The sequence below is a fragment of the Pseudomonas sp. B21-017 genome (assembly GCF_024749245.1).
In the GTDB taxonomy this organism is placed as follows: Bacteria; Pseudomonadota; Gammaproteobacteria; order Pseudomonadales; family Pseudomonadaceae; genus Aquipseudomonas.
In genome coordinates, this window is the sequence record NZ_CP087194.1 from 1,175,003 (window position 1) to 1,290,345 (window position 115,343).

Here is a 115,343-nt window from a genome sequence, read left to right on the forward strand (position 1 = left end):
GCTGTCGGTGTAGCCTTCGACAATCACTTTACGGTCGGGGTTTTCCTGAAGGAACTGCGCCAGTTTGTTGATGTTCACCAGGCCGCTGGGTTTCAGGTCGGCCTTGTTGGTGGCGAACAGCACGTCACCGAACGTTACCAGCGTGCCGCGATCGGTCTGTTTGGCGTTAAGGCTGGCCTGCAATTGTTTGATCTGCTGGTCGCGGGCATCCAGACGCGCCTGGGCTCGCTGAGCCGCGGCGTTTTTCAGGTTGTTTTCCGCGGTGCGCAGGGCGATGGTCTGCTTGGCCACTTCAACGCGCTGGTTGGTCAGGTAAGCCAGTTGGTCGACCTTGTTCTGGTCTTCCTTGTCCTGATAAGCCTTGTCGGCCTTGTCCAGGTAATCGCTGGCGTCTTTGGTTTCCAGTGCCGCGACTTTGCTGGCTTGCGGGTTGGCTTGCAGGCCGGCGTAGTTGGTGCGGGCTTGCTCCAGGTTGGTGTTGGGCGGTGTGGCGCAGGCAGCCAGTGCAATGCTTGCGGCCAGGAGGGCGGGTATCATCAGTTGTTTGCGCATAACGGTTCGTCCTTTCTATCGATAAAAGTGTCAGGCCTGAAAATCGGGATGCGCGCTCACTGCACGGTGCGCTGACTTTCCTGACGCAGTTCCTGAACACCTTTCTGTGAGTCCTTTACAGCCTGTTCGGCTTTCATCGCCTGGGCTTTGCGTTCTGCCACTCGGGCGTCCCACTCGGCCTGTTCGGCGAGCATTTTGGCTTCGTCATACTTTTTGTCGTGCATGGCGATTTCGGCTTGTTTGAGCTTGTCCTGAGCGGACTTCATTTCCACCGCGGCGAATTCGGTGCCTCCGGCGCTGACGGCACTGTTCACGGTCGATTGAGTCACGGCGTATTGCTCGGTGGGCGGGTTGCCGGCGCATCCGGCCAGAACCAAACTGCTGCCGATGGCCAGGGCCGCCAGTTTGAGACCGCGCAGGTGGGTGGACGAGGATGAAGCAGTGCTGGTCTTCATGGTTTTCAACTCCGTTGGATAACTCCTGAAATACATCTGAATCCATCCTGGGCAAGGAGCCGCAACCTTCGATTTCCAGAGCATTTTGAAACGGCCGTCCCAGGCGTGGTTACTGGGTTGACCCGAGGCGTTTTTTAAAAGTTCAGAGAAAATGGCCTTTCGCCCGAAAAAACTTTGACCTGACGGACAAGGCTCTAAATCGGGAACTTTAGTCGTGCGCAGGGGTATTTCCGGCCCTGCACGGGCCAGGAAATACGTATTTCTGGAAGGGGAGCAAGACGCGCAAATCAGTGTTTTGGCTTGTCGTTTTCGGTCGACAAATCGTGCAAGTGACGACGGGACAAGGCGAGAAAACGCGGGGTTGGACCGACGTCTTCGTACAGCGGATCGCCTTCTTCATCGGTGGCGACCACCGTTGACCCTTTCACATACGGAAAGCTCGCTTCGAGCTCTTCCAGGGCGGCGCCGATCAATTCTCCGAGCAGTTCTTCAGGGTGCCGTTTGGGGTACATATCGATAATCGCCGCCAGCCGTGCGGCGGCTTCCACGTCCAGACGAATCGTATAGCCAGTGTCGGTCAGGCGACCCTTGGCGTTTTCTTCCCAGTGCTTGGCGAGCTCGCGGATTTTCATAATGACCTCATTACGCACCTGCTCATGGCAGGCCGGGTGAGTGTCCGGCGGTGGCCGGTGGCAAGCCGTTGTACGGCTTGGTGTTGAGCCTAGCTGCAACGTTCGGGGTTTGCAGTCCCTGGTTTACTTGTAAGAACCGCTTTACAACGGCACTCTCTATTATCAAAGCATAGCCGCCCGGATTTTCGCTGGAGAACTGCTGATGACCGATATTGATGCACGCTTGCGCGAGGACGTTCACCTGTTGGGTGAGCTATTGGGCAACACCATTCGCGAGCAGTACGGGGATGGCTTTATCGACAAGATCGAGCAAATCCGCAAAGGCGCCAAGGCCGACCGTCGCGGTTCGATGGATGCCGAACTCAGCGCCAGCCTCAACCAGTTGAGCGAGGACGAATTGCTGCCGGTGGCGCGGGCGTTCAACCAGTTCCTCAACCTGGCCAATATCGCCGAGCAATATCAGCTGATTCACCGCCGCGAAGAGTCACAACCCGCGCCGTTCGAGGCCCGGGTGTTGCCGGAGCTGCTCACTCGCCTGTTGGCTGCGGGGCATGACGCCGAATCCCTGGCCCGGCAATTGGGGCGGGTGGACATCGAGCTGGTATTGACGGCGCACCCCACCGAAGTGGCGCGACGCACACTGATTCAGAAATACGACGCGATCGCCGCGCAACTGGCGGCCCTGGATCATCGCGACCTGACCACCGTCGAGCGTGAACAGATCAAGACCACCTTGCAACGCCTGATCGCCGAAGCCTGGCACACCGAAGAAATCCGCCGCACCCGCCCGACACCTGTAGACGAAGCCAAGTGGGGCTTTGCGGTGATCGAGCATTCGCTGTGGCAGGCGATTCCCAACTATTTGCGCAAAGCCGACCAGGCCCTGCATGCCGCCACTGGCCTGCATCTGCCGCTGGAGGCCGCACCGATTCGCTTCGCCTCGTGGATGGGCGGCGACCGTGACGGTAACCCCAACGTCACCGCCGCCGTGACCCGCGAAGTCTTGCTGCTGGCTCGCTGGATGGCTGCCGATTTGTATGTGCGCGATGTCGATCACCTCGCTGCCGAATTGTCGATGCAACAGGCCAGCGACGCCCTGAAAGCCAAGGCTGGCGACAGCGCCGAGCCTTACCGCGCGGTACTCAAACAGCTGCGTGAGCGCCTGCGCGCAACCCGTAATTGGGCCCAGGCCTCCCTGACGGCCACCACGCCGGCGTCCGCCGATGTGCTGCAAAACAACCGCGACCTGCTGGACCCGTTGGAGCTGTGTTACCACTCGCTGCATGAATGCGGCATGGGCGTTATCGCCGATGGCCCGTTGCTCGACTGCCTGCGCCGAGCGGTGACGTTCGGGCTGTTTCTGGTGCGCCTCGATGTGCGACAGGACTCCTCGCGCCACACCGCAGCCATGACCGAAATCACCGATTACCTCGGCCTGGGTCGTTATGAGGACTGGAACGAAGAGGAGCGCATCGCCTTCCTGATGCGCGAACTGAACAATCGCCGGCCGTTGCTGCCGGCCTACTTCAAGCCGTCTGCCGACACCGCCGAAGTGCTGGCGACGTGCCGGGAAGTCGCTGCCGCGCCGGGGGCCTCCCTTGGCTCGTATGTGATTTCCATGGCTGGCGCCGCTTCCGACGTGCTGGCCGTGCAGTTGCTGCTCAAGGAATCCGGCGTGTTGCGGCCGATGCGCGTGGTGCCGCTGTTCGAAACCCTCGCCGACCTCGATAACGCGGGCCCGGTGATCGAAAAGCTGTTGTTGCTGCCGGGTTATCGCTCGCGCCTGCAAGGGCCGCAGGAAGTGATGATCGGTTATTCCGACTCGGCCAAGGACGCCGGCACTACGGCGGCGGCCTGGGCGCAGTATCGGGCGCAGGAGCGTCTGGTGGATATTTGCCGGGAGCAACAAGTGGAGCTGCTGTTGTTCCACGGCCGTGGCGGCACCGTGGGCCGTGGTGGCGGCCCGGCGCACGCAGCGATTCTGTCGCAGCCGCCGGGGTCGGTGGCGGGGCGTTTCCGCACCACCGAGCAGGGGGAAATGATTCGTTTCAAATTCGGCCTGCCGGACATCGCGGAGCAAAACCTCAATCTGTACCTGGCGGCGGTGCTGGAAGCGACCTTGCTGCCGCCACCACCTCCTACGCCTGCCTGGCGCCATTTGATGGACGAACTGGCCGCCGATGGGGTCAAGGCTTACCGTGCCGTGGTGCGGGAAAATCCGCAGTTCGTCGAGTATTTCCGCCAGTCCACCCCGGAGCAGGAGTTGGGGCGCTTACCGTTGGGCAGCCGCCCGGCCAAGCGCCGCGCCGGCGGCATCGAAAGCCTGCGCGCCATTCCGTGGATTTTCGGCTGGACCCAGACGCGCCTGATGTTGCCGGCCTGGCTCGGCTGGGAAACGGCGCTGAGCAAGGCGCTGGAGCGCGGCGAAGGGGAGCTGCTGGGGCAGATGCGCGAGCAATGGCCGTTCTTCCGCACCCGCATCGATATGCTGGAAATGGTGCTGGCCAAGGCCGACGCCGATATCGCCCAGTCTTACGACGAGCGCCTGGTCGAGCCGGATCTGCTCCCTTTGGGTGCGCATTTACGCGACCTATTGTCGCAGGCCTGTGCGGTGGTCCTGGGGCTGACGGGTCAGTCCCAGCTACTGGCACATAGCCCAGACACCCTTGAATTCATCCGCCTGCGCAACACCTACCTCGACCCGCTGCATCTATTGCAGGCCGAACTGTTGGCCCGTTCGCGGCAGCAGGATGAAGCGCAGGGCAGCCCGGTAGAACAGGCGTTGCTGGTGTCTGTGGCGGGGATTGCCGCCGGTTTGCGAAATACCGGCTAAGGTTTTCGTCATAGGGAACAGGCACCTGGCGCGAGCGTCGAGTGCCTGTCGGCGAGCGGTTGAGAAGGTCTGTCAGGCGACAGTTAATGACGGGGTTGCGACTTGGGGTACCCCTTCGAAAGGGCACGTCCTGCGCAGGTTTCTCCGACTTTCGGCGGCTTGTGTGGGCAGGGCCTGCTGTGTATCTTGATCAGCCTTTGGCCGTTTGGGCGGTCACGACCCTATTTTTTGAGATTGGCCCTACGAGGCGAATCCTTTGTTTTGTTTAAGTAATTCTAAATAAAAAATTGAGGAGCACATCTAATGCGCGTCATTCTGCTGGGAGCTCCCGGGGCCGGTAAAGGTACTCAGGCTAAGTTCATCACCGAAAAGTTCGGCATTCCGCAAATCTCTACCGGTGACATGCTGCGTGCTGCTGTAAAAGCCGGCACCGAGCTGGGCATCAAAGCCAAAAGCATCATGGATGCCGGTGGTCTGGTCTCCGACGATCTGATCATCGCTTTGGTCAAGGACCGTATTGCGCAGCCTGACTGTGCCAACGGTTTCCTGTTCGACGGTTTCCCGCGCACCATTCCGCAAGCTGAAGCGTTGGTAGAAGCTGGCGTGGAACTGGACAACGTGGTCGAAATCGCCGTCGATGACGAAGAGATCGTTCAACGTATCGCCGGTCGTCGCGTTCACGAGGCCAGCGGCCGCGTGTACCACACCGTGTACAACCCGCCGAAAATCGCCGGCAAAGACGACATCACTGGTGAAGAGCTGGTGCAGCGCAAGGACGACACCGAAGAAACCGTGCGTCATCGCCTGTCGGTCTACCACTCCCAGACCAAACCTCTGGTGGAGTTCTACCAAGGCCTGGCCGCTGCTCAGGGCAAGCCGAAGTACAGCCATATTCCGGGTGTCGGCTCGGTTGAGACGATTACCGGCAAGGTGCTTGAAGCGCTGAGCTGAAAAGTCTGATCGGCTTCATCTTCTACGGCCCGCTTGCGGGCCGTAGTTGTTTATACTGGCGCACTTTTTCTGACCTCTCTTACGGATACATCGATGAGCACCTTGCTGGCCCTGGACACCGCGACTGAAGCTTGCTCCGTTGCCTTGCTGCATGACGGCAAGGTCACGAGTCATTACGAGGTGATCCCGCGCCTGCATGCGCAGAAGTTGCTGCCGATGATCCAGCAACTGCTGGCCGATGCCGGGACCACGCTGCAAGCGGTCGACGCCATTGCGTTCGGTCGTGGGCCGGGCGCGTTTACCGGTGTGCGGATCGCCATTGGCGTGGTGCAAGGGCTGGCGTTTGCGCTGGACCGTCCGGTGTTGCCGGTCTCCAACCTCGCGGTGCTCGCCCAGCGGGCTTATCGCGAACACGGCGTCAGCCAGGTCGCGGCAGCCATCGATGCGCGTATGGATGAGGTGTATTGGGGCTGCTACCGCGAAACGGCGGGGGAGATGCGGCTGGTGGGCAACGAAGCGGTATTGCCACCGGAAGCCGCCGCGTTGCCGGTCGATGCCAGCGGCGAGTGGTTCGGCGCGGGCACCGGTTGGGGTTATGCCGAGCGTATTGCGGTGAGCCTGAGCGGCCAGGACGCGAGCATGCTGCCCCACGCCGAAGATTTGCTGACCCTGGCGCGTTTCGCCTGGGAACGCGGTGAAGCGATCGTGGCCGATCAGGCGCAGCCGGTGTATTTGCGCGATAAAGTCGCGACGCCGAAAGCGCGTTGATCCCGGTTGTCCTGTGGCGAGGGAGCTTGCTCCCGTTCGGCTGCGGAGCAGCCGTAGAACCTGACGGCGCGATGTATCTGACTGCGCGTGGGGGGCAGCTTCGCAGCCCAGCGGGAGCAAGCTCCCTCGCCACAAAGTGTTCCAACCGCAGCTAATCATCAGTTTCTGCCCGCCGCTTTTAAACCTTTTCGCTTTTCTGTGTTCTAGTTATCACTCGGCGGTTTGCGAAGTGGGTAATGCGCCACTAAACTGCCATCATCGATACCGAGCATGCACTTATGCGTATAGACGGCGTTTCCTCCCAGTCCTACCCAATCAAGCGCAAGCCTCGTAAAGGCCATGTGTCTGAGGATGACTCCGTCGATGTCGACGGCGAGCTGGAATTCCCTACCGAAGAGCAATTGGCCGCCCGCGCCGCCAAAGCCTCCGCGCAACGCCTGAGCAATCTTCCCGCGCGTCAACAAGACATGATTTATCACCGCGCCATGAGCAAAAGCGTGGCGATGGCACTGGCCAGTTACCTGAGCACGGCCACTTTTGTCGACTGGGATGCGGATGTGCTGGGTCTCGACCTGTACATCTGATGCTGCCTTATTACCTCGGCTGCCCGTCCTGGAGCGAAAACGCCTGGCGCGACTACTTGTATCCACAGGACGCCAGGCCCGCCGAGTTTCTTGATCTTTATTCTCAAGTGTTCAACGCCGTGGAAGGCAATACGACCTTCTACGCGAGCCCGGCTGCCGCCACCGTGCAGCGCTGGGCCGAGACCATGCCCGAACACTTTCGCTTCACCGCCAAATTCCCCGGCGATATCAGCCACAGCGGTGACCTGCGCGACCAATTGACCGCCACAGAAACGTTCCTGCAATTGCTCAGCCCTCTGGGGGAGCGGGTTTCGCCATTGTGGCTGCAATTGTCCAAAAGCTTCACCCCGCAACGACTGTCGGAACTGGCCGGTTTTATTGATGCGGTGGACCGGCCGTTGGCGGTCGAAGTGCGGCATGACGAGTTCTTTGCCAAGGGCAATGCCGAGCGAATGCTCAATCGCCTGCTGCTGGATCGTGGCGTCGAGCGCATCTGCCTCGATCCGCGCGCGCTGTTCAGCTGCACCTCGACCGATCCTTCGGTACTCCACGCCCAATCGAAAAAGCCCAGGGTGCCGCCTCGCCCTGCGGCGTTCACTCAGTTTCCACAGGTGCGTTTCATCGGCCACCCCGAACTGGAAGCCAACGATCCGTTCCTGGTGCCATGGGTCGAGAAAATCGCCGTCTGGATCGAAGAGGGCCGCACGCCGTATATCTTTCTGCACACCGCCGATAACCTGCTGGCGGCGAAACTGGCACAACGTTTTCACGCACAACTGATGCAGCGTTTGCCTGGCTTGCCGCCGCTGCCTGAGCTATACAGAGAACCCGCCGCCGAGCAACTTGGTTTGCTCTGAAGCGGGTTTTCCCTTTTTCAGGAGTCTGCCAATGGATGCGCAAACCCTTCGAGCCCAGGCGTTCAAAGCACTGCACGAACGCGAGGGCGCCTTTGTCATTCCCAACCCCTGGGACGCCGGCTCAGCGAAAATGCTTGCCAGCCTGGGCTTCGAGGCACTGGCAACCACCAGCGCCGGTTATGCCTTTTCCCGGGGCCGTCCTGATGGTGGGCTGACGCTCGACGATACCCTGGCAAACGTTGAGGCGATTGTTGCGGCCACTGATTTGCCGGTCGCGGTGGATCTCGAAAACGGCTTTGCCGACGCTCCTGCCGAGTGCGCCCAAAGTATTCTGCGGGCCGCTCAGGCCGGTGCCGTAGGCGGTTCGATCGAGGATGCCACCGGGCGTGAAGACGGTCCGATCTACTGCTTCGAGCATGCCGTGGCGCGTATCGAAGCCGCTGTCGCAGCAGCGCGCAGTTTGCCTTTCCCCTTCACGTTGACGGCGCGTGCCGAGAACTATTTGCACGGCAATCCTGACCTCGACGACACCATTCGCCGTTTGCAGGCATTCGCCGAGGCCGGCGCGGACGTGCTTTACGCCCCAGGCCTGCGCAATGCCGAAGAGGTCTTGGCGGTGGTTCGCGCCGTGGCACCGAAACCGGTGAATGTGTTGATGTCCGGCGGGCTCAAGCTGACGGTAGCGCAGTTGAGCGAAATGGGCGTCAAACGCATCAGCGTCGGTTCAGCCCTGGCTTTGGCAGCGTATGGCGAGTTCTTGCGCGCGGCCGAGGAAATCCAGCAACACGGGACCTTTGGCTTCACTTCCCGGTCGATGCCGTTCCAGAAGGCCAATCAATTCTTCAAAGGCTGACGAGGTCGGGCCGTGATGGTTGGGCCGCTGAGGGGTTATGCGGCGATGCGCAGGTTCTGCAGAACGATCGGGCGCGCCCAGCCGTTATCGAAATCGAGTTGTTTCTGCTGTTCCACCAACTCTTGCGGTGAGAACGGCGGGAATGGCTTGTCCAGCAGGTCGAGTTCGAACTCGGCGATTGGCAAGTGCAGCGGACGCGGTTGCGGCGCGGCACCAGGCTCGGGCAGCGGTTGACCGGCGGTGAGCACGATCGGGCGAACCCAGCCGCTTTCGAAGTCCTGCTGTTTCTGTTGCGCGACGATTTCTTCCGGCGGGAACGGTGGGAACGGTTTATCGGCCAGGTCCATTTCGAACTCGGCAATCGGCAGGAACAATGGCTCCGGCGGACGGACTTCGGTTTCTTTCACATCACATTCGCGCTGGGAAATGATGTGCGCCAGCAGCTCGCTGCCGACGGTCGGTTCGACCGGGCTGTCGAGATCGACCGGCGGGAAGTCCAGAGACGCCGGCACCACATCGCCCGACTGATCGGCCAGGGCCTGGGCAAAAAAATCTTGCCACAGGTGACTGACGCCGCTCAGTGCTTGGGAGTTTCGCAGGCCAAAATCGCCGTGGGGCGAGATGTAACCTATCGATGTGCGTTGAATGCCTGACATTTTTCTCGGTCGACGCTCAGCTCTGGCAAAATGCTCGATAGTTTGGTTATCGGCCGTTTTTGCCGATCATTAATTTTTTGAGCGTGTTTTCCCATGATTGAGCAACCTGCGGCCTGCCGCATCCATGTCGAAGCCTTGGGCGCGACGTTCCAGCCACAGGCCGAGCAATGGGCCGAGCGCCTGGGTTTGCCGTTGCAGGTGGATGACGGCGAGTTTGCCTTGCAGGTGGGTGAGCAGGGTTTGCAACTGCAACAACTGGGGCCGGATGCTCCGGGGCCGGTGCGGGTCGACTTCGTCGAGGGTGGCGCGGCCCATCGTCGGTTGTACGGCGGCGGCAGCGGTCAGATGATCGCCAAGGCGGTCGGCATCGCCCAAGGCGTGCGGCCACGGGTGCTGGACGCCACGGCCGGGCTGGGCAAGGACGCGTTCGTGCTGGCCAGCCTGGGCTGCGAGATGAGCCTGATCGAGCGCCAGCCGCTGATCGGCGCCTTGCTTGAAGATGGTCTGGCACGCGGCGCGGAAGATTTCGACGTAGCGCCGATCGTGGCGCGTATGCGTTTGCTCAAGGGCAATTCGATCGAGGTGATGCGCAACTGGGAAGGCGAGCCGCCGCAGGTGATCTACCTCGACCCGATGTTTCCCCATCGTGAGAAAACCGCGTTGGTGAAGAAGGAAATGCGCCTGTTCCGGCCGCTGGTCGGCGATGATCCGGATGCACCGGCCCTGCTCGCAGCGGCCTTGGCCCTGGCCAGTCACCGGGTGGTGGTCAAACGCCCGCGCAAGGCGCCGTGCATCGATGGGCCGAAGCCGAGCCATGCGCTGGACGGCAAGTCCAGCCGGTATGACATTTATCCGAAGAAAGCGCTCAAGCCTTAAGATCGAGTCGCCTTCACTGATCGTTCCCACGCAGCGTGGGAACGATCATCACGCCAAATATCTATCAGGCCGACTCCGGCCGATACGCCCGCATAAACAATCCCACCACTTCCTGCACATGGGCTTCGGCCGCATCCCCGGTTACCGGTTCGCCGCAGCCATACAGCAAGCGGAAATTCCCCGCGCCCTTGAGCAGGCAGAAGAAGTGCTCGGCGGCATTGCGCGGTTTGTCGATGCTCAACACGCCACTCTGATCGATCTTGCTCAGCAAACGCTCCATGCCGTGCAGCACGCGTTCCGGCCCGGCCTCGAAGAAGATCTGTGCGAGTTTCGGGTCCTGGCTGCCCAGCGTCATCATCAGCCGGTGCAGGTTCACCGATTCGTCGCTGTTGATCAGTTGATGAAAGCCGTGTGCGATGTTCAGCAGCACGGTTTCCACGGCGACGCCGTCCGGCAATTCAAAAACCAGCGGAGGCAATTGCTCCTCGCATTTGGCCACGACAGCGGAAGAGAACAGCGTCTCCTTGTCGTTGAAATGGCTGTAGACCGTCAGCTTCGACACGCCGGCCTCAGTCGCTACGGCATCCATGCTGGTGTTGGCGTATCCCTTACTCAAAAACAGGATTTTCGCCGCGTCGAGGATTGCCCGGCGCTTGGCCAGATCCTTGGGGCGGCCCGGACCGCTTGGGGTGGAAAGATTGTCTGACATTCTTCGCTTTTAATACTGGACTGGTGAGTTTGCTATTAATAACATACTGGTCAGTATAATTATTCCAAGCCCCATTAGCGAAAGGTCGTTCACCATGCTGCGCTTTGCCTTGCCCCTCGCGTTGCCGGTCAGTCTGGCTTTTTTATTGTCGGCATGTGGCCATGAAGAAGCCCCTCCGGTCAGCGTGCGCCCGGCCATGGTGGTGCAGCCAGAGCCCTCGGCCCAGGCAATGGAAAGCTATCCCGGCGAAGTTCGCGCGCGTTATGAGCCGGACCTTGCCTTCCGGATTGGCGGCAAAGTCAGCCGACGACTGGTCGAAGAAGGGCAGCGGGTCAAGGCTGACCAACCCCTGGCGGAACTCGATCCTCAGGACGTGCGCCTGCAACTGGAAGCCACCCGTGCCCAGGTCGCGGCTGCCGAAGCCAATCTGAACCTGGTGCGCGCCGAGCGTGATCGCTACAAGACCCTGATGGAGCGGCAGATGGTCAGCCGTTCGCAGTACGACAACGCGGAAAACCTCTATCGCTCCGGTGAGGCCCGCCTCAAGCAAATCAAAGCCGAATTCAACGTTTCGACCAATCAGGCCAGTTACGCGGTGCTGCGTGCGCCGCAGGATGGCGTGGTGGCCAAGCGTGCGGTTGAAGTCGGGCAAGTGGTGGCGGCCGGGCAAACCGTGTTTACCCTGGCCACCGATGGCGAGCGCGAAGTATTGATCAGCCTGCCGGAACAGAGCTTCGGCCGCTTCAAGGTCGGTCAGCCGGTCTCGGTGGAGCTCTGGACCCAACCCTATCAGCGTTTCCCTGGGCAGATCCGTGAGTTGTCGCCTGCCGCCGATCCCAAATCCCGCACTTTTGCCGCCCGTATCGCTTTTACCGCCGGCAAGGTTCCCGCCGAACTCGGCCAGAGCGCCCGGGTGTTCATCCAGACTGCCGAAGTGGTGCCGTTGTCAGTGCCGCTGTCGGCCCTCACCGCAGAAAACGGCGCCACCTACGTGTGGGTGGTCGGCGCCAACAACACCTTGAAAAAAGTCCCGGTGCGGGTCGGTGCATTTGGCGAGAAAACCGTGCCGGTGCTCGAGGGACTGAACGCCAGCGACTGGGTGGTGGCGGCCGGTGTTCATGTGCTTCACGACGGGCAGCAAGTGCGCCCGGTGGATCGCTCCAATCGCGTGGTCAATCTGGCGCACAAGGAGTAATCCCCGATGGGTTTCAATCTATCCGAATGGGCGCTGCGTAACCGCCAGATCGTACTGTTCCTGATGCTCCTGCTGGCTGTGGTCGGGGCGTTGTCCTACACCAAGCTTGGCCAAAGCGAAGACCCGCCGTTCACCTTCAAGGCCATGGTAATTCGTACCAACTGGCCGGGGGCCACGGCCGAGGAAGTTTCGCGCCAGGTCACCGAGCGTATTGAAAAGAAACTGATGGAAACCGGGGAGTACGAACGGATCACCTCGTTCTCCCGCCCGGGCGAGTCCCAGGTGACGTTCATGGCGCGCGATTCCATGCATTCGGTGGATATCCCGGACCTCTGGTATCAGGTCCGCAAGAAGATCGGCGATATTCGCCAGACCCTGCCACCGGGTATCCAGGGCCCGTTTTTCAACGATGAATTCGGCACCACGTTCGGCAACATCTACGCCCTGACCGGCGAGGGCTTTGATTACGCAGTGCTCAAGGATTACGCCGACCGCATCCAGATCCAGCTGCAACGGGTCAAGGATGTGGGCAAGGTCGACCTGCTCGGGTTGCAGGACGAGAAGGTCTGGATCGAACTCTCCAACGTTAAACTGGCCACCCTCGGGGTGCCGTTGGCGGCGGTGCAGCAGGCACTTGAAGAACAGAACGCGATGTCCACCGCAGGCTTCTTCGAAACCACCAGCGAGCGTTTGCAGCTACGGGTCTCGGGGAATTTTCAGACAGTCGACGAGATCAAGAACTTCCCGATCCGCGTTGCAGATCGCACGTTCCGCATCGGTGATGTGGCGGACGTTCGTCGTGGCTTCAATGATCCACCGGCGCCGCGCATGCGCTTCATGGCTGAAGACGCCATCGGTCTGGCGGTGGCCATGAAGGACGGTGGCGATATTCTGGTATTGGGCAAGGCGCTGGAAATCGAGTTCGCCCGGATTCAGCAAAACCTGCCGGCCGGCATGCAGTTGCGCAAAGTCTCCGATCAACCCGCCGCGGTGAAAACCGGTGTGGGCGAGTTCGTTCAGGTGCTGGTGGAGGCCCTGGCGATTGTGTTGCTGGTGAGCTTCTTCTCCCTCGGCGTGCGCACCGGCATGGTCGTAGCGCTGGCGATACCGCTGGTGTTGGCGATGACGTTCGCCTGCATGTATTATTTAGGGATAGGCCTGCACAAGATTTCCCTCGGCGCGCTGGTGCTGGCGCTGGGCTTGCTGGTGGATGATGCGATCATCGCCGTGGAAATGATGGCGATCAAAATGGAGCAGGGCTTCGACCGGATCAAGGCCGCCAGCTATGCCTGGACCAGCACCGCGTTCCCGATGCTCACCGGTACGTTGATCACCGCCGCCGGTTTCCTGCCGATCGCCACCGCGCAATCGGGCACCGGCGAGTACACCCGCTCGATCTTCCAGGTGGTGACCATCGCGCTACTGGCGTCGTGGGTGGCCGCCGTGGTTTTTGTGCCTTATCTGGGGGAGAAACTTCTGCCGGACCTGGCGAAAATTCACGCCGCCAAACACGGCACTGGCGACGGCCAACCCGACCCTTACGGCACGCCGTTCTATCAGCGCGTCAGACGGCTGGTGGAGTGGTGCGTGCGCCGACGCAAAACGGTGATCGTGCTGACCATCGTGATGTTCGTCGCGTCCGTGGTGCTGTTCCGTTTCGTGCCGCAGCAGTTCTTCCCGGCATCGGGGCGACTGGAATTGATGGTTGATCTGAAACTCGCCGAAGGTGCCTCCCTGAGCAACACCGCCGAGGAGGTCAAGCGTCTCGAAGGCCTGCTCAAGGATCACGCCGGGATCGACAACTATGTGGCTTATGTCGGCACCGGTTCGCCGCGTTTCTACCTGCCGCTGGACCAGCAACTTCCGGCTGCAAGCTTTGCGCAATTTGTTGTCCTGGCCAAAACCATCGAAGACCGCGAAGCCCTGCGCACTTGGCTGATCGAAACCCTCAATGAACAATTCCCGGCCCTGCGCTCGCGGGTCACGCGTCTGGAAAACGGCCCGCCGGTTGGCTATCCGGTGCAGTTCCGGGTCACCGGTGAGAACATTGCGGACGTCCGCGCCCTGGCACGTAAAGTCGCGGCCAAGGTTCGCGAGAACCCACACGTGGCCAACGTGCATCTGGATTGGGAAGAGCCGAGCAAAGTCGTGTACCTGAACGTCGATCAGGATCGCGCGCGGGCGCTGGGCGTGAGCACGGCGAACCTCTCGGGGTTCCTGCGAAGCTCGCTGACCGGCTCCAGTGTCAGTCAGTACCGCGAAGACAACGAATTGATCGAGATCCTGCTGCGCGGCACGGTGCATGAGCGCACTGAACTGGCATTGCTGCCGAGCCTGGCCGTGCCGACCGACAACGGTCGCAGCGTGGCGCTGTCGCAGATTGCCACGCTGGAATACGGCTTTGAAGAAGGCATCATCTGGCACCGTAACCGCCTGCCCAACGTGACGGTTCGCGCCGACATCTACGGCAAGGAACAACCGGCGACACTGGTGCAGCAAATCATGCCGACCCTCGATCCGGTCCGCGCCGAACTGCCGGACGGCTATCTGCTGGAAGTCGGCGGTACGGTGGAAGACTCGGCTCGTGGGCAGAACTCGGTGAAGGCCGGCGTGCCGCTGTTCATCGTGGTGGTGCTGACGTTGCTGATGCTGCAACTGCGCAGTTTCTCACGCACTGCCATGGTGTTTCTGACAGCGCCGCTGGGGTTGATCGGGGTGACGTTGTTTCTGATGGTGTTCCGTCAGCCGTTCGGTTTCGTCGCCATGCTCGGGACCATCGCGCTGTCCGGGATGATCATGCGTAACTCGGTGATTCTGGTGGATCAGATCGAGCAGGACATTGCTGCCGGGCTCAAGCCCTGGCAGGCGATCATCGAGGCGACGGTGCGACGTTTCCGGCCGATTGTGTTGACCGCGCTGGCGGCGGTGCTGGCGATGATTCCATTATCGCGCAGTGTGTTTTTCGGGCCGATGGCGGTGGCGATCATGGGCGGGCTGATTGTGGCGACGGCGTTGACGTTGCTGTTCTTGCCGGCGTTGTATGCGGCTTGGTTCAGAGTGAAAAAAGAACCGGCTTGATCTTGGCGGCCTTCGGGCCGACCATGTTCTTGTTGGTGGTGTACATATCCATTTCTGCGGTAACGGCGGCTTATGGTTTCGCCCTTACGGCGACTCCCTTTTTTACAAGCGCCTAAAAAAGGAAGCAAAAAACGCTCGGGTATGACTCACCCACATAGGTAACAAAACAGTTCAAGCACATAGGTAACAGTTTTTAACTGGCACTGGTCGATTCCGAGGATCTGACCATGCCGTGGCGAGAGCTGAAACCTATGGACCTGAAAGTGATGTTCATTGCCGACTATCTGTCCGGTCGACTCAACTTCAGTCAACTCTGTGCGGCTCACAGCATCAGTCGCAAAACTGGTTACAAGTGGGTGGCGCGCTACAACGCGGACAGCGTTAACGGCTTGATGGAGTGCAGTCGCAAGCGGCATTCCCAAGCTCAAGCCGTGCCGTTTGCAGTCAAGGAAGCCATTCTTGAGCTACGCGTTCAAGGACAAACGACTCCAGGTCCGAAGAAGATTCAGACAGCTCTAAGTGAGCGATTTCCGGATCAGCCCCCGCCCTCTAAAACCACAATCTACAACGTGCTGAAAAAGGCGGGGCTGGTGACGCCGCGGCGTTTACGTCAGCGTGTCGCCATTTATCCCAAGCCGCTTCAGAAGGCCGACTTTCCAAACCAGCTCTGGAGTGCCGATTACAAAGGCCAATACCTGACGGGAGACGGTGCCTGGTGTTACCCCCTGACCGTGATGGATCACGCCAGTCGCTTTCTACTGGCTTGTGAGAGCATGCCCAGCACGACTTTCAAGGACGCCAAGGCAACCTTCGAGCGGCTGTTTAAGATGTATGGAATGCCTGAGCGGATCCGTACCGACAACGGTGTTCCTTTCGCCAGCGGTGGGCGTGCTGGGTTGTCGCAGTTGTCCATCTGGTGGGCCCGTCTGGGGATCATCCACGAAAGGATTCAGCCGGGTCGACCAGAGCAGAACGGACGGCATGAACGCATGCACCGCACGCTTAAAAGCACGTTGCCAAGGCCGCCGGAGATCGAGTGGGGTGCGCAGCAGAAACATTTCGATCTGTTCATGCAGCACTACAATCATGAGCGTGTGCATGAGGCGCTCGGGCAGAAAACACCGGGCTCGTGTTACACAAGTTCGTCACGAACTTATCCGGAAAGGCTGCCGGAGATGAGATACCCAAGTCATGTCGAAGCTTATCGAGTGGATTCAAACGGGGTAGTGAACAAGGGCCGGCTCAGAATTTATGTGGGCTATGTACTCAAGCATGAAATAGTCGGGTTGGAGAGCATAAACGGAGGGCTTTGGGACATCGTTTTTGGGCCGGTAGTATTAGGTCGCATTGATGAAAAAGACGCCAAGGATGACTATGTAACGCTCAAGGTGATCAGAAGTAAGTAGTCAGGTGTTACCTATGTGCCTGAACTGTTTTGTTACCTATGTGGTTGATCCCTTCACTCGCCCCAAGCGTCCGGCCCCTCGCTAAGGCTCGGCGTTCCTTCGCTCCGGTATCCATCTGGGAGCATCGCCCTACGGTTGGCTTCGCTTCAACCTACATGCGATGGGTTCGACTGCGTCGAACGGCGCTGCGCGCCAATCCCCAGATGAACACCTCCGCTCAGCCTCCCGAAGGGGCGGGCAGATCAAGATCAAAGGCGGCAGGCGAGCTAACGCTCGGCCTGTTGAGTGGTGAGGGGCGGGTGTACGCCGCTCCCCTGTAGGAGCTGCCGCAGGCTGCGATCTTTTGATTTTGATCCGCATCTGATTTTTTAAGATCAAAAGATCGCAGCCTGCGGCAGCTCCTACGCTTGTCTCAGAATCGTTTGAAACTGAGTCAAATGATCGGGATGTCGTATTCAGAACTCAGTTTCGTGAGTTTTTGAGACAGCATTCGTGGAGGCGAGCTTGATAGTCGATGATGAACCGCGTGCTCGATAATCTAGATCCGCAGACGTAGCACAAATGAAAAGCCCGCTGCCCCCTTAAAAGGTCAGCGGGCTTTTTGCTGAGTCTGATTATTCCCAACCCATGGAAACGATCAGGTTACGGGTCAGAACAATATCTTCGCCACATCCGCAAAGCGTTTGGCAAAGTGCACGGTAATGCCTTCCTTCAGGTAGTCCGGCAACTCCTCGAAGTTACCGCGGTTCGGCTCCGGCAAAATCAGTTCATTGATCTTCTGCCGACGCGCTGCGATGACTTTTTCGCGCACGCCGCCAATCGGCAGTACATGCCCGGTCAGCGTCAGTTCACCGGTCATGGCTACGCCTTTTTTCGGTGGCTGGTTACGGGCGAGGGAGAGCAGGGCGCTGGCCATGGTCACGCCGGCGCTCGGGCCGTCTTTCGGTGTTGCGCCTTCCGGTACGTGGAGGTGGACGAAGGCTTCATCGAAGAATGTCGGGTCACCGCCGAATTGCTTCAGATGGGAGCTGACGTAGCTGTAGGCGATTTCCGCCGACTCTTTCATCACGTCCCCCAGCTGCCCGGTGAGTTTGAAGCCTCGGTTGAGGGTGTGGATGCGCGTGGCTTCGATCGGCAGGGTCGCGCCGCCCATGCTGGTCCAGGCCAGCCCGGTGATCACGCCGACGCCGGACAGCACTTGCTCGTTGCGGAACACCGGGCGGCCGAGTGAGGCTTCCAGGTCTTTGGGGCCGAGTTTGATGACGGCTTTCGGTTCATCGAGCAGTTTCATCACCGCTTTGCGCACCAGTTTGCCGAGGTTTTTCTCCAGCTGACGGACTCCGGCCTCACGGGCATAGCCGTCGATCAAGGCCCTCAATGCAGTGTCGCTAATGCTCAAGTTGCCTTTGGATACGCCGGCCTTTTCCAGCTGTTTCGGCCACAGGTGACGCTTGGCGATGGCAACTTTTTCTTCGGTGATGTAACCCGACAGGCGAATCACTTCCATCCGGTCCAGCAACGGGCCGGGGATCGAGTCCAGGGTGTTGGCGGTGCAGACGAATAGCACTTTCGACAGGTCCAGGCGCAAGTCCAGGTAATGGTCGAGGAATTCGACGTTCTGTTCCGGGTCGAGGGTTTCCAGCAGCGCCGAGGCCGGGTCGCCCTGGTAGCTCTGGCCCATCTTGTCGATCTCGTCGAGCATGATCACCGGGTTCATCACTTCGACGTCTTTCAACGCCTGGACGAGTTTGCCCGGTTGTGCACCGATGTAGGTGCGGCGATGGCCCTTGATCTCGGCTTCGTCACGCATGCCGCCAACGCTGAAGCGGTAGAACGGTCGACCGAGGGATTCGGCGATGGATTTACCAACGCTGGTCTTGCCCACGCCCGGCGGGCCCACCAGCAACACGATGGAGCCGCTGATCTCGCCTTTATAGGCACCGACTGCGAGGAACTCGAGGATGCGGTCCTTGATGTCGTCGAGGCCGGCGTGGTGTTTGTCCAGCACCTTGCGCGCATGCTTGAGGTCGAGTTTGTCCTCGCCATACACGCCCCACGGCACCGAAGTCGCCCAATCGAGGTAGTTGCGGGTCACCGCGTATTCCGGCGATCCGGTTTCGAGGATCGACAGTTTGTTCATTTCCTCAACGATGCGTTTCTGCGCCTGGGGCGACAACACCTTGCCCGTCAGGCGTTGCTCGAACTGTTCGATGTCGGCGCTGCGATCGTCCTTGGTCAGCCCCAGCTCTTGCTGGATGACCTTGAGTTGTTCCTTAAGGAAGAACTCGCGCTGATGTTCGCCAATCTTGCGGTTAACTTCAGCGGAAATCTCTTTCTGCAAGCGCGCGACTTCGACTTCCTTGCGCAGCATCGGCAAGACTTTTTCCATGCGCTTGAGCATCGGCACGCAGTCGAGCACTTCTTGCAACTCGCTGCCCGTGGCCGAGGTCAGGGCGGCGGCGAAGTCGGTCAGGGGTGACGGATCGTTGGGGCTGAAGCGGTTGAGGTAGTTTTTCAACTCTTCGCTGTACAGCGGGTTCAGCGGCAGCAGCTCCTTGATCGCATTGATCAGCGCCATGCCGTAGGCCTTGACCTCGTCGGTCGGCTCGGTGGGTTGATGCGGGTATTCGACTTCCACCAGGTACGGTGGGCGATGGTGCTTGAGCCAGGTTTTGATGCGCACCCGGGTCAGGCCCTGAGCGACGAATTGCAGTTTGCCGTTTTCGCGGCTGGCATGATGGACTTTGACCAGCGTGCCGTATTCCGGCAGGGCTTTGGTATCGAAATGGCGCGGGTTGTCCTGGGGGGCGTCCATGAAGAACAGGGCCAGGGAATGGTGGTCGGACTGGCTCACCAGTTCGAGAGTCTCGGCCCACGGCTCTTCGTTGACGATCACCGGCAGCACTTGCGCCGGGAAGAAAGGCCGGTTGTGGATCGGGATGATGTAGACCTTGTCCGGCAGGTTCTGGCCAGGCAGGGTGAGGCCTTTGCCGGTTGAAGGGTGTTCGTTTTTGTCTGTTTCGGCGTATTCGCTCGGGTCTTCAGGGAATTCTTGCTGGTCGGTCATGGGGCACCTGCGCAATAGGGTATGGATCTTAGATGGGGCAGGTGGGGGGTGGTTTCAATGGCCCTGGCTATTTCAGAGTGTGTGTTCAGGGTTTTGACAGGTGCGGGTGGATCAAGGTCAAAAGCCAGATCAAAAGATGCACGCCGCCCTACAGGGATTTTGGGGATGGCGGGGATTGCAGCGCCCACAAAAAAAGGCGACGCCCCTCACAGGGCGTCGCCTTTGTTTTAACTGCCGCTACCGCTTATTCCGACAGTTTGTACGCAATCACATAGTCACCTTGCTTGGTGCCCAGCGAGCCGTGACCACCCGCAACAACGAGCACGTATTGCTTGCCGTCCTTGCCGGTGTAGGTCATCGGTGTGGTTTGCGCTCCGGCTGGCAGGCGGCCTTCCCACAGCTGCTTGCCGTTTTTCACGTCGTAGGCGCGCAGGTACTGGTCGAGGGTGCCGCTCAGGAAGGCCACGCCACCGGCAGTGGTGAAGGTCCCGCCCAGGCTCGGTACGCCCATGCTCAGAGGGATCGGAACCGGCGAGCTGTCGCGCACGGTGCCGTTCTTGTGCTTCCAGATGGTTTTGTGGGTGGTCAGGTCGACCGCCGCCACGTAACCCCACGCCGGTGCCTGGCACGGCAGGCCCATTGGCGACAGCAGGGCTTCGAGGATCACGCCGTATGGCGCGCCTTTGTTGGGCTGTACGCCTTGGGTTTCGCTGACGCGAGGGCCTTGTTTGGCGATTTCGGCGGCCGGGATCAGTTTCGATTTGAACGCCATGTAGCTCGGGTTCACGAAAGCAATCTGACGCACCGGGTCAACCGACATGCCGCCCCAGTCGAACACGCCGAAGTTACCCGGATAAACGATCGAGCCTTGCAGCGACGGCGGCGTGAACATGCCGTCGTAACGCAGGGATTTGAAGTCGATCCGGCACAGCATCTGATCGAACGGGGTCACGCCCCACATGTCGCGTTCCTTGAGGGTAGGCGGCACGAAGTTCAGGTCGGACATCGGTTGGGTCGGCGAAGTGTGGTCGCCTTCCACCGCGCCTTGCGGCACCGGGATTTCATTGATCGGCACGATCGGTTGGCCGTTGCTGCGGTCCAGCACGTAGATGCTGCCTTGCTTGGTGGACGCGAGCACCGCCGGTTTCACACCGTCTGCGGTTTTCAGGTCCATCAGGGTTGGTTGGCCACCGACGTCCATGTCCCACAGGTCATGGTGAGTGAACTGGAAGTGCCAGCGCACTTTGCCGGTGGCGATGTCCAGCGCGGTCAGGCCGGCGGAGTGCAGTTCCGATTCAGGGGTACGCGCGCCACCGAACTGATCCGGGGTCTGGTTGCCCATCGGCAGGTAGAGCATGCCGAGTTTTTCGTCGACGGCGAACATGGACCACATGTTCGGTGAGTTGCGGGTGTAGACCTTGCCTTCGGCAATCGGCGTGGTGTCGTCCGGATTGCCGCTGTCCCAGTTCCACACCAGTTTGCCGGTGTGCACGTCGAACGCGCGGATGACGCCGCTTGGCTCGTCGGTGGAAACGTTGTCGGTGACGTGGCCGCCAATCACCACCAGGTCTTTGGTGACCGCCGGTGGCGAAGTGGAGTAGTAACCACCAGGGGTGAAGCTGCCGATGTTGGCGGTCAGGTCGACCTGGCCACCGTTACCGAAGTCTTCGCACATTTTGCCGGTGTCGGCGTTCAGGGCGATCAGGCGGGTGTCGGCGGTCGGCAGGAAAATACGGCGCGGGCAGACACTGGTCACTGGCGGGGTGGCAGTGCCGGTCGGGCTCTGCTCGGACGCGTAGGCGGCATCATCGTGATAGGTCACGCCACGGCAGGTCATGTGCGCCCAACCCTTGAAGTTCGCCGCGTTCTGCGTGGAGAGCTTCGGATCGAAACGCCAGATTTCCTTGCCGGTGTCCGGGTCCAGTGCGATCACCTGGCTGTGCGGCGTGCAGACATAGAGCATGCCGTTGGCTTTGAGCGGGGTGTTTTCGGCGGTGGTTTCGCCCGGGTCGTTCGGGCCAGGCAGGTCACCGGTGCGGAAAGTCCAGGCGGGAACCAGTTTGCTGACGTTCTGCGGGGTGATTTGCGCCAGTGGCGAGTAGCGATCGCCATGGGCACTGCGGCCGTAGGAGTTCCAGTCGCCATCCGGCATGGCCGGGGCGGTGTTGCTCATGCCAGGCACGGTGTCACGGTCCAGTTGGCCTTTGATTTCACCGGGGTTGGTGAACAGGCTGGCCAGCGCGGCGATACCGGCGATGACCACGGCAGCACTCAGCACACCGGTGCCGACCGGGTTGAAGTCGCCGCGACGCAACGGGCGACGAAACCATGGCAGCAGCATTACGATGCCGAGGGTAAAGAGCAGTGCTAGACGCGGCACCAGTTGCCACCAGTCCAGACCGACTTCCCACAGTGCCCAGACGGTACTGGCGAATAGCACCACCGCGTACACGCTCAGCGCCGCATAACGGTCGGCCAGCAGCAGCCCACCAGCCACCAACAGGCCGATACCGGCCAGCAGGTAATACAGCGAGCCGCCGAGCATGCTCAGCTTGATTCCCCCGGCCAGCAAGGCCAGGCCCATTAGTAGAAGCAGAATGCCGAGCAGGGTCGGCAATAAACGGCTTCGACTCAAAGCACCATCAGTGCTCATAGTGTGGTTCTCCGTGACGTTTTAAGTAGTGCCGCGCAAGTTCACTGTAGATGACGATCTGGCGCGGGCATGGTTCATCGAAAAAGTGTTTGGTTGATGCGGTCCTGATGGGAGCAGGCTTGCCAGTTCCCACAGGTTTTATGCGTTTGATCAGAACGATGACTGGATCTTGATCCCGCCAATCAGCGCGTCGTCGACCTTGTCCACGCCACCGGGGTGGCGGATGTATTGCAGGTTCGGGCGCACGGTCAGCCAGTTGGTGACGTGCACGCCGTAATAGAGCTCGCTGCTGTATTCGGTGTCTTGCGGGGGCAGGAACGACGGATCGTCGAAGTCCTGGACGGCGCGGGCCTGGTTGGTGGCCTCGGCGTTCTTGCGGTAGGCCGGGTTGACGTGGACACGGGCCAGGGCGAAGCCGATATCGTCTTTGGCGCGGGCATCGAACAGGCCTTTGTAGACGACGCCGGCCTGGACATAGTTGTCGATGGCGTTGGTCTTCTTGTCGTGCATCGTGGCATTGGCGAACACACTCAGGCCGCGTGAGTTGTCGCTGGCGCGGCTGGTCAGTTGCTGCTGAATACCGAGCCATACGCCATGTTTGCTCGATGCACTGCGGTAAGCCTCGCCGCTCAGGGCGGCCGGCTGGCCATTGCCGTCCTTATAAACGTCGCTGGCCTTGGCGCTGCTGTAGTAGTAACCGGCGCGGTATTCACCCGGCAGGCCATTGAGCTTCGGGGTCCAGACCAGTTCTACCGGCAGGATTGCGCCCTGAGTGCCGCTGCCGCTGAGCTTGAAACCGTTGCCGCGATCCAGATTGGACGGGTTTTGCTCGTAAGCCCCGACTTGTGCGTAAAGCTCGGGCGTCAGGTGATATTTGACGCGCATGGCCCACTGGCTGACGGGCCAGTTGTACCAGATGCCACCGACCCAGTTACCGACCTGGGAGCCGCAGAACGCCAGGTTCTGGAAGTCGCAGGGGAAGCTGTTGAAGTCTTCACCCTCGCCGAAGCGGCCGACCTTGATGTCGAGCTTCTGGTCGAAGAATTTCTGCTGATACCACATCTGCGTCAGGCGCCAGGTCTGGCCACGACCCCAGACTTCCTGCGCCGAGGTGAAACCGCCGACACGCGGGTCGTTGATCCGGTCGTTGCTGATGTTGTTGCCATTGCGTTCGGTGATGGTCAGCTGAAACTCAGCGTCGTCCCAACCCAGAATCTTCTGCAAGTCCAGGTGAGTGCCCAAGGCAAACTGATCGCTGTAGCGCGCGGTACGGTCATGGTCGTAGCCGCCGTGCAAATTGCTGCCCATTTCACCGGTGTAATCGACTTTGAAGTCGTAGCCTTTTTCCGAAAGTTCGGTGCGAGTGCCGTTCCAGTCACCCAGCATCCATGGCGAGTTGCTATCGAAGGCTGGCGCGGCCTGGGCGCAAGTGGCAAGGCCCAGAGCGGTGAACCCGCTGATCAGCTTCAGGGCTTTTCGGCTGGACACAGCGGGTGAGACAGCGCTGTCTCGCGGAGTTTGAAAATCAGGCATAGAGAAGGAATTCTTGATCTTTTTCTAAAGGGGATGCGCTGAACGCAGCAGGAATGCAGCAGGGGAGAAGCGTTTCAGCAGGACGGGCGTAAGGATAATGTTCTGTAACACATTGAGAAAGGGCTTTTACTGACATGGATCATTTCGGATTTGGTAACAGTCGGCTGCGACCGGTCGCCGCAGTGCCAGGTGGCGCAAAAAAAAGGCGGACTGAATAGTCCGCCTCGCCATGTTTCAGGGCCGTTAATTCAACAGATAGACCGGGAAGCATTCACACAAATGCATCACCCGTCGACGGACATTGTCCAGCAGTGCCGCATTGGTCGGTTGCTCAAGCAGGTCGGCAATCAGGTTGGCCACTTCGGCGCATTCGGCTTCACCGAAGCCCCGCGTGGTCAGGGCGGGTGTACCAATGCGGATGCCGCTGGTGATCGCAGGTTTTTGCGGATCGTCGGGGATCGCGTTCTTGTTCAAGGTGATGTGGGCGCTCTCGAGCAACGCCTCGGCATCTTTTCCGGTGATGTTCTTCGCGCGCAGATCGAGCAGGAACATGTGGCAGTCGGTGCCCCCTGACACCACCCGCAGGCCGCGTCGAGTAAGGATATTCGCCATGGTCCTGGCGTTGTCGATGACGCGTTGCTGATAGTGCTTGAACTCATCGCCGAGGGCTTCGTTGAGCGCTACGGCCTTGGCGGCGATGACGTGCATCAGAGGTCCGCCCTGATAGACCGGGAATATCGTCTTGTCGAGCAACGCCGCATGTTCGCGTTTGGCCAGGATCAGACCACCCCGTGGGCCGCGCAGCGTTTTATGAGTGGTCGAGGTGACGAAGTCGGCAATGCCGACCGGCGAGGGGTACAGGCCGGCTGCGATGAGTCCGGCGTAGTGCGCCATGTCGACCATCAGGTACGCCCCGATTTCATCGCAGATGTTGCGAAAACGCTGGAAGTCGATGGTCCTTGAATACGCCGAGGCACCGGCAATGATCATTTTCGGTCGGTGTTCCCGGGCCAGGGCTTCCATCTCGGCGTAGTCGAGGGTTTCGCTGTGTTTTTCCAGGCCGTAAGAATAGGCGGTGTAGAACTTGCCGGAGAAGTTTACCGAGGCGCCATGGGTCAAGTGGCCGCCATCGGCCAGGGACATTCCCAGAATCGTGTCGCCAGGGTTGAGCACAGCGAGAAACACGGCCTGGTTGGCCTGGGAGCCGGAGTGCGGCTGGACGTTGGCATATTCGCTACCAAACAGTTTGCAGGCACGTTCGATGGCGAGGCTTTCAATCTCGTCGACCACTTTACAGCCACCGTAATAGCGCTTGCCTGGGTAGCCTTCGGCGTACTTGTTGGTCAGCACCGAACCTTGGGCTTCCAGCACTTCTTCGCTGACGTAGTTTTCCGAGGCGATCAACTCCAGGTGGGTTTCCTGGCGGTTGCGTTCGCGGCCGATCAGGCGAGCGAGGGTGGGGTCTAGATTCTGCAGGCTCATGGAGGGCATTCCTTTAAATGAGTGCTTCAGCCAAGGGGGCTGGCGCGTGACGCGGCAACACCCGTGACTGGCTTTTGCTGGTATCGGAAAGAAAAATGGACGTGTCTTTCAGACCGCTGCCGGTGATCAGCACCACGGCGGTTTGCGGCGTGTCGGGGTGTTCTTCGGCGTACTTGAGCAGACCGGCGAAGGCGCTGGCTGCCCCGGCTTCGGGGAAAACGCCGGTGCTGGCGGCCAGTCTGGACGCCGCTGCGACAATGCTCGGGTCACTGACACAGATGAACTCGCCCTCGCTGGCCGTTACCGCGCGCAAGGCCTTGAGACGGTCGCGCGGCAGGGCCACGTTGATGCTGCTGGCGAGGCTGGTAGGCGTAATGCGTTCGGTCTGCTGCATCGGCTGGTCGCTGCGCCAGGCTCGATACATGAAATTGCTGTTTTGCGCCTGTACGCCGATCAGCCGTGGCATGCGTTCAATCCAGCCCAGTTGCAGCAGATCGAAGAAGCCTTTGTACACCGAGCCCAGGATGCAGCCATTGCCGACTGGGACAAACACCAGATCCGGGACTTGCCAGGCGAGCTGTTCGCACATCTCGAAAGCCACGGTTTTCTTGCCTTCGCTCATGTACGAATTGATGCCGGTGGTGCGGTTGTACCAGCCATGGGTTTCGCAGGCGTCGAAGCATTGTTCGAACGCTTCGTCGTATTGCCCATCGACCAGTACGATCTCGGCACCGTAGCCCTGCATTTGTGCGAGTTTCTCGCGGGGAGCACTTTTTGGCAGGTAAATCACGTTGCGCAGACCCAGGCTCGCGCTCATTCCGGCCAGCGCCGAAGCAGCGTTGCCAGTGCTGGCGACGGCGACGGTGCTCGCACCGGATTGCATCGCATGGGCTACAGCCAGGGCGCTGGCGCGATCCTTCAATGAGCCGGTAGGCTGCCGGGATTCATCCTTGATGAATACCTTGATTGGCGCCTCTCTGCCGAGCAATTCGGGACGTGAATACAACGGCGTGTTACCCACCAGTAATGGTGGAATGAACTGCGTGGAATTCAGCGGCATCAGCCGGTCATAACGCCACATTCCCCGGGCGTGGTCATGAGCCAGACTGTCCCGTGACCATTCGCGTGCCAGTGTCGGGTAATCGTAGAGCGCATCGAGAGCACCATCGATTTTGCAATGGGGGCAGTAGTAGCTGACTTCATGTGGCTGGTAGCGGCGTTCGCAAGCCAGGCACTGCAATACATACTCTCTGTAAGACTTCTTCATGGCCAACCCTTGAAAGTACGCTTCCCTGACAACGTCGGTTCAGCGCGGAAACACGGATCACTCCGATGCGCCGGACCGACGGGTACTTCGCTATCCGAAGATTTTTTTTCAGACCACCATGATGGCGTCGATGGCGACCAGGGTATTGCGCGCCAAGGCGCTGGCGCCGGCGGTGGTGCGGGCTGGATAAGGCTGGGTGAAATACTCTTCCATGACCCGGTTCAGGGTCGGGAACTCGCTCAGGTCCGTGATGAACGCAGTGACCTTGACCACGTTCGCCAGAGTGCCGCCCGCGGCTTCGGCCATCTGCGCCAGATTGTCCAGGGTCTGACGCAGTTGCCCTTCGAAATCCTGAGCCAGCACTTCATTGTTCAACGCCGAGACCGGGGTCTGTGCCGACAGGTAGATGGTCTGCCCATGACTGACCTTGATGCCTTGGGAGTAAGTGCCCAGAGGCAGCGGGGCCTTGTCGGTGAAGATGACGTTTTCTTCGCCCAGAAAAGGTTTGGCCAAGGGCTGGAGTTGAGCGTTGGTCTGCATGATGACGATCCTTGTTAGTGGGTTGGGGGGTTAGTGCAAGTCGGCAACCTGTCGCACGGCCAGGGCCGAGAATTCCTCGTCACGGCAACGCGCCGGGGAAAAGTGCTGGTAGTTGAGGTGCAGGGCCGCCAGGTCGGACGGCATTGCGTTGCCCAGTGCGGCGTGACTGCACAACCGGGCAATGGCCGGTGCGGCCTGAATGCCGTAGCCGCCCAGTGCGGCAAGCCAGATGAAACTTTCCTGCAACGGGTCCTGGCCCAATACCGGCGAACGGTCGGCAACAAAGGTGCGTAGGCCTGCCCACTTGTTGATGATCGAGCGAGGGCGCAGCCGTGTGGTGTTTTGCAGGCGATCCATGGTGATGGCCAGATCGAGTTCATCCGGCAGGGCATCGCAAGGCAACGACGGGCTTTCATCGCAAGGCGAGACGATCAGGCGTCCGGCTTCCGGCTTGATGAAAATGTCTTCGTCGACCGTTCCCAGGTATGGTGTGCGGTGCACGTCGCATTGCGGATCGACCGCCAGCACCGTGCGGCGCAGTGGCCGCACACCTACCTTCGGCAAACCGCAGCGCTCGGCCAATTCATCGGCCCAGGCGCCGGCGGCGTTGACCACAATCGCGGTCTCGAGGTGCTGGCCATCCTGGGTGTGTAACGTCCAGTGACCGGCACGGTACTGGCCCCGCAACACTTCGGTCTCACGTTTGACCACACCGCCGCGAGCGCGCAGGCCGCCAAGATAGGCACCATGAATGCCGTGTACATCCAGATCGAAGGCGCTGGGTTCGAAAATCCCCGCGCTCCACGCGCCCTCTGCCAAGTAAGGCACCAGTTCAAGGACTTGTTTCTCGTCGAGGAACTGCGCCGTCGGCACCTGCCCGAGAACCGCGGTGAAACGGGCGGCCAACTTATCCACACGTGCCGCCTGGGCCACGATCAACGCACCCCGTGGTGCCCACAATGGATGTTCGGCGAGCCCCTCGGGCGGATTCTCGAAAAAGCTCCGGGAGGCACAAGTCAGCGAGCGGATCTGCTGGTTGCCGTAGCTTTCCATGGAAATCGCCGCCGAACGCCCGGTGGTGTGATAGGCCAGTTGTGGTTCGCGTTCAAGCAGGCACACGCTGCCGTGAGCCGCCAGTTCATAGGCGGCGGATACCCCGGCAATCCCGCCGCCAACCACGATGAAGTCGTAACGAGCGGTCATGGTCGGCTGCCCTCGACGACGGTGCCGGATTTGCTTTCCCGGGTGTAGGTCAGTACGAAATGTGCCACGAGCCCGAAGATCAGCCCCCAGAATGCAGCGGCCAGCCCCAGGAAACTCATGCCCGAGGCGGTGACCAGGAAGGTGATCAGCGCCGCTTCGCGTTGTTTCTCGTCAGCCATGGCTCCGGTCAGCCCGGCGCTGATCGCCCCGAACAGGGCCAGGCCGGCGAGGGAGGCGATCAGCTCTTTGGGCAAGGCAGAAAACACCGAAGCGAGGGTCGCGCCGAAGATGCCCATCAGAATGTAGAACACCCCGCAGGCGATCCCGGCGATGTAACGCTTGTCGCGATCTTCATGGGCTTCGCGGCCGGTGCAGATAGCGGCGGTGATGGCTGCCAGGTTTAAGCCATGGGAGCCGAATGGCGCCATCAAAATCGAGCCGATGGCTGTGACCGAAATGATCGAGCGCGCGGGGGTGTTGTAGCCCGAGGTGCGCAACACCGCCATGCCCGGCACGTACTGCCCGGTCAGGGTGACGAGGGCCAGCGGCAGGCCGATATTGATGATCGCGTGCCAGCTCCACTGCGGGGCAATGAAGATCGGGTGAGCGACATCGACGGTGATCGAACCTGTGTTGAGTCCACCGAACGAGGCGGCCACGGCGCAGCCGACAATCAATACCGACAGGATGGCGTAGCGCGGTGAAAAGCGTTTGAACAGCAGGTACGCCGCGATCATTGACAGCACCATGCTCGGCTGCAGCTTGATTGAGGTGAAGAGTTCAGCGCCGAAACGAAACAGGATGCCGGCGAGCATGGCGGCGGCGATGGCTTTTGGCAGGCGACTCATCAATTTGTCGAACGCACCGGACAAGCCGACCACCGCGATAATCACCGAAGCCACCACATAGGCGCCGATGGCCTCGGGCAGGGAGACCGTGGGCAGCATCGACACCAGCAACGCCGCACCCGGTGTCGACCATGCCGTAATCACCGGAATCCGCAAGCGCCAGCTCAATAACAGACCGGTAATGCCGCTGCCGATAGAAATAGCCCAGATCCAGGACGACACTTGATCATTGGGCAGGTGTGCCTCCCGGGCCGCCTGAAACACGATGATCAGCGGGCCGGCATAGGAAATGATCACGGCGATGAAGCCTGCAATGATCGCTGACAGGGATAGATCCTTTCTGAGTGTGTCCATGATGTCTCGGCTTGGCGTGGCTGGCACGCGGTGATTCAGAATGAGATTGAGTCGATTGATTCGATTCGAGATGAGTGTATTTGAATGAATTGAGTTGATTCAATAGGCGAGGAGGTTGTTACGAGATGTTTTTTTGCTATCAAGCTGTATTTGTCAGGCTTTTTTCAAATAACTATTTGATTTATAAGAAAATATCGTTTTTGAAAAATATTTTGCATGAAAGATGCTTTTCGATTCATTCGCCGAATCAATCGACTCAATTTATTGATTTAATCCATTTATTAGTTGCCTAACCACCATGTGATATGCTCGGATATTCATCATTTCTACGATGGGTAGCGATCATTCATGTGGGTTCCTCAGCTAAGCGAGTTCAGCCAGCCGATGTATTTGTCGATTGCCGACGCGTTGGCGCGCGATATCAGCAACGGCGTGTTGAACGAAGGTGATCGTCTGCCGACCCTGCGGGAGCTGGCCACCACGCTGAATGTCACGCCCGGTACCATCAGTCGTGCCTATAGCGAAGCCCATCGGCGGCGTCTGGTGCAGGGGGAAGTGGGGCGTGGCACTTATGTGCTCAACCAGAAACAGTTGGAACTGCCGGCCAGCAACAGTGCCGTTTCGCTGAATCTTGGGCAGTCTGAGTTATTGGACCTTTCGATCATCAAGCCTTACAGCGAAACCCTGGAATACTGGTTGCGTGGAGCCTTGGTGGGCATGGCCAAAAGCACGGATTTTGCCCATACCCTCGACTATGCCCCCGATGGCGGTCATCCGGCTCATCGCGAGGCGGGCGCGCAATGGCTGCGCCATTCGTTGCCCGATGCACAATGGCAGCAAGTGGTGATCACCGCCGGCGCACAGCATGGTTTGATGGTCGCGATGAGTGCGTTGACCAACGCCGGTGATCTGGTGCTCTGCGAGGAGCTCTGCTACCCCGGCATCATTTCCCTTGCCCATGGACTCGAACGACGCCTGCGTGGCGTACCAATGGACGATGAAGGGATCATTCCCGAAGCGCTGCGTGAGCTGTGCCAGCGTGAGAAACCGGCGATGCTGGTCTGCGTGGCGACGTGCCAGAACCCAACGGCGGCGATCATGTCGCAAAAACGTCGGGCACAAATCGCGGCGTTGGCCGAGGAGTTCGACTTCATTATCCTGGACGATGACATCTACGGTTTTCTGGCCACCGACCCGTCGATCAAGCCGCTGTCGGCGTTTGCCCCGGATCGTTCGGTGTACCTGACCAGTCTGTCGAAGTCGGTCATGCCGGCCTTGCGGATTGGCTATCTCTATAGCCCGCCGAAACTGCTGTCGCGCCTGACCTCCATGGTGCGCAGCAGCGTCTGGATGCCGTCGCCATTGACCGCTCAGTTGGCCAGCAACGTGATCACCGAGGGGTTGGATAAAAAGCTGATACGCATTCAGCGCAACGAGGCCGCCGGGCGGCAGGCGATCGCTCAGGAAATCTTCGCCAATTTCGAGCTCAAGACCCAGCCGTATTCCTACCACGTCTGGTTGACGTTGCCCGAGCCCTGGACCAGCGACGAATTCACCATGCTGGCCCGTGCCAACGGTGTGCTGGTCCTCAGCGGTACCCAGTTCCAGGCCGAGCGTAACGGCATTACGCGCTGCGTGCGACTGGTGTTGATGTCGCCCACCAGCCAGGACGAATTGCGGTTTGCCCTGACCAAGCTGGCCAGCCTGATCGATTCGGACCCGCGTCGTTATTACTGAGCCGGGTGCTATCTCCTGACGTTTGTCCCTCGGATGATGGCCAACTCACCTACAGTTAATTCAGTCTCTGACGAATGCCTCTGTCCGGAGCCCTTCCACCGGACGAAAGCCTCCGTTAAGGTGCGCGGCTCCCCATCCTTTCATCGTTCGAAGGCCCGGCATGACCGAACACAACCCTGATCCCCTGCACGGCGTGACGCTGGAGCAAATCCTCAACGCCCTGGTTGCGCACTACGAGTGGTCGGGGCTGGCCGAGCGTATCGATATCCGCTGCTTCAAGAGCGACCCAAGCATCAAGTCGAGCCTGACCTTTTTGCGCAAAACTCCGTGGGCGCGGGAGAAGGTCGAGCGTCTGTACGTGAAACTGATGCGCACCAAGCGCCCGGTCTGAGCATGGTCATACCCTCGATCGCGAGGCGTCGTTGTGTGGCCGTGGCGGCGATTCTGGGCTGGGCAGGCTTGAGCATTCAGATGTACCTGATTCTCTATGCCCGCTGGAGTATCGCGGCCAGCCTGCTGGGCGGGCTGGTGAGTTTTTTCAGCTTTTTCACGGTGCTGACCAATACGCTGGTGGCGGTGGTGCTGACCTGTGAACTGACGTCTCGCGAGTCGGCGGCGCGACGCTGGTTTTTGCAGCCGTGGGTGAGCAGTGCCATTGCGGTGAGTATCGCGGTGGTCGGCGTGGCGTACAGCCTGTTGTTGCGCCATTTATGGCATCCCGAAGGCTGGCAATGGCTGGCCGATGAGCTGATGCATGACGTCATGCCGCTGCTGTTCCTGGTTTATTGGTGGTTCTGTGTACCCAAGGGGACGTTGCGGCTGCGGCACATTGCGTTGTGGGTGATTTATCCGCTGGTGTACTTCGGCTATTCGCTTTGGCGTGGGCATCTGCTGGCGGTTTATCCCTACCCGTTCATTGATGTCGACAAACTGGGTTATCCACAGGTGTTCGTGAATGCTGGGGGATTGTTGGCGGGGTTTGTGCTGGTTTCACTGTTGGTGATCGGGTTGGATCGGTGGCGTACGGATCGCAAGTGAACACTGACTGTGGCGAGGGAGTTTTTGTGGCGAGGGGGCTTGCCCCCGTTCGGCTGCAAAGCAGTCGCAAAATCAGCAAATATGCTGTGCCGGTTAAAACTCCGTTGCAGGTTTTAGCGCCGCTGCGCGACGCAACGGGAGCAAGCTCCCTCGCCACAAAAAGCATGCAGCCACAGCGTGGCGTTTATTCCTCGTCGCTGTCTTCCAGCCGCCAGTAGCCGACAGCCTTCACAAACTGCTCGTCCAGCCCGTGCTCATCGAGCAATGCCCGGCGGATCTGCCGCGACGCTTTGGTTTCGGTCGCCACCCACGCATACAGATTGCCAGCGGGCACTTTGATCTGTTGCACGGTGGTCAGCAGGTTATTTCTGCCTCCTTCGCGCAGCACCCAGATCACATCGACCTGCGCGGCGCTTTCCAGGCGTTGTTGTTCGGCGCCGTTTTCCACTTCCACGATCACCAGTGCACGTCGATTGGCGGCCAGGCCTTCGAGTCGACGGGCGATGGCGGGCAGGGCGGTTTCGTCACCGATCAGCAGGTAGCTGTCGAAGATGTCCGGCACGATCATCGAGCCACGCGGCCCGCCGATGTGCAGGAACTGGCCGGGTTTGGCCTGCTCGGCCCAGGTCGAGGCAGGGCCGTCGCCGTGCAGCACGAAGTCGATGTCCAGTTCCAGCGTGTCCAGGTCGTAACGACGGGGCGTGTAGTCGCGCATTGCGGGCATCGGCCCGTTGTCCTTGCCGGCGCCGAGTACCAGGGTTTCCAGCGCTGCCTGTTCCGCTGCGTTTTGCGGGAACAGCAGTTTGACGTGGTCATCCGTGCCGAGGCTGACGAAGCCTGCGAGTTCCGGGCCGCCCAGGGTAATCCTGCGCATGCGCGGCGTCAGGTCAACCACCCGCAGCACTTGCAGGCGACGGCGTTTGATCTCGTGGCTGACACGGTGAATGGTTTGGGATGGCACGATAACGTCGGTCATTCGACTTTCTCCGAAACGGGTTGAACGGTGGGGCCGTCAACGATGGCTTTGGCCGTGTTGTTGAGCAGGTCGCGCACCCGCAGGATTTCTTCCGGGCTCCAGCGACCATGGTGCATTTGCAAGGCATGACGCAGGTTGTGCACCGCTTCATGGATCTCGGCCGGGCGGTCCTGGCCGCGCAATGAGCGCTTGCTGACTTCGATGCGCATGCGCACACCGTCCAGGGCAATCGCCTGCTCGCTTAATGACAGACGTCCGGCGTCGGTGATGCTGTAGCGTTTTTTGCCACCCTCGGCGTCGCCCAGGATCAATTCGCTTTCTTCAAGGAAGGTCAGGGTCGGGTAGATCACGCCAGGGCTGGGGCTGTAGGCGCCGTCGAACATGCTTTCGATCTGGCGGATCAGGTCATAGCCGTGGCACGGCTGCTCGGCGATCAGCGCCAGCAGCAGCAATTTCAGGTCGCCAGGGGCGAATACGCGTGGGCCGCGACCGCCGCGCTCGCGGCCGGGACCCGGGCGTTTCTCGAAGCCGTCGCGGCCGTCGCCGTGTTCGCGGTGGGGGGAATGATGGTCTCTCATTTTTGCTTTCTCTCGTCGTGTTTAGATACAACTTAAGATATATCTTTAGGCTGGCGCAAGCGTTCTTGACCAACGGTCGAGATTGGAGGGCTTGGGGAAAGGCGCGAGTGGGGAGCGCACGGGAGTGACGAGGATGCTACGAAGGTTGATTTTTAGAGTAATTGAACTAATTATGAAGTTCTTCCGTTTAGTGCTGGTCTATTCGTGTTTGAACAGTAGTATTGGTCTTACGGAAGTTTAAAACAGTTCTTGTCTGTGTGTTTTTTCAGTTAAAACTGTGTGTAGTATTTCTCTGAGGGCAAAACAATAAAGTTGCTGTTTTTTTAACTTTTTTCCTGCTGTTCGAGAGCTATTGTTACTACATGTTCTTCGGAAGTTACGTACTTACTTTTTCAAGCGATTGGTCGATCATTCTCCGGCGTCGAAAGTTAAGCCAAAACGCCATGCTTCGTGCCGGGTGTTGGCTTGTTGTGACTTTCCACGGTCCGATCATTTGAAAAAGACAGGTACTCAACAATGTTCAAAAAGTTTGCAATCGCCGTTCCGATGACCCTGCTGGCCCTGAGCTCTTCGGTAGCGTTCGCTGCGGAAGAATCGCGCACCTCCATCAACATCAGCGCCACCATTCCAAGCAAGGTATTCCATGCTCAGCCGCGGGATCCGAACTTCGGTAAAGATGAAAAAATGGCCTACGTACTGGGGGCCGGTACGCTGACTCCGATCCGTGCGACTTATGATGTACAACACACCAACGGTTCGGTCGGCGCCTACGTCGAAGGCGGCCCGCAGCCATTGTCCAACGGCATCAACACCATCGCATTGAGTTACATGTTCAATGGCACAACCCTGACCGGCGTGTCGCAGGAAGTGGTCGGTGACTCCGAGTCCAACGGCGGCATGCAAGCCGACCTGGTGATTGCCGCTGCCAAACCAACCGACACCCAGAATGGCCTGTACACCGCCAATCCAGTGGTGATCTTCGATGCCATTCCTCGCATTCCGTAATGCCGTTATTAACTAAGGTTCATCCTTAATTCATAACACTTACCGATCGGCGGGCAAGTTTTGCCTGTCGATCGGGTTTCAACGAATTTATCTTCAGAGTATTTCGTTCATGTTCCCGATGACGCCCATCGCGACGGCGCTTGCCCTATGTTTTTGTGCAACTGCCCTGGCCGCGCCCACGGAAAACGGCCATACACCTCGAAGTCTGTTGGCGCAGGCCAAGGGATTGCCGACCGAATTCGAAGAGCATTTCTTTGATGTGCCACTGGCGGTGCGCGTGGAACTTGACCAACAGTTTCTCGGTGAGGCGATGGTCGTGTTGACCCGCGACGATCGCATCACCTTCGTTGACTTCACCGATGTCAGCGACAGCATGATCAAGCCCAGTGAACGCGACATCTGGGCCAACTATCTGAAACAAGGAGTGGCGCTCGGCGGCTGCCAGGCCAATTGCCCCGAGCAACTGCTGGCCGTGCACTACAGCCTGGAAAACTCACTGGTGTCGATCCTCACCCAAAACGCTGAGCGCGACGATCAGGTACAGCGTTATTACAACCTGCCTGAAGGCGGCAGCACCGGGTTGATCGTGCGTAACCAGCTGAACCTCAACGGCGGGCAGAACCAGGACCTGGGTGGGCGCTACGGCCTGGAAGCCAGCAGCAGCCTGGGTAACTGGACCCAGGCCGTCAATATGCAACTGTCTCGACTGGGCGGTCTGGATAACAAGCTGTATCACGCGGTGCATGAGCTCTTTACCCAGCGGGAGCTGGAGGGCAATTTTCTGCGCCTGGGCTATTTCACACCGACGTCCGAAGGCCTGACCCGTCAGCCGCGTGCCTTCGGCGCGAGCCCCGACACCGCATTGGGCGTCATGTACGGCAGCTCCGACAGCCTGGCCATCAACAACCCGAAACCGGCGGTCTATCCGATCTACGTCACCGCCAATCGACAGGGTTCGGTGGAGATCTACCGCGACGGTTTGCTGATCAACACCCAGGCGGTGCCTGCCGGGTTGCAGACCCTCGATACGCGTCCGCTGCCCGGCGGTATTTATGAAGTGGAAGTGCGTCTGATCGAAGACGGCCAAATCACCTCCAGCACCCTGGAGCTGGTCTACAAACCCAACAACTGGCGTAACCATGACGAGCGCTGGCGCTATAACCTGTTCGCCGGCCGCGAATCGAAATTGCTCAGCAACTGGGAAGAGCAGGCCGATGGCGACATGACGGCGGGGGCCGCGTTCAACTTCCTACTGCACCCGCGAGTCATCCTGGGCCTGTCGGGTCGACAGGTGCGCGACGCTCTGCAGTACGGCACGTCGGTCGATTGGGCAATCGTCAACAACGCCAGCGTCTATGCCAACGTCTACAAAACCGAGGACTACGGTACCGGCCTCGACGTGCAAGGGCTTTATTCCTATGGCAGCGGCAGCATCGTCGCCAGCCATAACCGTAGCTGGCTCGATACCACCCGGCTGTACGACACGCTGCCCGATGGCACGCGGGTGCGTCAGCGCAATGTATTTATTGGCCAGACCAGCAACTCTTCCCTGTCGATAAACCATCGACTCAACAGCAAAAGCTCGGTCAATGCCCGGGTGTCCCACAGCGAAGGCAACACCAACGGGACGGGCGTGGATCTGGGCTGGACCCAGCGCACCCAACTGTTTGGCAGTGACGCCAATTGGCGCCTGTCGCTGTTTGATCGACCAGGCAGCGTGAGTTCGGGAGACGACCGCAATCGGGGTATCGATTTGAGTGTCAACATCGCGTTGGGTGGCCCCGGTGAACAGCTTTCCGGCAGCATAGGCACTCGCACCGACCGTGATGGCGGGCGCGATAACAACGCTTCGATCACCTACCGCAAAACCCTTCAGGACCATCTGCTGCAAAGCGTCTCCGCCACGGCCATCACCGACACCTACGGCATCGGGTTGAATGCCATGGCGACCATGAGTTCTGACCTTGTCAACGGCGACGGCTTCATCCAGCGCTCGTCCTTCAACAACGACCTAACCGGAGGCTTGAACCTCGACAGCACCGTGGCCGTCGGCGGGCAAAAAATGGTCATGACCAGCCAATATCACCGCAACGGTGCCGGCATGATCATCGACGTGGAGTCGGACATCGAGGACATCGCCTTGCGCGCCGATGACTTGAGCGGTGGCAGCGCGGTGCTCAAGCCCGGGCGCAATTTCGTGCCGATCACCGCGTACAAAAGCAGCTCGGTCAGTTTCGATTTCGAGGGCAACCACGTTCCCGCCGCCACCATCCAACCGGCCCGTTCCAGCTATCACCTGAACAAGGGCGGTGTGGAATATCGCCAGGTGAAAGTGATGAAAACCCTGACCGTCCTCGGGCGCCTGATCGACCCGCAGGGCAACCCACTCAAAGGCCATCACATCATCAACCACGCCAGCCGTGGGGTGAGCGAAGTGGACGGTTTCTTCTCCATGGAAATGAATGCCGGTTCGCCAACCCTGGAAGTGCGCCACGGCAGCCAGTTGCTGTGCCAGTTCCGTCTGGACCCGAACAGTGGACGTACCGAAAACAACGTGCTGATGATCGGCGATTTGCGTTGCACGCCGGATACGTTGGCGGATGCGACTTATCTATCTGAAAGACGGGGTTAGTGGGCGTGGAGGATAGAATCAGCGTGATACGCCTACTCAAACGGACGGCCAACGTTTTGATGTTGTCTGGATTGCTGGGGGCAGTGAGCGAAGCGGCTGTCATGGAGATAGAAGCGAAATTCAGTCCGGATCCATCCAACCCGCTGGTCAATAAATTTATCAATACAACGAAGTTCACCGGGTTCTGCCAGGGTAACGAACCGGCGTGTGAGCGACGAGGACTGTCCAGTTTCAGGACACCCATTACATTCACTGCAACCAGACCAATCCGGGTCCATGAGACCAATCGCCGCGAAGCCGCAATGTTCCGCATCCCGGCGGAATGGCGAACATTGACAGTTACCAAAATGGGGGGGGCAAGCACTGAAACGGCGGAAGTGAAAGTACGTATGCCTGGTTTCGCGGTTAACTATCGCCTCAGCCACGATGCACGCGATTTGGTTGGGCGTCCAGATTTGGGTTCTCACGCCGCTCACGGACTTCTGTGGCAAGGAGGGCTATGGTTGAGTCCTCCGTCACCCTGTCAGTGGGCGATAAAGGCTAGTACAAATACGAGGGAGCATGAAACGTTCTGGCTTACTCCGGCGGGTAGCACTTGTCATAAAGCACCTAACTACATTATTCCAGAGTTTGATTATAAGTCTTTTGACTTTGCTTACGAGCTTCAAACCCCTGAGCCCTTGAAGTTGTCGCAAGGTACTTACACCGGAAGTATTCAGTACTCCGTTGGCCCGGGTAAGGATTTTGATATGGGTGATATCATGTTGCCCAGTGAAGACTCTCTAACGCTGAACTTCACACTTACCGTTGAGCATATGCTCAAGGTTGAAGTTCCACCCGGTGGTAATCGTGTGGAATTGGTCCCGCAGGGTGGCTGGCAATCCTGGCTGCAACAAGGTCGAAAGCCGACGCGTTTATTCAAGGACCAAACGTTTAATATCTCGGCCAGTTCGCGTTTCAAAATGGAGCTGGAGTGTCAGTACACCCAGGATGGCAATACCTGCTCTTTGCAAGAGCCAATTTCGGGCCACGTTGTTCCATTGAATATCAGCGTAAGTCTTCCTCACGGCTTGACCGATGCAAGTGGGCAACCAGTGACCCGTCGACAACTACTTCGTAATGGTAGTGGTACCGAGCTGTTTCAACCCGGTTTTTATGTGGAGCGAAGGCCGGGGACTCTGCACTTCGAAATCCCCTCCCGCGAAGTGGCTGAGATGATTCGCCCTGGTCAATCACGATATTATTCCGGCAATGTAACGGTTATCTGGGATTCGGAAGTTTGATTGTTTTCGATATTCGAGTTTATTAAGTGAGGTACTGAAACATGAAGCGCTTGTTAGCCTTAATGGGTTTTTGTTTGTTCACCCAAACTGTTCATGCCGGACCGAGCATCAATATCGGCACCGTTTACGATTATCTGGACGGCGATAAAAGCACCTATCTGAAACGCGTGTTCAACGGCGGCGACAGTACGGCGTTCGTCAAGGTCAACATTCTCGAAATTCTCTACGACGCCGACGGCAAGTCGCAGGAAGTGCCGCTCAAATCCAACACCGACGGCAAGTCCCGCGATGGTTTGATGGCAAGTCCCGCGCGACTGATTGTGCCTGCCAATGGCATGCAGGGCACCCGTCTGCTGTTCATGGGCGAACGGGACAGGGAGCGTTATTTCCGGGTGCGATTCGTACCCGTGGTGCCGGAGAAGGAGGACGAATTCGCGGTGTCCGGCGAAGAGCGGGAAGACTACAAAAAATCCCTGTCGGCCGGGGTCACCGTACTGGCAGGTTACGGCGCGGTGTTTTTCGTACGGCCAAAGGAAACACGCTTCGACAGTGCGATTGAAAACGGCGCAGGCATGTATCGGATTCGCAACAACGGCAACAGCGTGGTGGTGATCGATGAGTTCAAGGATTGTTCGGTTAAAAACGAGCAGGACTGCCAGCCCACGACCAAGCATCACATTCTGGCGGGGCGTACTTTTGAGTTCGAAAAACAGGCCGGTCGTGAGTATCAGTTCACCCTGGTGGAAGGTGAACGCAGTAAAAAACTGGACGTGAAGGGATAACCCATGAGCACAAAGCTGACCCAGGTCTTGTTGTCGGTTGTGGCCATGTGCACGAGCGCCAATCTCTTCGCCGCCCGGGAAGAGCACACCTTCGAAGTGTTCGTGACGATTCCGACCCAGGCGTTTTATGTCATTCCATCGGACCCGGGCTGGATCCATCGCGAACAGCAACTGCCCTGGAACTTGACGGCATCGACCTTGGGGGGCTTGCGCAAGTATTTCGACGTGAAGAACCAGGCCGGCTCGATCGAGGCACGTCTGGAAGGCCGGCCGTATCTGTCCAACGGCACCGATGCCCATGACATTGCCTTGCGGGTGGTGTTCAACGGCAAACAGTTGAGCGAGCACGAGAGCAGCGAGGTGGTGTCCATGGCCGAGGCCGCGCCTGGTAAACGCGTGGTGCTGGAAATCCTCCCGATGCCGCCTGCCGATGGGGTTTACAAGCCCGGCAGTTACTTTGGCAGCGTCAACATGATCTTCAACGCGGTGATGCCGGATGCCTGATACCGATTGTGTGGGGCGCAAGGGATGATTCGTTTTCAAGCGTTACAACCATGGGCGGGCGCAATGGCCGTGCTCCTGGGATCGCTGTCATCGGTCTGGGCGCAGGAGGTACAAATTCAAGCCTCGTTCAAGCCGGACTCGGCGAATCCGCAACGTAACCAATTCCTGAATGACACCCCTCCCAGTGGTTACTGCGCCAGCTATCCCAGCGAATGCCGGGACAATGCGATGTTCAGTCTGCGGGTGCCTATTGAGTTCGACTCCAGCGGACCAATCGTGGCCAATCATGGTGATGCCCGGCAAGGCGCGATGATCAAGGTCCCGGCACAATGGCGAGAGCTGACGGTCATTCATGAAACGACTGGCGAGCCGGAAACCGTGAAGGTTCGAATCGCCGGGTTCGGCTCTGCCTATGTTACTGACGATGTGATTCAGCTGGTGGGCGCAGGTAACGATTATCGAGAGGCCCATAATAAATTGTGGGGCAGCAGTTGGGTGAATGCGCCATCACCCTGCCTATACAGTGGCGTGGGTTTTTTTGCGCCACAAAGGTATCGTTTTTTCTGGAAAACACCTTCTGAAGTTTCATGCCAGAAACAGGCGAAATTCGACGTGCCGTGGATGCGTTACGAATATGTCGATTTTGCGTATGAATTGGTGACCCCTAACCCTTTGGGCATGTCCTCGGGAAAATATCTAGGTAACTTGACCTACACGATCGGCCCCCACGGCGATTTCGACTTGGGCGACATCATGCTGCCCAGCAGTCCTTCATTGACGTTGAACTTCGCCCTGGACGTACAGCACACCCTCAAGGTCGAGGTGCCTCCTGGTGGAAGTCGTGTTGAACTGGTCCCGCAGGGTGGCTGGCAATCCTGGCTGACGCAAGGGCGCAAACCGACGCGCCTGTTCCGCGACCAGACCTTCAACATTTCCGCCAGTTCACGTTTCAAGATGCAGTTGCAGTGCCAGCACGTCCTGGGCAATACCTGCTCGCTGAATGAGCCGTTGTCCGGCGACTTTGTGCCATTGAACGTCGGCGTCAGTTTGCCCCATGGCTTGACGGACGCGGGCGGCCAACCTGTCAATCGTCGGCCATTGCGCCTGGACGGCAGTGGCACGCAGTTGTTCATGCCAGGGATTTATGTGGATCGCAAACCGGGAACGCTGCATTTCGAAATACCCGCCAGTGAAGTGGCAGAAATGATTCGCCCCGGGCAACAACGACGGTATTCGGGACGCGTGACGGTTATATGGGATTCAGAAGTCTAGTGTCTTGCGCCAATGCAGTGAAAAGGAGTGCAGCAATCATGGAAATACTCAGGAAAATCATCCAGCTGAGCGGCTTGGGATTGGCGGCTGCGTTCATGCAGACCGCGGTCGCCAGCACCGTTGAAATGACCGCGGTATTTCGTCCCGATCCGGCGAAGCCGATGCAAAACACCTTTATCAATACGACCCCTCAGGGCGGGTATTGCGGAGATCATCCCGAGTACTGCGAGGAGGGTGTTTTCAGCATTTTGTTGCCCGTTCGCTTCCGGGCGGCGGCAGATATACCGGCGCTGCATGAGCAGCGTCGGGGCGCGATGTTCCGGGTTCCTTCATCCTGGCGAGACGTCACGGTGGTGCACGACGTGACCGGAGAGTCCGAGACGCTCAGGATGCGCGTGAACGGGATCGGGGCCGCTTACACGATCAAGACGCCTCTGCCCACAGGGGTCTGGCAAAGTACCTGGGTCAATGCGCCTCCCCCTTGTGGATATGGCGGGGTGGGTTATGGCACTGCCTTGTACTATGCGTTCTTCTGGCGAGTGCCGGCCAATGCGGGTGTGTGTGCCAAGCAGGCACAAAAGGACATTACCCAGGACTACCAGTTCGCTTATGAAAACACGGGGTTCAGCTACGAGCTGGCCACGCCCAACCCGCTCAAGATGTCGGCAGGCACCTATCGTGGCGTGCTGAACTACACCGTCGGGCCGCATCAGGATTTCGACATGGGCGATGTCATGTTGCCTGACGACGATTTGATCACCCTCAACTTCACGTTGAATGTCGAGCACACCTTGAAGGTGGATATTCCCCCAGGCGGCAATCAAGTGGAACTCGTTCCGTCAGGGGGATGGCAGGCCTGGCTGACCCAGGGGCGAAAACCGACCCGGTTGTTTCGTGATCAAACCTTCAACATTTCTTCGTCCAGCCGTTTCAAGATGCAGCTTCAGTGTCAAATCACCGGATTAACCGATTGCATGATTCTCGACCCCGTTTCGAAGCGAGCTGCCGTGGTGAAACTGAGCGTCACCTTGCCCAACGGTTTGACGGATATCTTCGGGCAACCGGTCACGCGGCGTCCTTTGCATGTCGGGCAGGCGAATGCCCAGAAATTCCAACCCGGTTTCTACGTGGATCGCGCGCCAGGTACCCTGCATTTCGAGATTGCACCCAATTATGTGGATTACATGATCCAGCCCGGGGTGTCGTCCAGATACTCCGGAAACATCACCGTGATATGGGACTCCGAAGTGTGATAACAGTGGAAGACGCCCTGAAGGCATGATCGCCTTCAGGGCGGGGGCTGATTATCCGGCGTTTTGCAGCGCCGCTCGGGTCAACCGACGGCTCAGCTGTTTTTCCTCGTAGCCGATGTCGTTGAGCAAACCGCCATAGACCTCGTCCGTCATTTCCTCGCCGGTGAGCACAAGGCTTTCCGGGACGTTGAGTTGACTGGCAAGGTCGAGTAACCGCTGCTTGAGCGCGCGTCGTTGCACAATCAACTGCTCTTTGGAACCGGCCCAGGCGCGTTGGGCCTCGCGCAGTTCATCCAGCAGGTCGGTCCTGTGTTCATACATCCGGGCATTGCGCCGGAACTCCGCGGGATAGGTGTCACGCAGGTATTTCTCCCAGTACGGCTGTTCGATCATTCCATTGACCAACCCGTCGCCGGCTTCCATCGACATTACCGTGTCGAACGCCGTGTCGAGCATTTCAGCGTTCACCCTGGCCAATTCGGGATACCGCAACAATGTCGATTGCCACGGCAAATCGAGACGTTGCGCCAGGCCGCTCTCATAGGCGAGGTACACTTCAATTTCGTCGCCGCCCGGACGTTTGGCGAAATCGGCCCGTGCAATATCTTCCACCCGCGCAAGACGGGCCGCCCCTTTTGCCAACCTGACCAACCTGCTTTCCAGCATGGCGCCCGATGTCGACAAGGCATAGGCTTCGGAGGCAAGCACCTTGATGCCCATGTGGTTGAACATCTGGGCTCCCGCATCGGCGCAGGTCGTGGGCGACGTTGCCATTTCGAACAGATCGGCGCGCAACTCGCTGTCCAGGTCGACGGCTTCGACCATTCGCCATACCCGGCTGCTCAGTTGATTACGCAATTCACCGCCGGCCCGGTAATCGGCCGAGGTGGTCTGTTTCTGGATCAAGGCGAAAAACCCTTCAGAGCCAGGCTCGGACATCAGGTCGTGCCAGGCTTCCTGGCGGAAGGTCCCCAACCCGGAGACTTCGGCACTCCACCACTCCGAGTCATCCTTCATCGGCCATTGGGCCATCGCGTCGGTGGCGGCGTCGGTATAGACCTGTGTGGGCGAGATGCCGACTGAGCGTCGATACGCCTGGAACTTGACGACATTGGCCTGCGACAGGTTCATTTCGAACAGGCGGGTCCGCGCCACGATAAACGCATTGTCAGAGCCGGGCACGACGGTGGGAATGATCCTGATCGGGTTTTCCTGCAGATCCAGAAAAAATCCTCGAGGTCGACGCTTGTTGGGCGCAAAGAGCCCGTCCGGCCACGTGGTGGCTCCCGTGTTGCTCAGACTCAGGATGCTGAGCATGGGCATGCGCTCAACGTTCGGCAGCATTCCCAGCCTTGGGTTGTCATCGAGCCTGAGTGTTTCGATACGGGTCAGGTTTCGCAGCTGCTCGACCGACGCCGGCGTCAGCCTGATGTCGTTGTTCATCAGGCGTAGCGTGCGCAGGTAATGCATTTTGCCGATGCTGTCGGGCAACTGCGTCAAGCCGCAACCGCGGGCGCTCAGTTGCCGCAGGTGGGGGAAGTCTTTCAACAGGCCGGAGGCTTTCTGGGAGAACGTCGTGCGGTCCAGGTTCAACGTGGTGATCTGATCGAGGTAGTGCTTGATGTCCGGCAGTTCCTTCCACCAACGCTTGAGGTCGACAGCGTCGATTTCCGTGGAAAGGTCCAGTGCATAGCCGCCATCGGAAGTGGTGCTGCGCTCGCCGAATACGGTGGGCTTTCTCCTGAAACAATCGATGAGCCGTTCGCTGATGTGCAGCCCGCCACCGCGGACGAACCCTTGGCGATCCGGACCCCAGCTATCAGGTTGCCGATATCGCCATTTATTGAGCAGCACCTCAAGATCATGCAGTTCGCGGTCCAGTCGTGTCAGGGTCTGATGCCCTTGTTCCGGCGAGCCAAGGGATCGCACAAAGGTATCGGCTTCTCGTTCGTTGAAGTGGGGGTAGAGGTCCCGCACCCTTTCCGTGAGGGTGGCTTTGCGGGTGGACAAGCCAGGGCCGCGCAACAGCATCATGTCTTCGTGATCCGCCCGCGGACGGATTGGTGGCGCGAGGAGCACGGTGCGGCGTTCGGCAGGTGTCTGGGTCTTGACCATGACCCATTGTTTGAAAAAACGGCCCTGGCCGGGTCGATAACCCAATTGCGTCTGTTTGTTTTTCGGCAAGGCGTTGAGCACCGCTTCGAAAAAATCGGCGGCTTCCCGCAATTTGTGGTTTTGCGCGTCCCAGACTTCGAAGCGGTTCACCTCATCCCGGACCAGTATCCGGACGGTCGACGCGTCCTGCGTACCCACGCTGCAGCGCAGGGGGCCGGCATCGCTGCCTTCGCGTACTTCGATGCGTAACTCATTGAACGTGTCGGAATGAATCCTGAGCGCATTGAGCACCAGGCTTTCGGTTTCCGGCACCCACTGCGCATCGTCGTAGAACCCTTCATAGGCATGGTTTGCCCGGACTTCGAAGTCCGCTTCACGGGCGCGGATCTTGATGTTCAAAGGCAGGCGCTGCTCTTGTTCCATTCGCTTGAGGTCAGGGCTGTCGGCACGGCTCAGCAGGGTCTTCACCGCACGGGACGGCAGCTGTGCAAACTCATGGCGCACGAGCCTGACCTGCGGATCTTCCGATGCTTGTGCACCTTGGTACAGCTGATTGACGATGTCTGGAAGCAGGCGATTGGCTTCGTCCGCCAGCCGATCGCGCAGCGCTTGCACCTGTTCGCTTTTCGCCATTGGCCGGCCGAGTACTGCTTGCAGTTCCGCTTCATCGAGGAAGTTGACGAGGCTTGGCGCAAACTGGTCGCTCAACAGGTGCGACAGGCTGGTGGCCAGCGTCTGCCCCGCCGTTGCCTCGGGATTGCCGTACTGGCGAAAGGGACCGGTCAGGTCGTCGTTGTGATAAACCTTCAGCGATTTATCCGCAGGCCAGCCGTCCAGGTAGGTCGCCAGCGGTTCAAACCAGTAGGAGGACGGATCCAGCGCCAGCCCTGTGCGAATCCGTTCAATGCCGTTCCGGGCCTGGCGCTGGAGGTGCAGGCGTTCGAGGCTGTCGTCCAGTAGCGGTGGCGCAGCCGTGTTGTCGATGTACATCCGGCGCAGTGCGCCGTCGTCGGTGCCGCTGGCAATGCGCACGTGTTCGAGATCCGCGTCGGTCAGACCGTCGACGGTGTGGCCGAGACGGCGCAGCAGTTTCGGCGTACTCCATGCTCGCGGGTTTTCGCCTTCGTGAGTCCAGGCGCCGAGGCCGTTGTGTCGCAACTCGGGTGAATACGCATTGGCGCGGTGTGGATGCTTGACGCGGTAGTTGCCGGTTTGCGGGTCTTTCTGCACGGCGAAGTGGGTGTCATCCAGCGGCAGGATGTCCTGGCCCTGGTGGGTATGCAGGCCCAGTTCGTCAGGACCGGAGTCGGCCGACAGCTTCACATCCGGCAGTTCGTAAGGCCGCAGATCGGGATGCCACAGGCGTGGCTCGCCATTGGGCAGCGTGACCGGTTTCATGCCTTCGATCAGTGGCGAGATTTTCAGACGCACGACCTTGCCAATGTTTGCCCCGGCGGCGAACGCCGCCAGTTGAATGGCATCTTCCACCACACCCACGATGTGCTCGACGGCTTCGTTCCACAGCCCCAACGTCATGTCGACGAAGCCTTCGATGACATCGTTGGCGATCTGATAGGCGGTGTAGGCCATCATCAATTCCCCCAACCCCGGCACGAACGGTGTGACGACCATCAGGGCGACGTTGAAGATGTCCGAGACTATTTTCTTGAAATTCTCCCACCAGGCCCATCGGGCATTGCGATCGGTGTCGGCGGTGGACACGGCGATGTGTCGGGCGTCATTGAGGATTTTGTTCAGCTTCTGCTCAAAGCGGTATTTCCAGAATTCGCCGCGGATCGGTGCGGCGCTGAAACGAAGATTGGGTTGCTCGACCGGCACTTCCCGCCAGCTGGGCCCTGGATCCAGCGGATCTTTCTGATGCCATTTCACCTCGAACAGACGCTGCTGCAACCCGCCGAAAAAATGCCCTCGCTCCGGCTGATCGACGAACCGGCTGAAGAACTGGCGATAAGTCATTCCAGTGGACGAGATGAGCGGGTTGTCCCGCAGCTGGCGAGTCAGTTCATTCATGAAGGCGACCGTTGAGGGGTACTCTTTCAACGGATGTTCAGGGTCTTGTGGGACATACGCGAATATCGGCATGACCTCTCGCCTGTGCTCACGGTACAGGTCCGGTGTGATCAATACGATCCCGGCCAGCCGGCTGTCCAGAATGGACAGTTCAGCGAAATGCATCACCCGGCCCTTGCGGGTGAGGTTGCGCTGGCCATCGAGCATCTTCAGGATCAGGTCGCTCGCGTCGGCATCAATGTCGCCGGTCATCAGCGCTTGTTGAACGGCTGCCTTGAAGGCAGCTTTCTCGCTGTCGATGATTTTGAGTTGCAGAAAACGCCTGGCGACGGCATCGCCGGGTAGCAAGCGGTCTTCAAGGTATCGGGCATAGCGCGCGCCAATGTCCAGCTCACGACACAGGGTCTGGAACTGGGCGATGGACATTTTGCGTTTGACCGGCAGGACGTCGAACAGACCGCGCTCATCGGGCTGGCTGATGAAGTCGGAATCCGGCTCGCAGGTTTCGCTGCGTGCGAAGTTGTGCAGGGCAGCGTTCAGCAGGGAGACGGTTCGGGTGACGACGCCGCCTGTGACGTCGATGGCATACCAGGGGCGTTCCTTGGGTAAGTAAAGATGCAAGTAAGTGGTTCTGACATCGACATCGACCCCGTACTGTTTCATCAATGCATCGGTGAGCAAGGGTTCAGCGAAGTCATCAACGTTTTGTAACTCTTCGAGAAACCGATCCACCTTGTTCTGGGCAGACCAGAGTTCAAGGTTGGCATCTTGTAACTGTGTGTGAGCAGATTGAGTGGCGGTCCTGATCCATTGTCCGGAACGGGGTTGTGTGAGGCTCAGTTCCCGCGCCCTGCGCAACGAAGCATCCTTGAATGTCGGGTGAATTCGACTCTGGATGAAAGCGTAGTGACGGCCCTTATCGTCGTCTGCCCCTCCTGGGCGGGCAGTTTTACGTCCTTGTAAATCTGACATTGTTTTTATCAGCCTTGAGCAGTTATGGAAGGCAACAGCCTATCCTTCGTCGCTCAAAGTAAAAGTCTGAATTACTGCGCGGAACACCTGTGGAGAGTGCCGAAAGCATTGGAATTTTCCATGCCGAAAATAACTATTTACCACCCGGTCAGCGGCGGGAGAGCTCCACGGGCAAACATCCGGTGCCACTCCCCGGTTGCAGATACGGCATCAGGATGGGCGCCATGCCCTTGAGCACTTGCACGGGCAACGCCGAGGTAAATTTGAAGGCTTCGGCCGAGCGCCCCGGCACGTAGGCGGTCAAGGTGCCGAAATGGCTATCGCCGATGTAAAACACGAATGTTGCTGTGCGGTTGATCGATTTCGAGCTCAGAATCCGTCCTCCCGGACCGATGGCTTCGATGCGGTTGTCGCCGGTCCCGGTTTTGCCGCCCATGGCCAGCGGGGTGCCGTTGGCCAGTTTGAAACTGCCTGCCACGCGTTTGGCCGTGCCGGCATCCACCACTTGCGACAAGGCCTCGCGCATGGCGGTTGCCACCTCGGAAGGCATTACGCGTTTGCCGACGACCGGATTGTTGATCAGTTGGGTTTCATAGGGCGTACCGGCCGCGAAGTGCAGGCTGTCGATACGCAGCGTCGGCAGGCGTACACCGTCGTTGAGGATGGTGCCGATCAGCTCCGCCAGCGCGGCGGGGCGGTCGCCGGAGCTGCCGATGGCGGTGGCCAGCGAGGGCACCAGGTGATCGAATGGGTAGCCGACTTTCTGCCAGCGTTGATGAATGTCGAGGAACGCCTCGATCTCCAGCATCGTACGGATGCGGCTGTCACGGGCGCCCTTGTGTTTGCTTTTGAACAGCCAGCTGTAAACCTCCTGGCGTTCGAATTCGCTGGCTTTGACGATCTGGCTGAACTTGGCGTCGGGGTTGTTCAGCAAGTAGCCCATCAGCCACAGATCCAGCGGGTGGACCTTGGCGATGAAGCCCTGATCCGGCAGGTCGTAGCTGCCCGGGCCGTAACTCAGGTACAGGCGTTCGAGGCGTTCGTCGGTGAGTTTTTCCGTGAGCTTGGCGCCTTTGAGGTGTGAACGCACGAAGGTGTTGAAGCTCTCCTGGTCGGCCTGCGGGAATAGGTAGCGATGCACGGCAGCCATGCGGATCGGTGTCGGGTGCATGCTGTCGAGGAAGGTCTCGAGGCGGGTCTGAGTGTCTTTGTTCTGGTACTTCTTCCAGAATCGCAACAGGAATGCGGTGCCTTCGCGGTCGGCGAACTGGGCCAGGTATTCCTGACGCCGCGGGTCGCGGTCGTCCTTGAGCAATTCGGCGCTGCTGTTGGGGCCTGCGTAGGTGCTGTAGCGCACCAGGTCGCGCATCAGCCGAATGAACGGCAGGTTGATCGACTCACGAATGGCATCGCGCAGGGTCGGCATGCGGCCGTTGTCTTCCTTGCGGAAGTTAACAAACGTGTGCAGCCCGCCACCGGTGAAAAACGCCTCGCCGGGGCTGGCGGAATATTTGCGATCCAGTGCGGCGCCGAGCATTTTTGGCAGGCTGCGGTCGGTGTTCTGAATCATGTAATCGACGGCCCAGCTGCTCAGGCGATCCTGTTCGGCGACTTCGGTTTTCTTCAGTTCGGCAACGGTCATGCCTGCGTAGCGATCGTGCAATTCGGAGATGATCTGCAGGTAAGTGGTGAGCACACGCATTTTGGCGGTGGAGCCCAGTTCCAGCTTGCTGCCTTCATTGATGTCGAACGGTTGGTCGGTGCTGTCGGTCTGCACCCGCACCCGCGAGCCGTCCGGGGTCAGTTCGAACAGGGTGAAGCTGTAGCGCACCTGGGTGGTGCTGGTGGGGGTGAGCAGGCGTTCGCCGATCAGGCCGATTTCCGCTGCATAGGCTGGGTCGGCCAGATGCTTGAGGTATGCGGTGGCCTGGGTTTGCAGCTCGCCTTGCAGGGTGCTGGTGGCGGAAAGGTCGAGGCGGTCGAGGTCATACAGCGGCCGGTTGAGCAAACTGCCCAGGCGACTGCGCGCGACACTGATGCCTTTGTTGGTTTCGATCGGTTGGATGGTGGGTTGGGTCTGCCAGTCGCGGTAGGTCACTTGGCTGGCCAGTGCTGCCGCCGCGAGCGGTGCATCGATCACCCCATTTTGTGACAGCAGGCGAATATGGCTGTCGGTCAGGCTGGCCAATTCATCGCGGCCCTTGGTCAAGTAGTGGGAAGGGCGGCGTTGAGCAATCATCAGCGACAGCATTTCACGCAGGGCCAGGCCTTTCTCCGCCAGGCTTTTCTGATCGGTGTCGGTGCTGGCCAGCCGTTCGTTGGCCTTGTTGAAGTCGGCGCCGTACCACACACGCAAACCTTCGGCCATGCCGTGCACTTCACCGTGGCCCGGTACCGCGGACAGCGGAACACTGTTGAGGTAATCGCGAATCACATTTTGCCGTGCCTGAAGGGTTTCCGGCCCCGTCTGATAGGCCCGCACGCTGGCGGAAATCATTTGGCGGATTTTTTCCGCGCCCGACACAGTCAAGCCGTCGGGCGAGTGTCGATATTTTTCAAGCTGTGTCGCCAGCGTACTGCCGCCCGCCGATTGGCCGGGCAGGCGCAACAGCTTGGCTACCTGGGACCACGCCGCCATGCCGAACCGCGGCCAGTCCACGGCGGGGTTGGCCAGGGGCTGGTGCGGATCGAGCAGAAAGCGGTTTTCGATGAACAGCAAGCTGTTGACCACCACCGGCGGGATCGCGGCAAAGCTTGAATAGAGCTGTTGTGGATACTTGAACTGATACAGCGGGGCCGCACGGCAATCGGTGATTGACAGCCCGGCCTGGATTTTCTCGGTATAGGGAATGAAAAAGCCCTTGTCGCTGTACTTCATCAGCGCAGGCGAAAAGCGGGTTTGCGCCGCTATGACGTAATCGCGTTTGAGCAGGCGCGGCAGAAATTCATCCAGGGAGCTGTAGCCCAGACGCTGATCGAACGGGCCTTCGCCAGGGTAGCGAATCGCGTCGCTGGGGCCGGGTTGCAGTTCGTATTTCAGCGAGGCGGCATATTTGCTGATTTCCCGGGCCTGGAACTTGGAAGTGCGCATTTCCTTGGCCGCGGCCAGGCCCAGGACAATCAGGATAATCAGCAGCAGCAACCAGAACGCCCCCCAGCCGTGCCGTGAACGACGGGGTTTTTCAGGTAAAGGCGCTTCATCCACACGTTCAGTCGGAACCACAGTGTCACTCGAATCGGTTTGCCACAAAGCGCCCATAGTCGACTGATCCATTCACGCAGATTGATCGGACTTGTTTGAAGCTTAGACGGTGGTTGGCGTTGGTGAAAAAATTGTGAACAACCAAATATCAGATGCGCACGATTACCTATGGAGAAGGGCTGTTGTGGCGAGGGAGCTTGCCTGTGGCGAGGGGGCTTGCCCCCGTTGGACTGCGCAGCGGTCCCAAAAACCAGCAACACCGGATTTTTTCAGACACACCGCATGTACAGGATTCACGACTGCTGCGCAGCCGAGCGGGAGCAAGCTCCCTCGCCACAGGGTTATGGTGCTGCTGGGTTCATAGCCAACAGGCATCCCATAGTGGGTAATCGCCAATTTTATTGACCAACCCTGCGCGCGATGGATTGGCAACAATGTAACGAGCGAATGGCAGGAGTCCTTCTCCATCGCGGATTGCCCGGTCGTGGTAGCCGCTTTGCCAAAAAGCCCCTTCATTGTTTGACGCTCGGTTGATGGAGAGTGTGCTGCGAGATTTGGTGGCTTGCATGAGTTGCGCCAGGGAGTGTTGTTCGAGTTGTACCAACCAATGGAAGTGATCTGGCATGACGACCCACGCTATTGAGTTGACCCACTTCTGGTCGTGGGCCCGCTTGAGTTCGGTAACTAACAGACGTCCCAACCGCCAATCAGTGAATATTCGGCGGCGTTGGTGCACAACCGCTGTGATGAGATAGGCCCGACCCTGTTCTGAACATCGTCCATGGCGTAGCAGATGTGAATTTGGTTGTGGATGCATTCCTTGCGCCCTTTTGAAGTTCCCCCTTTGCCCCTAGTCCCTATCTCCAAACCTGAATCTGCAACATTTGACTGAAATTTCCGAAAACCATGCAGGATCCAATTGGGAATAGCGCTTTTGTGGCGAGGGAGCTTGCTCCCGCTGGGCTGCGAAGCGGCCCCAATTCCGGACTTGTCTGATAAATACGATTCACCGGGTTTGCGACTGCGCGCAGTCGAGCGGGAGCAAGCTCCCTCGCCACAAGGTAGGTGTCGTCTGAAAGGGTTGAGCTAGACGCATCAACGAGGTAAATGCTGCCTAGGTAGGGGCATGACGATGCACCATTGCTGTGCAATACTCCGTGCGGTTCCAGTGGCGAAAAAACCTGCAAAAGCCAGGTAATGCCACTCCGTTCTGCGGGAATTACCCGTTAGTTATCGCTGAATATTGTGTTTTATATAGTGAAAACACCTGTCGTTAGCTTTTTATACTGCACGCCCCGCTGATCTTGGAGGTTTTGTCCTACAAGACGTGTCTGTCCACAAGACAGGCCCGGTTTCACCAGGCGCTGGCCTATCGGTCGGCGCTTCGACACTCGGTGGTCATATCCAATAACAAGACGAGGTTGCACCCCTATGCCAGTCGGCAATCACCTGCCTCACGGCGAGACCGCTCAGGGCGGCCCGCTTAAACGCGAACTGGGCGAACGGCATATTCGCCTGATGGCACTCGGTGCCTGTATCGGCGTCGGCCTGTTCCTGGGTTCGGCCAAGGCCATCGAAATGGCCGGCCCGGCCATCATGCTCTCCTACATCATCGGCGGTCTGGCGATCCTGGTGATCATGCGTGCCCTCGGCGAAATGGCCGTGCACAATCCGGTCGCCGGCTCGTTCAGCCGTTATGCCCAGGATTACCTCGGGCCTTTGGCGGGTTTTCTGACCGGCTGGAACTACTGGTTCCTGTGGCTGGTGACCTGCGTCGCGGAAATCACCGCAGTGGCGGTGTACATGGGCGTCTGGTTCCCCGACGTGCCGCGCTGGATCTGGGCACTTGCCGCGTTGGTCAGCATGGGCTCGATCAACCTGATCGCGGTGAAAGCCTTCGGTGAGTTCGAATTCTGGTTCGCCCTGATCAAGATCGTCACCATCATTGCGATGGTGGTCGGCGGTATCGGCGTGATCGCGTTCGGCTTCGGCAACGACGGCGTCGCCCTGGGGATTTCCAATCTGTGGGCCCACGGCGGCTTCATGCCCAATGGCGTGCAAGGCGTGTTGATGTCCCTGCAAATGGTGATGTTCGCCTACCTCGGCGTCGAGATGATCGGCCTGACCGCCGGTGAAGCGAAGAACCCACAGAAGACCATCCCCAATGCGATCGGCTCGGTGTTTTGGCGGATTCTGCTGTTCTACGTCGGCGCCTTGTTCGTGATCCTGTCAATTTACCCGTGGAACGAAATCGGCACCCAGGGCAGCCCGTTCGTGATGACCTTCGAGCGTCTGGGCATCAAGACCGCCGCCGGCATCATCAACTTCGTGGTGATCACCGCGGCGTTGTCGTCCTGCAACGGCGGCATCTTCAGCACCGGGCGCATGCTCTACAGCCTGGCGCAGAACGGCCAGGCCCCGGCCGGTTTCGCCAAAACCTCGAACGGCGGTGTGCCCCGTCGTGCGTTGCTGTTGTCGATCGGCGCGTTGTTGCTGGGTGTGCTGCTCAACTACATGGTGCCTGAGAAGGTTTTCGTCTGGGTTACCGCGATAGCCACCTTCGGCGCGATCTGGACCTGGGTGATGATCCTGCTGGCCCAGCTCAAGTTCCGCAAAGGCCTGAGCGCCAGCGAACGTGCCGGCCTGAAATACCGCATGTGGCTGTACCCGATCAGTTCGTATCTGGCGCTGGCCTTCCTGGTGCTGGTGGTCGGCCTGATGGCGTACTTCCCGGACACCCGAGTGGCGCTGTATGTGGGCCCGGCGTTCCTGGTACTGCTGACGGTGTTGTTCTACATGTTCAAGTTGCAGCCGACCAATGTGGCGCAAGGCGCGGTGCGTTCGGCTTCGTAAGTTGTAACGCCAGCCATGCAAAAGCCCCGGTCAGAATGATCGGGGCTTTTGCATTTAAACGGCTGCCACGGGTATCGGCATGTTCAACCGCTTATTGAAATCCAGCCAGGCCCCCAGCAACGCCATCAACCCGACCCCCAACATTGCGCTGAATAGCTGCATCGCCAATAGGTTCCCACCCAAGGCATTGAGCATGTCCGCCAACGGCGCCAGCAACACACCAAAACAAAACACCTCCAGAGAATATCGGCCCATGCGACAGCTTTGTCGCGCCAGCCAGTGTTGCGTCCAGCCCGTGTCCGGCAACAACCTCGCGGTGACGTAGGCGAGGGCGAGGAAGTGCAGCAGACGCGCCGGTGAGAGGTTGGTCTTGCTGATCGGATAGAGCCATTCGCCGAGCCATTGGGGCATGAACGCGTCATGCACGGTCGGCCATTTCCACGACAGCGCGATCATCCCGGTCATTACCAGATAGGTCAGAGCCGCGATGAGAACCGGCTGTCGAGTCAGCGGTCGAGGTTGCGGCGCCCGAGGCCTTTGCCGGTGAATAGCCGCCGCGCCCCCGAGAATAAACAGCAGCTGCCAGGCCATCGGATTGAAAAACCACACGCCCCCGTCGGTGCCCGCCAGGTTCCACTGCAACCATGGCGCCAGCAGGTACAACACCACCGACAGCCCCACCACGTATTCCGCCTTGCGCAGCAGTATCGGCAGTACCAGCGGCAGGCCGAGCAGCAACAGAATGTACAGCGGCAACGGGTCCATCAGGTTCGGCTTGAAACGCAGCAGCAACTCGTCCATCAACGCCTGCTGCGGATTGCTGAGGAAATACTGCAAGCCCATTTCCTGCACCAGATCGCGGGTTTCCACGTGGCTGTTGGCGAAAAACACGATGCCCATCAGCAGCGCCAGCAAAAAGATGTGCACTACATAAAGCACCCAGGCGCGTCGCAGGATTTTCACCGTGGCGACCATGAGCCCGTCGCGCCGGGCGATCTTGCCGTAGGCCAGCACGGCCGCGTAACCGGCCAGGAACACGAAAATCTCCGCCGCATCGCTGAAGCCGAAGTTACGCACCGTGAACTGCGCGAGCGGGTTCTGCGGCACGTGGTCCCAGAAGATAAAGATCAGGGCCAGGCCGCGGAAAAAGTCGATTCGGTGATCGCGTCCAGACGTCATGAAGGCGGGCTCTTGAACGGGCTGTTGAATAAGGAGTTGCCGGCGCAGCAAAAGAGGGTGCGCCGCACATTGGCGGCGCGCAGGGTGCCGTTATTCACAGGCAATTGCAAAAGGCTGGATATTACCGAATGTCTCAGATGCTTATAGCGAACGGATCGAACGGCGTGGCCGTCGGTCTGCCGGACTGTCCGCGCACCAGAACTCCCCATGATGGCATCTGGCGAGCATCTACACTTCGGTTCTCAGGAGTGTGAAACGTGAAGGTTTCGCTGATTGTCCCGGTATTCAACGAAGAGCAGGCGATCAGTCTGTTCCACCAGGCGGTGCGTCGTGAGTTGAAACTTGACCCTTATGAAGTCGAGATCGTGTTCATCAACGACGGCAGTACCGATCAGACGGCTGAGCAGGCCAAGGCGCTGGCCCAGGTCGATGAACAGGTATTGCTGATCAATTTCTCGCGCAACTTCGGCAAGGAGCCGGCGTTGTTTGCCGGGCTGGAGTACGCCACTGGCGATGCGGTGATCCCCATGGACGTGGACCTGCAGGACCCGATCAGCGTCATTCCACGGTTGATTGCCGAGTGGCAAAAAGGTGCCGATGTGGTACTCGCCAAGCGCCGGGACCGTGCCAGCGACAGTTACCTGAAACGCCACAGTGCGGCAATGTTCTACCACCTGCTGAACAGGATTTCCTACACCCGTATCGAGGAGAACGTCGGGGATTTCCGCCTCATGGACCGCAAGGTGGTCAATGTGATTCGCGCACTCCCCGAGCATCAGTTGTTCATGAAAGGCGTTCTGTCATGGGCCGGTTTCACCACCGTGGTGGTGGAGTACGAGCGGGCCCAGCGGGTGGCGGGACGCAGCAAGTTCAATGGCTGGAAGTTGTGGAACCTGGCGCTGGAAGGCATTACCTCGTTCAGCACCGTACCCTTGCAGTTGTGGACTTACATCGGCGGCGGCATTTCAATCTTCGCGGTGCTGTATGCGGTGTACATGGTGCTGGACAAGATTTTCTTCGGCAACAGCGTCCCCGGTTACCCTTCGTTGATGACGGCCATATTGTTTCTCGGCGGTGTGCAACTGATCGGCATTGGCATTCTTGGTGAGTATGTCGGTCGCATCTACATCGAAGCCAAGCATCGGCCCCGGTATGTGATCAAAGACGTCATCGGCGGCAAAGACCGGGTCGGGCTTTAGCATGGGCAGACTGAGCGATTTTTTCAGCGGCGAAATCGGCCGTCGTCGGGTCTGGCTGTTTTTTCAACTCGCGACGCTGATCTATGTCATTCCGCTGATCCTCGCCGACTATCCCTACATCGATGACAACTGGCGTTCGCTGTCCGCCGGCACGGACTGGGTGGGGCAGGGGCGGTTATTCACCGAGCTGTTTTACAACGCGCTGACCTTCAGCGATGCCGCGCCGAACATCTTTCCATTGCCGCTGTTGATCGCCTCCCTGGCCATGACTTTTGCGTTGACCAGCCTGACGTTTCATTACTACCCGCAGCCGACGCTATCCTGCTGCATGGTGGTGTTGCCGCTCTGGTACAACCCGTTCTTCCTGCAGAACCTGTCGTATCAATACGACGGACCGGCCAATGCCTTGAGCCTGGTGGCGGTGATCTATGCGATCACGTTTCGTCATCCTTCGCGCATCCTGCAATGGCTGGTGCCGGCCTTCCTGATTGCCCTGGGGCTGGGGCTCTATCAGGTGAGTATCAATGTATTTCTGGGCCTGTGTTGCCTCGAACTGCTCAGGGGCGCGAACGATAAATGGGCCTGGCCGCAATGGTGCGAGTTGATCGGCTGGAAACTCGCCCAGGTGTTGCTCGGCGGCTTGATCTACAGCGTCACCGCTTATCCATACATGGATCAGACCCGTGTTTTGTTCCTGAACTGGGCGGCAGCACCCTGGCTGCAACTGGAAATCAACATCGGCCGCGTGCTGGAAAAAGTCGTGCTGCTGTTTCACGGTGGATTCACCTGGGTGTTCGCCGTGCTGCTGTTGTGTGCCATCGCGGGCAGCGTGCAGCTGGCCCGGAACGTGGTGGCACGCCAGGACACGGCGTTGAGAAAAGTGCTGATGGGCCTGGCGTGTGTGCTGACTGTGCCGACCGTGATTTTTCTAGTGTCGGGGGCTGTGTTGTTTTTCCGGGATTTCAATGAAGGCGCCAGAACCTTGATGGGGTTCGCGGTGCTGTTGGTGCTGCTGTTCTATTTGAGCCATCTGGCGCTGGCACATATTCATGAGCGGCTGACGCTGCTGTTGGTGGTTCCGCTGCTGGCCATGCTTTCGCTGTCCTACGCCTATGGTCGCGTGCTGTCGGTGCAGAACACCTTTGCCTCCAGCGCGTTGTTTTCCCTGGGGCATGACATTGCATCCCATCGGCAACTGCGCGAGGCCAAGCGCATTTACATGTCGGTGAGTTATTCCGATCACTGGCTGGTGGAGGCTGCGGGCTCGTTCAAGCGGATGCCGGTTTTGCATTATCTGCTGAACATCAACTTCTACATGCTGGCGGAAAACCTGCCGAAAGCGGGCATCACCAACGTGGTCGCGGAGCGGGAGCGACGCAACGCGACGTTGATGGGTTATCAGGGTTATCCACCGCTGGTGGATAACAAGTTCTACAACCTCTATCTGTTGGGTGACTACGGTTTCATCGTGATGAAAGAGCCGACGCCGATCGCCACGCTTGCGTGGTGAAACGGTGAGCGCTCCCGCGATCTATCTCAAACGCTTGCCATCCGGGGTTGCCGACGGTGCGGGTTTGCTGGGGGTGCTGGCGATCGCATTGTTGGCGAGATTTCACGCCATCACCGTGCCGGTCATCTGGTACGACGAGGCTTACAGCATACTGCTGGCCGAGGGCTCGCCTGCGTACATCTGGGCCACGACGGCTCGGGATGTTCATCCGCCGCTTTACTATGTCTTGCTGCATTACTGGATGGTGCTGTTCGGTCATGGCGTGTTATCTGCGCGGTCCCTGAGCGCACTGGCTGATGTCGGCACGCTGTTGCTGGGCATTAAATTGATGAGCCTGTTGGCGACGCGAAAGGCGATCTGGATCGCAGCATTGTTGTTGGCGTTGCTGCCGATATCGGTGCGCTACAGCCAGGAAGTGCGAATGTATACCTTGCTGGGGTTTTGGCTGATGGGGGCGACTGTGGCACTGGTGTGCTGGGTCAAGGCGCCGGATCAAAAGCGTTACCCGGTCGTTTACGTGCTGCTGATGACGGCGGCTTTTTACACGCACTACTTCGCCGCATTGTGCGTGTTGGTGCATTGGCTTTTTTGGTGGCGGGTGCGCAAGGTCCAGGACACGGTCCCCGTACGTGCGTGGATACTGGTAAACAGTGCAATCGTCGTGTTGTACCTGCCGTGGGCACCGCCTCTCATCAGTCAATTGCTGCGAATGGACGGGCTCGAATGGATACCGCCGCTGACCTGGCCGACGGTGCTGACCTTCGTTTGGCAACTGGTGGTGATGGAGGGTTCGACCAGTGACTTATGGCGCGCGACACCCTTGGTTTTGATCATGGTTTGCGCCGCTGCCGTACTGTTCAAGGCACGCAAGGAGCGACCCTTCAGTGTTTTGCTGGTGGGCTATTTTTTTGTGCCGGCGCTGACCGTGTTTCTGGTGTCGCTGATCGTGCCGGTTTTCAATGCCAGGTACCTGGTATTCGCCGCCGCTGCGTTGCCCCTTATCGTTGCGCTCGCACTGGACGCATTGAGCCAACGCCACGCTGTCCTTGCTGCTGTCGCCATGGTTTTTATTGTCTTGGTGGAAGTGCACGGGCTGTCGGCGATTTACGCACAAACGGATGAGATGAACGGCACCAGCATTCGCAGAGACGCGAAACTGGACGCCGTGGTCGCCGGACTCAGTCGTGAAGCCCATCCGGATGACGAAATCGTTGTGGATAACCTGTATTGGTACTTGCCGTTTATGTACTACAACTCGACAGGCATTCAGCCGAGGCTATACGTCTTCAAAACAGCGACCGGCACCTTGTGGGGAACCGCTGAATATGGTGGCTGGGCACTCATTCCCCGTCACCTGCACTCGATTTTCTTCAATGATTTTTCGACCCTGAAACTCAATGCCAGGAGAGTCTGGTGGGTGACGGGCATTGCTCGTCCTGAGCATGACGCCTTGTTTCCGAAACATTGGAAACAGGTGCTGACGCTAAGGGAAGGGGGCAGTGAGGCTCGTTTGTTCATCGTGGAGGACGCGCCAATCCCTGAGATTGGCGCGCTAACACAGTCTATGCAGCCGCCGCATCATTAGGCTCAAAACTGTCCGACCGTGCCATCTGCCACATCCGCGAATAAAACTCGCCGTTCACTTCGCCAGTGAGCAATTCCCCCGGTTTCAAGAACACATGCAGCTGCGAGAACAGCTTGATCTCGGTCGCCGACATGCGTCGCACCAGATGCTTGGCCGACAGCTGTGAAGGATGGTCGAGGCCTGCGGCGGCGAGCATTTCGGCCAGGGCCTTCAGCGTATTGCGATGGAAGTTGTACACGCGCTGGGCCTTGTCCGGAACGACCAGCGCGCGCTGGCGCAGGGTGTCCTGGGTGGCGACGCCGGTCGGGCATTTGTTGGTGTGGCAGCTTTGTGACTGGATGCAGCCGATGGCGAACATGAAGCCGCGCGCCGAGTTGGCCCAGTCGGCACCGATGGCCAGGACGCTGGCGATGTCGAAGGCACTGACGATTTTGCCGCTGGCGCCGAGTTTGATCTTGTCCCGCAGGTTCAGGCCCACCAGGGTGTTGTGCACGAACAACAGGCCTTCACGCATCGGTACGCCGATGTGGTCGGTGAATTCCACGGGCGCGGCGCCGGTGCCACCTTCCTTGCCGTCGACCACGATGAAGTCCGGGAGGATGCCGGTTTCCAGCATGGCCTTGGCGATGCCCATGAATTCCCACGGGTGGCCCAGGCAGAACTTGAAGCCCACCGGTTTGCCGCCGGACAGTTCACGCAGTTGCGCGATGAAGTGCATCATTTCGATCGGCGTGGAAAACGCGCTGTGGCGCGACGGCGAAATGCAGTCTTCGCCCATCGGGATGCCACGGGTTTCGGCGATTTCCTGGGTGACTTTGTGCTTGGGCAGAATCCCGCCGTGGCCGGGTTTGGCGCCTTGGCTCATTTTGATTTCGATCATCCGCACTTGCGGGTTCTGTGCCTGGGCGGCGAAGCGTTCCGGGTCGAAGCGGCCATCGGCGGTGCGGCAGCCGAAGTAGCCGCTGCCCAGTTCCCAGGTCAGGTCGCCGCCGTTTTCCCGGTGATAGGGGCTGATGCTGCCTTCGCCGGTGTCATGGGCGAAGTTGCCGAGTTTGGCGCCCTGGTTCAACGCGCGAATGGCGTTGGCGCTGAGGGAACCGAAGCTCATGGCCGAGATGTTGAACACCGATGCCGAGTACGGTTGGGTGCACTGCGGACCGCCGACCATCACCCGGAAACTGCTCGGGTCGCTCAACGGCGCCGGGCGCATCGAGTGGCCGATGAATTCGAAACCCGACTGATACACGTCGATCAGCGTGCCGAAAGGTTTGTCGGCGCTCTCGTTCTTGGCCCGCGAATACACCAGCGAACGCTGGGCCCGGGAGAAGGGCAGGGCATCGCTGTCGGATTCGAGCAGGTACTGGCGGATTTCCGGGCGAATGCCCTCCACCAGATAACGGATATTGCCCAGGATCGGGTAGTTGCGGCGCACCGCATGAGGGCTTTGCAGCAGGTCGAACAGGCCCACCAGGCTGAGGACGCCGGTGACGGCGGCGATCGGCCAGAGCCAGTCGTATGCCAGGAAGGGCAGGCTGGCGAGGGTGAATATCACACAGACGGCAAAGAAGGCGTAGCGGCTCAGGAGTGACAGGCTCATACGGTTTCCTTGGGTTCGGACTCGGTCATGTTGGACCGTGGTATACAGGCTTTTGTGGCGAGGGAGCTTGCTCCCGCTCGGCTGCGCAGCAGTCGCAAAACCTGCTGACGGGATTTGTCTGACTGAACGCATTGCCTGTTTTGGGTTCGCTTCGCGATCCAGCGGAGCAAGCTCCCTCGTCACAGAGATTTCCTGTGTTAGCACAGAGCGTCAGGCATTCTGCGCCTGGAGAATAAACGAAAACAGCCTGGATTGAGATTTGATCCCTTGTTCGGCTGGTCAGACAGCCGCTTTCGATTGGCGCACCGGCAGCTCGACCCGAAACGTGGTACCCACGCCGACTTTGCTGCGTACCGAAATGTCGCCCCGGTGTTTTTTCACGATGCCATAGGACAGGGACAACCCGAGCCCTGTCCCCTGGCCCACCGGTTTGGTGGTGTAGAACGGGTCGAATATTTTCTGCAGGCATTCCGGTTCGATGCCTGATCCGGTGTCCGCGACTTCGATCGACACCGTTTCACCTTCAAGCCCGGTACGCAGGGTGATGGTGCCCCGTTCCGGCCCCATGGCCTGAGACGCGTTGACGATCAGGTTCATGATCACCTGATTGATCTGCGACGGCAGGCATTCGATGTCAGGCAGCGTTTGATACTCCTTCACCACATCGGCCTTGTACTTGAGTTCATTGGCGACGATGTTCAGCGTCGACTCGATGCCCTGTTGCAGGTTGGTCCACTGCCATTCCTGATTGGAGTCGACGCGGGAGAAGTCCTTCAAGTCTTTGACGATCTGCCCGACCCGATTGATGCCGTCCTTGGACTCCTTGATCAGCAGCGGAATGTCTTCGCGCAGAAACTCCAGCTCGACCTTTTCCCGGAGCTGGCCGAGACGTTCGAGGACCTCGCTTGAGGTAATGGCCGCCTCCGCCTCCCGATAGGCATCGAGCATGGTCTGCAGTTGCTTGAAATAGCCATCGAGGGTGCCGAGGTTGGAGGAAATGAAGCCGATGGGATTATTGATTTCATGGGCGACACCCGCCGCCAGTTGCCCCAGCGAGGCGAGTTTTTCCGACTGCACCAGTTGGCTTTCCAGCTGTTTGCGCTCGTCGATTTCCCGCTGCAATGCTTCGCTGGCCTGCTTGAACTGGGTCGTGCGCTGATCCACCAGATGCTCCAGATGACTCATCTGGATAGACGCCCGTTCGGTCATGTCCCATTTGGTGAGCAGGGTGTTGGCCATCTGCTGGACTTCGATATTGTCGAACGGTTTTTTCAGAATCAGCAGGCGGTCGTGGGCGTGCAGGCGCTCCAGCAGTTCATCCCACGAATAGTCGGAATAGGCGGTACACACCACCACTTGCAGGCTCGGGTCTTCCTGCCACAGGTGTTCGATGGTCTGTGCACCGTCCCAGCCCTCGGGCATGCGCATGTCGACGAAGGCCAGGGCGTAGGGGCGGTTTTCCTGTAAGGCCTGGACGAGTTTGCCCAGGCCCTCCTGACCGCCGTAGGCCGAATCCAGTTCGAACAGCGGTTGGGTGGATTTCACTTCGCTGCCGAACAGCGCGGCCTCCATTTCGTCCAGTTCCGCATGTTTGGCCGATGTCGGGGTGAGGATCTTGCGAAAGTCATCATGGATGGACGGGGTGTCGTCGATCAGCAGAATGCGGCGGTTCGATAGGTCGCTCATGCTTCCTCCATGACGGGGTTCAACGGGATCTGCAAGGTGAACAGGGCGCCCTTGCCCGGTCCGTCGCTGTGGGCGGTGAGATGGCCGTTCATTTCGATCGCGGCCAGCGCACAGCTGTGCAGGCCGAAGCCGTGGCCTTCCTTGCGGGTGGTGAAACCGTGGGCAAAGATCCGCGTCATGTTTTCCGGCGCAATGCCTTCGCCGTCATCCTTGACGCTGATTTGCAGGATCGTGTCCTCGACGACTTTTACCCCAAGGGTGATCTGTCGGGCTCGGTTGCTGAGGTCGGACATGGCGTATTTGGCGTTGCTGATCAGGTTGATCAGGATCAGCAACAAGCGGTGCTTGTCGCCCATCACTTGCGGTACGTCGCCGTACTCCTTGACCACCGTGACGTGATGCCGGGTCAAGGCGCCTGCGTTCATGCGCAGGGCGTCCTCGAGCAATTCGCTGATGTACAGCGGTTCCACCAGGTTGTTGGCCCCCGCGTAGGACTGCTGGGTGGCGACGATGTCTTTGATGTGATCGACGCTTTTGCTCAACTGCGCGAGTTCCTCGGTCATGCCTTGCTGTTCGAGGGCAATCGCCTCCACCAGTTGATTCAAATAGCCTGGCAGTAGTTTTCCTTTTTCGTTTTGGGTCAGAAAAGTGCCGAGGTCGCTTTGATGCTCGTTGATCAGCTGCATCGCCTTGCCCAGCCCCTGGGCCTTGCTGCTACGCAGCCGGCGGCTGACCAGATCGGCCGAGATGTTCACGCTGTTGAGCACGTTGCCGACGTTGTGCAGCACGTTGGTGGCGATTTCGGCCATGCCGGCCTGACGCGCGGTGTCGAGCAATTCGCTCTGGGTATCCTTGAGTTCGCGGGTGCGCTCTTCGACCCGTTGTTCGAGGACTTCGTTGGCGGTTTGCAGTTCCTTGTTGACCCGCTGAGTCTCCCCGAAGCTGCGCATCAGGCGGATTGCCAGGTACACCAGCACCAGCACCAGCAGCGTCGAAAACACCAGCATGTAGAAGTGGTAGCGCTGGTCGATGGCATCGGTTTGCTGCTGGTCTTCGTTCAGCAGGCTGGTAATGTCGTCCAGTCGTTCGGCCACGGGAATGGCCTCGATGTTTTCCAGTAACCGATTGACCACCGGTTGCTCACGCAGGATCAGGGTGACGTGGTTACTCAAAATATCGATCGGGCTGTGAAACTGCTCCGGCAATCGTTGCTTGTTAACCCCCAGTTTGTTCATCCCCAGCAGAATATCCGCCGCTTTATCGTCGGAGGTGACCTGGGCGAATTCCAGGCTGCTGAGCAGCAAGTCGTAAGTGTCGGTGGCGATGTTCTGCAGTTGCAGCTTGTCTTCATCAGGCAGTTGGGCAAGCGGTTGCTGGATGTCGTCTTCGGCCGTGGGCAGGAACGCCAGTGAGTTGCGCAGCACCGCGTTGTGGGATTTGAATTGCTCCACCAGCCGGGTTTTTTCCTGGATGGCGGCAAGGTATGCCTCATGACTGGCACGCCAGGTCGGCGTGTCGTTGCGGCTGTGATTGGACTCCATGCTCTCGAACCGCTGCCACAGGCGCGTCATCTCGCTCAGCGGTGTCACCAGTGGATCGTAGTTGTGACTGATGGCGATCCTGGCCTTGAGAATCTCGGTTTCCCATTGCGCGTTCAACTGTTTGATCCGACCGATCAAGTCCCGGGATTCGGCGTAGGTCGACGTCTCGTTCGAGCTGGACTTGAGGTACAGGAACAACAGCGTCGAGGCCAGCAGCACGGCCACGGCTGCGAGCAGTGCCAGGTTGCGACGGGGGAACGTTTTCATAAAGGTTTGCCTCCCCATTCACCGGTCAGGGTCTTGAGGAATTTGATGATCAGGTCCTTGTCCTTGTCGGAGGGCACACGACCGAGCTGGAACTTGAACATCACGTCTACCGCTTCTTCGAGGGTTTTAGCCGAGCCGTCGTGAAAGTACGGCGCGGTCACGGCGACATTGCGCAGGCTCGGCACCTTGAACACGTTGCGGTCCTCTTCGGCCTTGGTGACCAGATAGCGGCCCAGATCGGCTTCGGTGGGGTTGCCACGAGCCTGAAAGTAATCACCCATGACCCCGAATTTCTGGAACATGTTGCCGCCGATGTTCACCCCCTGATGGCAGGCAATGCAGCCGTAGTCTTTGAAACGTTGGTAACCGTATTTCTCGTCAGTCGTGAGGATCTCGGTATTGCCCGACAGGTATTGGTCGAAGCGCGAGTTGGCACTGATCAGCGTGCGCTCGTAGGTGGCCAGGGCACTTTGCACATTGTTCATGGTGACGCCGTCCGGGTAGGCCTTGGTGAAAGCGTTTTTGTAATCCGGGTCGGCGGAGAGCATCTGGACCACTTGTTCCCAATGACTGCCCATTTCACTGGGGCTCTGCACCACTTCGTGGGCTTGGGTTTCCAGAGAATCGGCGCGGCCATTCCAGAATTGCCGGAAGTTCAAGCTCGCGTTGAACACGCTCGGGGTATTGATCGTCAAGGGATCGCCCTTGAAGCCAGTGGACAACGCCTTGTCGTCGGCACCGCCGATTTCCAGACGATGGCAACTGGCGCAGGACAGGCTGTTGTTGACCGACAGCCGTGGTTCGTTGAACAACCGGCGACCGAGTTCGACTTGCAAGGGATTCTGCTCGGGCACTGCGGGCAAGGGTTTGAGCGGTTCGTCCAGCGGTGCGCCACTGGCTATCAGACAACAACCGAGTAGAGGCGCAAGGAGCAAGTAGCAGAAGGAACGTGACATCTTGTGATTCCTTGGCTCAGGGCCTGTGTGTCGTTGCACATCGTTCAGGAGAGGGGCTTTACGGAGGTCAGGTATTGCACGAAGGCGTCCGGCTCCACGGCTTTGCTGAAGTAGTAACCCTGGCCTTCCTCGCAATGGAGCGCCTTGAGAAAATTCAGTTGTTCGAGGGTTTCCACCCCTTCGGCAATGACCGTCAGATTGAGGCTTTTGCCCAGACTGATGATGGCGCCGACCAGAGCCGCGTCGTTGCTGTCACGGCCCAGGCCACGAATGAACGATTGATCGATTTTCAGTACATCGATGGGAAACCGTTGCAAGTAACTCAGGCTGGAATAGCCGGTGCCGAAGTCATCGATGGCCAGCCGTACCCCCAATGCCTTGAGCCGACTCAGCGCGACCATCGTGGCATCGACGTTCTGCATCAATACGCCTTCGGTAATTTCCAGCTCCAGCAAGGCCGGGTCCATGCCTGTGTTCTGGAGTATCTGTTCGATGCCGTCGACAAAATCCCGCTGGCGGAAATCGATGGCCGACACGTTCACCGACATGCACAGATTCGGCAGGCCTTTTGCCTGCCAGGTACGGGCTTGCCGACAGGCCTGGGCCAGCACCCATTTGCTTAACGGCACGATCAAGCCGCTGTCTTCGGCCACTGCAATGAAGTCTGTCGGGTAGATCCAGCCGTGCCCCGGTTTTTGCCAGCGGATCAACGCCTCGGCGCCGACCACCTTGCCGCTGCCCAGGTCGAGTTTCGGTTGGTAGTGCAGGACAAACTCGTTCCGCTCCAGTGCCAGGCGAATCCCCGACTCGATGGTCTGCTGTTCCCGCGCGCGCTGGTTCATCTCATCGATGAAAAAGCTGAAATCGTTGGGGCCGCTTTCCTTGACGTTGCGCATCGCGGTTTCGGCTTTCTTGATCAGTGCGATGGCATCGAAACCGTCATCGGGATAGATGCTGATGCCCAGGCTGGCCGTCACGCTCAAGTCGTGCCCGGCGACGTGCTGGGGCGCACGTATGGCGTTCAACAGTTTTTCGGCGATGCCCTTGGTCTGTTGGGGGTGGTGGATGTCGGCCAGGATCACCACAAATTCGTCGGAGCCGTAGCGAAACACCGAGTCGGAGGCGCGCACGCAGGCCACCAGGCTTTGCCCGACACGCTTGAGCATCTCGTCACCGGTCGGGTGGCCCAACGCATTGTTGATCCGCTTGAAGCGGTCGAGCCCCAGAAACATTACCGCCAGTTGTTTGTCATGGCGTCTGGACAAGGCCAGGGACTGGTTCAGCCGGTCACCCAGCAAGGTGCTGTTGGGCAGCTCGGTCAACACGTCGTACTGCAACAGATGAGACACCTTGAGCAGTTCATGGACCCGGGCTTCGATGGTTTGCTCAAGGCTCAGTACTTTCATCGCCGCGTCCTGCGCCATCTGCCACTTCCAGGTCAGGGCGCTGGCCATCTGGCGGATTTCCAGGCTGTCGAAAGGTTTTTTCAACACCAGCAATTGATCGCCGAACTCCAGCCGTTCGGCCATGGCTTCCCAGGTGTAATCGGAGAACGCCGTGCACAGCGCGATTTGCAGGTTAGGGTCGACCTTCCAGAGCCGCTCGATGGTTTCCAGACCATCCCAGCCAGGCGGCATGCGCATGTCGGTGAACGCCATGGCGTAAGGGCGACCTTCTGCCTGGGCCCGCTTGACCAGTTTGAGTGCTTCCTGGCCCTGATAGGCGGAGTCGAGCTGGAAGACCAGCCGAGTCGTTTGCGGGGTGTCGAACAGCGCGGCTTCAGTGCCGGCGAGGGTGAGTTCATCGTCGGTATCGGCGCCCAGGATCTTGCGGAAGTCCTCATGGATAGAGGGCGTGTCATCGATGATCAGAATGCGCCGGTTGGCCTGGATGAACGGAGTTTTCATTCCTTGTCCTCCGTGGCACGTTGCGAATCACCCGGCATTGCTCCGGGATTGTGATTCGCGCACACGATGCTCCCGGCTTTCAACAGTTCGGCGGCCTGCTGGCTGCTGACCGCTTTGCTGAAGTAGTAGCCCTGGGCATTCATCGGTGAACCGGTGGCCATCAGCGAAGTACGTTGCTCCTGGGTTTCGACACCTTCGGCGATGATGCCGATCCCGACGTCGCGGGCGAAATTGATAATGGCCCGCAAGGTGGTGGCGCTGGCCGCGTCGTGGGCGGCGGTGTCGATGAACGCCTGAGCGAGTTTCAGGTGATTGACCTGGTAAGTCTTGAGGTAGTCGAACGAAGAGTATTCGGTGCCGAAGTCATCGATGGCGATCTTCACCCCCAGCTCACGCAGGCGTGGCAGGATATCGTTGTGCGTCCACTTGGTCTGGGCCAGGGTCGCTTCGGTGACGTCGAAACGCAGGTCCCACGGGCACAGATCCCAGCGGGCAGTGGTGCGCAACACGTCATAGATCAGCTCGGGACCACTCTTGAGCTGGGCCAGGGACAGTTTTATCGCCACCACCGGTGGTGCCATGCCTTCATCGCGCCACTGGTGCATTTGCCGACAGGCGCGCTCCAGCACCCAGTGACCGAGGGCGATGATGATGCCGGTCTTTTCCGCCGCGGGCAGGAATGCGGGGGCTTCCAGTAAACCGCGTATGGGGTGATTCCAGCTGACCTGCGCTTCCATGCCGAGGATCTTGCCACTGCTCAGGTCTACTTCCGGCCAGTAACGCAGTTCGAGCTCGTCGCGTTCGATGGCGGTTTTCAAGTCGTTGGCGATGGTCATGCGCTCGACCACTTCCTGATTGATTTCCTCGGAGTGGAAGTGGTACTGGTTGCGGCCCTTTTCCTTGGAGCGATACAGCGCCATGTCGGCCTGGGTCAACAGGCTGTCGGCGCTGAGGCTGACCTGGGTGTAGCTGCTGATGCCGATACTGACCGAGACCCGCACGTCGTTGCCGGCCAGGGAGTAGGGCAGCACCAGCGCATCGCGGACCTTGGCGGCCAGGGCTGCTGACTGGGTCGGATCGCCGACGTCCAGTTGCAGAATCGCGAACTCGTCGCCCCCCAGACGGGCGACCACGTCGTTTTCCCGCACGCAGGTTTTGATCCGTCGGGCGACCTCCTGCAGCAACAGGTCACCCACCGGGTGGCCCAGGGTGTCGTTGATGCGCTTGAAGTGATCCAGGTCCAGGTAAAACATGGCGAACGGGGTGGCCCCGCGCCGGGCGGCGGCGAACGCCTGATGCAGGCGCTCGATCAGCGTCGCGCGGTTGGCCAGCCCGGTCAGCCCGTCGGTGCGGGCCAGCAGGGCGATCTTTTCCTCGGCCAGTTTGCGTTCGGTGATGTCGATGATGATGCCTTCGACTTCCAGCAAGCGGCCTTCATCGTCGCGCACCGGGATGTAGCGGTTTTCGACCCAGCGCCAGTCACCGTCGCCGGTGCGCATCCGGAATTCGATGGAAGCACCGGCTGCATGGCGGTCCAGCACCCGCGCCATGGCGGTGTCGACTTTCTCTTGATCGTCGGGATGGATCAGCTCCTGAGCCCAGTTGGAAGAAGCCACCAGGGCCGCCGCGATGTGGCCGTATTTGGTGATGTTGTGGGAGATATACATCAACGGAAACGACGGTTCGCCCCGCAGCCGATACAGAATGGTCGGGCTGTTCTGCACAATGATGTTGGCGTCGGACAGCTCCCGGGTGCGCTCCTCGACCGCTTGCTCCAGCAGGGACATCTTCAGTGCCGCGTCTTCGGTCATTTGCCACTTGGCGGTCAATGCGCTGGCCATCTGGCGGATTTCGATGGCATCGAACGGTTTTTTCAGGATCAGCAGGCGATCGCCCAGATCCAGGCGCTCGTCGATGTCTTCCCAGGAATAGTCGGAATACGCGGTGCAGAGCGCCACTTGCAGCTTGGGATCGACCTGCCACAGGCGTTCGATGGTTTCCAGGCCGTCCCAGCCCGGCGGCATGCGCATGTCGATGAAGGCCATCGCGTAGGGTGAGTCATTCGCCAGCGCGGTCTCGACCTTGTCCAGCGCCTCACGGCCCTGAAATGCGGATTCGATGATAAAACCTTGCGACGATACCGACACGGGGGTGCCGAACAGGGCGTTTTCAGCGCTGGCCAGACTGTCGTCTTCGATCGATGACGGGCTGAGAATCTTGGCGAAATCCTCGTGGATCGACGCGGTGTCGTCGACGATGAGAATCCGACGATTAGTCCGCGCAAGCAGCGTATTCACTGACATGCGCCTGTACCGACAGCAGTTTGGTGCGATGAGCTCATAGAGGGTATCCCTTCCCTGAGTGCAGGACGGAGCGGGCATCGTTTGGATCCGAGTGACCTGAGCATAGTCGTCCGGTCGGATATTCGCCCGGTTGACTGAAACGAATCATTTGCGGAGTCGGTCGGAAAATCATCTAGCCTGTAGCTCAGGCTCGGGAAAGTCAGAGGAAGTTTTTTCGCGCCTGACATAAAGAGGCTGGTTTCACTTGAGGTATCGCCATGGAAGAGCAGCTCCCCACGACTGTGACCGATAAACCCACGTTACTGCTGGTCGACGATGAGGAGTCGATTCTCAACAGCCTGCGCCGCCTGCTGCGCAGCCAGCCCTACGAGGTGCTGCTGGCCACCAGCGGTGCCCAGGCCCTGGAAATCATGGAGCAGCGGTCGGTCGATCTGGTGATGAGTGACGCGCGAATGCCTAATATGGACGGCGCCACGCTGCTGGCCCACGTCCATCAGCGCTACCCCGACACCACCCGGATCATGTTGACCGGTTATGCCGACCCCTCGGCCATTATCAAAGCCATCAATGAAGGGCAGATCCATCGTTACATCAGCAAGCCCTGGCACGATGAGGAAATGCTGCTGACTCTGCGGCAATCGCTGGCCTATCAGTATTCCGAGCGTGAGCGGTTGCGTCTGGTGCAGGAGACCTGGGACCAGAACGAAAAACTGAAGCTGCTCAACACCACCCTGGAAAAACACGTCGCGGCCCGCACCAGCGAGCTGCAACAGACTGCTGACATGCTGGACCTGGCTTACGAAGAGCTCAAACGCAGCTATGTCACCGGCACGGAAGTGTTTTCGTTGCTGGCCAACCTGCGCCTGCCACCTGCCAAGCAGACCAACCGGCAGATCATCGAACTGGTGCGGGTGTACTGCAAACTCCATTACTTGGACGAAGCCACCAGTCGAGACCTGACCATGGCGGCGGCGCTCTACAACATCGGTAAATTGAGCTGGACCGACAGCATGATGAGCACGCCTTCGGATCTGCTGCATCACAATGACCGCGAGCGCTATCGGGGTTATCCGAAGCAGAGTGAGTCGCTGCTGATGACGCTCGACCCGATGAAAGATGCCGCGCGGCTGATCCTGCATCACCAGGAGCGTTGGGACGGCAGCGGTTTTCCCGATCGGCTCAAGGGCGAGGCCATTCCGCTCGGTTCACGGTTGCTGAAACTGGCGGTGGATTTCATCGAGTTGCAGCGCGGGCTGATCCTCGAACGGCAGATGAACAGCGATGAAGCCCTGGTGTATATCCGCCAGTACGCCGGTCGGCTCTATGACCCGGAACTGGTGGAGGATTTCATTAAGGTCTGTGCTGCTTACCTGAGCGATGTGACGCTGGCCGATCCGACGGTCAAGGTGCTGACCACCCGGGACTTGGCGGCGGGCATGATCCTGGCGCGCAACCTGAATGCCGACAACGGCATGCTGCTGCTCAATGCCGGCAAGGTGTTGAACGGGCCGCTGGTGGAGAAACTGATCGCGTTCGAGGCGATGGAAGGTGCCAAGTACAGCATTTTTGTGAAAGTGCCGGAGGAAGTGGCGATTCTCGAGACGAGTTGAGCTTTCAGCACTGATCAACAGTGGGAGCGGGCTCTTGTGGCGAGGGAGCTTGCTCCCGTTGGGCTGCGAAGCAGCCCCAAAAACTCTGATGTACCAGAGATCTTGTGAGTGCTACGCACTCAAACGGGGCGGTGTGGCGTTCCGACAAGCCCCCTCGCCACAGTGCTTTTCGACGTGACGAAAAGCCGGCGCTCATGTGATCCTTGCGCCTTTACCTAAGGCCAATCCTGATCCATGACGCTTTCATCCGCCGCTTCGCCCCGCATCATCCACATTGCCGCTGCCCTGTTGATCGGCCCCGACGGTCGCACCTTGCTGGTGCGCAAGCGCGGCACCCAGGCGTTCATGCAGCCGGGGGGCAAGATCGAGGCTCATGAGCAACCGGTCCACGCCCTCGCCCGTGAGCTGGAGGAGGAATTGGGACTGGTCATCGATCCGGCGCACGCCACCTACCTGGGGCCATTCTCGGCACCGGCCGCCAACGAGCCGGGTTTTGTCGTACAGGCCGAACTGTTTCAGTTGACCATCGATTCTGACGTTTGCCCGGCGGCGGAAATCGAAGAGGTGCGCTGGATCGACCCGGCCACCGACGGCGATCTCACGCTGGCGCCATTGACACGAGACCTGATCTTGCCGTTTTATCGAGCTTCACTGATCGAAACCGCCTGATCACCCAGACCCTCTGACTTCAAGGACAGGATGCCCATGATTCCACTTCAAGACTTGCTGATTTTTGCCGCCGCGGCGTTGCTGATGGTACTCACGCCGGGGCCGAACATGATCTACCTGATCTCCCGTTCCATCTGCCAGGGACGCAAGGCCGGGGTGACGTCATTGCTGGGTGTGGTCGCGGGATTTCTAGTGCACCTGTTCGCTGCTGCAGCGGGTTTGACCGCGGTGTTCATGGCCGTGCCGGTGGCCTACGAGGTGCTGAAGTGGGCCGGTGCGTTGTACCTGATGTGGCTGGCCTGGCAGGCGGTCAAGCCCGGTGCGCGTTCGCCGTTCGAGGCGCAGCAGTTGCCGGCGGACTCGTCACGCAAATTGATCACGATGGGTTTTCTCACCAGCGCTCTGAACCCGAAGATCGCGGTGTTTTATCTGTCGGTGTTTCCGCAGTTCATTTCCCCTGAGCACGGTTCGGTGTTCAACCAGAGCATCATCCTCGGCCTGACCCAGATCAGCGTGAGCTTCAGCGTCAACCTGCTGATCGCGCTGTTCGCCGCAGGCATCGCCTCCTGGTTCGTCAACAACCCGAACTGGCTGGCGATGCAGCGCTATTTCATGGGCTTCGTCCTGTCCGGGCTGGCGGTGCGGTTGATGTTTGAGCAGCGGCGAGTGGCCTGAACATGTGGATTCAGCGGCTTGATGCCAGTCATGCCCTGGATTATCGGGCGCTGATGCTCGAAGCCTACGACTCGCATCCCCAGGCGTTCACTTCCAGCGTGCGCGAGCGCGCCACGATGCCGCTGGGGTGGTGGGAGTCGCGCCTGACCAGCAAGCTGGACCGGGTGCTCGGGGCGTTCGAGGAAGGGGAACTGGCAGGCATCGTCGGCCTGGCCTTCGAGTCTCGGGAAAAGGCCCGGCACAAGGCGACGCTGTTTGGCATGTACGTGACCGGCAAGGTGCGCCAGCGCGGGCTCGGTTATCAACTGTTACAGGCCGCGTTGGCTGAAGCGCAGAGTCATCAAGGCCTGAGGCTGATCCAGCTGACCGTCACCGCCGGCAACGAAGCCGCCTTCAGGCTGTATCAGCGCTGCGGCTTCGTGCAGTTTGGCCTGGAACCGTTGGCGGTGCGGGTCGGCGAAGACTACTTCGACAAGATCCACATGTGGCGCGAGATCACCCCTGAGCCTTGATCGTTCTATCGGACGGCACTAACCCCATCCAGCGTCGAAAACGACGTGTCCTTGGCCGTCAGCAAAAAGTCGCGCATGTACGGCGCATCCAGCATGTCGGCGCGGATCCCGGCATACAACGTCGCAAACAAGCCTTTCTCCCCCAGTCGCTTGGCCTTCACATAACCCCGTGAACTGTACTCATGCAGCGCCCAATGGGGCATGCCGCAGACACCGCGACCGCTAGCCACCAGTTGCATCATCATCACCGTCAGTTCCGAGGTGCGCACCTGCGCCGGTTCGATGTCGGCCGGCTCCAGGAAGCGGGTGAAGATGTCCAGCCGATCGCGTTCCACCGGGTAGGTGATCAAGGTTTCCGTGAGCAGGTCTTCGGGCACGATGTACGGTTTGCTCGCCAAGCGGTGTTGGTTCGCCACCGCGAGCATGGCTTCGTAGGTGAACAACGGCACGTAAGTGATGCCCACCAGTTCCAGCGGATCGGAGGTCACCACCAGGTCCAGGTCGCCTCGGGCCAGCGCCGGCAGCGGGGCGAAGGAGAAGCCCGAGGCCAGGTCCAGCTCGACTTCCGGCCAGGCATCGCGGAACTGGTCGATGGTCGGCATCAGCCACTGGAAGCAACTGTGGCACTCGATCGCCATGTGCAGACGCCCCGCCGTGCCACCGGCCAGCCGTGCAATGTCGCGCTCGGCACTGCGCAGCAACGGCAGGGTGGCGTCGGCCAGTTGCAGCAGGCGCAAGCCGGCACTGGTGAAGCGCACCGGTTTGGTCTTGCGCACGAACAGCGGCATGCCCATGCGTTCTTCCAGCTCCTTGAACTGGTGGGACAGCGCCGATTGGGTCAGGTGCAGGCGGTCGGCTGCATCCACCAGGCTGTCGGCTTCGCGCAGGGCGTGCAGGGTTTTCAGGTGACGGATTTCAAGCACCGAGGGCTCCATGAGGAAAACTTGTGATCAACACGAAAAGGTTGAGTTTGTCTCATGTTGGCTGAGCTGTCGACAATAGCAGCATGTTTTACAGCACCCTTTATAGAGAGAAATTCACCATGGCCCTGGCCCACACACTTGGTTTTCCGCGCATCGGTGCCGACCGCGAACTGAAAAAAGCCCTCGAAGCCTACTGGAAGGGCGATCTCGATCAGGACGCCCTGAACAGCGTCGGCCGCCAACTGCGCGCCACCCACTGGCAATTGCAGAAAGACGCCGGCATCGACCTGCTGCCCGTCGGCGACTTCGCCTGGTACGACCAGGTACTGACCCATTCCCTGACCTTCGGTGTGATCCCCGAGCGTTTCGACAGCGTCAAGGATGAACGCGGCCTGCCGACCCTCGACACTCTGTTCGCCATGGCGCGTGGCGCCACGGCAGCCTGCTGCGGCAGCGAACACGGCACCGCGCAATACGCCCAGGAACTGACCAAGTGGTTCGACACCAACTACCACTACCTGGTCCCGGAATTCAGCGCCGACCAACCATTCAAACTGAGCTGGGAACAGCTGTTCGATGAAGTCGAAGAAGCCAAGGCCCTCGGCCACAACGTCAAACCGGTGATCATCGGCCCGCTGACTTACCTGTGGCTGGGCAAAGCCAAAGGCAACGACTTCGACAAGCTCGACCTGCTGGAGCGCCTGCTGCCGATCTACGGTGAAATCCTCGGCCGCCTCGCCGCCCAAGGCGTGGAGTGGGTGCAGATCGATGAGCCGATCCTGACCCTCGACTTGCCACAGGCCTGGAAAAACGCCTTCGAGCGCGCTTACCACATCCTCCAATACTCGCCACTGAAAAAACTCGTGGCCACCTACTTCAGTGGCCTGGAAGACAACCTCGGGCTGGCCGTCGGCCTGCCTGTACAAGGTTTGCACATTGACGCGGTGCGTTCGCCGGATCAGCTCGGCCAGGTTTTGGATCGACTGCCGACTTACAAGATTCTTTCGGTGGGGCTGGTCAACGGCCGCAACGTCTGGCGCTGCGAACTGGAGCAAGCCCTGGCACAACTGCAATTTGCCCAGGAGCGCTTCGGCGATAACTTGTGGGTCAGCAGTTCCTGCTCGCTGCTGCACAGCCCGGTGGACCTTGCGCGTGAAGACAAACTCGACCCCGAACTGAAAAGCTGGCTGGCGTTTGCCGTGCAGAAGTGCGGTGAGATCGCCGTGCTGCGCGATGCCCTGAACGATCCGCAAGCGCCCAAGGTGCAAGCCGCCCTGGCTGAAAGCCGCGCCATCCAGGCCAGCCGCGCCCAATCGCCGCGTATCCACAAGGCGGATGTCCAGGCCCGCATCAACGCCATCGGCGCGGCAGACAGCCAACGCCATTCGCCGTTTGCCAAACGGATCGAGCAACAGCGCGCGCGCTTGCAGCTGCCGGCATTCCCGACGACCACCATCGGCTCGTTCCCGCAAACCGGTTCGATCCGCCTGGCTCGTCAGGCCTTCAAGCAAGGCAAACTCTCGGCCAACGATTACACCGATGCCATGCACAGCGAAATCCGCCACGCCGTGAAAATCCAGGAACGCCTGGGGCTGGACGTGCTGGTGCACGGTGAAGCCGAGCGCAACGACATGGTCGAGTACTTCGCCGAGCAACTGGACGGCTACCTGTTCACCCGTTTCGGCTGGGTCCAGAGCTACGGTTCGCGCTGCGTCAAACCGGCGATCATCTACGGCGACCTGAGTCGCCCGAACGCCATGACCGTCGACTGGATCACCTACGCGCAAAGCCTGACCGACAAGATCATGAAAGGCATGCTCACCGGTCCCGTGACCATGCTGATGTGGTCGTTCCCGCGCGAAGACGTTTCGCGCAAAATCCAGGCGCAGCAGTTGGCGTTGGCCCTGCGTGATGAAGTGGTCGACCTGGAAGCTGCGGGCATCAAGATCGTCCAGATCGACGAAGCCGCGTTCCGCGAAGGCCTGCCGCTACGCCGGGCGCAATGGCAGGAATACCTCGACTGGGCGGTGGAAGCGTTCCGCCTGAGTGCATCGGGTGTGGGTGACGAAACCCAGATCCACACCCACATGTGCTACAGCGAATTCAATGACGTGATCGAATCCATCGCGGCGATGGACGCCGACGTAATCACCATCGAAACCTCACGCTCGGATATGGAATTGCTGGAAGCCTTCGAAGCCTTCGACTACCCGAACGACATCGGCCCGGGCGTCTACGACATCCACTCGCCCCGGGTGCCGGACACCGCCGAGATGGTCAAGTTGATGAGCAAAGCGGTGAAGCGCATTCCTGCCGAGCGGTTGTGGGTAAACCCCGATTGCGGGTTGAAGACCCGGGCCTGGCCGGAGACTGAGGCGGCGCTGGTGAACATGGTGGCGGCGGCGCGGCAGTTGCGCAGTCAGTTGGCCTAAATCCTGCGGCGCCTGTTCTGGCGCCTTCGCGAGCAAGCCCGCTCCCACAGGGGTAGAGGTCGATCACAGATTGTGTGTACTACATCAATCCTGTGGGAGCGGGCTTACTCGCGAAGAACGATAACGCGGTCTTGAAAATGACCGTTCAGCACTCTTCATCAAACTGTCACGTAACTGTGGCAGCGCGCTTGTACAAACTTCATCAGACTCGCGCTCTACTGGAGTTCTGCGTTTCGGTGTTTTTCATGCGTGCACGATTTTTATCCACAGCGGTCTTTCTGATCGCTGTGTTGTTCAATTTCCCGTCTTTGGCGGCGTCTCGTTGCGATGTCAATGTTCCGACCGAACGGGTCGATCTGGATCAGGTGAGTCTGGCGTACCAGAGCATTGGCCGTGCGTCCGACCCTGCGTTGTTGCTGGTAATGGGCCTGGGCGGGCAGTTGATTCACTGGCCGGATGAGGTAGTGGTCGCGTTGTGTCAGCAGGGTTTCCGGGTGATTCGCTATGACAATCGCGATGTTGGCCTGTCCAATTGGCGCCAGGCACCGGCCGAGGCCAACCTGACGTTCGAAGTGCTGCGCTACAAACTCGGTTTACCGGTGGCCGCGCCTTATACGCTGACCGACATGGCCGACGATGCACTGGGGTTGATGGACGCCTTGCACGTCGAGCAATTTCACGTGCTGGGCGCCAGCATGGGCGGGATGATCGCCCAGCATATGGCGGCGATGGCGCCGCGGCGGGTCGAGAGCCTGACGTTGCTGATGACCAGCTCGGGTGCCGAAGGCTTGCCGGCGCCGAGTGCGGCGCTGGTGCAGTTGCTCGCGCGACGCGGTGCGCCGAATCGTGAAGTGGCGCTGGAGCAACAGGCTGATTTGCTGGCGGCGCTGGGCAGTCCTTCGGTCACTGATGATCGGCAGGCGTTGCTGCATCAAGCGGCGCTGTCTTATGACCGGGCGTTTAACCCGGAAGGCGTTAAGCGCCAGATCATGGCGATCCTTGCCGAGCGCAGTCGTGTAGATCTGCTCAACCAACTGCGCGTGCCGACGCTGGTGGTTCACGGCACCGCTGATCCGTTGTTGCCGGTGATGCATGGCGTGCATCTGGCGGCACACATTCGTGGCAGTCAGTTGAAGTTGATTCCGGGGCTGGCCCATCGTTTTCAGGAAGCGTTCAAGGCACCGTTGCTGGCGGCGGTGTTGCCGTATTTGCAGGCCCATCGCGAAGATACTTCGCACTGGGCGCAGATTGATCCCGTGGCCGAACGCAATCTTCTGTAACACCCAAATCCAATTGTGGGAGCGGGCTCTTGTGGCGAGGGAGCTTGCTCCCGCTGGGCTGCGAAGCAGCCCCAATCCTGCACAGGCTGCTCAGTCTCAGGTAATCCGCATTGACCTGTTTACGACTGCTGCGCAGCCGAGCGGGAGCAAGCTCCCTCGCCACAAAAGCGCCTCAACTACAGAGGAAGCTGTTTTACGTTGGGACGAAGTTATCGAGCATCCGGTTTACCGCCAGTTCACCCAACATGACGGAGTTCTGGATGCCGAGCACGGTGTTGCGCTGCGGGCCGTTCAGCTGCCCCGCGAAATCACTCAACATCACGCTCGCCGCCGCCAGGGATTCGCAGGCGTTGACCAGCAGGGTTTCGTTATCGGCGTTGGGGGCGACGAGGTAAAGGGTGCTGGGTTTGCGTGGGGTGTCTTTGGGAATGACCGGTTTGAGGTAGTAATCGAGGGCGCGCTCGGCGGCTTCGTTGAGCTTTTTGGAGTCTGGGGTTTCGTAGGGGGAAACGTCGTCGGTTTCCGGTGGATTTGGCGTGATCTTGAACATTGAACTGGAGCTCCTGTTAGTAGAGCTGCAACTCATCTCGCTACTAAACTGAATGGGTGGCAGCTGTGCGCAAGTTAGTAGACCGGCCTCCAGTCAAAACCGGCGCGCCCGAGGGCGCCATGCGCACAGCCACCATCAAGTGCAGGCAACTACCTGACGGGATGACACTTATGCGACCGGAAAAAGCCGGGCTACTAAACCCGATCACTGGGAATCAGTGACACGAACCAAGTTACCGACGGGCCCCCAGGCGCACAAGCCAGCGGATTCTGACGTGGTTGTAGGCGACGACGCAAGGCGCTGTAGCTTTCAGGAAGTAACGCTAAACACAACTAAACACCCCCCCCAAAACACCCGAAATCCCCTGTGGGAGCGGGCTTGCTCGCGAATACGGAACTTCAGTCAATGCAAATATCGACTGACACGACGCCTTCGCGAGCAAGCCCGCTCCCACAAGGGATCTGCTGCGCGCTGTGGCCCCTCGGGCGGTTGCAAAATATATCAATGTGCCACTACGGTTTTTGCCGATGCTGCCGACATAAGCAGCATCGTTAATAATCATAGGGACTTGATCCATGAATCTTCACGTTCTACGCACCTGGGCAGCACTGATGTTGCTCGCCTGCCTGACCCTCACTGGCTGTGCCCACGTGCAACCTCCAGTACCGCTGGACCAGCAGTTCTGGGATGCCAAAGAACCGACTATTGGCGTGGCGATCACTGTGGTGCCGGAGCCGGTGCTGGCGTTGACCGGCAATCAGGGGATTCTCGATTACGCCATCAACAAGGGCGTTAACAGCAAGCTCAGTGACAACATCGCAAAATGGCAAGTGGGCGACCTTCACACCTTGCCGGATGTCCTTGTCGCCAAGCTGCAGGCCAAGGGTTACAAAGCCAAGCGGATCAACGAGCCGGTCGATCTGAATGCGTATAAGGAAACCAGTTTCCGCGAAGGCTACATGACCCGTGACATGACGCCGGTCAAGGCCGCCTACGGCGTCGATCGTCTGCTGCTGGTGAATGTCTACGCCACCGGTGCCACCCGCAGCTACTACAGCGTTGTGCCGACCAGCGTACCGATGGCGCAGGTGGGCGGACAGGGCATGGTGATCGATCTGGCAGACAACAAACTGCTGTGGTTCAAACCCTTTGTCGCTACGCAAGCCGCCCAGGGCGAATGGGACGAGCCGACCTATACCAACTTGTCCAACGCGTTCTATCAGGCTATGGACAATAGCCGTCAGCAAATGATCACCCCGTTCGCGCAATGACGCGCCTGCCCATAGTGGCGGGTGCGCTGGCCCTGCTGATGCTGACGGGGTGTGCGCAAAAACCGGCTCCTGAGGCCGGTTTCAAGGACCAGAGTGCCTTGCCTTACATCCAGGCCCACGGGCTTAAGGTCGACGTGCAGTTGCCGCCATCCTTTGTGGGTGCCAGCACCGTGATTGACTCGCAGGCCGCTTTGAAGGCTGCGTCGTCGAGTCATAATCTGGTGGCCAGTTCAGGCAACGGTGCCGGGCTTGCCGGTTTGCTGGTGGCCAGCCTGATCAACACCCAGATGGGCAGCGGCAGCTTGCAGCGCGATGCGGAAAAAACCGCGCTCAACGAGGCGCGACCGATGGCCGACTTGCTTGCAGGCGTTCCATTGCAGGAGCGCCTGCAACAGCGCTATCAACAGGCTTCGCAAGCGGCCGGGTTCAAGCAAGGAGAAGGGCAGGTCACCGCACGCCTGGTGATTGAGCCCAAACTGATGCTTACCCCCGATCGCGGCAGTTTCGTGCTGATCAATCAGGTGCAGGTCCAGGATATTGCCGGTTCGGCGCTGTATCGCATGCGGATCGAAGTCGTCAGCCAGCCGATTCGGCGCTGTGGCAAGCAGTGCATCGACGACGGCGACCTCGATTTGGCTAAGGTCACGGCGGTGCTCGACGAGTGTATCGATGAATCGATGCGGGTTCTGGCCACTGACCTGATGCAGCCGACACCGCCAGCGACCGCCCAGGAAACCTTGCGTTATAACCTTGATGGCCAGCGAGTGGTCGAGCGTGGTTATCAACTGGCCAACAACGGAAACTATTGGCGTTATCGCAACCTCTACGGGGCGGTGAAATCGGTGCCGGTGCCGTTTGAGGATGCGTTGACACCAACGCAGTTGCAGAAGGTTTACGGGCAGTAACCACTTACACCTGCAGGAGCCGCCTTCGCAGCTCCTGCAGGTGTATGCAAATGCAGCAGGTCGCGATTTTTTTGAATTTAGCCGTGCAGGCGCACCCACACGCTGACCAGCACCGTCGCCGCCATCAACCACGCCACTGCCGCCACCGCTAGCGAAGCCTCCAGCCGCATCCGGTCGACCATCACATACAAGGTCGCCAGATAGACGAAGTACGGAATGATCGACCACATGCCAAACACGATGGTGGTCTTCAGATCATCCAGTGAACGCCCTTTGCCGACGATGTAATGAGCGATCAGCGCAAAGGTCGGAAACAGCGGCACCAGGCCTGCGATGTAATAGTTTCTGGTCTTGGCCAGCATGGCGAGGATCACCACCACCGCCGCGCCCAGGGTTGCTTTGAAAATCAGGTCCATCAGTGGCTCAGCCCGTATTTCTTCACTTTGTCGAACAGTGTGGTCTTGGCCATCCCCAGTTCCTGACTGGCTTGGGTCAGGTTGCCGCCGCTGCGCTGCAAGGCATCGTTCAGCAGGTTGCGTTCGAAAGCTTCCACCGCTTCGGCGAAGGCCAGGCCCTGATTGCTGCCGCTGGCGCCGGTCTTCTTGAAGGCCGGCAGACCGAGGGCGAAGCGTTCGGCGACGTTGCGCAGTTCGCGCACGTTGCCTGGCCAGTCGTGGCTCATCAGAATCGACACGGTCTGGTTGTCCAGTTCAGGCAGCGAGCGGTCGAAGCGCAGGGATGACTGCTGCAAAAAGTGCTCGAACAATTGCAGGATGTCTTCGCGGCGTTCGCGCAGCGGCGGCAGTTCCAGGGTGACCACGTTCAAGCGGTAATACAGGTCGCTGCGAAACTCGCCGGCCTTGCTCGACTCATCCAGGTCGGACTTGGTCGCGGCGATCACCCGGCAATCCACCGCCACGCTCTGGTTCGAACCCAGGCGTTCGAGGGTGCGTTCCTGCAGCACCCGCAGCAGCTTGATCTGCAACGGCAGCGGCATGCTTTCCACTTCGTCGAGGAACAGCGTGCCGCCATCGGCGTGTTCGATCTTGCCGATCCGCCGTTTGCCGGCACCGGTGAAAGCGTTGGCCTCGTGGCCGAAGATTTCGCTTTCGAACAGGTTCTCCGGCAGGCCACCGCAGTTCAGCGCGACGAACTGTTTGCTGTGCCGACGGCTGAAGTCGTGCAGGCAACGTGCAACCAGTTCCTTGCCGGTGCCGGTCTCGCCTTCGATCAGCACGTTGGCCGACGTATCTGCGACGTTGGCGATCAGTTCCCGCAGGTTCTGCATGGCCGGCGAGCGACCGATGATCCGGCCTTCGAGGGAATCGCGCTCGAACAGTTGGCGACGTAACGAGGTGACTTCCCGCGCCAGGCTGCGTTGCTCCAGTGCACGGCGGGCGACGTCCACCAGGCGTTCGGGGGAGAAGGGTTTCTCCATGAAGTCGTAGGCGCCTTTCTGCATCGCGCCGACGGCCATCGAGATGTCGCCGTGGCCGGTAATCAACACCACCGGCAGGCTGCGATCGCGGGCCTTGAGCCGGGTCAGCAGTTCCAGGCCATCGATGCCCGGCAGGCGGATGTCGCTGATGACGATGCCGGCGAAGTTATCGCCCACCCGCTCCAGCGCTTCTTCGGCGCTGCCGACGCCGATGCAGGGAATGTCTTCAAGCGTCAGTGCCTGTTGGCAACCGAGCAGCACATGGGGGTCGTCTTCGACGATCAGCACACTAAGGTCGTTGTTCATATTGGCTCGGCGGGAGTAGGGCTTACCAACGGTAAACTGAGGACGAAGGTGGTGCCACCGCTGGCCGGGTGTTCGACACCCAGATGCCCGCCCGTGGCGGCGGCCAGGCTCGCCGACAGGGTCAGGCCGAGGCCCAGGCCCTGTTCGCCGGGCTTGGTGGTGAAGAACGGTTCGAACAGATGCTTGCGCGCTTCGGCATCGATGCCGTGGCCGTTGTCGCGCACCCGCAGGCGATACTTGCCGTCGTATTCCTCGCCTTCGAGCCACAACGTCGGTTGGGGCTGCGACTGCATGGCATCGAGCGCGTTGCCGATCAGGTTGACGAGGATCTGCTCCAGACGGGTCTGGTCGATCTGCACCTGCACGTCGGTGAAATCGCGATGCAGTTGCAGCGGCACGCTTTCCATCCGGCTGCCCAGCAGCTGCAGGGCGGCGTCCACGCCTTTGCCGAGGCTGGCCTGGCCCTGGTCATCGCCGCGTCGGGCGAAGGAACGCAGGCTGGCGGTAATCCGGCCCATGCGGTCGATCAGTTCATTGATGGTTTTGAGATTGGTGCTGGCCACATCCAGCTGACCGCGCTCCAGAAAACGCACGGTATTGCCGGACAAGGTCCGCAAGGCTGCCAGCGGTTGGTTCAATTCGTGGGCGATGCTGGTGGACATCTGGCCGATGGCCGCCAGTTTGCCGGCCTGGACCAGTTCATCCTGAGCGCGGCGCAAGGTTTCTTCAGCCTGCCGACGCTCACGAATCTGCCCCTTGAGCCGTTCGTTGCTGGCACGCAGGTCAGTGGTGCGTTCGGTAATCCGACGCTCCAGTTGATTGTTGGCTTCCTGCAAGGCTTCCCGCGCCGCGAGGCGGGTGGCGATCACTTTGCGGCGCTCGTTCCAGGCGATCAGCAGGAAGGCCACCAGGGCAAACGCCACCGCCACCAGGATTCCCTGATTGATCGCTTCACGCCGCAGGTCTTGCAGGGGCGTGAGCAGGGTGAAATTCCACGGGGTGTCGCTCAGCGGCCGGGTTTGCGACAGGTAGCTGATGTTCTCTTCATCGGACACCAGTTCGCTGTTGGCGGGGAAGGTCAGTTTTTCCTCGCCTTCAGCCAGTTTCTCTCGGGCCAGCGGTTGCAGTTCATTCAGCGGATACCAGTAGTACTGAAGGCTGCGGGCCAGGCGTTCCTTGGTGTCGTCGCTCAACGGCAGCACCGACTTGAGCCGCCGCGCCGGATCGCTGGAGAGAATGATGATGCCGTTCTCGTCGCTGACGAACGCTTCCAGGCGCGCGCGCTGCCAGCGTTCTTCCATGGCTTCGAGGCGCACCTTGACCACCGCGACGCCGGTGATCTTGCCGTGTTCCTCCAGGCCATGAGCCAGGTAATAGCCGGGTTCGCCGCTGGTGCTGCCGATGCCGTAGAAACGTCCCGGCTGACCGCGCACGGCGTTCTGGAAGTAGGCGCGGAAGGACAGGTCTTCGCCCAGATAACTGTCGACATCGCGCCAGTTGCTGGTGGCCAGTACGCGACCGGTGGTGTCCATCACATAAATGGCCCGACTGCGGCTGCGCCGGTTCAGGCCTTCGAGGTATTCGTTGACCGTCTGCCGGTGTTCCGGCGACGGGTCTGCCAACAGCTGGGAAACACTCGATTCGAGTTCCAGCAGGCTGGGCAGGTAGGTGTATTTGCTGATCTCGCTTTCGACGGCGCGCGCGTGCAGTTCCAGCTGACGCTGGCCGTTCTCGCTGAGGCTGCGAATGCCGTAGTGTTCACTGACCCAGAAGCCGATGTAACCCAATCCGATCATCAGGGCGATGATCAGCGGCGGCAGGAACAGATGGCGAATCAGACGGGGTTTCACGGCGAGTGATGGCGGCGCGGCGCGATAGAGAGTGGAGTCGCATTTCATCACAGATGCCTTGGGTCAACCACAACACAATATCCATATCCCCACGGGCCCCGTGGGAGTTGCTGTATGGCAAGGGGGCTTTTGTGGCGAGGGGGCAAGCCCCCTCGCCACAGCGGCCCCCTCGCCACAAAAGCCCGCTCCCACAATTGGGGGAGCGGTGCCTTCCTTCTTAGTGCTGCAGAATTTTCTCGAGGAAATGCTGCGCACGCTCGGAGCGGGCGTTGATGTCGCCGAAGAACTCTTCTTTCTTGCAGTCTTCGATAATCTTGCCGGCGTCCATGAAGATTACCCGGTCCGCGACCTTGCGGGCGAAGCCCATTTCGTGGGTCACGCACATCATGGTCATGCCTTCGTGGGCCAGTTGCACCATCACATCCAGCACTTCGTTGACCATTTCCGGGTCCAGTGCCGAGGTCGGTTCGTCGAACAGCATGACGATCGGGTCCATCGCCAGCGCACGGGCGATCGCCACACGCTGTTGCTGGCCACCGGAAAGCTGGCCCGGGTGCTTATGCGCATGGGCAGACAGCCCGACGCGCTCAAGCAGTTGCAGGCCTTTCTTGGTGGCTTCTTCCTTGCTGCGACCCAACACCTTGATCTGCGCGATGGTCAGGTTTTCGGTGATGGTCAGGTGCGGGAACAGTTCGAAATGCTGGAACACCATGCCCACCCGCGAACGCAGTTTCGGCAGGTTGGTCTTCGGATCGGCGATGGACGTGCCATCGACGATCAGGTCGCCTTTCTGGAACGGTTCCAGTGCATTGACGCACTTGATCAGGGTGGATTTGCCGGAACCGGACGGCCCGCACACCACGATCACCTCGCCTTTTTTGACCTCGGTGCTGCAATCAGTCAGTACCTGGAAGTCCCCATACCACTTGTTGACGTTCTTGATAGAGATCATACGGCGAACCTTTTTTGCAGACGCTTGACCAGCTGCGAGGCGGCAAAGCTGATGATGAAGTACGTGAGACCTGCGAAGATCAGGAACTCATTGGAGCGGCCGATGATGTCGCCACTGGCACGCGAGGCATTGAGGAAGTCCACCAGGCCGACCGCGTAGACCAGCGAGGTGTCCTGAAACAGGATGATGCTCTGTTGCAACAGCAGCGGGGTCATCTTGCGGAACGCTTGCGGCAGGATGATCAACCGCATCATCTGGCCATACGTCATACCCATGGCCTGGGCGGCGCTCATCTGGCCCTTGGGAATCGACTGCACCCCGGCCCGGACGATTTCGCAGAAGTACGCTGCTTCGAACATCATGAACGCCACGATGCACGAGGTGAACGCGCCGATCGGGGTGTCTTCGCCGGTGATCCAGCGCAATACGAACGGCACCGCCAGGTAGAACCAGGTGATGACCAGCAGCAGCGGGATCGAGCGGAAGTAGTTGACGTAGGCGCCGGCAATGTTCGACAGCAGTTTGTTGTGGGACAGGCGCATCAACGCCAGGACCGTGCCGAGGATGATCCCGCCGCTCACGCCCAGGGCCATCAGCTGGAGGGTCATGACCATGCCGTTCCACATACCCGGCAGGGACGGAATGATGCCCGAGAAGTCGAATTCCATCATTTACCCCCTACGGAAATCAGGCCCGGCACGGCGACTTTCTTCTCGACCGCGCGCATCAGCAGCATCAGGCTCATGTTCAGGGTGAAGTAGATCAGCGTTGCCAGGGTGAAGGCTTCGAACAGGTTGGCGGAGAACTCGGCGGTCTGTTTGGTCTGCGCGAGCAGCTCCATCAGGCCGATCAGCGACGCGACGGAGGAGTTCTTGAACACGTTCAGGAATTCCGAGGTAAGCGGCGGAATGATGATGCGATAAGCCTGGGGCAGCAGCACGTTCCAGTAGATCTGCGGCAGCTTGAAACCCATGGCGCGGGCAGCGGATTCCTGGCCGCGGGGCAGCGCCTGGATACCGGTGCGCACTTGTTCGCAAACCCGGGCCGTGGTGAACAGGCCCAGGCACACGACGACACTGAGGAAGGCCGAGGTGGTCGGGTTCAGGTCCTGCTTGTACCAGTCCTGCAGGTTTTGCGGCAGCAGGTCGGGCACCAGGAAGTACCAGATGAACAGCTGCACCAGCAGTGGCACGTTACGGAAGAGTTCGACGTAGCAGGTCGCGATGCCCGATACGATGCGATTCGGCACCGTGCGCATGACACCCAGGATCGAGCCCAGCAGCAGCGCGATGATCCAGGCGGCGACGGCGATGGCGATGGTCCAGCCTAAACCGGAGAGGTACCAGTCGAAATAAATTTCGCTGCCCACGCCGGTGGACTTGAAGAACACGCCCCAGTCCCAGTTGTAATTCATTAGGGTCTCCCCTCGGATTCGATCGATGTACAAGTGCCCGATGACGGTCAGGCACACGCGAACGGCTCGACAACCACCGGTTCGAGTGTTTCCAGAAATGCCAGCAGGGAGTGACAACCCCTGAAAGGGCAGAGGCCTTCTCAGGGGGGAACGTTAGTCAGAAATCAGGATTTCTTTTCGTCAGCCGCTTTGTCGGTCGGATTGGCGATCAGGGTCTTGAGCTCGTCGCTCATCGGGAAGTTCAGGTTCAGGCCTTTTGGCGGGATTGGCTGCATGAACCATTTTTCGTAGATCTTGTTGATCTCGCCCGACTTGTAGGTCGCGATGATTGCGTCGTCGACGGCTTTCTTGAACGGTGCGTCGCCCTTGCGGACCATGCAGCCGTAGATTTCGAACGATTGTGGTGTGCCGGTCACGGCCCAGTCATCCGGCTTCTTGGCCTTGGCCATTTCACCGGCCAGCAAGGCGTCGTCCATCATGAAGGCCACGGCACGGCCGGTTTCCAGCATCTGGAAGGATTCGCCGTGGTCTTTGGCGGAGATCACGTTCATGCCCATCTGCTTGTCGGCATTCATCGACTTGAGGATGCGCTCGGACGTGGTGCCGGCGGTGGTCACGACGTTCTTGCCTTTGAGGTCGGCGAAGTCTTTGTAGGGCGAGTCTTTCTTGGCCAGCAGCTTGGTGCCGATTTCGAAGATGCCGACGGAGAAGTCAACTTGTTGCTGACGTTCGACGTTGTTGGTGGTGGAGCCGCACTCGACGTCCACGGTGCCGTTCTGCACCAGTGGGATACGGGTTTGCGAGGTCACCAGGTTGTATTTGACCTGGAGGTTGGGCATGTCCAGGTCTTTCTTGATGGCTTCGACGATTTTCAGCTGGACATCGTGGGAGTAGCCAACCGGTTTGCCGGAGGCGTCCGCGATGTAGGAAAACGGAATGGAAGCGTCACGATGCCCGAGGGTGATGGTGCCGGACTCTTTGATCTTCTTCAGTGTGCCGGTGAGTTCGGCGGCGAAAACTGGAGTGCTAATCAGAGCGGCAGCAATGGCTGCGCCCAGGAGATGGGGAACGATGCGCATCAAATTTTCCTCGACATTGTTTTTTTTATGGAGCCAGTTCATCGGCCTTTTTTGGTGCTTCGAATGCTTGGCGGCTCCTGAAGGAGTAGCGCAATAAACATTCGTCCGGGAGAGTAGAGCATGACTCGTGCCAGTCCATGCATCATCTATCAAATTATTGATTTTTAAGAGTATTTTAATGTTAGTGACGTTGAGTTTGTTGTCGGATGATCCGGTTTTCCGAATCGACCGAGGAGTCGCGTTCGGAAAACCGAATGGATTGACTCACACAAAACTGTAGGAGCGAGGCTTGCCCGCGAAGGGGGCACTGCGGTCTGTCTGTTGAACCGCTTTATCGTTCTTCGCGGGCAAGCCTCGCTCCTACAGTAATGCGCGGTATGAAAAAGCCCCTGAATCGTGAGATTCAGGGGCTTTGGTTTAACCGGATATCCGATCAGGCTGCTTCGATCTTGCTGCGGTTCTGTTCGAGCTTGTTCAGGTAATCCTTGAGCTTCTGCTGTTCCGCCGCAGTGGTGAACAGCCCAAGCTTGCTGCGGCGCCACAGGATGTCATCGGCGGTGGTCGCCCATTCTTCGCTGCACAGGTAGTCGACTTCGCGGGTGTAGAGCCCGCCGCCGATGTGTTCGCCCAGGTCACCGAGGTTTTCCACGCCTTCGAGCATGCGCCAGGTGCGGTTGCCGTAAGTGGTGGACCAGCGTCGGGCGATCTCGGTGGGGATCCAGTCGAACTTGTCGCGGATCCGCGAACTCAATGCCTGCGGAGTCGTCATGTCTTCGCCACCGGGCAGGGGCGCGCTGGCGGTCCAGCTTGGCTTGATGTGCGTGAAGTACGGGGCCAATTGCGCCAGCGCCGACTCGGCCAGTTTGCGGTAGGTCGTCAGCTTGCCGCCGAACACCGACAGCAACGGTGCTTCTTCACCAGAACCCGACAACGCCAGGGTGTAGTCGCGGGTGACGGCCGACGGGTTGTCGGATTCGTCGTTGCACAGCGGACGAACGCCGGAGTAGCTGTGCAGGATGTCCGCGCGGCTGAGTTGTTTCTTGAAGTGGGCATTGACCACTTTCAGCAGGTAATCGGTTTCGCCTTCAGTGATCGCCACTTTTGCCGGGTCGCCGGTGTACTCGCGGTCGGTGGTGCCGATCAGGGTGAAGTGGTTCAGGTACGGAATGGTGAAGACGATGCGCTGATCTTCGTTTTGCAGAATGTGCGCGTGTTCGCCTTCGTACAGTTTTGGCACGATCAGGTGGCTGCCCTGGATCAGACGGATGCCGTATGGCGATTCCATCTTCAGGTCGTCACGAATGAACTGGGCGACCCATGGGCCGGCAGCGTTCACCAGTGCCTTGGCGCGGATCGAAAACAGGCTGCCATCGGCGCGTTCCAGGTTCATGTGCCACAGGCCCTTGGTGCGACGGGCACTGACGCAGCGGGTTTGCGTATGAACGTGAGCACCTTTCTCGCGGGCAGCCATGGCGTTCAGTACGACGAGGCGTGCGTCATCGACCCAGCAATCGGAATATTCGAAGCCTTTGGTGATTTCGCTTTTCAGCGGGCTGTCCGGGCCGAACTTCAGGCTTTTCGAGCCTTCGAGTTTTTCCCGTTTGCCGAGGTGGTCATAAAGGAACAGACCGGCGCGGATCATCCAGGCCGGACGCAGGTGTGGGCGGTGGGGCAGCACGAAGCGCATCTGTTTGACGATGTGCGGTGCCTTGGCCAGCAGCACTTCGCGCTCGGCCAGGGCTTCGCGCACCAGGCGGAATTCATAATGCTCCAGGTAGCGCAGGCCACCGTGGATCAGCTTGCTGCTGGCCGACGAAGTGTGGCTGGCCAGATCATCCTTTTCGCAAAGGAACACCGAAAGGCCGCGACCGGCGGCATCCGCTGCGATCCCCACGCCATTGATCCCACCACCAATGACGGCGATATCGTAGACCTCGGCGAGAGGGGGCGTAGGCAAGGTAGAAGTGGGCATCGGCTGGCCTCGGGCTTTTTTGATTTCTATATTTGAATTCGAACATTAATGTTCATTTGCGAAAATACTAGCCCATAAAGACGCCCACAGCCAGTGTGCTTCGATTGAAAATACTGATCGAAGGGCCGTTAAAGGAAAATTTTCGAACATTGAATGATGGTAGGGAGTGCTTTTGTGGCGAGGGAGCTTGCTCCCGCTGGGCTGCGAAGCGGCCCTAAAACCGGCTACCGCGGTATCTCAGGAAGAACATGTTGTCTGATTGGCGTCTGCTGTGCAGCCGAACGGGGGGGGCAAGCCCCCTCGCCACAGGGGGGATGTGCTTACACGACCTCCAGCCGAATCTTGTGCTGGCTCAACAACTGCGCCAGGGCCGGCGAAGGCGGCTGGTCGGTGACCAGGCAATCGATCAGGCTGATCGGCCCCAGGCGAATCATGGCGTTGCGCCCGAATTTGCTGGAGTCCGCGGCGAGAATCACCTGTCGGGCGTTGGCGATGATCGCCTGGGACACCCGCACTTCCTGATAGTCGAAATCCAGCAAGCTGCCGTCTTCATCGATACCACTGATGCCGACCAGGGCGAAGTCGACCTTGAACTGGTTAATGAAGTCGACGCTGGCCTGACCGACCACGCCACCGTCACGCCGCACGTTGCCACCGGTCAGCAGCACGTCGAAGTCGTCCTTGGCGCTGAGCATCGAGGCCACATGCAGGTTGTTGGTGATGATCTTCAGGTGGCTGTGGTTGAGCAGCGCCCGAGCAATGGATTCGGTGGTGGTGCCGATATTGATGAACAGTGAGGCATGATCGGGAATCTGCGCCGCAATGGCTTCGCCGATACGCTGCTTTTCATCGCGCATCTGATCGGCGCGCATGGCGTAGGCGGTGTTTTCGACGCTGGAGTCGTAGGCTGCGCCGCCGTGATAGCGACGCAACAGATTCACTTCCGCCAGTTGATTGATATCGCGGCGGATGGTTTGCGGTGTAACGACGAACAGCTGGGCCATTTCCTCGATGCTGACATAGCCGCGTTCGCGGACCAGTTCGAGGATTTGCTGCTGACGGGGAGGCAGATTCATGGGGCTTCCTTTGGGCTGCCGTGCAAAATTTGCCCATGATGCCGCAGGAATCCGCTCCCTACCAGTTACAACCGGATACGAGTCCGGTCCGTGGCTTATTCAGCGCCTTCGTGCGGTTCCCAATCGCGAGTGCGGCTGACGGCTTTTTTCCAGCCGGCGTAGAGTTTTTCCTTCGCGGTTTCGTCCAGCGCTGGTTCAAACTCGCGCTCGATTACCGCCTTGCCACGCAACTCGTCCAGGCTGCCCCAGAAACCGCAGGCCAAGCCCGCCAGGTAAGCGGCGCCCAGCGCGGTGGTTTCGCGCATTTTCGGACGCTCGACCTGAGTGCCGAGAATGTCGGCCTGGAACTGCATCAGGAAGTTGTTCGCCACTGCGCCGCCGTCCACGCGCAGGGCCTTCAGGCGCTCGCCGGAGTCCTGCTGCATGGCGTCCAGAACATCGCGGGTCTGGTAGGCAATCGACTCAAGCGCCGCACGAATGATGTGATCCACGCGTACGCCACGGGTCAGGCCGAACAACGCGCCACGGGCATACGGGTCCCAGTACGGAGCGCCCAGGCCGGTGAAGGCCGGCACCAGGTACACGCCGTTGCTGTCCTTGACCTTGTTGGCGAAGTATTCGGTGTCGTGGGCGTCGTTAATGATTTTCAACTCGTCACGCAGCCACTGCACGGTGGAGCCACCGTTGAACACCGCGCCTTCCAGCGCATAGGCCACTTCGCCACGCGGGCCGCAAGCGATGGTGGTCAGCATGCCGTGCTTGGACTTCACCGCTTTGTCGCCGGTGTTCATCAGCAGGAAGCAGCCGGTGCCGTAGGTGTTTTTCGCCTGGCCTGGCTCGACGCACATTTGGCCGAACAGGGCGGCCTGCTGGTCGCCGGCGATACCGCCAATGGCGATGCCGCTTTTGGTGTGGCCGTAGATTTCGGACGAGGACTTAACTTCCGGCAGCATCTCGCGCGGGATGTCGAGGACGTCCAGCATCTTCGCGTCCCACTCCAGCGTGTGGATGTTGAAGAGCATGGTGCGCGAGGCGTTGGTGTAGTCGGTGACGTGCACCTTGCCGCCGGTAAATTTCCAGATCAGCCAGCTGTCTACGGTGCCGAACAGCAGTTCACCCTTGCGCGCCCGCTCACGGCTGCCTTCGACATTGTCGAGAATCCACTTGAGCTTGGTGCCGGAGAAGTACGGGTCGGTGACCAGGCCCGTGGTGTCGCTGATGTATTGCTCGTGGCCATCGCGCTTGAGCTGCTGGCAGATTTCGGTGCTGCGGCGGCACTGCCAGACGATCGCGTTGTAGATAGGGCGGCCAGTGGTCTTGTCCCAGACCACGGTGGTTTCGCGCTGGTTGGTGATGCCGATGGCCGCGACCTGGTCGTGATGCAGGCCGGCTTGAGCCAGGGCCTCGACCATCACGGCGCTCTGGGTGGCGAAGATTTCCATCGGGTCGTGTTCGACCCAACCGGCTTGCGGGTAATGCTGTGCGAATTCACGCTGGGCGGTGCAAACCACGTTCGCGTCGCGATCGAAAATGATCGCGCGGGAGCTGGTCGTACCCTGATCGAGGGCAATGATGTAGTTCTTATTCTGAATGTCGGTCATGTCGATTGCCTTGGACGAAATAAGGAAGTGAAGTCAGGCGCGGGATCAAAATGGGCAGGATCACGCGCCAACGGTTTCAAGACGTTCTTGGTTTGCCGTCAATGGCCAGTGCTGCGTCCTTTGTAGCAGGTATGGCGCTGGGCAGATGACGGGCAATCAGCCCGCGATAAGCTGCAGCACCGAGACAGGCACCGACAATCGGTGCAAAAACCGGAATCAGGAAGTACGGGATATCGCGTCCGCCAGTGAAGGAAATTTCACCCCAGCCTGCAAAGAAAGTCATCAGTTTAGGACCGAAGTCGCGGGCCGGGTTCATCGCGAAACCGGTCAGCGGCCCCATCGAGCTGCCGATCACGGCAATCAGCAGGCCGATCAACAACGGCGCCAGCGGTCCTTTGGGCAGGCCATTGTTGTCGTCGGTGAGCGACATGATCACGCCCATCAGAATGGCGGTGATGATCACTTCAACCAGAAAGGCCTGGCCCGTGGACAGGGCAGGGTTCGGGAAAGTGGAGAACACCGAGGCCAATTCAAGGCTGGCTTCGGTGCCACGAACCATTTGGTGAGTTTGTTCGAAATCGAAGAACAGGTTGCTGTACAGCGTGTAAACCAACAATGCCCCGCAGAAGGCACCGGCGACCTGGGAGAAGATATAGAAAGGCAGTTTGCGCTTTTCGAAGTCAGCGAAAATGCTCAGCGCGATACTCACGGCAGGGTTGAGGTGCGCACCGGAAACACCGGCGGTGAGGTAGATCGCCATGCTGACGCCAACCCCCCAGATGATGCTGATTTCCCACAACCCGAAGCTGGCACCCGCCACCTTGAGCGCGGCAACGCAGCCGGTACCGAAAAAGATCAGCAGTGCAGTACCCAGAAACTCGGCCATGCATTGGCTCGAGAGCGACGGTTGTTGTAACGCAGTTGTCATTGAAAACCTCGTTTTTGTTGTTGTCTGGCGCTTTTCCATCGAGGTCAAAGCGCGATTTTCACCGAGGCAGGATCCCCATCCTGTGCTCGGCTTACTGCCGGGTGCTGCGGTGAGACGTTCGTACTGTGTTCATATTCGAAAAAATATAGACAAGAAGCACTGCTGTCAAAGGTCGAAAGTGAACCATTAGTCATATTTAAACTATTAGTCCTGTGAATGATCGCATCGTTCATCCGGCGAGAAGCGTGTGGACGAACGACCGAAAGCCCGGCCAGGCTCTGGAAATAGCAGCGCAATAGAGCCTTTTATCGATCAATGACCTAGAATCCTGCGCAGTATTTTTCTTCTGCCGCCAAGTCTGGAGCTGTCATGACCCCCGCATTGGATTTGTTGAAAAAAGTTCGTGCCGAACATCGTGTGCACAGTTACGAACATGATCCGAAGGCAGCGTCCTATGGTCTGGAGGCCGCGGAAAAACTGGGCCTGGACCCCGCGCAGGTGTTCAAGACATTGCTGGCGGCCAGCGAGAAGGGGGAGTTATTGGTGGCGGTGGTGCCGGTCGTCGGAAGTCTGGACTTGAAGGCGCTGGCACAGGCCGCAGGCGTGAAAAAAGTCGAAATGGCCGATCCAGCCGCTGCGCAGCGTTCGACGGGGTATCTGTTGGGCGGTATCAGCCCACTCGGGCAGAAGAAGCGCCTGCGCACGTTTATCGATCATTCGGCCCAGCCGTTTTCCAGTATCTTCGTCAGCGCCGGGCGGCGCGGTCTGGAAGTCGAACTGGCGCCTGCCGTGTTGGCCGAACACACCCAGGCGAAGTTCGCCGATATCGGTCGTGCCTGAGCAAAAGGTCTCGGGCTTACAACCCGGCGCTGTATGGTGGAAATTGGTTCGTTCTGTCACTGGTGAAGGGCTATGCCAGGCTTCATGCTCGGCGATCTGAAGAAAGGGAGAAGTGCCATGCAGCTTGAGTTTCATCAGATCGATGCGTTCAGTGATCGGCCGTTCAGTGGCAACCCGGCGATGGTGTACCGGCTCGATGCTTGGCTTGACGATGAGTTGATGCAAAAAATCGCCGCCGAACATAACCTCGCCGAAACCGCGTTCCTGGTGCGTGAGGGTTCTGTCTGGCGCATCCGCTGGTTTACTCCGACCACCGAAGTCCCGTTATGCGGTCATGCGACCCTGGCCAGTGCCTACGTACTGTTTGAACTCTATAAAGAACCGGTCGAGCGACTGGACTTCATCTGCAAGTCCGGCCCATTGAGTGTCACCCGAGAGGGTGGGCGCTTGTGGCTGGATTTCCCGGCAGTCGTGCCGTCGGAAGTGGGCGTGACCCTGGATGTCGAGCGCGCCTTGGGCGTCGAGGCGGTCGATGTGCTGGGCTCGAACGAATTGTTCGTGGTGCTGGAGTCCGAGCAGGCGGTGCTCGATTGTCAGCCAGACATGATTGCCCTGGCGAAATTGCCATGGCCGGGCGCCATCGTGACAGCCAAAGGCAGCAAGCATGACTTTGTGTCGCGCTACTTTGCCCCGGCGATCGGCATCAACGAAGACCCGGTGACCGGTTCAACCCATTGCAGCCTGATTCCGTACTGGTCGAAACGCTTGAGCAAGTCGAGTCTGACGGCTTATCAGTGCTCGGCGCGGGGTGGGGAGTTGTTTTGTCAGCTGGAAGGGGATCGGGTGAGTATTGGCGGGAATGCGACGCTGGTCGCGAGCGGAACGCTAATGCTGGGTTAAACGAAAATCCGATAAGGTGGGAGCTCGCTCCCACCTATGTCCGCGTTGTTCAGCTAGCGGCGCTGTAGCGCCGAACCCCGGACTCGATCGTCGGAATCTGCGCCGCTGTACTACCGGAGGCCTGGAACAGTACCAGGTGTTCCGCCGCTACCCGAATGCCGACTTCAGCACCGACCAGATGATCGGCATGACTTGGGAAAATCGACTCCAGCTGTGCGCCCGTAGGCAACTGCAAGCGGTACAGCGTTGAGGCACCCTGGAAGCTCTTGCCGACAATCTGCGCCCTCAGTGGGCTGGACGGTGCATAGACGATGTCGTCCGGACGCAGCAATACGTCCACGGCGCCACCGATCGGCCAGGTGTAGGCACGGTTGCCGCGCAATTCACCCAATTCGGTCTGCACCGACTCCGGGCTGCTCAACTGACCGCGAATGAAATAACCCTGGCCAATGAAGCTGGCCACATACGGTGTCAGCGGTTCGTGATAGAGGTTGTAGGGCGTATCCCATTGTTCCAGGCGACCTTCCTTGAAAACGCCGACATGGTCGCTGACCGCGAAAGCTTCTTCCTGGTCGTGGGTCACCAGAATCGCACTGGTGCCGCGAGCCTTGAGGATGTCGCGTACTTCATGGCTGAGCTTGCGTCGCAACTCACCATCGAGGTTGGAGAACGGTTCGTCGAGCAACAACAGTTGCGGTTCCGGCGCCAGGGCGCGGGCCAGTGCAACCCGCTGCTGCTGGCCACCGGACAGTTCATGGGGAAAGCGCTTGCCGAGATTTTTCAGGTTGACCAGTTCGAGCAATTCTTCGGTGACACGATCCTTTTGCGGGTGCTTGCGGATCCCGAAGGCGATGTTCTCGGCCACGCTCAAATGCGGAAACAGCGCGTAATCCTGGAACACCATGCCGATCCGGCGTTTCTCCGGGGCGAGGGTGAAGCCGGCGCTGGAGATGGTCTCGCCCGCCAACTGGATCTCACCCTCGTGCACCGGTTCGAAACCGGCAATGGCCCGCAGGGTGGTGGTTTTGCCGCAGCCCGAAGAGCCCAGCAGGCAACCGATATCGCCGGCATTCAAATGCAGGTTGAGGTTCTGCACAACCCGCTGGTTTTGATAACCACAGGCCAGATTGCGCAGGTTCAGCAGTAATGGCTGGCTCATGCGTGATGGTACGAAGGTGGGACGAGAAACTCGAGCAGGGCCTTTTGTGCATGCAGACGGTTTTCGGCTTGATCCCATGCCACCGAACGCGGGTCGTCGAGCAGGTCGAGGCTGATTTCCTCGCCACGGTGGGCCGGCAGGCAATGCATGAACAGCACGTCCGGTGCGGCCAAGTCGAGCAGCGCCCGGTTGACCTGGAACGGTGCGAACAGCTTCAGGCGCTTGGCGGTTTCCTCTTCCTGGCCCATGGAGGTCCAGACGTCGGTGCTCACCAGATGCGCGCCGCGTACGGCTTCCCGAGGATCGCGGACGATGCTTACCCGATCGCCGGCCTTGGCCACGAACTCAGGGTTGGGTTCGTAACCTTCCGGGCAGGCGATGCGCAACTGGAAGTCGAACTGGATCGCCGCTTCTATATAGCTGTTGCACATGTTGTTGCCGTCGCCGATCCAGGCCACGGTCTTGCCTTGGATCGAACCGCGATGTTCGAGGAAGGTTTGCATGTCGGCCAGCAACTGGCACGGGTGCAGGTCATCGGACAGGCCGTTGATCAGCGGGACTCGCGAATTGGCGGCGAATTCGGTCAGGGTGCTGTGCGAAAACGTACGGATCATCACTGCATCGAGCATGCTCGACATGACAATGGCGGCGTCGCCGATCGGTTCGCCACGGCCCAGCTGAGTGTCGCGCGGCGACAGGAAGATCGCCTGGCCACCGAGCTGGATCATGCCGGCTTCGAACGAAATACGGGTACGGGTCGAGGACTTCTCGAAAATCATCCCCAGGACGCGGTTTTTCAAAGGCTCGAACAGTACGCCGCGGTTACGCAGGTCCTTGAGCTCAACGCCTCGACGGATCACGCTGACCAGCTCTTCGGGCGTGCAATCCATCAGGGAGAGAAAGTGCCTTGCGCTCATCATTGACTACCTTTTTGCAACAGACCGCAGATACTCAAAGCCTTGTTTAACTGAAAAACGGGCGAGACCTGCGGCGTAAGCCGCACGGGGCGACGAAATAGGGGGAGGCGCGATATTGACATTAAATGTCGCGTTTTTCCAATAGGCTACGGTGCTTAGAGGATTTCAGAGAGGCTACGGGGTGACCGCAGTAGCGCTTTTGAAGCCTGTTTCCTGACAGCAGCTGAGCATTTGTACACTGGGCTCGCCGGGCTTGGCAATCAGGCAGGGCGCGGGCGACAGATTGGCAGTCGGTTTTTGATCTGTCATTCGAGCCTTTGGCGGGCAATGTGTCTAGTCTGAAACATTTGCTAATGCAAAGTGCTGGGTTATAACTAAAGCACGAGCGACGCAGGAAGCCTCAGGAATGGAATCGAAAGAACAGTTATTGATGGAGCTACTCGGCCTTACGGCTCGCTCTCTGACCCACCTCACTGCTTCCATGACCTCGATGTCTTTCGAGTTGTTACGCAGTGAAGATGAAGTCACCAAGGCGGCTGGCCGGCGCATGATCGACCGCATGGCCACCATCAGTGCCGGGCTCGACGAGCATTGGCGGCTGATCGGCGAGCTCACCGGCGTGCACGTCGCCCACGAGCAGATCGAAACCATCGAGGAAATCCAGCTGCAGGCGCCGCCGAGTCTGCCGCCGAACTGATCTCCTTGCTGCCATCGGCCGGCCTGATGGTCGTCGATTCACAAGACGAACGTCGCTGGCGCGGTGGCAAGTCACGCGCCATAGTTTTGTTCCCGCGGCCGACATTGCCCGCCCAGAACAAAACAGAGACTGGCCATGACCAAGACTCTCCATCACCGTGCGTGCCACCTGTGTGAAGCCATCTGCGGCCTGACCATCGAAACCACCGAGGTCGAAGGCAGCGGCGTGCAGATCACCTCGATCAAGGGCGACCCTCAGGACAGCTTCAGCCGTGGGCATATCTGCCCCAAGGCGGTGGCCCTGCAAGACATTCAGAACGACCCGGATCGCCTGCGTCAGCCGATGCAGCGAGTGGGTAGCGAGTGGCAGCCTATCGAGTGGGAAGATGCGTTCAGCCTTGTAGCCGAACGCCTGGCGGCGATTCAGGAGCGTCACGGGCAGAACGCGGTGGCGGTCTATCAGGGCAACCCCAGCGTGCACAACTACGGGTTGATGACCCACAGCAATTACTTCCTCGGCCTGTTGAAAACCCGTAACCGGTTTTCCGCGACGTCGGTCGATCAGTTGCCCCATCACCTGACCAGTTATTTGATGTATGGCCACGGCTTGCTGTTGCCGATCCCGGACATCGATCACACTGATTTCATGTTGATCCTGGGCGGTAATCCGCTGGCCTCCAACGGCAGCATCATGACCGTGCCGGATGTGGAGAAGCGCCTCAAGGCGATTCAGGCCCGGGGTGGCAAAGTGGTGGTGGTCGATCCGCGTCGCAGCGAAACGGCGGCGATTGCCGACCAGCATCTGTTCGTGCGCCCCGGCGGCGATGCGGCGCTGTTGTTCGGGCTGCTCAATACGTTATTCGCTGAAGGCCTGACCCGCGACAGTCATTTGCCGGTCGATGGGCTGGATGAAGTGCGTAAGGCGATCGCAGGTTTCACTGCCGAGGCCATGAGCCCGCTGTGCGCAGTCCCCGCCGAACAGATCCGTCAACTGGCGCGGGACTTCGCGGCAGCCCCGACGGCGGTCTGCTATGGCCGCATGGGCGTCTCGACCCAGGCCTTCGGCACCTTGTGCCATTGGCTGGTGCAATTGATCAATCTGGTGACCGGCAACCTTGATCGTGTCGGCGGTGCGTTGTGCACCGAGCCGGCGGTGGACCTGGTGGCGTCCACGTCGGGCGGCCATTTCAACCTGTGGCAAAGCCGCGTGTCCGGGCGTCCTGAATACGGTGGCGAGTTGCCGGTGTCGGCGCTGGCCGAAGAGATGCTCACCGAAGGGGAAGGGCAGGTCCGTGCGCTGATCACCGTGGCGGGTAATCCGGTGTTGTCCACGCCCAATGGCCGACAGCTGGAGCAGGCGCTGGACGGACTGGAGTTCATGGTCAGCGTCGACCTGTACATCAATGAAACCACGCGTTATGCCGACCTGATCCTGCCGTCGACTTCGGCGCTGGAAAACGATCATTACGACACCACCTTCAATATGTTCGCGGTGCGCAACGTCACCCGTTTCAACCGGGCGATTCTCGCCAAGCCGCAAGGCGCGCTGCATGATTGGGAGATCTTCGTGGGGCTGGCCAAGGCCTTTGCGGCGAAGACCGGCAAGGAGCTGAAACCGACCATTGCGCCGGCGCAGATGATTGACCGGGGGCTGCGGATGGGCCTGTATGGCGATGCTTCAGGGCACAAACTGTCGCTGGCGACCTTGTTCGATCACCCTCACGGTATCGATCTCGGCGCGCTCAAGCCCAATTTGACGCCTCGTCTGAAGACGGCCAATCAGCGCGTCCAGGCGGCGCCTGTGGAGATCCTCGCCGATCTGGCGCGCTTTGCGGCGTTGCAAGCACCAGCCGCCGATGAGTTACTGATGATCGGTCGCCGCCATGTGCGCAGCAACAACTCATGGATGCACAACTATCACCGCCTGGTGAAGGGCAAGCCGCGCCATCAACTGCTGATGCACCCGGACGACCTGGCCAGCCGCGGGCTCAGCGATGGGCAGCGGGTGCGCGTCAGTTCACGGGTCGGCGTGATCGAGGTTGAAGTGGTCGCCAGCCTCGATATGATGAAAGGAGTGGTCAGCCTGCCCCACGGTTGGGGTCATGCGCGACCGGGCGTGCAGATGACGATTGCCAGTGGCCAGCCAGGTTCCAGCGCCAATGACCTGACTGACGAATGTCAGCTCGATGAGTTGTCGGGCAATGCGGCATTGAACGGCGTGCCGGTGACCGTGGCGGCGGCGTGAACATGTCTGTCGGGGAGGCCGAGCATGGCGCTCGGGTTTCCGTTACAATGCGCCACCGTGCCGACCACTGAGTCGGAAAGTTCAGCCGAGGTGCTCCATGGATATCATCGAAACGATTAAAGAGCAGATTGCCAACAACACCATTCTGCTTTACATGAAAGGCTCGCCGAATGCCCCGCAGTGTGGGTTCTCCGCGAAAGCCGCCCAGGCTGTGATGGCCTGTGGTGAAAAGTTTGCCTATGTGGATATCCTGCAGAACCCGGAAATCCGCGCCAACCTGCCAAAGTACGCCAACTGGCCAACCTTCCCACAACTGTGGGTTGCCGGTGAGCTGGTTGGTGGTAGCGACATCATGACTGAAATGTCTGCCGACGGTTCGTTGCAGGCACTGATCAAAGACGCCGCCGCCAAAGCCGCCGCTGCCAAGACCGAAGCCTGATTCGGTTCCTGTAGGAGCGAGGCTTGCCCGCGAAGCAGGCGCCGCGCTTCTGCAGATACACCGCGTCATCGTTCTTCGCGGGCGAGCCTCGCTCCTACAAGAGCGCACGTAAAAAGCCCCGCCTCTGTAAAGAGAGCGGGGCTTTTTATTGCGTCGGGGTTAGCGGCGTAGAACTTACTCTTCGCCCATCTGCGATTGCAGATAGTTCTCAAGGCCGACTTTATCGATCAGGCCCAGCTGGGTTTCCAGCCAGTCGATATGTTCTTCTTCGGACTCAAGAATGTCTTCGAGCAGTTCACGGCTACCGAAGTCGCCAACGGTTTCGCAATGGGCGATAGCGACTTTCAGGTCGGCATGACCGTCGCGCTCGATCTTCAAGTCACACTCAAGCATTTCCTTGGTGTGTTCGCCGATGTGCAGCTTGCCCAGGTCCTGGACGTTCGGCAGGCCTTCAAGGAACAGGATGCGCTTGATCAGCTTGTCAGCATGCTTCATCTCGTCGATGGATTCGTGGTATTCGTGCTTGCCGAGCTTGTTCAGGCCCCAATCTTCATACATGCGCGCGTGCAGGAAGTACTGATTGATCGCGACCAGTTCATTGGCAAGGATTTTGTTGAGATGCTGGATGACTGTAACGTCGCCTTTCATGGTGGGAGTCCTGCCCTGTATTAGCTGTATATAAGGCGGAGTTTGAGCCGCGTAATTAATAGTGTCAAACCTAAGTTATTGAAACTTAAATGAAAATTAATCGGAATAAGAATGTTTGTGTTCCGCGTCTAAGGCCTAAGCGATTGATTTTCAGACATAAAAAAACCGGACATCAAGTCCGGTTCTTCGAAATACGGTAGTTATGCGGCTGTAAATTCTACGGGGTAGGGGATCGCCGCCTGGGCCGTTTGCAGTTTGCCCAGTGTTTCACGCACCACTTCCTTGGCCAGGCAAGCGCATTTGCCACATTGGCCGGCTACGCCGGTAGCCAGACGGACTTCCTTGTAGCTGCAGCAACCTTCATAGATTGCATCGCGGATTTGACCGTCGGTGACGCCGGTGCAGAGGCAGACATACATAAGTGAGAACCGTCGCTGGTTGTGACTCAATTGCGATGGATCTTAATGTTAACGAGAATGATTGTCAAAGTGGTTTCTGAAGGCTTTTCGTCATAAGGGCCTTTGACTGACGAACGGTTTCCTCTCGCGCCTTGCGAAAAAAAATAGCAGCGGCCATTTTGCCCGCCAGAAAAAAACCGCTAAGGACAGGCGAAAAACGCGGTGTATGATGGTCGGCCTTTTGCGAAGGAGGTTCGTGTCACAGGGCTGTCGCCTGAGGGTGACAGGCTGGCATGAGCCCTGTTCTTCAACGTTATTACACCAGGAGATATCCAATGAGCGTACTCGTAGGCAAACAAGCCCCTGACTTCACCGTACCGGCCGTACTCGGCAATGGCGAAATCGTAGACAGCTTCACCCTGTCCTCGGCCATCAAAGGCAAATACGGCCTGGTGTTCTTCTACCCACTGGACTTCACCTTCGTTTGCCCGTCCGAGCTGATCGCTCTGGACAACCGCATGGCTGACTTCAAGGCACGCAACGTTGAAGTGGTCGCCGTTTCGATCGACTCGCACTTCACCCACAACGCGTGGCGCAACACCCCGGTGAACAATGGCGGTATCGGCCAGGTTCGTTACACCATGGCTGCTGACATCAAGCAGGAAATCATGAAGGCTTACGACGTTCAGTCCGCTGACGGCGTGGCTTTCCGTGGTGCGTTCCTGATCGACGACAAAGGCGTTGTCCGCTCGCAGATCGTCAACGACCTGCCGCTGGGCCGTAACATGGAAGAGCTGATCCGTCTGGTTGATGCTCTGCAATTCCACGAAGAGCACGGCGAAGTTTGCCCTGCCAACTGGAAAAAAGGCGACAAAGGCATGAACGCTTCGCCAGAAGGCGTTGCGGCTTACCTGACCGAGCACGCTGCTGCGCTGTAAGCCAGGCGTCCGGCAATAAAAAACCGGCCTCACTGAGGCCGGTTTTTTTATGGGCGGGATAAACCGGCGACCAGCCTCAGTCGTTGTAGTCTTCCCAGCCGCCCATCTGTTTCCAGCGATTGACGATGCCGCAGAACAGCTCAGCAGTCTTCTCGGTGTCGTAGCGAGCCGAATGAGCCTCACGACCGTCGAAGTCGATGTCCGCTGCCTGACAGGCCTTGGCCAGTACGGTTTGACCGTAGGCAAGACCGGCGAGGGTCGCGGTGTCGAAGCTGGAGAACGGGTGAAACGGGTTGCGTTTCATGTCCAGGCGCGCGACTGCCGCGTTGAGGAAACCCAGGTCGAAGCTGCTGTTGTGACCGACCAGAATCGCCCGTTTGCAACCGTTGGCTTTCAGGGCCTTGCGAATGCCACGGAAGATATCGGTCAGCGCCGCTTCTTCACTCACTGCCATGCGCAACGGGTGATCGAGTTTGATCCCGGTGAATTCCAGGGCTGCTGCTTCGATGTTGGCGCCTTCGAATGGCTCAACCCGGAAGAAGTAGGTGTGATCGGGGTACACGAACCCTTTTTCATCCATGGCGATAGTGGTTGCAGCAATTTCCAGCAGGGCGTCGGTGGCCGAGTTGAAGCCACCGGTTTCTACGTCGACGACAACCGGCAGGTAACCACGGAATCTGGCAGCCATTGGATGACGAGGACCACCTCCACCGCCTTGACCGTCCTGTTCGTCGTCGAAATGGTCTTCACTCACGCGTGTTCCTCCAGCAGGCGCCAGCGCAGTTTTTCACCGGCGCGCAGCGGGATAACGGTCAGCTCGCCAAATGGCAGGCTGGTTGGGGCGGTCCACTCTTCGCGGACCAGGGTGATGCGATCGGTGTTCGCCGGCAGACCGTAGAAACGCGGGCCATTGAGGCTGGCGAAGGCTTCGAGCTTGTCCAGCGCATTACGCTGTTCGAAGGCTTCGGCATACATCTCGATCGCGGCATAAGCGGTGTAGCATCCGGCACAGCCGCAAGCCGCTTCTTTGGCGTGCTGGGCATGGGGGGCCGAGTCGGTGCCGAGGAAGAACTTGTCGCTGCCGCTGGTGGCGGCGTCGAGCAGGGCTTCCTGGTGGGTATTGCGCTTGAGGATCGGCAGGCAATAGAAGTGCGGCCGAATCCCACCCACCAGCATGTGGTTGCGGTTGTACAGCAGGTGATGCGCGGTGATGGTGGCGCCAACGTTGGCCGAAGCCGCGTTGACGAACTGCACGGCATCGGCGGTGGTGATGTGTTCGAACACCACTTTGAGCGTTGGGAAACGCTCGACCACGCGACGCATGTGCTCATCGATGAAGATTTTTTCCCGATCGAAAACGTCGATATCGCCACGGGTGACTTCACCGTGAACCAGCAAGGGCATCCCGACTTCGGCCATGGCCTCCAGTGCAGGGAAAATCTTGTCGATGCTGGTGACGCCAGAGTCCGAATTGGTGGTCGCGCCTGCCGGGTACAGCTTGGCGGCGTGAATGAAACCGCTGGCCTTGGCCTCACGAATTTCTTCGGGCTGGGTGCGGTCGGTCAGGTACAGAACCATCAGCGGTTCGAAACGGCTGCCGGCCGGACGTGCGGCGAGAATCCGCTGGCGATAGCCATCGGCTTCAGCAGCGTTGCGCACCGGAGGTACCAGGTTGGGCATGATGATGGCGCGACCAAAGGTGCGCGCGACATCCGCGACGGTATTGGTCAACACGGCACCATCGCGAAGATGAATGTGCCAGTCGTCGGGACGCAGCAGGGTCAGGCGGTCGGACATGAGGGAATTCCAGGCGGGTCAAACTCAGGGGAATGCTACCGGAAAAGACTCTTCCAGGCACTCGCTATCAAGTTTTACGACAAGCTTCCGATACCCAACAGGCAGGCCGTGAATATGTGTGTCGGTCTTTTTGTCGTAGAAGCCAGTGGAGCCTCCCGTGCGCCAGCGTTATTTAGCCTTGCTCAGTGTGTTTGCCAGCCTTCCCGCGATGGCGCTCACTTTCCAGACTCGCCTGGAGAGCATCGAGTGGACGGTCGAAGGCGACAAGTTCGAATGCCGCCTGACTCAACCGATCACCGATTTCGGTTCGGGTGAGTTTGTGCGGCGCGCCGGAGAGCAGGCGACATTTCGACTGAAGGCCTACAACTCAATGATCGGTGGGGGTTCCGCCACCTTGCTGGCGGCGGCTGCGCCATGGCAGCCGGGGCGTGGCGACATTAACCTGGGCTCGGTGAGAATCGGTAGTGGCAACGTGCTGTTCAACAGTTCGCAAGTGCAGGCCGGGCGCCTGATCAGCGGGCTGATGGAGGGGCGCAGCCCGGTCGTACGACACTCATCGGGCGACGGTCGGGTGTCTGAAGTGCGTCTGCTGCCGGTCAAGTTCAGCAAGGCCTATGGTGACTATCAGGGTTGCGTCGCCAAGCTGTTGCCACAGAATTTCGAGCAAGTGAAGCAATCCGAGGTCGGCTTTCCGGGGGAGGGTATCGATCTCGATGCCAGGGCCAAGGCCCAGTTGCAGGTCATGCTGGAGTTCATGAAGGCCGATCCGACGGTCAACCACATTGAACTCGATGGCCATTCCGACAATAGCGGTAACCGGCTGACCAACCGTGAACTGTCACGACGCCGGGCGCTGGCGGTGATGGATTTCTTCAAGGCCAATGGTGTGCAGGAATCGCAGATCACCCTGCGTTTTCACGGTGAGCGCTATCCGCTGGCGCCCAACAACAATGCCGCCAACCGGGCGAAGAACCGCCGGGTTGCCGTACGTCTCGAGCGGGTCGCACCGACCGAGAAACCTGCGCCTCAAGCCACCGCCGCCGCGAGCAGCGCGACGACCTCCTGAACCTGCTGAATTCGTCGCTCGCTCGACATAATCTGTCGCTTCGTCGTCATAAGCTGTCGCGCCTCTGTAAATTATCCTGCATGAGCGGTAGACTTGACAGCTTTCCGTAGAACCCCGTGGAGTGATGGCATGGCGGACGTAAACAAGGTCGTTCTGGCGTATTCCGGCGGCCTGGACACTTCGGTGATCCTCAAGTGGCTGCAGGATACATATAACTGTGAAGTAGTGACCTTCACCGCTGACCTGGGTCAGGGCGAAGAGGTCGAACCGGCCCGCGCCAAGGCACAGGCCATGGGCGTAAAAGAAATCTATATCGACGATCTGCGCGAAGAATTCGTGCGTGATTTCGTGTTCCCGATGTTCCGCGCCAACACCGTTTACGAAGGCGAGTACCTGCTGGGTACTTCCATCGCTCGTCCGTTGATCGCCAAACGCCTGATCGAAATCGCCAACGAAACCGGTGCTGACGCCATTTCCCACGGCGCGACCGGCAAGGGCAACGACCAGGTTCGTTTCGAACTGGGCGCCTACGCCTTGAAGCCAGGCGTGAAAGTGATCGCTCCATGGCGCGAATGGGACCTGCTGTCCCGTGAGAAGCTGATGGACTACGCCGAGAAGCACGCGATTCCGATCGAGCGTCACGGCAAGAAAAAATCCCCGTACTCGATGGATGCCAACCTGCTGCACATCTCCTATGAAGGCGGCGTGCTGGAAGACACCTGGACCGAGCACGAAGAAGACATGTGGCGCTGGACCGTCTCCCCGGAGAAAGCTCCCGACAAACCGCAGTACCTGGAACTGACCTACCGCAACGGCGACATCGTTGCACTGGACGGTGTCGAAATGACCCCGGCCACCGTGCTGGCGACCTTGAACCGTATCGGTGGCGAACATGGTATCGGCCGTCTGGACATCGTCGAAAACCGCTATGTGGGCATGAAATCCCGTGGCTGCTACGAGACGCCTGGCGGCACCATCATGCTGCGCGCTCACCGTGCGATCGAATCGATCACCCTGGACCGCGAAGTGGCTCACCTCAAAGACGAGCTGATGCCTAAATACGCCAGTCTGATCTACACCGGTTACTGGTGGAGCCCAGAGCGTCTGATGCTGCAACAGATGATCGATGCTTCCCAGGCCCATGTGAACGGCGTAGTGCGCCTGAAACTGTATAAGGGCAACGTGATCGTCACCGGACGCAAGTCCGACGAGTCGTTGTTCGACGCCAACATCGCGACCTTCGAGGAAGATGGCGGCGCCTACAACCAGGCCGATGCGGCGGGCTTCATCAAGCTCAACGCCTTGCGCATGCGTATCGCGGCGAACAAAGGCCGCAAGCTGTTCTGAGACCTTTGATGCGGTAATGGAACTGTGGCCTTGTCGATGACAAGGCCACAGTTCTGAAAAAGGGCTGCTGCATATTACGTTTCGCTTTCTGCTGGTTTCTTCCAACCGTTCCTTTTGCTGCCTGCCTTTGATCTCACTTCAAGGGCTGCCTTGCTCTGTGCGACGGGTCAAAACCTAGCCCATGATCGTCACGCCATGCGAGCTCAAATTGTAAGAAACACAGAACGTTGCGTTGCTGCGTTTCTTTAGTTGTTTCCAGTGTTTGAGCGCACTGTCCTTCAGCACTACCTCCGAATCGGCACACGTGAGAAATACGATCACGTGTGCAGGATTATCCGGAGCGTGCTGGATACTCTCCATCAGGGCGCTGAACCCCATTTTTTTGGTTATCCAGCGTGCATCAATGATGTGCAGATCCTTTAGCGGCGCGGGCAGCTGCACATGGTGTTGGACCGAGCGTTCAGGCGACACACTGGAAGTGCTGTTTCCAGAGTGATCAGCGTTGTCCATGACTTTTATAAAATGCTTTCCCTTCTCGAAATCGGAGGGCGCGTAAAGCGATCGATAATTGAAGTTAAGTGTGGCGAAGAAAAGAAAAAGCAAATAAAAGGGAAAGCTGATCAGAAACCAGATGTAAAGTTCTCTCTCCTTGTGGTCAAGAAAGGGCAGCGATACAGCAGCTGATGTTTCGGACAGTGCTGCAAATATTGCAATGATTGTCATGGGGTTGGTGATTCTTTTTTTGAGTTTTGTCATGTTTTTTACTCATTAGGTATTATCTTTTTCTCTGTTGGTTTATAGGGTGTGTTTTGGTGGTGATGCATGTATGAGTGTGTTTTTTTTGTATTTGTTATTTTAAGTTTCTTTTTGTTGTGTGGTTGAGGTTGATATAGTAACTGTATTGTTCTGGCTCTGGGTATGGCTGTTTATTTGTTTTAAAGTTGTGTGGGTTTGTTTGAGTTGTGAAGTGTTGCTGTATGTAAGTTTTTTCGAGTGGTTCGGGCCGGGTTATGTAAGATTCTGCAAGATACTCGTTACCTTTAAGGATAGCTTAATAGTCGCGGTCTGTCGGACCAAGGGCGTTGAACCTTGTTTTTTTGGGGGGTGAATTGTTACAAAGACATTGTCGAAGCGTTTAGCAGTGTTCGGCCAATAAAATCCCTGGCTTATCATGCGCAATGATTTCTTGTAGGAATAATCCGTGTTGTTTGTAGGTAATGTCTCTCGGTGCGAGTGGTCGAGGGGGACGGCATGCCATGGGTGAAACGACTAGGCTATGGTGCGGGCTCTAAAAATTCGAACAGCGAAAATTGGAATTGCCCATGAATAAAGTGCTGATCGTGGATGATCACCCCGTCATTCGTCTTGCGGTACGTATGCTAATGGAGCGTCATGGCTACGAAGTCATTGCAGAAACAGACAATGGCGTGGATGCATTGCAACTTGCTCGTGAACTTATGCCGGATATCGTTATCCTGGATATTGGAATACCGAAGCTGGATGGGTTGGAAGTTATCGCGCGCCTGACCTCGGCGGCGATGCCTCTTAAAGTGCTGATATTGACGTCCCAGGCTCCAGGACATTTTTCCATGCGTTGTATGCAATCGGGTGCCGCCGGATATGTCTGTAAACAACAGGACCTTACTGAGTTGCTCAGTGCAATAAAGGCTGTATTGTCAGGTTATAGCTACTTTCCTAATCAGGCGCTGCATACTGTGCGCTCCAGTCTTGGGAATGCCAGTGAAGCCGATATGGTGGATCGTTTGTCCGGGCGGGAAATGATGGTCCTTCAGCAGTTGGCCCGAGGAAAGACAAACAAGGAAATCGCCGATGGGATGTTCCTCAGCAATAAAACCGTCAGTACTTACAAGACTCGCCTGTTGCTGAAGCTCAATGCTCGCTCACTGGTCGATCTTATTGAATTGGCTCAACGTAATGGCCTGGTATGAGTATGCCAGCGTTTGACGAGGGGCGATGAGCGGGCGTTTGTCGGGGATGGGCACTTAGTAAAAAGCCTCCGTTTCGGGAGGCTTTTAGGTGTCATAGGTCAAAATCGTAATCGGCCAATTGCTTTTGCAGTCGGCGCTCCTCCAGCAGATTGTCGATGGTGCGGCGTTTGCTCAGGTTGGTCTTCGCTACTTCCACCACCGGTTCTGCGTCATCGGCCTCAACGGCGGTGAAGTCGTCTTCTACGTCCAATTGCTCTTTGCCAGTGCTCATAAGGTTAACTCCAGGCTAAGACTGCCTTTGGCGCTCCTTATATCGACAATTTCCCGGCGGGTAAAAAAGATTTTTTCAATCGGCTAATCAAGAAAACTAATAGAGCCTCAATCGTCCGAGGTCTTTTGCTTGTATTCGCATAAGTCCTCGATCCGGCAGCTGCCACAACGCGGCTTGCGGGCCAGGCAAACGTAGCGTCCGTGGAGAATCAGCCAGTGATGGGCGTCGAGCAGATACTCCTTCGGCACGAATTTCATCAGTTTCTGCTCCACCTCGACCACATTCTTGCCCGGAGCAATGCCGGTACGGTTGCTGACCCGGAAAATGTGGGTGTCCACGGCCATGGTCAGCTGACGAAAGGCGGTATTGAGCACCACATTGGCGGTCTTGCGGCCGACGCCGGGCAACGCTTCCAGCGCTTCGCGGGTCTGCGGTACTTCACCGCCATGGCGCTCTACCAGCAAGCGACAGGTTTCGATCACGTTTTTTGCTTTGCTGTTATACAGGCCGATGGTCTTGATGTACTCCGATAATCCTTCAACGCCCAAGGCATAAATCGCCGCCGGCGTATTGGCCACCGGAAACAGTTTGGCGGTGGCCTTGTTGACGCCGACATCGGTCGATTGCGCCGAGAGAATCACGGCAATCAGCAGTTCGAACGGCGAGGAATAGGCCAGCTCGGTCTTCGGTTCAGGATTGTCTTCGTGAAACCTGCGGAAAATTTCCAGACGTTTTGCGGCATTCATGGGCGATGCGTTTCCTCGAAGGAGGTCAATGTGGGGGAGGGGCGGGTCCAGGCCTGACGTGCGGCGATCAGCAGCCCCAGCAGAATAAACCCGCCGGGGGCCAGCGTGGCCAAGCGCAGGCCACCGTCAGCGGTGAGCACCCAACCTTGCCAGTCCGGTTGCATGGCAGCGGTCAGCCAGGGCAGATGGCTACCCAGTGTCCCGTTGCCGATAAGCTCGCGGAGCAGGCCCAGGCCAATCATCAAGGCGCCGAACAGGCCGCACAGGCGCAGGCGGTCACGCCTTGTGCCCTGGAAAAAACCGTTATGTTCCAGCACCACGCATTGCAAGGCGATCAATCCGATATAGAACCCCAGATGCTGGTGCCATTGAAGCGACCAGGCTTGCATGGCGAGTTCCACACAACTGGTCAGTGTGGCAGCCAGCAGGAGGCAGGCCAGTAAATGGGTTGCCGGAATCAGTCGTGAGCGCAAGATACCCATGCTCACGTCATAAACACTGAGCACCAGAGCGAACATCAGCCACAGGCCTAGAGCCGTTACCAACGAATCAGTGACGCCGATCAGAGGCGCAAGCATCAGCGAGTTCTGCAGGGTTGATGACTTATTCATGGGCGCTGCTCCCGATCAGCGGTTGCCGGTGTTCATCGAAGTAACGCAACGCATCGTGGGTGGCATTGATCACCGCTCTTGAGGTGATGGTCGCGCCTGCGATCTGATCGAATTGCCCTCGGTCCTTTTTCAAGGCCCAGCCAGTGTCGCTTGGTTCACCTAGAGACTTGCCGGTAAACACTTGCAGCCAGGCATTGGGCCAGTCGGCGAGCTTGCCGCCCAGCCCCGGGGTTTCCGATTGCTTGAGGGTTTTGACCCCCAGCAACGTGCCATGGGGGTCGATGGCGATCAGCAAATCGATGGCGCCGGCGTAGCCCAGTGTCTGGCTGCGCAGCAACACGGCGCTCGGTTGGCCGGCCTTGGACGCCAGATAGCCATTCAGCAGCGTGCTGTTGGGCAGGCGTGTTTTTTCGACGTTGAGGGGGTGTTCCAGTGGCTGATTGTCGTAGCTGTCGGGCGCTAGCAGATCCAGCAAATTGCGGCTGTCGATCAGGCGTTGTTCGGCGGCAATGCGTGCGGCGCTGGTGTACTGCGCGAGGTAAGTCGCGCCTGTCCCCAGGCCTGCCAGTAATACCAGGGTCACAACGCTTGTCGCTCGGTTCATGGGCTGACCTGCGCTTGTCTGGAGGCAGCAAACCGCTCCAGCGCCGGTACACAGAGGTTCATCAGCAGGACGGCAAAAGCCACCCCGTCGGGATAGCCGCCCCACGTGCGAATCAAGTAAGTCAGCAGCCCCACTCCGGCGCCGAACAGCAACCGGGCCGTGGGGTTTTTCGCGCCGGATACCGGTTCCGTCACGATGAAGAAGGCACCCAGCATGCTCGCGCCAGTGAGCAGATGGAAGAGTGGCGAGCCATGGGAATCGGAGCCCGAACCGTTCCAGCACAACAGGCTGATGACGAACAGGCTGGCGAGCATGCCGACCGGCGCATGCCAGCTGAACACCCGCCGTTGCAGCAGAAACGCGCCGCCGGCCAGGAAGGCCAGGTTGACCCATTCCACGCCCCGGCCGCCGAAATGGCCGAATGCCGGGTTGCCGGCAAACAGTTCGTCCATGGTCAGGCTTTTGTTGATTCGCAGGCTGTCCAGCGCGGTGGCCTGGGCCCACGCGTCTGGTGTCTGGCCGAGGTTGAAGCCGAACACTTGTTGCAGGCCTGCGAGGAAGTCCATGCCGTGGGACGACGGCCAATGGGTCATTTGCTGAGGAAACGTCACTGAAGCCAGGGCGAAACCGAGCATCGCCGGGTTGAACGGATTCCTGCCGACGCCGCCATACAGGTGCTTGCCGAAAAAAAGTCCGAATGCCGCTGCGCTGACCGTCAGCCACCACGGGCAATAAGGCGGCAAGGCCAGGGCCAACAGGGTCGCGCTGACCAGCGCACTGCCATCGCTCACTGTCGGTTTTACAGGTTGCTTGCGCAGCTGTAACACCGCTGCTTCAACGGCCAGTGCGGTAGCTGCCGTCAGAATCAGGTTGATCAACACGCCCCAACCGTACAGCCAGAACAACATCAGCATTCCCGGCAGTGTGGCCAGCAACACCAGCTTCATGGCCTGCTGAAGGCGTTCATCCACCGATTCAAGGGGCGGCATAGGCATCCACCTGCCGCTCGGCTTCGCTGAGCGCATGTTGCAATGCTGTGATCTGTTCGGCCGGCGCTTCGTTTGTTTGAGCCTTCTTGAGTTCGGCGCGGCGCATGGCCAACTGGATCTTCGCCCGTTTCAGCTCGGCATCGTTTGTCGGAACAGGTGGAGTAGCTACCACCGGTGCACTGCTTTCCAGCAGCGACAGCGCCTGTTCGGCAGCTTCGAACTGCTGTTGCAGCACGATCAGTTGCGATTGCTGTTCGAAGGTCGGTGGATGCCCGAAGGCCTTGAGCGATTTATTCAGCTGCGCCCGACTCATCGCCAGATCGACCTTGGCCTTTTTCAGCGCCGCATCGGCATTGGCGGCCTTCTGCGCACGCACGCGCTCGAGCGCGGCCTGAACCGGGTCGAGCGTCACTTCACTGTGCTGCACGGCGCGTTGGGCACGGGCCTGACGTTCGGCGAGTTTCTGTTCCTCTTCGCGATGTAGGCGGGCATTGCGCTGTTCGAAGCGACGTCGCGCGCGGTTGCGCTTGGCGGCCCGGGCCTGTTGCTCCTCCAGGCTGAACGCCAGCCCACCGACAATCGGCAGCGTGGCCAGCGGTAGCGGATGCATCTCGATGCAATCCACCGGGCAGGGCGCCACGCAGAGGTCGCAACCGGTGCATTCGTCGACGATGACCGTGTGCATGAATTTCGCCGCGCCGACAATCGCGTCGACCGGGCAGGCCTGAATGCATTTGGTGCAGCCGATGCATTCGGCTTCGCGGATGTACGCGATTTGCGCCGGTGCCGAACCGCGACTGACGTCCAGTTCCAGCACCGGCACTTTCAGCAGCTCGGCGAGGGCCGCGATGGTTTCGCTGCCGCCCGGTGGGCACTTGTTGATCGGCTCGCCACTGGCGATGCCTTCGGCGTACGGTTTGCATCCGGGGTGGCCACACTTGCCGCATTGGGTCTGCGGCAAGAGGGCATCGATGCGTTGAATCAGACTCATGTTTTGATCAGCCCGCTGAATCCGAGAAAAACCACTGCGATCAATCCGGCGCCGATCAATTCGATCGGCAGGCCGCGAAAGGGCAGGGGGACATCGTTATCGAGTGTGCGTTGGCGCAAGTCGCTGAACAGGCTCAGTACCAGCCAGAAACCCAGCCCGGCACCTAGGCTCAAGGCTATGGCGTGGAAAAGTCCCTTGTCGTCCTGAGCGTTGAGCAGGGTCAGCCCAAGCACGCCGGCATTGCCCAGCAGCAGGGGCCAGAGACCCTCGAATGAAAGCTTGGCGAATAACCGTGGAAGCAGTTTCAGCAGCGGGCCGATCAGCAGAACGCTCAGCGGCAGGAATACGAACAGTCGCAGCGACGTCAGCCCCAGCGGCACCAGCAGCCAGTGGTAGAGCGCATGGCCGAGCGTGCCGACGATCAGCATCAGGCACGTCGTCGCGATGCCCAATGCATGCACTTGTCGCCGCTCGCTGCCCAGCACCGGATCGACGCCCAGCGGCCAGTGCAACACGAGGTTGTTGATCAGGGCAGCGCTGATAAGCGTAAGAAGCAGTTCGGTCATGATCGTGCCGGTAAGAACAGGGCTTTCTTAAGGGGCTCTCTAAAAAGAGATTAGGCATTATCCGGCAAGGAAGGAGGGTGGGCCAGATATGAAAATCCCACAGTCGCGCCGGGCACGACTGTGGGATCGGTTTAGCGCAGGACCTTACTTGATGCGCTGACCTGGCTTGGCGCCACTGTCGGGGCTCAGCAGATAGATTTCTTCGCCACCAGGGCCGGCCGCCATCACCATGCCTTCGGAGATCCCGAATTTCATTTTGCGGGGCTTGAGGTTGGCAATCATCATGGTCAGGCGACCTTCAAGCTTGGCCGGGTCCGGGTAGGCGCTCTTGATGCCGGAGAGCACGTTGCGTTGCTCGTCACCGATGTCCAGGGTCAGGCGCAGCAGTTTGTCGGCACCTTCGACGGCTTCGGCCTTGAGGATCAGGGCGACGCGCAGGTCGACCGCGGCAAAGGTATCGAACTCGATCTCCGGCGACAGCGGATCCTTGGCCAGTTCGCCGTTGCCTTGAGGCGCGGCAGCTTCGCCAGTGTCGGTCTGGCTGGCGGTCAGGTCTTCTTTCGAGGCGTCGGTCATGGCTTGCACTTTTACCGGGTCGATGCGGGTCATCAACGGTTTGAACTCGTTCAGCTGATGGTTGCTGAGCAAGGTGGCGTGGTCGTTCCAGGTCAGCGGTGCGACGTTCAGGAACGCCTCGGCATCGGCGGCCAGCAGCGGCAGCACCGGCTTGAGGAAAATCACCAATTGGCGGAACAGGTTGATACCCAGGGCGCAAATGGCCTGGACTTCATCCTGCTTGCCTTCCTGTTTGTTCAGCGACCACGGTGCCTTGTCGGCGATCCAGGCGTTGGCACGGTCGGCCAGGCCCATGATTTCGCGCATGGCCCGGGCGAAGTCACGCGCTTCGTAGGCTTCGGCGATGCTCGGTGCTGCGGCCAGGAACGCTTCGGTCAGCTCCGGTGCGGCGTTGCCGGCCACCAGCACGCCAGCGTTGCCTTTGTGGATGAAACCGGCGCAACGGCTGGCGATGTTGACGACTTTGCCGACCAGGTCCGAGTTGACCTTCTGCACGAAGTCTTCGAGGTTCAGGTCCAGGTCATCGACGCCACGGCTCAGCTTGGCCGCATAGTAGTAGCGCAGGTATTCCGGCGACAGGTGATCCAGATAGGTCCGGGCCTTGATGAAGGTGCCGCGGGACTTGGACATCTTCTGACCGTTGACGGTCAGGTAGCCGTGCACGTTGATGCCGGTCGGTTTACGGAAACCGGCGCCTTCGAGCATCGCTGGCCAGAACAGGGCGTGGAAGTTGACGATGTCCTTGCCGATGAAGTGGTACAGCTCGGCGGTGGAGTCCTTGCCCCAGAACGCGTCGAAATCAAGTGCAGGCGTACGGTTGCACAGGTTCTTGAAGCTGGCCATGTAGCCGATCGGCGCGTCCAGCCACACGTAGAAGTACTTGCCTGGTTCATCAGGAATTTCGAAGCCGAAGTACGGCGCATCGCGGGAGATGTCCCACTGTTGCAGGCCGGCGTCCAGCCATTCGGCGATCTTGTTGGCCACGGCCTCTTGCAAGGTGCCGCTGCGGGTCCAGGCTTGCAGCATTTCCTGGAAGTCCGGCAGCTTGAAGAAGAAGTGCTGGGAATCCTTGAGCACCGGCGTGGCGCCGGAGATTGCCGACTTCGGATCTTTGAGGTCGGTCGGCGCGTAGGTTGCACCGCATTTTTCGCAGTTGTCGCCGTACTGGTCTTCGGTGCCGCATTTCGGGCAGGTGCCCTTGATGAAGCGGTCGGCCAGGAACATTTTCTTTTCCGGGTCGAAGTACTGCGTGATCGAGCGCGTGGCGATGTGCCCGGCGTCGCGCAGCTTCAGGTAGATCTGGCTCGACAGCTCACGGTTTTCTTCGGCGTGAGTGGAGTGGAAGTTGTCGAAGTCCACCAGGAACTCGGCAAAGTCGGCGCTGTGTTCAGCCTGGACGTTGGCGATCAGTTGTTCCGGGGTGATGCCTTCCTTTTCCGCGCGCAGCATGATGGCCGAACCGTGGGCGTCGTCGGCGCAGACATAAATGCATTGGTTACCGCGATGCTTCTGGAAGCGCACCCACATATCGGTCTGGATGTATTCCAGCATATGGCCGAGGTGGATCGAACCATTGGCATAGGGCAGGGCGCTGGTGACGAGGATCTTGCGTGGCTCGGACATGGGGCTCGGCTACTTGATGAAACGGAGGTCGGCCACTATAAAGCGCCGGCGCATATTTTTCACCCCCACGGCCAGCTTCCACGGACCTTTGTACCCGCCGGTCATAAGATATTTGTCATATTCTGAAAGCATCCCGTCCAGGCGACAGAACGGTTAGGATACCCGCCTGATTTTCCAGTCTTGCTATCGGAGTTGCCCATGAGCGCCGTCAATCGCGCAGCGGTGGAAGCCGTCCTTCGCCAATACACCGACCCTTATCTGAACCAGGA

At 59.2% G+C, this 115,343-nt stretch carries 95 protein-coding genes (2 of these 95 running past the window's edge); 42 read left to right on the forward strand and 53 right to left on the reverse strand.

Annotated elements, in window-relative coordinates; translation table 11 throughout:
* From LOY28_RS05135 to LOY28_RS05145, 3 genes are all read right to left on the reverse strand, one after another.
* A protein-coding gene (locus LOY28_RS05135) for an OmpA family protein (RefSeq protein WP_064616253.1) crosses the window boundary here: on the reverse strand, nt 1-552 show its 5' portion. The gene continues 237 nt to the left of window position 1, outside the view; only the first 552 of its 789 coding nucleotides appear in the window; its start codon is at nt 550-552; its stop codon lies beyond the left edge, outside the window.
* Nucleotides 553-608: 56 nt separating this feature from the next.
* On the reverse strand, nt 609-1,007 hold the full coding sequence (locus LOY28_RS05140) for a DUF4398 domain-containing protein (protein WP_018926677.1): 399 nt from the start codon (nt 1,005-1,007) through the stop codon (nt 609-611).
* 287 nt (nt 1,008-1,294) lie between these two features.
* Nucleotides 1,295-1,639 carry a hypothetical protein gene (locus LOY28_RS05145; RefSeq protein WP_018926676.1) on the reverse strand — a complete coding sequence of 115 codons (345 nt, stop codon included), beginning with the start codon at nt 1,637-1,639 and terminating at the stop codon, nt 1,295-1,297.
* A 202-nt stretch (nt 1,640-1,841) separates the two neighbouring features.
* Here LOY28_RS05145 and ppc point away from each other — a divergent pair, with 202 nt between their 5' ends.
* From ppc to LOY28_RS05175, 6 genes are all read left to right on the forward strand, one after another.
* Entirely contained in the window at nt 1,842-4,472 is a 2,631-nt protein-coding gene (gene ppc, locus LOY28_RS05150) for a phosphoenolpyruvate carboxylase (protein WP_258613166.1), read from the forward strand.
* A 303-nt stretch (nt 4,473-4,775) separates the two neighbouring features.
* Nucleotides 4,776-5,423: an adenylate kinase gene (adk, locus tag LOY28_RS05155; RefSeq protein WP_018926674.1), complete on the forward strand. Its 648-nt coding sequence runs from the start codon at nt 4,776-4,778 to the stop codon at nt 5,421-5,423.
* Between the two features lie 93 nt (nt 5,424-5,516).
* Nucleotides 5,517-6,191, forward strand: coding sequence for a tRNA (adenosine(37)-N6)-threonylcarbamoyltransferase complex dimerization subunit type 1 TsaB (gene tsaB / locus LOY28_RS05160; protein ID WP_258613167.1), 675 nt, complete (start codon nt 5,517-5,519; stop codon nt 6,189-6,191).
* Nucleotides 6,192-6,469: 278 nt separating this feature from the next.
* The gene (locus LOY28_RS05165; RefSeq protein ID WP_018926672.1) at nt 6,470-6,775 is read left to right on the forward strand and encodes a hypothetical protein; all 306 of its coding nucleotides are present in this window, start codon (nt 6,470-6,472) and stop codon (nt 6,773-6,775) included.
* On the forward strand, nt 6,772-7,632 hold the full coding sequence (locus LOY28_RS05170) for a DUF72 domain-containing protein (protein WP_258614413.1): 861 nt from the start codon (nt 6,772-6,774) through the stop codon (nt 7,630-7,632). The genes LOY28_RS05165 and LOY28_RS05170 overlap by 4 nt, the downstream gene beginning before the upstream one ends.
* A gap of 31 nt (nt 7,633-7,663) precedes the next feature.
* Complete coding sequence (locus LOY28_RS05175) at nt 7,664-8,485, forward strand: oxaloacetate decarboxylase (RefSeq protein ID WP_086946358.1); 822 nt, start codon at nt 7,664-7,666, stop codon at nt 8,483-8,485.
* A gap of 35 nt (nt 8,486-8,520) precedes the next feature.
* Here LOY28_RS05175 and LOY28_RS05180 read toward each other — a convergent pair whose 3' ends face one another.
* Nucleotides 8,521-9,141, reverse strand: a complete 621-nt coding sequence (locus LOY28_RS05180) for a hypothetical protein (RefSeq protein WP_018926669.1) — start codon at nt 9,139-9,141, stop codon at nt 8,521-8,523.
* Nucleotides 9,142-9,234: 93 nt separating this feature from the next.
* Here LOY28_RS05180 and LOY28_RS05185 point away from each other — a divergent pair, with 93 nt between their 5' ends.
* Nucleotides 9,235-10,017 carry a class I SAM-dependent methyltransferase gene (locus tag LOY28_RS05185; protein ID WP_086946360.1) on the forward strand — a complete coding sequence of 261 codons (783 nt, stop codon included), beginning with the start codon at nt 9,235-9,237 and terminating at the stop codon, nt 10,015-10,017.
* Nucleotides 10,018-10,081: 64 nt separating this feature from the next.
* Here the strand turns inward: LOY28_RS05185 and LOY28_RS05190 are convergent, their stop codons facing one another.
* Entirely contained in the window at nt 10,082-10,726 is a 645-nt protein-coding gene (locus LOY28_RS05190) for a TetR/AcrR family transcriptional regulator (protein ID WP_018926667.1), read from the reverse strand.
* A 94-nt stretch (nt 10,727-10,820) separates the two neighbouring features.
* Between LOY28_RS05190 and LOY28_RS05195 the strand changes: the two genes are divergently transcribed.
* The 3 genes from LOY28_RS05195 (at nt 10,821) to LOY28_RS05205 (ending at nt 16,405) form a co-directional block, all read left to right on the forward strand.
* Nucleotides 10,821-11,921: an efflux RND transporter periplasmic adaptor subunit gene (locus LOY28_RS05195; RefSeq protein ID WP_258613168.1), complete on the forward strand. Its 1,101-nt coding sequence runs from the start codon at nt 10,821-10,823 to the stop codon at nt 11,919-11,921.
* A gap of 6 nt (nt 11,922-11,927) precedes the next feature.
* Nucleotides 11,928-14,999 carry an efflux RND transporter permease subunit gene (locus tag LOY28_RS05200; RefSeq protein ID WP_018926665.1) on the forward strand — a complete coding sequence of 1,024 codons (3,072 nt, stop codon included), beginning with the start codon at nt 11,928-11,930 and terminating at the stop codon, nt 14,997-14,999.
* 227 nt (nt 15,000-15,226) lie between these two features.
* A complete protein-coding gene (locus tag LOY28_RS05205; RefSeq protein ID WP_086944034.1) occupies nt 15,227-16,405 on the forward strand; it encodes an integrase core domain-containing protein in 1,179 nt (392 codons plus the stop codon).
* Nucleotides 16,406-17,054: 649 nt separating this feature from the next.
* On the opposite strand, the gene lon is transcribed toward LOY28_RS05205, so the two are convergent.
* The 8 genes from lon to LOY28_RS05245 form a co-directional block, all read right to left on the reverse strand.
* On the reverse strand, nt 17,055-19,472 hold the full coding sequence (lon, locus tag LOY28_RS05210) for an endopeptidase La (RefSeq protein WP_111454750.1): 2,418 nt from the start codon (nt 19,470-19,472) through the stop codon (nt 17,055-17,057).
* Nucleotides 19,473-19,716: 244 nt separating this feature from the next.
* Nucleotides 19,717-22,125, reverse strand: coding sequence for a glucose/quinate/shikimate family membrane-bound PQQ-dependent dehydrogenase (locus tag LOY28_RS05215; protein WP_018926662.1), 2,409 nt, complete (start codon nt 22,123-22,125; stop codon nt 19,717-19,719).
* Between the two features lie 150 nt (nt 22,126-22,275).
* A complete protein-coding gene (locus LOY28_RS05220) occupies nt 22,276-23,658 on the reverse strand; it encodes a carbohydrate porin (RefSeq protein WP_018926661.1) in 1,383 nt (460 codons plus the stop codon).
* A 243-nt stretch (nt 23,659-23,901) separates the two neighbouring features.
* Nucleotides 23,902-25,140 (reverse strand): serine hydroxymethyltransferase, encoded by a 1,239-nt coding sequence (gene glyA, locus LOY28_RS05225; RefSeq protein ID WP_018926660.1) that lies wholly within the window; start codon nt 25,138-25,140, stop codon nt 23,902-23,904.
* Between the two features lie 13 nt (nt 25,141-25,153).
* Complete coding sequence (thrC, locus tag LOY28_RS05230) at nt 25,154-26,407, reverse strand: threonine synthase (RefSeq protein WP_026286467.1); 1,254 nt, start codon at nt 26,405-26,407, stop codon at nt 25,154-25,156.
* Nucleotides 26,408-26,515: 108 nt separating this feature from the next.
* Nucleotides 26,516-26,947 carry a Rid family detoxifying hydrolase gene (locus LOY28_RS05235; protein ID WP_007941724.1) on the reverse strand — a complete coding sequence of 144 codons (432 nt, stop codon included), beginning with the start codon at nt 26,945-26,947 and terminating at the stop codon, nt 26,516-26,518.
* Nucleotides 26,948-26,977: 30 nt separating this feature from the next.
* On the reverse strand, nt 26,978-28,150 hold the full coding sequence (locus tag LOY28_RS05240; RefSeq protein WP_018926658.1) for an FAD-binding oxidoreductase: 1,173 nt from the start codon (nt 28,148-28,150) through the stop codon (nt 26,978-26,980).
* A complete protein-coding gene (locus tag LOY28_RS05245) occupies nt 28,147-29,352 on the reverse strand; it encodes a benzoate/H(+) symporter BenE family transporter (RefSeq protein WP_018926657.1) in 1,206 nt (401 codons plus the stop codon). The genes LOY28_RS05240 and LOY28_RS05245 overlap by 4 nt, the downstream gene beginning before the upstream one ends.
* Before the next feature lie 348 nt (nt 29,353-29,700).
* Between LOY28_RS05245 and LOY28_RS05250 the strand changes: the two genes are divergently transcribed.
* The 3 genes from LOY28_RS05250 (at nt 29,701) to LOY28_RS05260 (ending at nt 32,127) form a co-directional block, all read left to right on the forward strand.
* Complete coding sequence (locus tag LOY28_RS05250) at nt 29,701-31,089, forward strand: PLP-dependent aminotransferase family protein (RefSeq protein WP_018926656.1); 1,389 nt, start codon at nt 29,701-29,703, stop codon at nt 31,087-31,089.
* Between the two features lie 160 nt (nt 31,090-31,249).
* Nucleotides 31,250-31,480 carry a VF530 family DNA-binding protein gene (locus LOY28_RS05255; protein WP_018926655.1) on the forward strand — a complete coding sequence of 77 codons (231 nt, stop codon included), beginning with the start codon at nt 31,250-31,252 and terminating at the stop codon, nt 31,478-31,480.
* Nucleotides 31,481-31,482: 2 nt separating this feature from the next.
* Nucleotides 31,483-32,127 carry a Pr6Pr family membrane protein gene (locus LOY28_RS05260; protein ID WP_026286466.1) on the forward strand — a complete coding sequence of 215 codons (645 nt, stop codon included), beginning with the start codon at nt 31,483-31,485 and terminating at the stop codon, nt 32,125-32,127.
* Between the two features lie 184 nt (nt 32,128-32,311).
* Here LOY28_RS05260 and LOY28_RS05265 read toward each other — a convergent pair whose 3' ends face one another.
* Entirely contained in the window at nt 32,312-33,103 is a 792-nt protein-coding gene (locus LOY28_RS05265; RefSeq protein ID WP_018926653.1) for a siderophore-interacting protein, read from the reverse strand.
* A complete protein-coding gene (locus LOY28_RS05270; protein WP_064616276.1) occupies nt 33,100-33,681 on the reverse strand; it encodes a PadR family transcriptional regulator in 582 nt (193 codons plus the stop codon). Before LOY28_RS05270 ends, LOY28_RS05265 begins: the two co-directional genes overlap by 4 nt.
* A gap of 516 nt (nt 33,682-34,197) precedes the next feature.
* Here LOY28_RS05270 and LOY28_RS05275 point away from each other — a divergent pair.
* From LOY28_RS05275 to LOY28_RS05305, 7 genes are all read left to right on the forward strand, one after another.
* Entirely contained in the window at nt 34,198-34,686 is a 489-nt protein-coding gene (locus LOY28_RS05275) for a CS1 type fimbrial major subunit (protein ID WP_018926651.1), read from the forward strand.
* A gap of 109 nt (nt 34,687-34,795) precedes the next feature.
* Nucleotides 34,796-37,318 (forward strand): CS1-pili formation C-terminal domain-containing protein, encoded by a 2,523-nt coding sequence (locus LOY28_RS05280; protein WP_258613169.1) that lies wholly within the window; start codon nt 34,796-34,798, stop codon nt 37,316-37,318.
* Nucleotides 37,318-38,601 carry a hypothetical protein gene (locus LOY28_RS05285; protein ID WP_408981031.1) on the forward strand — a complete coding sequence of 428 codons (1,284 nt, stop codon included), beginning with the start codon at nt 37,318-37,320 and terminating at the stop codon, nt 38,599-38,601. The genes LOY28_RS05280 and LOY28_RS05285 overlap by 1 nt, the downstream gene beginning before the upstream one ends.
* A gap of 41 nt (nt 38,602-38,642) precedes the next feature.
* Entirely contained in the window at nt 38,643-39,383 is a 741-nt protein-coding gene (locus tag LOY28_RS05290; RefSeq protein WP_258613171.1) for a molecular chaperone, read from the forward strand.
* Between the two features lie 3 nt (nt 39,384-39,386).
* Nucleotides 39,387-39,887, forward strand: a complete 501-nt coding sequence (locus tag LOY28_RS05295) for a fimbrial protein (RefSeq protein WP_258613172.1) — start codon at nt 39,387-39,389, stop codon at nt 39,885-39,887.
* A 24-nt stretch (nt 39,888-39,911) separates the two neighbouring features.
* Nucleotides 39,912-41,159: a hypothetical protein gene (locus LOY28_RS05300; protein ID WP_258613173.1), complete on the forward strand. Its 1,248-nt coding sequence runs from the start codon at nt 39,912-39,914 to the stop codon at nt 41,157-41,159.
* A 38-nt stretch (nt 41,160-41,197) separates the two neighbouring features.
* Nucleotides 41,198-42,412 carry a hypothetical protein gene (locus LOY28_RS05305; protein WP_258613174.1) on the forward strand — a complete coding sequence of 405 codons (1,215 nt, stop codon included), beginning with the start codon at nt 41,198-41,200 and terminating at the stop codon, nt 42,410-42,412.
* 51 nt (nt 42,413-42,463) lie between these two features.
* Here the strand turns inward: LOY28_RS05305 and LOY28_RS05310 are convergent, their stop codons facing one another.
* From LOY28_RS05310 to LOY28_RS05320, 3 genes are all read right to left on the reverse strand, one after another.
* On the reverse strand, nt 42,464-47,290 hold the full coding sequence (locus LOY28_RS05310) for an NEL-type E3 ubiquitin ligase domain-containing protein (protein ID WP_408981032.1): 4,827 nt from the start codon (nt 47,288-47,290) through the stop codon (nt 42,464-42,466).
* A 388-nt stretch (nt 47,291-47,678) separates the two neighbouring features.
* On the reverse strand, nt 47,679-50,789 hold the full coding sequence (locus LOY28_RS05315) for a transglycosylase domain-containing protein (protein ID WP_258613176.1): 3,111 nt from the start codon (nt 50,787-50,789) through the stop codon (nt 47,679-47,681).
* Between the two features lie 301 nt (nt 50,790-51,090).
* On the reverse strand, nt 51,091-51,549 hold the full coding sequence (locus LOY28_RS05320) for an REP-associated tyrosine transposase (RefSeq protein ID WP_258613177.1): 459 nt from the start codon (nt 51,547-51,549) through the stop codon (nt 51,091-51,093).
* 614 nt (nt 51,550-52,163) lie between these two features.
* On the opposite strand from LOY28_RS05320, the gene LOY28_RS05325 reads away from it, so the two are divergent.
* Nucleotides 52,164-53,585 (forward strand): amino acid permease, encoded by a 1,422-nt coding sequence (locus LOY28_RS05325; protein ID WP_018926642.1) that lies wholly within the window; start codon nt 52,164-52,166, stop codon nt 53,583-53,585.
* A gap of 54 nt (nt 53,586-53,639) precedes the next feature.
* Here the strand turns inward: LOY28_RS05325 and LOY28_RS05330 are convergent, their stop codons facing one another.
* The gene (locus LOY28_RS05330) at nt 53,640-54,764 is read right to left on the reverse strand and encodes an OpgC domain-containing protein (RefSeq protein WP_258613178.1); all 1,125 of its coding nucleotides are present in this window, start codon (nt 54,762-54,764) and stop codon (nt 53,640-53,642) included.
* A 257-nt stretch (nt 54,765-55,021) separates the two neighbouring features.
* Here LOY28_RS05330 and LOY28_RS05335 point away from each other — a divergent pair, with 257 nt between their 5' ends.
* From LOY28_RS05335 to LOY28_RS05345, 3 genes are read left to right on the forward strand one after another with little or no spacing between them, the layout of a single operon-like run.
* Complete coding sequence (locus tag LOY28_RS05335; protein ID WP_018926640.1) at nt 55,022-55,963, forward strand: glycosyltransferase family 2 protein; 942 nt, start codon at nt 55,022-55,024, stop codon at nt 55,961-55,963.
* A 1-nt stretch (nt 55,964) separates the two neighbouring features.
* Entirely contained in the window at nt 55,965-57,473 is a 1,509-nt protein-coding gene (locus LOY28_RS05340) for a glucosyltransferase domain-containing protein (RefSeq protein WP_258613179.1), read from the forward strand.
* The gene (locus LOY28_RS05345) at nt 57,463-59,058 is read left to right on the forward strand and encodes a glycosyltransferase family 39 protein (RefSeq protein ID WP_258613180.1); all 1,596 of its coding nucleotides are present in this window, start codon (nt 57,463-57,465) and stop codon (nt 59,056-59,058) included. The genes LOY28_RS05340 and LOY28_RS05345 overlap by 11 nt, the downstream gene beginning before the upstream one ends.
* Here the strand turns inward: LOY28_RS05345 and LOY28_RS05350 are convergent.
* The 6 genes from LOY28_RS05350 to LOY28_RS05375 all read right to left on the reverse strand — a co-directional run bounded on the left by LOY28_RS05350 (nt 59,036) and on the right by LOY28_RS05375 (nt 69,315).
* Entirely contained in the window at nt 59,036-60,655 is a 1,620-nt protein-coding gene (locus LOY28_RS05350; protein WP_258613181.1) for an FMN-binding glutamate synthase family protein, read from the reverse strand. The genes LOY28_RS05345 and LOY28_RS05350 overlap by 23 nt on opposite strands.
* A gap of 279 nt (nt 60,656-60,934) precedes the next feature.
* A complete protein-coding gene (locus tag LOY28_RS05355) occupies nt 60,935-62,341 on the reverse strand; it encodes an ATP-binding protein (protein WP_258613182.1) in 1,407 nt (468 codons plus the stop codon).
* The gene (locus LOY28_RS05360) at nt 62,338-64,149 is read right to left on the reverse strand and encodes a DAHL domain-containing protein (RefSeq protein WP_258613183.1); all 1,812 of its coding nucleotides are present in this window, start codon (nt 64,147-64,149) and stop codon (nt 62,338-62,340) included. Before LOY28_RS05360 ends, LOY28_RS05355 begins: the two co-directional genes overlap by 4 nt.
* Nucleotides 64,146-65,105 (reverse strand): cytochrome-c peroxidase, encoded by a 960-nt coding sequence (locus tag LOY28_RS05365; protein WP_018926634.1) that lies wholly within the window; start codon nt 65,103-65,105, stop codon nt 64,146-64,148. The genes LOY28_RS05360 and LOY28_RS05365 overlap by 4 nt, the downstream gene beginning before the upstream one ends.
* A 44-nt stretch (nt 65,106-65,149) precedes the next feature.
* Nucleotides 65,150-67,012, reverse strand: a complete 1,863-nt coding sequence (locus LOY28_RS05370; RefSeq protein ID WP_064616301.1) for a bifunctional diguanylate cyclase/phosphodiesterase — start codon at nt 67,010-67,012, stop codon at nt 65,150-65,152.
* Nucleotides 67,009-69,315 carry an EAL domain-containing protein gene (locus LOY28_RS05375; RefSeq protein ID WP_138866884.1) on the reverse strand — a complete coding sequence of 769 codons (2,307 nt, stop codon included), beginning with the start codon at nt 69,313-69,315 and terminating at the stop codon, nt 67,009-67,011. Before LOY28_RS05375 ends, LOY28_RS05370 begins: the two co-directional genes overlap by 4 nt.
* 257 nt (nt 69,316-69,572) lie before the next feature.
* Between LOY28_RS05375 and LOY28_RS05380 the strand changes: the two genes are divergently transcribed.
* The 4 genes from LOY28_RS05380 (at nt 69,573) to LOY28_RS05395 (ending at nt 72,781) form a co-directional block, all read left to right on the forward strand.
* Nucleotides 69,573-70,925, forward strand: a complete 1,353-nt coding sequence (locus LOY28_RS05380) for an HD domain-containing phosphohydrolase (RefSeq protein WP_019581571.1) — start codon at nt 69,573-69,575, stop codon at nt 70,923-70,925.
* Between the two features lie 234 nt (nt 70,926-71,159).
* Entirely contained in the window at nt 71,160-71,594 is a 435-nt protein-coding gene (locus tag LOY28_RS05385; protein ID WP_018926630.1) for an NUDIX domain-containing protein, read from the forward strand.
* A 36-nt stretch (nt 71,595-71,630) separates the two neighbouring features.
* Entirely contained in the window at nt 71,631-72,269 is a 639-nt protein-coding gene (locus tag LOY28_RS05390; protein ID WP_064616303.1) for a LysE family translocator, read from the forward strand.
* A gap of 2 nt (nt 72,270-72,271) precedes the next feature.
* Nucleotides 72,272-72,781: a GNAT family N-acetyltransferase gene (locus tag LOY28_RS05395; RefSeq protein ID WP_018926628.1), complete on the forward strand. Its 510-nt coding sequence runs from the start codon at nt 72,272-72,274 to the stop codon at nt 72,779-72,781.
* Between the two features lie 5 nt (nt 72,782-72,786).
* On the opposite strand, the gene metR is transcribed toward LOY28_RS05395, so the two are convergent.
* Nucleotides 72,787-73,704: a transcriptional regulator MetR gene (metR, locus tag LOY28_RS05400; RefSeq protein ID WP_018926627.1), complete on the reverse strand. Its 918-nt coding sequence runs from the start codon at nt 73,702-73,704 to the stop codon at nt 72,787-72,789.
* 119 nt (nt 73,705-73,823) lie between these two features.
* On the opposite strand from metR, the gene metE reads away from it, so the two are divergent.
* On the forward strand, nt 73,824-76,136 hold the full coding sequence (gene metE, locus LOY28_RS05405) for a 5-methyltetrahydropteroyltriglutamate--homocysteine S-methyltransferase (protein ID WP_192351690.1): 2,313 nt from the start codon (nt 73,824-73,826) through the stop codon (nt 76,134-76,136).
* 245 nt (nt 76,137-76,381) lie between these two features.
* Nucleotides 76,382-77,416, forward strand: coding sequence for an alpha/beta fold hydrolase (locus LOY28_RS05410; protein WP_258613184.1), 1,035 nt, complete (start codon nt 76,382-76,384; stop codon nt 77,414-77,416).
* A gap of 193 nt (nt 77,417-77,609) precedes the next feature.
* Here LOY28_RS05410 and LOY28_RS05415 read toward each other — a convergent pair whose 3' ends face one another.
* On the reverse strand, nt 77,610-77,966 hold the full coding sequence (locus LOY28_RS05415; protein WP_064616307.1) for a DUF6124 family protein: 357 nt from the start codon (nt 77,964-77,966) through the stop codon (nt 77,610-77,612).
* Between the two features lie 575 nt (nt 77,967-78,541).
* On the opposite strand from LOY28_RS05415, the gene LOY28_RS05420 reads away from it, so the two are divergent.
* Together LOY28_RS05420 and LOY28_RS05425 are read left to right on the forward strand one after the other, a co-directional pair.
* A complete protein-coding gene (locus LOY28_RS05420; RefSeq protein WP_258613185.1) occupies nt 78,542-79,237 on the forward strand; it encodes a hypothetical protein in 696 nt (231 codons plus the stop codon).
* A complete protein-coding gene (locus LOY28_RS05425) occupies nt 79,234-80,142 on the forward strand; it encodes a hypothetical protein (protein WP_111454730.1) in 909 nt (302 codons plus the stop codon). Before LOY28_RS05420 ends, LOY28_RS05425 begins: the two co-directional genes overlap by 4 nt.
* Nucleotides 80,143-80,219: 77 nt before the next feature.
* Here LOY28_RS05425 and LOY28_RS05430 read toward each other — a convergent pair whose 3' ends face one another.
* The 11 genes from LOY28_RS05430 to LOY28_RS05480 form a co-directional block, all read right to left on the reverse strand.
* Nucleotides 80,220-80,549, reverse strand: coding sequence for a GlpM family protein (locus LOY28_RS05430; RefSeq protein ID WP_172901245.1), 330 nt, complete (start codon nt 80,547-80,549; stop codon nt 80,220-80,222).
* A gap of 8 nt (nt 80,550-80,557) precedes the next feature.
* Complete coding sequence (locus tag LOY28_RS05435) at nt 80,558-81,886, reverse strand: sigma-54 dependent transcriptional regulator (protein ID WP_086946084.1); 1,329 nt, start codon at nt 81,884-81,886, stop codon at nt 80,558-80,560.
* The gene (locus LOY28_RS05440; RefSeq protein WP_258613186.1) at nt 81,883-83,784 is read right to left on the reverse strand and encodes a sensor histidine kinase; all 1,902 of its coding nucleotides are present in this window, start codon (nt 83,782-83,784) and stop codon (nt 81,883-81,885) included. The genes LOY28_RS05435 and LOY28_RS05440 overlap by 4 nt, the downstream gene beginning before the upstream one ends.
* Before the next feature lie 169 nt (nt 83,785-83,953).
* A complete protein-coding gene (locus LOY28_RS05445; protein WP_019581562.1) occupies nt 83,954-84,688 on the reverse strand; it encodes an amino acid ABC transporter ATP-binding protein in 735 nt (244 codons plus the stop codon).
* Nucleotides 84,685-85,356 (reverse strand): amino acid ABC transporter permease, encoded by a 672-nt coding sequence (locus LOY28_RS05450; RefSeq protein ID WP_111454729.1) that lies wholly within the window; start codon nt 85,354-85,356, stop codon nt 84,685-84,687. Before LOY28_RS05450 ends, LOY28_RS05445 begins: the two co-directional genes overlap by 4 nt.
* Complete coding sequence (locus LOY28_RS05455; protein ID WP_018926619.1) at nt 85,356-86,102, reverse strand: amino acid ABC transporter permease; 747 nt, start codon at nt 86,100-86,102, stop codon at nt 85,356-85,358. The genes LOY28_RS05450 and LOY28_RS05455 overlap by 1 nt, the downstream gene beginning before the upstream one ends.
* Before the next feature lie 164 nt (nt 86,103-86,266).
* A complete protein-coding gene (locus tag LOY28_RS05460) occupies nt 86,267-87,181 on the reverse strand; it encodes a glutamate/aspartate ABC transporter substrate-binding protein (RefSeq protein ID WP_204124682.1) in 915 nt (304 codons plus the stop codon).
* Between the two features lie 433 nt (nt 87,182-87,614).
* Nucleotides 87,615-89,153 carry a glycerol-3-phosphate dehydrogenase gene (gene glpD, locus LOY28_RS05465; RefSeq protein ID WP_258613187.1) on the reverse strand — a complete coding sequence of 513 codons (1,539 nt, stop codon included), beginning with the start codon at nt 89,151-89,153 and terminating at the stop codon, nt 87,615-87,617.
* Between the two features lie 320 nt (nt 89,154-89,473).
* Nucleotides 89,474-90,229: a DeoR/GlpR family transcriptional regulator gene (locus LOY28_RS05470; protein WP_007938932.1), complete on the reverse strand. Its 756-nt coding sequence runs from the start codon at nt 90,227-90,229 to the stop codon at nt 89,474-89,476.
* Nucleotides 90,230-90,324: 95 nt separating this feature from the next.
* Nucleotides 90,325-91,830, reverse strand: a complete 1,506-nt coding sequence (gene glpK, locus LOY28_RS05475; protein WP_018926616.1) for a glycerol kinase GlpK — start codon at nt 91,828-91,830, stop codon at nt 90,325-90,327.
* Between the two features lie 76 nt (nt 91,831-91,906).
* Nucleotides 91,907-92,758 (reverse strand): MIP/aquaporin family protein, encoded by an 852-nt coding sequence (locus tag LOY28_RS05480; RefSeq protein ID WP_019581559.1) that lies wholly within the window; start codon nt 92,756-92,758, stop codon nt 91,907-91,909.
* Nucleotides 92,759-93,127: 369 nt separating this feature from the next.
* Between LOY28_RS05480 and ybaK the strand changes: the two genes are divergently transcribed.
* Entirely contained in the window at nt 93,128-93,598 is a 471-nt protein-coding gene (gene ybaK, locus LOY28_RS05485) for a Cys-tRNA(Pro) deacylase (RefSeq protein ID WP_007938929.1), read from the forward strand.
* Nucleotides 93,599-93,715: 117 nt separating this feature from the next.
* The gene (locus tag LOY28_RS05490) at nt 93,716-94,498 is read left to right on the forward strand and encodes a PhzF family phenazine biosynthesis protein (RefSeq protein WP_258613188.1); all 783 of its coding nucleotides are present in this window, start codon (nt 93,716-93,718) and stop codon (nt 94,496-94,498) included.
* Between the two features lie 49 nt (nt 94,499-94,547).
* Here the strand turns inward: LOY28_RS05490 and LOY28_RS05495 are convergent, their stop codons facing one another.
* Nucleotides 94,548-95,657 (reverse strand): ABC transporter ATP-binding protein, encoded by a 1,110-nt coding sequence (locus LOY28_RS05495; RefSeq protein ID WP_086946086.1) that lies wholly within the window; start codon nt 95,655-95,657, stop codon nt 94,548-94,550.
* Nucleotides 95,654-96,574 carry an ornithine carbamoyltransferase gene (gene argF, locus LOY28_RS05500; protein WP_026286458.1) on the reverse strand — a complete coding sequence of 307 codons (921 nt, stop codon included), beginning with the start codon at nt 96,572-96,574 and terminating at the stop codon, nt 95,654-95,656. The genes LOY28_RS05495 and argF overlap by 4 nt, the downstream gene beginning before the upstream one ends.
* A gap of 406 nt (nt 96,575-96,980) precedes the next feature.
* Here argF and LOY28_RS05505 point away from each other — a divergent pair, with 406 nt between their 5' ends.
* The 3 genes from LOY28_RS05505 (at nt 96,981) to grxD (ending at nt 99,954) form a co-directional block, all read left to right on the forward strand.
* A complete protein-coding gene (locus LOY28_RS05505; protein WP_018926610.1) occupies nt 96,981-97,271 on the forward strand; it encodes a hypothetical protein in 291 nt (96 codons plus the stop codon).
* Between the two features lie 135 nt (nt 97,272-97,406).
* Nucleotides 97,407-99,515: a molybdopterin oxidoreductase family protein gene (locus LOY28_RS05510; protein WP_258613189.1), complete on the forward strand. Its 2,109-nt coding sequence runs from the start codon at nt 97,407-97,409 to the stop codon at nt 99,513-99,515.
* A 97-nt stretch (nt 99,516-99,612) separates the two neighbouring features.
* A complete protein-coding gene (gene grxD, locus LOY28_RS05515; RefSeq protein ID WP_007938922.1) occupies nt 99,613-99,954 on the forward strand; it encodes a Grx4 family monothiol glutaredoxin in 342 nt (113 codons plus the stop codon).
* 174 nt (nt 99,955-100,128) lie between these two features.
* Here grxD and bfr read toward each other — a convergent pair whose 3' ends face one another.
* On the reverse strand, nt 100,129-100,602 hold the full coding sequence (gene bfr / locus LOY28_RS05520; protein ID WP_007898512.1) for a bacterioferritin: 474 nt from the start codon (nt 100,600-100,602) through the stop codon (nt 100,129-100,131).
* 200 nt (nt 100,603-100,802) lie between these two features.
* Complete coding sequence (locus LOY28_RS05525; RefSeq protein ID WP_018926608.1) at nt 100,803-101,021, reverse strand: bacterioferritin-associated ferredoxin; 219 nt, start codon at nt 101,019-101,021, stop codon at nt 100,803-100,805.
* A 314-nt stretch (nt 101,022-101,335) separates the two neighbouring features.
* Here LOY28_RS05525 and LOY28_RS05530 point away from each other — a divergent pair, with 314 nt between their 5' ends.
* Entirely contained in the window at nt 101,336-101,938 is a 603-nt protein-coding gene (locus LOY28_RS05530) for a peroxiredoxin (protein ID WP_018926607.1), read from the forward strand.
* Between the two features lie 76 nt (nt 101,939-102,014).
* Here LOY28_RS05530 and rnt read toward each other — a convergent pair whose 3' ends face one another.
* Entirely contained in the window at nt 102,015-102,692 is a 678-nt protein-coding gene (rnt, locus tag LOY28_RS05535) for a ribonuclease T (RefSeq protein ID WP_007938919.1), read from the reverse strand.
* On the reverse strand, nt 102,689-103,735 hold the full coding sequence (gene pyrC, locus LOY28_RS05540) for a dihydroorotase (RefSeq protein ID WP_018926606.1): 1,047 nt from the start codon (nt 103,733-103,735) through the stop codon (nt 102,689-102,691). The genes rnt and pyrC overlap by 4 nt, the downstream gene beginning before the upstream one ends.
* A gap of 157 nt (nt 103,736-103,892) precedes the next feature.
* On the opposite strand from pyrC, the gene LOY28_RS05545 reads away from it, so the two are divergent.
* Nucleotides 103,893-104,801, forward strand: coding sequence for an OmpA family protein (locus LOY28_RS05545; protein WP_018926605.1), 909 nt, complete (start codon nt 103,893-103,895; stop codon nt 104,799-104,801).
* A gap of 129 nt (nt 104,802-104,930) precedes the next feature.
* Entirely contained in the window at nt 104,931-106,148 is a 1,218-nt protein-coding gene (locus LOY28_RS05550) for an argininosuccinate synthase (protein ID WP_020799894.1), read from the forward strand.
* A gap of 174 nt (nt 106,149-106,322) precedes the next feature.
* Here LOY28_RS05550 and LOY28_RS05555 read toward each other — a convergent pair whose 3' ends face one another.
* Complete coding sequence (locus LOY28_RS05555; protein ID WP_064616313.1) at nt 106,323-106,904, reverse strand: hypothetical protein; 582 nt, start codon at nt 106,902-106,904, stop codon at nt 106,323-106,325.
* A 566-nt stretch (nt 106,905-107,470) separates the two neighbouring features.
* Here LOY28_RS05555 and LOY28_RS05560 point away from each other — a divergent pair.
* Entirely contained in the window at nt 107,471-108,097 is a 627-nt protein-coding gene (locus LOY28_RS05560; protein ID WP_018926602.1) for a response regulator transcription factor, read from the forward strand.
* Between the two features lie 91 nt (nt 108,098-108,188).
* On the opposite strand, the gene LOY28_RS05565 is transcribed toward LOY28_RS05560, so the two are convergent.
* The 8 genes from LOY28_RS05565 to metG form a co-directional block, all read right to left on the reverse strand.
* A complete protein-coding gene (locus tag LOY28_RS05565) occupies nt 108,189-108,368 on the reverse strand; it encodes a PA3496 family putative envelope integrity protein (RefSeq protein WP_018926601.1) in 180 nt (59 codons plus the stop codon).
* A gap of 107 nt (nt 108,369-108,475) precedes the next feature.
* Nucleotides 108,476-109,114: an endonuclease III gene (gene nth, locus LOY28_RS05570; RefSeq protein ID WP_018926600.1), complete on the reverse strand. Its 639-nt coding sequence runs from the start codon at nt 109,112-109,114 to the stop codon at nt 108,476-108,478.
* Nucleotides 109,111-109,725, reverse strand: a complete 615-nt coding sequence (locus tag LOY28_RS05575) for an Rnf-Nqr domain containing protein (protein ID WP_258613190.1) — start codon at nt 109,723-109,725, stop codon at nt 109,111-109,113. Before LOY28_RS05575 ends, nth begins: the two co-directional genes overlap by 4 nt.
* Complete coding sequence (locus tag LOY28_RS05580; protein ID WP_064616314.1) at nt 109,718-110,329, reverse strand: RnfABCDGE type electron transport complex subunit G; 612 nt, start codon at nt 110,327-110,329, stop codon at nt 109,718-109,720. The genes LOY28_RS05575 and LOY28_RS05580 overlap by 8 nt, the downstream gene beginning before the upstream one ends.
* Nucleotides 110,326-111,318 (reverse strand): RnfABCDGE type electron transport complex subunit D, encoded by a 993-nt coding sequence (locus LOY28_RS05585; protein WP_018926597.1) that lies wholly within the window; start codon nt 111,316-111,318, stop codon nt 110,326-110,328. The genes LOY28_RS05580 and LOY28_RS05585 overlap by 4 nt, the downstream gene beginning before the upstream one ends.
* Complete coding sequence (rsxB, locus tag LOY28_RS05590; protein WP_018926596.1) at nt 111,305-112,309, reverse strand: electron transport complex subunit RsxB; 1,005 nt, start codon at nt 112,307-112,309, stop codon at nt 111,305-111,307. The genes LOY28_RS05585 and rsxB overlap by 14 nt, the downstream gene beginning before the upstream one ends.
* Nucleotides 112,306-112,875 (reverse strand): electron transport complex protein RnfA, encoded by a 570-nt coding sequence (locus LOY28_RS05595; RefSeq protein ID WP_064616316.1) that lies wholly within the window; start codon nt 112,873-112,875, stop codon nt 112,306-112,308. Before LOY28_RS05595 ends, rsxB begins: the two co-directional genes overlap by 4 nt.
* Nucleotides 112,876-113,019: 144 nt before the next feature.
* On the reverse strand, nt 113,020-115,074 hold the full coding sequence (metG, locus tag LOY28_RS05600) for a methionine--tRNA ligase (protein ID WP_018926594.1): 2,055 nt from the start codon (nt 115,072-115,074) through the stop codon (nt 113,020-113,022).
* Nucleotides 115,075-115,272: 198 nt separating this feature from the next.
* Here metG and apbC point away from each other — a divergent pair, with 198 nt between their 5' ends.
* Nucleotides 115,273-115,343 carry the 5' portion of an iron-sulfur cluster carrier protein ApbC gene (gene apbC, locus LOY28_RS05605; protein WP_018926592.1) on the forward strand. It continues 1,024 nt past the right edge of the window, so the window shows 71 of its 1,095 coding nt (coding positions 1-71); its start codon is at nt 115,273-115,275; its stop codon lies beyond the right edge, outside the window.

Coding starts and splice junctions, on each gene's coding strand:
- LOY28_RS05355 (WP_258613182.1), bottom strand. CDS start 62,341: ATGAGCGACCTATCGAACCGCCGCATTCTGCTGATCGACGACACCCCG.
- LOY28_RS05235 (WP_007941724.1), bottom strand. CDS start 26,947: ATGCAGACCAACGCTCAACTCCAGCCCTTGGCCAAACCTTTTCTGGGC.
- ppc (WP_258613166.1), top strand. CDS start 1,842: ATGACCGATATTGATGCACGCTTGCGCGAGGACGTTCACCTGTTGGGT.
- LOY28_RS05280 (WP_258613169.1), top strand. CDS start 34,796: ATGTTCCCGATGACGCCCATCGCGACGGCGCTTGCCCTATGTTTTTGT.
- LOY28_RS05510 (WP_258613189.1), top strand. CDS start 97,407: ATGACCAAGACTCTCCATCACCGTGCGTGCCACCTGTGTGAAGCCATC.
- LOY28_RS05205 (WP_086944034.1), top strand. CDS start 15,227: ATGCCGTGGCGAGAGCTGAAACCTATGGACCTGAAAGTGATGTTCATT.
- pyrC (WP_018926606.1), bottom strand. CDS start 103,735: ATGTCCGACCGCCTGACCCTGCTGCGTCCCGACGACTGGCACATTCAT.
- LOY28_RS05185 (WP_086946360.1), top strand. CDS start 9,235: ATGATTGAGCAACCTGCGGCCTGCCGCATCCATGTCGAAGCCTTGGGC.
- LOY28_RS05375 (WP_138866884.1), bottom strand. CDS start 69,315: ATGTCAGTGAATACGCTGCTTGCGCGGACTAATCGTCGGATTCTCATC.
- argF (WP_026286458.1), bottom strand. CDS start 96,574: ATGAGCGCAAGGCACTTTCTCTCCCTGATGGATTGCACGCCCGAAGAG.
- LOY28_RS05255 (WP_018926655.1), top strand. CDS start 31,250: ATGACCGAACACAACCCTGATCCCCTGCACGGCGTGACGCTGGAGCAA.
- LOY28_RS05240 (WP_018926658.1), bottom strand. CDS start 28,150: ATGACCGCTCGTTACGACTTCATCGTGGTTGGCGGCGGGATTGCCGGG.
- bfr (WP_007898512.1), bottom strand. CDS start 100,602: ATGAAAGGCGACGTTACAGTCATCCAGCATCTCAACAAAATCCTTGCC.
- LOY28_RS05340 (WP_258613179.1), top strand. CDS start 55,965: ATGGGCAGACTGAGCGATTTTTTCAGCGGCGAAATCGGCCGTCGTCGG.
- LOY28_RS05175 (WP_086946358.1), top strand. CDS start 7,664: ATGGATGCGCAAACCCTTCGAGCCCAGGCGTTCAAAGCACTGCACGAA.
- LOY28_RS05275 (WP_018926651.1), top strand. CDS start 34,198: ATGTTCAAAAAGTTTGCAATCGCCGTTCCGATGACCCTGCTGGCCCTG.
- LOY28_RS05390 (WP_064616303.1), top strand. CDS start 71,631: ATGATTCCACTTCAAGACTTGCTGATTTTTGCCGCCGCGGCGTTGCTG.
- LOY28_RS05525 (WP_018926608.1), bottom strand. CDS start 101,021: ATGTATGTCTGCCTCTGCACCGGCGTCACCGACGGTCAAATCCGCGAT.
- LOY28_RS05365 (WP_018926634.1), bottom strand. CDS start 65,105: ATGTCACGTTCCTTCTGCTACTTGCTCCTTGCGCCTCTACTCGGTTGT.
- LOY28_RS05495 (WP_086946086.1), bottom strand. CDS start 95,657: ATGAGCCAGCCATTACTGCTGAACCTGCGCAATCTGGCCTGTGGTTAT.
- LOY28_RS05140 (WP_018926677.1), bottom strand. CDS start 1,007: ATGAAGACCAGCACTGCTTCATCCTCGTCCACCCACCTGCGCGGTCTC.
- thrC (WP_026286467.1), bottom strand. CDS start 26,407: ATGAAGAAGTCTTACAGAGAGTATGTATTGCAGTGCCTGGCTTGCGAA.
- LOY28_RS05555 (WP_064616313.1), bottom strand. CDS start 106,904: ATGACAAAACTCAAAAAAAGAATCACCAACCCCATGACAATCATTGCA.
- LOY28_RS05595 (WP_064616316.1), bottom strand. CDS start 112,875: ATGACCGAACTGCTTCTTACGCTTATCAGCGCTGCCCTGATCAACAAC.
- rsxB (WP_018926596.1), bottom strand. CDS start 112,309: ATGAGTCTGATTCAACGCATCGATGCCCTCTTGCCGCAGACCCAATGC.
- glpK (WP_018926616.1), bottom strand. CDS start 91,830: ATGACCGACATTCAGAATAAGAACTACATCATTGCCCTCGATCAGGGT.
- LOY28_RS05180 (WP_018926669.1), bottom strand. CDS start 9,141: ATGTCAGGCATTCAACGCACATCGATAGGTTACATCTCGCCCCACGGC.
- LOY28_RS05295 (WP_258613172.1), top strand. CDS start 39,387: ATGAGCACAAAGCTGACCCAGGTCTTGTTGTCGGTTGTGGCCATGTGC.
- LOY28_RS05305 (WP_258613174.1), top strand. CDS start 41,198: ATGGAAATACTCAGGAAAATCATCCAGCTGAGCGGCTTGGGATTGGCG.
- glpD (WP_258613187.1), bottom strand. CDS start 89,153: ATGCCCACTTCTACCTTGCCTACGCCCCCTCTCGCCGAGGTCTACGAT.
- LOY28_RS05220 (WP_018926661.1), bottom strand. CDS start 23,658: ATGCCTGATTTTCAAACTCCGCGAGACAGCGCTGTCTCACCCGCTGTG.
- LOY28_RS05195 (WP_258613168.1), top strand. CDS start 10,821: ATGCTGCGCTTTGCCTTGCCCCTCGCGTTGCCGGTCAGTCTGGCTTTT.
- LOY28_RS05270 (WP_064616276.1), bottom strand. CDS start 33,681: ATGAGAGACCATCATTCCCCCCACCGCGAACACGGCGACGGCCGCGAC.
- LOY28_RS05455 (WP_018926619.1), bottom strand. CDS start 86,102: ATGAATTACAACTGGGACTGGGGCGTGTTCTTCAAGTCCACCGGCGTG.
- LOY28_RS05580 (WP_064616314.1), bottom strand. CDS start 110,329: ATGAACCGAGCGACAAGCGTTGTGACCCTGGTATTACTGGCAGGCCTG.
- nth (WP_018926600.1), bottom strand. CDS start 109,114: ATGAATGCCGCAAAACGTCTGGAAATTTTCCGCAGGTTTCACGAAGAC.
- LOY28_RS05425 (WP_111454730.1), top strand. CDS start 79,234: ATGACGCGCCTGCCCATAGTGGCGGGTGCGCTGGCCCTGCTGATGCTG.
- LOY28_RS05215 (WP_018926662.1), bottom strand. CDS start 22,125: ATGAGCACTGATGGTGCTTTGAGTCGAAGCCGTTTATTGCCGACCCTG.
- LOY28_RS05300 (WP_258613173.1), top strand. CDS start 39,912: ATGATTCGTTTTCAAGCGTTACAACCATGGGCGGGCGCAATGGCCGTG.
- LOY28_RS05350 (WP_258613181.1), bottom strand. CDS start 60,655: ATGAGCCTGTCACTCCTGAGCCGCTACGCCTTCTTTGCCGTCTGTGTG.
- LOY28_RS05505 (WP_018926610.1), top strand. CDS start 96,981: ATGGAATCGAAAGAACAGTTATTGATGGAGCTACTCGGCCTTACGGCT.
- LOY28_RS05190 (WP_018926667.1), bottom strand. CDS start 10,726: ATGTCAGACAATCTTTCCACCCCAAGCGGTCCGGGCCGCCCCAAGGAT.
- LOY28_RS05360 (WP_258613183.1), bottom strand. CDS start 64,149: ATGAAAACGTTCCCCCGTCGCAACCTGGCACTGCTCGCAGCCGTGGCC.
- LOY28_RS05200 (WP_018926665.1), top strand. CDS start 11,928: ATGGGTTTCAATCTATCCGAATGGGCGCTGCGTAACCGCCAGATCGTA.
- glyA (WP_018926660.1), bottom strand. CDS start 25,140: ATGAGCCTGCAGAATCTAGACCCCACCCTCGCTCGCCTGATCGGCCGC.
- LOY28_RS05325 (WP_018926642.1), top strand. CDS start 52,164: ATGCCAGTCGGCAATCACCTGCCTCACGGCGAGACCGCTCAGGGCGGC.
- LOY28_RS05440 (WP_258613186.1), bottom strand. CDS start 83,784: ATGAAATGCGACTCCACTCTCTATCGCGCCGCGCCGCCATCACTCGCC.
- LOY28_RS05450 (WP_111454729.1), bottom strand. CDS start 85,356: ATGGAATTCGACTTCTCGGGCATCATTCCGTCCCTGCCGGGTATGTGG.
- LOY28_RS05470 (WP_007938932.1), bottom strand. CDS start 90,229: ATGAATCTGCCTCCCCGTCAGCAGCAAATCCTCGAACTGGTCCGCGAA.
- LOY28_RS05250 (WP_018926656.1), top strand. CDS start 29,701: ATGTGGGTTCCTCAGCTAAGCGAGTTCAGCCAGCCGATGTATTTGTCG.
- LOY28_RS05460 (WP_204124682.1), bottom strand. CDS start 87,181: ATGCGCATCGTTCCCCATCTCCTGGGCGCAGCCATTGCTGCCGCTCTG.
- lon (WP_111454750.1), bottom strand. CDS start 19,472: ATGACCGACCAGCAAGAATTCCCTGAAGACCCGAGCGAATACGCCGAA.
- LOY28_RS05165 (WP_018926672.1), top strand. CDS start 6,470: ATGCGTATAGACGGCGTTTCCTCCCAGTCCTACCCAATCAAGCGCAAG.
- LOY28_RS05575 (WP_258613190.1), bottom strand. CDS start 109,725: ATGAATAAGTCATCAACCCTGCAGAACTCGCTGATGCTTGCGCCTCTG.
- LOY28_RS05585 (WP_018926597.1), bottom strand. CDS start 111,318: ATGCCGCCCCTTGAATCGGTGGATGAACGCCTTCAGCAGGCCATGAAG.
- tsaB (WP_258613167.1), top strand. CDS start 5,517: ATGAGCACCTTGCTGGCCCTGGACACCGCGACTGAAGCTTGCTCCGTT.
- adk (WP_018926674.1), top strand. CDS start 4,776: ATGCGCGTCATTCTGCTGGGAGCTCCCGGGGCCGGTAAAGGTACTCAG.
- LOY28_RS05380 (WP_019581571.1), top strand. CDS start 69,573: ATGGAAGAGCAGCTCCCCACGACTGTGACCGATAAACCCACGTTACTG.
- LOY28_RS05315 (WP_258613176.1), bottom strand. CDS start 50,789: ATGGGCGCTTTGTGGCAAACCGATTCGAGTGACACTGTGGTTCCGACT.
- LOY28_RS05330 (WP_258613178.1), bottom strand. CDS start 54,764: ATGACGTCTGGACGCGATCACCGAATCGACTTTTTCCGCGGCCTGGCC.
- LOY28_RS05550 (WP_020799894.1), top strand. CDS start 104,931: ATGGCGGACGTAAACAAGGTCGTTCTGGCGTATTCCGGCGGCCTGGAC.
- LOY28_RS05265 (WP_018926653.1), bottom strand. CDS start 33,103: ATGACCGACGTTATCGTGCCATCCCAAACCATTCACCGTGTCAGCCAC.
- LOY28_RS05410 (WP_258613184.1), top strand. CDS start 76,382: ATGCGTGCACGATTTTTATCCACAGCGGTCTTTCTGATCGCTGTGTTG.
- LOY28_RS05480 (WP_019581559.1), bottom strand. CDS start 92,758: ATGACAACTGCGTTACAACAACCGTCGCTCTCGAGCCAATGCATGGCC.
- LOY28_RS05435 (WP_086946084.1), bottom strand. CDS start 81,886: ATGAACAACGACCTTAGTGTGCTGATCGTCGAAGACGACCCCCATGTG.
- LOY28_RS05560 (WP_018926602.1), top strand. CDS start 107,471: ATGAATAAAGTGCTGATCGTGGATGATCACCCCGTCATTCGTCTTGCG.
- ybaK (WP_007938929.1), top strand. CDS start 93,128: ATGACCCCCGCATTGGATTTGTTGAAAAAAGTTCGTGCCGAACATCGT.
- LOY28_RS05415 (WP_064616307.1), bottom strand. CDS start 77,966: ATGTTCAAGATCACGCCAAATCCACCGGAAACCGACGACGTTTCCCCC.
- grxD (WP_007938922.1), top strand. CDS start 99,613: ATGGATATCATCGAAACGATTAAAGAGCAGATTGCCAACAACACCATT.
- LOY28_RS05420 (WP_258613185.1), top strand. CDS start 78,542: ATGAATCTTCACGTTCTACGCACCTGGGCAGCACTGATGTTGCTCGCC.
- LOY28_RS05320 (WP_258613177.1), bottom strand. CDS start 51,549: ATGCATCCACAACCAAATTCACATCTGCTACGCCATGGACGATGTTCA.
- LOY28_RS05490 (WP_258613188.1), top strand. CDS start 93,716: ATGCAGCTTGAGTTTCATCAGATCGATGCGTTCAGTGATCGGCCGTTC.
- LOY28_RS05145 (WP_018926676.1), bottom strand. CDS start 1,639: ATGAAAATCCGCGAGCTCGCCAAGCACTGGGAAGAAAACGCCAAGGGT.
- LOY28_RS05445 (WP_019581562.1), bottom strand. CDS start 84,688: ATGATCTCTATCAAGAACGTCAACAAGTGGTATGGGGACTTCCAGGTA.
- LOY28_RS05290 (WP_258613171.1), top strand. CDS start 38,643: ATGAAGCGCTTGTTAGCCTTAATGGGTTTTTGTTTGTTCACCCAAACT.
- metE (WP_192351690.1), top strand. CDS start 73,824: ATGGCCCTGGCCCACACACTTGGTTTTCCGCGCATCGGTGCCGACCGC.
- LOY28_RS05385 (WP_018926630.1), top strand. CDS start 71,160: ATGACGCTTTCATCCGCCGCTTCGCCCCGCATCATCCACATTGCCGCT.
- LOY28_RS05565 (WP_018926601.1), bottom strand. CDS start 108,368: ATGAGCACTGGCAAAGAGCAATTGGACGTAGAAGACGACTTCACCGCC.
- LOY28_RS05530 (WP_018926607.1), top strand. CDS start 101,336: ATGAGCGTACTCGTAGGCAAACAAGCCCCTGACTTCACCGTACCGGCC.
- LOY28_RS05245 (WP_018926657.1), bottom strand. CDS start 29,352: ATGGACACACTCAGAAAGGATCTATCCCTGTCAGCGATCATTGCAGGC.
- LOY28_RS05260 (WP_026286466.1), top strand. CDS start 31,483: ATGGTCATACCCTCGATCGCGAGGCGTCGTTGTGTGGCCGTGGCGGCG.
- LOY28_RS05395 (WP_018926628.1), top strand. CDS start 72,272: ATGTGGATTCAGCGGCTTGATGCCAGTCATGCCCTGGATTATCGGGCG.
- LOY28_RS05370 (WP_064616301.1), bottom strand. CDS start 67,012: ATGAAAACTCCGTTCATCCAGGCCAACCGGCGCATTCTGATCATCGAT.
- metG (WP_018926594.1), bottom strand. CDS start 115,074: ATGTCCGAGCCACGCAAGATCCTCGTCACCAGCGCCCTGCCCTATGCC.